Genomic DNA, 115343 nt, shown 5'->3' with positions numbered 1-115343 from the left:
CGGGCAGTCCCCGCCGCTCCCGGGTAGTGGCAGGGACACCCCACCGCGGGCCCCGGCGGCCTACGGTCGGCTGATGGACGACAACGCACTCGGCGCCTTCCTGCGGGCGCGGCGGGAGCTGGTGACGCCCGCGGAGGTGGGACTGCCGGTGGGCGGCGGCGTGCGCCGGGTGCCCGGCCTGCGCCGCGAGGAGGTGGCGATCCTCGCCGGGATCAGCGCCGAGTACTACCTGCGCCTCGAACGCGGCCGGGACCGCAGCCCGTCGCCCCGGGTGATCGACGCACTGTCGCGGGTGCTCCAGCTCGATGCGGAGGGTACGGCGTACCTCACCGCGCTCGCCCGGCCCCGCCGCCCGCCCGCCGCCCGGGAGGAACCCGTGCCGGCCCGGCTGGACCTGCTCGTACGCACGCTGAACGTCCCCGCCGTCGTGTTCAACCGGTGCAGCGACGTCCTCGCCGCCAACCCGCCGGCCCGCGCGATCTCGCCGGACCTGCGGCCGGGGGTGAACCGGATGCGCCTGCTGTTCCTCGACCCGGCGGCCCGCGCCTCCTACCCCGACTGGGAGCGCTACACGGTCGAGGCGGTCGCGCACCTGCGGGCGCAGGCGGGCACCGACGCCGGCGACGAGCGGCTGCACGCGCTGATCGGCGAGCTGTCGCTGCGGAGTGAGCGCTTCCGCCGGCTGTGGGCGCGGCACGACGTCCGTACCGCCCGGGACGCGACCTTCCGGATCCGGCACCCGGTCGTCGGCGACCTGGAACTGCTGGTCGAGAAGTTCACCGTGGCCGGCGCCGCCGGGCTGGAGCTGCTCCTGCTGCACGCCGAACCCGGCACCGCCGCTGCCCGCGCCCTGGCCACGCTGGCCGAGCGGGCCACTCCCTAGAACACCCCGGGCAGGTCGTCGGTGAGATAGCGCTGCACGCTCGGGCCCACCGCGGCCACGAGCTGCTCGGCGTCGGCGGACGCCACCGGTTCGACCTTGAGGATGTAGCGGACCACCGCCAGCCCGGCGATCTGCGTCGCCATCAGCGCGGAACGCAGCGGCGCCTCCTTCTCGTCGATGCCCAGCTCGGCCACCGCCCGGCGCAGCACCTGCGTCACGACGAACTCGCGCAGCAGCCGCGCGGTCCACTCGTTGCTCATCGCCGAGCGCATCAGGGCCACCGCGGCCGCGCCGGCCGGCGAGTCCCAGATGCCCAGCACCAGCCGGACCAGCCGCAGGCCGGCCTCCTCGCGGGGGCCGGAGAGCGCCGCCGGCAGCAGCTCGGAGGGGTCCACCGGCGAGTTCATGCTCGCCAGGAACAGCTTCTCCTTGGTGCCGAAGTAGTGGTGCACGAGCGCCGGGTCGACCCCGGCGTCCCCGGCGATGGCCCGGATCGACGCCTTGTCGAAGCCCCGCTCGGCGAAGACCTGACGGGCGGCCTCCAGGATGGACTGCTTGGTGTCCTGGTTGCCCGGACGCCGCCCGCTGCGCCGTACCAAAGAAGATCTCCCGTCCGTCTCAGCCGGTCCTGCGCCGCAGCGTCGCGGCGGCCAGCACCAGGGCGAGGACCGCCGCGGCGGCCACGATCGCCAGGTCCTGCCACATCGTGGCGGTGGGGCTCGCGTGCCGGCCCACCTGTGTGAGAGCGTCGACCGCGTACGACAGCGGGAAGACGTCGCTGGCCGCCTGCAGCCAGCCCGCCATCCGCTCCCGCGGCACGAACAGCCCGCACAGCAGCAACTGGGGGATGACCACCACCGGGAGGAACTGTACGGCCTGGAACTCGGTGCGGGCGAAGGCGCTGCAGAACAGCCCCAGGGCCACCCCGAGCACCGCGTCGACCACGGCGATGACCACCACCAGCCCGGCGCTGCCCACCGTCTCCAGCCCGAGCAGCCAGTACGCCGCCCCGACCGCGACCGCCGCCTGCACGGCCGCCGCGAGCCCGAACGCGATGCCGTAACCGAACAGCAGGTCGAGCTTGCTCAGCGGCGTGGTCAGCAGCCGCTCCAGCGTGCCGTTCGTGCGCTCCCGCAGCATCGCGATGCTGGTCACCAGGAACATGATCACGAACGGGAAGATGCCGAGCATCACCAGCGCGATCCGGTCGAAGGTGGGACCGGCGTCCTCGTACATGTAATAGAGCAACGTCAGCAGCGCGGCGGGCACGACGACCAGGAGCGCCACCGTACGCCGGTCGTGCCGCAGCTGCCGCAGGATGCGGCCGGCCGTGCTGAACGTGATCCGCGGGTTCACGCCGCCACCCCTTCGCGGTCGCGGATCAGGCGCAGGAACGCCTCCTCCAGGTCCTCGGTGCCGGCCTCCGCGCGGATGGCCGCGGGCGTGTCGTCGCCGATCAGCCGCCCGTCGCGGAGGAGCAGCAGCCGGTCGCAGCGCCCGGCCTCGTCCATGACGTGACTGGAGACCAGCAGGGTGGTGCCCGCGTCCGCCAGCGCGTGGAACTTCGCCCACAGGTCCGCCCGCAGCACCGGATCCTGCCCGACGGTCGGCTCGTCCAGCACCAGCAGGCGGGGCTCGCCGATCATCGCGCACGCCAGGGACGCCCGGCTGCGCTGCCCGCCGGAGAGATTCCCGACCAGCTGGGCGGCGGCCCCGGCCAGGCCGACGTCCGCGACGGCCCGCTCCGCGTCGGCCGCCCCCAGGCCGTGGAGGGAGGCGAAATACCTGGCATTCTCCCGTACGGACAGATCGGCGTAGACGCTCGGCGCCTGGGTGACATAGCCGACCGTACGCCGCAACGCCGCCGACCCCGCCGCCTCGCCCAGCACGGTGACCGTGCCGGAGCGCACCAGCTGGGCCCCGACGATCGCCCGGATGAGCGTCGTCTTCCCACTGCCGCTGGGCCCGAGCAGCCCGGTGACGCTCGCCTCCCGTACGTCGCAGGAGACGCCGTGCAGAACGGCACGCTTCCCCCGCTCGACCACGAGGTCACGGACCTCGACGGCGCTGGACATCGCTGCCTCCCACAAACTCATCAACTGTTGAGTTCAACGCTAGATGAATTCTGCGGGCGGGGCAATCGACTGTCGCGAAGGTGGCACGCGGACATGACGAAGGCCGCGGTCCCGACATCGGAACCGCGGCCTTCGCCGGTGCTCGTTCTGGTGCCCTCGTTCTTGTGTCCTCGTTCTCGTGTCAGAGACCGAGGATGCGGTCCAGGAACTCCCGGTAGCCCCGCATCGCCATCCGCATGCTCTCGGTGTCCGGGCTCGAGGTGTCCCGCAACGGATCGAGCTGGTCGCGCTCGGCCAGCATCGACTCGGTCAACTCGTGCACGGCCTCGGTGAGCAGGTCGTGCGCCCGGGTGAGCGCGGCCACCGGATCATCGACGAACTGCGCCTTGACCTCATGCCACTCGGCCCGGAACTGCTCGCTGGCCGCCTCGTCCCAGAACGAGATCGGACTCTGATCGAGGTCACCGGGCCGCAACGGCTGCCCGTGCTCACCACCGTCAGCATCCCGCACCACCCGCCGCCCGCCCGGCGCCTCCTCGGCGGCTCGCCGCCCGCCCGGCGCCTCCTCGGCGGCCCGCCGCCCGTTGGGCGCTTCCTCGGCGGCTCGCCGCCCTCTCTCGGCCTCGTCCAGGTCGGTGGCGCGCGGGCTGCCCTGCTCGCCCTGCCGGCCGTCCCGCACGCCCTGCAGTTCCTGGAGGTCGGCGGCCCGCGCGCCGCCCGGCGCGTCGAGCCCGGCCAGCCCGGCGATCCGTCCGGCAAGCTCCTCGTCCCGGTCCGGGAACGCCTCGTCCGGCACGGTTGCCCCCCGGCCGCGCCGGCCCGTCACGACCTCGTCGACCTCCGCGGCCGAACGCCGTCCGGCCGGGTAACTCTCGGCAGCCTCGTCGTCCCGCCCCCGCCGCCCACCCGGCGGCATCTGCACCGGCGTGGGCTGCAAGGGATTGGGCGGCAGCGGCCCGGTCTGCACCGGCGTGGGATGCAGCGGGTTGGGAGGAAGCGGCGACGGCGCCGCCGCCGCACCGGTCTGCACCGGCGCCGGCTGCAACGGGTTCGGCGGCAACGGATCAACCCGGAACGCCGCCGCACCGCCGCTCGCCGCGGGAACATCCGGGCGGCCCCATCCGCGACCCTGCTCCGCCCCCTGCCCGGAAGCGCCCTGCCCGGCCGCGGTCTGCCCCGACATGCTCTGCCCCGACACTGCCTGCCCCGTCGTCCCCGGCCCTGCCTGCCCCGTCTGGCCGGGCGCTGCCTGCCCTGTCTGGCCGGGCGCTGCCTGCCCTGTCTGGCCGGGCGCTGCCTGCCCCACGCCGGCCTGCCCGGACACGTTCTGGCCGGGCGTTGCCTGCCCCGGGGCGGCCTGCCCGGACGGCATCTGCCCGGGCACGATGCGGCCCGGGGGCGTCTGGCCGGGAACCGGCTCGCCGTGGACACGGTCATCACGGACCTGGCCGGCGTTCTGGGCCGGCCCGGGCGCGAACAGGTCGAGCTCCTGCGCGGCCTGCCCCGCGGACCGGTTCCCCGGCGGCGTGGTCTCCGCGGGAGGCTGCCGATCGCCGGAAGGGCGGGGACCGAACGGGTTCTGCCCGGGGAACGGTTCGAGCGGAACAGCCTGACCACCGGCGCTGACCGGCACCGACGCACTACCCGAGGCGCCCCGGTGGACCGGCGGAGCCCAGGGGTCGGACGGGGCCTCCGGACCACCCTGCGCGTCGGCAGGCTGCCCGGACACCGGCTGCGCGCCGCTCTGTCCGGACTGCGCTCCCGCCTGCCTTGCTCGCGCGCCGGCCTGACCCACCACGGGCTGCGCCCCGGTCGGACCGGCCTGGCCCGCCGAGGACTGCGCTCCGGTCGGACCGGCCTGACCCGCCGAGGACTGCGCGCCCGAGTGACCCGGCAGGCCCGACGCCGGGTGCGTGCCCTGACCGGCCTGGCCCCGCACCGGCTGCCCGCCGGCCTGACCAGGCTGCCCGCTGAGCTGACCGGCCTGACCGCCGGCCTGACCAGGCTGGGCGCCGGGCTGACCAGGCTGACCGGGCTGGCCGGCGGGCTGACCGGGCTGACCGTGCTGGGTGCCGGGCTGACCGTGCTGGGTGCCGAAGCCGGCCTGGCCGTTCGGGCCGGGCCGTAGGCCGCTGGGGCCGGGGGGTGGGCCGCCCGGGCGGGTCGACGGGGGCAGCGGCACCTGCGCCGAGCCCGAGGCGGCGGGCTGGCCGCTCACCGGGCGGGCGCCCGGGAACTGGCCGCTCGGCGTCGGGTCGTCGGTGCCGGTCAGCGGGTCGGTGGGCTGCACCGGGACCGGCGGCGGCTGCGCGGCGGCGAACGGCGACGGTGGTGGCTCCGGTGGGGGTGAGAACGGTGAGCGTGACGCCGGCAGCGTGCCGTTGGCCACCGGCGACTGCCCGTTGGCCACCGGCGTGCCGCCGTGGCGTGGGCCGGTCTCTCCGTTGCGGTGCCCGTTCATCTCCACGGGTGGAAAGCCTCCCTGGTTGGTCCAGCGTCCGTTGGCCGGCCCGCCCGGCAGGACGTCCGCCGGCCGCCGCGAGCCGAGCGCGACCAGTTTCGTGTCGTTCGTCAGCGAGGGGTGCGGCCGCGGAGCAGAGTAGGGGTTCCGCGCTTGTCCCGCACCCGGTGGCTCACCCGCGCCCGGTCCCCAGGCGGCCGGCCCGTCACCTGGACCGCCCGCACCCAGGCCCCAGTCATCCGGCTGATCTCTTCCCGCATCCGGGGTGTCGGTGACCGACCCGCCAGGCGGTGCGGTGTCCTCCGGGGTGGAGCGGGCGGCGTGGTCCGGGGTGGCGTTCGTGCCGGCCCGGTCCTGGCCCGGCATCCCGTGCGCGGGCCAGAATCTGCCCAGGCCGCGCGACTGCCGGCCGTCCTCGGGGTTGGCCGTGGGCTCCATCTTCGAGACTCCCGTCGCGGTGGCGGCGCGACCCGTCCGGACGGGCCGGGCGGCCGCGGGCGCGACACCCGGGGCAGGCGCGGCGCACGACGACGGTACTCTTCCGTGCTGTCCCGTCACACCCCCTGTGCGAGTCCGTGACCGGATCGTGGGCTATGGGCAGGTACGGCCCGTGGACGCCGCGCGGCATGCGAGAGAATCTGGCACTGTGCCCGCCACCGAACTCGAGAACCAGCCCGCCCGGCCGTCCGCCCTCGACCCCGCCATCGCCGCCCGCCTGCGCCGCAGCGCGGACGGGCTGGTCGCCGCGATCGTGCGGGAGCACGACACCGGCGACGTGCTGATGCTGGCGTGGATGGACGACGAGGCGTTGCACCGCACCCTGACGACCGGGCGTGCCACCTACTGGTCGCGCAGCCGCCGCGAATACTGGGTGAAGGGCGCGACCTCGGGCCACCACCAGTACGTCCGCGCGGTCGCCCTGGACTGTGACGGCGACGCCCTGCTGGTCACTGTGGACCAGGTCGGCGCGGCCTGCCACACGGGCACGCACACCTGCTTCAGCGACGACCTGCCGACCAGCAAGCCGGCGGAGACCGGCCCGCCGGCGGCCAAAGGCGCGGCGGCCAAAGGCACGGCGACCAACGGCGCGGCGACCAACGGCGCGGTAAAGAGCGGCGCGGCGAACGGCGGCGCGGGGGAGGGCGCATGACCAGCGGCGCGGTGGTGCCCGGCGAGGACGAGTTCGTCGCGCAGGCGGCCCGGCGGCGGGTTGTCCCGGTGACCCGGCGGCTCCTGGCCGACGGTGAGACGCCGGTCGGGGTGTACCGCAAGCTGGCCGGCGGCCCGGGGACCTTCCTGCTGGAGTCCGCCGAGCAGGGCGCCGGTTCCGCCGCGTGGTCCCGCTACTCGTTCGTCGGGGTGCGCAGCGCGGCGACCCTCATCGAGCGGGACGGGGAGGCCGCGTGGCTGGGGAGCCCGCCGGTGGGCGTACCCGTCTGTGGTGATCCGGTTGTTGCCCTTCGTGAGACCGTCGCGGCTCTCGCGGCTCCCGGGGACGCGGATCCGGCCGACGGGCTGCCGCCGCTGACCGGGGGCATGGTCGGCTATCTGAGTTATGACCTGATCCGCCGGTTCGAGCGGCTGCCCGCCACCGCCGCGGACGATGTGCCGCTGCCCGAGCTGGGGATGATGCTCGCCACCGACCTGGTGGTGCTCGACCACTTCGACGGCTCGGCGATCCTGGTCGCCAACGCGGTGCTGCCCGAGGGCGCCGACGGTCCCACCGCGCGGGCGGCGTACCACCAGGCTGTGGGGCGGCTCGACGCGATGACCACCGCGCTGTCCCGGCCGACCCCGCCGCTGATCTCCACGGTGGAGCGGGTGCCGCCGGGTGAGGTGGTCAGCCGTACGGCGCCGGGCGACTATCAGAAGGCGGTCGAGACGGCGAAGGAGGCGATCCGGGCCGGGGAGTGTTTCCAGATCGTGGTGGCGCAGCGCTTCGAGCGGGCCACCGACGCCGACCCGCTGGACGTCTACCGGGTGCTGCGGGCGACGAACCCCAGCCCGTACATGTATCTGCTGCGGTTCGATGATTTTGACATCGTCGGGTCCTCGCCGGAGGCGCACCTCAAGGTCAGCGCCGCCGAGGGGGGCGTGCGCCGGGCCCTGCTGCATCCGATCGCCGGCACCCGGTGGCGCGGCGGCACCCCGGAGCAGGACAACGCGCTGGCCGCCGAGCTGCTCGCCGACCCGAAGGAACGCTCCGAGCACGTGATGCTGGTCGACCTGGGCCGCAACGACCTGGGCCGGGTGTGCCGCGCGGGCACGGTCGAGGTGCCGGATTTCGCGCGGATCGAGCGCTACAGCCACGTCATGCACATCGTGTCGACGGTCGTGGGCGAGCTCCGCGAGGACCGGACCGCCTTCGACGCGCTCGCCGCGACGTTCCCGGCCGGCACCCTGTCGGGTGCGCCGAAGGTCCGGGCCATGGAGATCATCGAGAGTCTGGAGCCGACCCGCCGCGGACTGTACGGCGGCACGGTCGGCTACTTCGGCTTCGCGGGCGACATGGACATGGCCATCGCGATCCGGACGGCCCTGCTCCGCGACGGTACGGCGTACGTCGGCGCGGGAGCCGGCATCGTCGCCGACTCCGACCCGGCCTCGGAGGAGCAGGAGACCCGCAACAAGGCCGCCGCGGTCCTCGCCGCCATCGCCGCCGCCGAGACCCTGCGCGCGGCCCGGTGAGCGGCGCCGGCCGCCGGCTCGGCGTGACCGTCCTCTGCGGTGTCGCGGGCGCCGGCCTGGCGCTCTTCGGGGTGACCAGGACCTGGGCGGTCGAGGTCACCAGCCGTCCGGGCCTGCCGGACCTGCGAACGGTACGCACGGGAGCCGACGTGGCGCCCTGGGTGATCGGCCTGGCGCTGGTGGCCCTGGCCGGCGGCGGCGCGCTGTTCGCGACCCGCGGGGTGCTACGCCGCGTCCTGGGCGCCCTGCTGGCCGTGGCCGGTGCGGGCGTGACGGCCGCCGCGATCGCCGGGCGGGCCGGGCTGCACGTGGGCTCGGCGGGGGCCGGCGGGACGCTGTGGCCGGTGGTGTGCGCGGCGGGCGGCCTGCTGATCGTGGCCGGCGGCTGGCTGGCGCTGCGGCACGGCCACGAATGGCCGGGCATGAGCGCCCGCTACGAGCGTCGCCCGCGGGAGGCGACGGCGGCGGACCGGCCGGTCGACGACGGCCGCCCGGTGGACAACAGGGCGGCCTGGGACGCCCTGGACCGCGGCGACGACCCGACGGCAGGCTAGCCGGCCCGGCCGGGCAAAACGCCCGGATCGCCCGCCCGGCGGCCGGAACAGGGCCGGGGAGGCCGGAGGGTCAGCGGCTGGACACCAGGTCGCCCGGCACCCGCTCGCCCGCGTTGCGCCGGCGGGGCTGGGCGGCCAGCGCGGCCACCATCGCGTCCACGTCCGCGCGGGCCTGCGCCCGGGCCCGGTCCGCGCTCATCGCGGCCCAGGCGTTGCCCTGGGCGGTGCGCACGTTCCGCTCGCCGACCACCGTGCGCTCCACGCCGGCGATCAGCTCGGCGGCATACGACACGACGGTGCGGGAGACGGCGGCGAAGCCGTTCTCGTCACTGGCCATGGTCCCCTCCACGGTGCTCGCGCGTGGCCCGGATGCCGCCCCATGACCGCCTCCCGCCCGGCGAGCGGGTGAGGGACGCGTGCGCGGGACGCCGCGGACCAGTTTGCCCGACTCCCATGCTGCCCGAGTCGTATTTCCGCCGGGTGACGCGACCGTCAACACGAAGGGGGGTCATCCGATCATCCAGGGGGTCCCAGCTAGCCGCGAGCTGCGCAGGAGGAGGATGTGACAGAAGAGACAGGCTCCGCCCGGGAGCGCATTATGCCGCAGCCCACCTCGTGAGGCTCGCCATACCCCGGGCGGCCCGGCACGTCGGCGGCCACTTAGCATCGGGCCGAGGACACCCGGAGAGGGGAGTCATTAGGTGACATCCGATCAGCGTGGTGCGGGATCGCAGAACGTGCTCGAGGAGATCCTGGCGGGCGTCCGCGAGGACGTCGCGGTGCGTCAGGAAGAGGTCTCGCTGGATCAGATCCGTGAGCTCGCGGCGGCGGCACCGCCGGCGATCGACGCGTACGCGGCCCTGCGCAAGCCCGGCGTGGCGGTGATCGCGGAGGTCAAGCGGTCGTCGCCGTCGAAGGGCGCCCTGGCCGACATCCCCGACCCCGCGGAGCTCGCGGGCGAGTACGCGGCCGGCGGCGCCCGCTGCATCAGCGTGCTGACCGAGGGCCGCTGGTTCGGCGGTTCGCTCGACGACCTGGCCGCGGTGCGGGCCGCCGTGGGCGTGCCGGTGCTGCGCAAGGACTTCGTCGTCTCCAGTTATCAGGTGCACGAGGCCCGCGCCCACGGTGCCGACCTCGTGCTGCTGATCGTGGCGGCGCTCGAGCAGAACGTCCTGGTCGGCCTGCTGGAGCGGATCGAGTCGCTGGGCATGACCGCGCTCGTCGAGGTGCACAACGAGGAAGAGGCCGACCGGGCACTGGACGCCGGCGCCCAGGTCATCGGCGTCAACGCCCGTGATCTGCGTACGCTGGAGGTGGACCGGTCCGTCTTCGAGCGGATCGCGCCCGGCCTGCCGAACAACGTCGTCAAGATCGCGGAGTCGGGAGTGCGGGGACCGCACGACCTGATCCGGTACGCCTCGGCCGGCGCCGACGCGGTGCTGGTGGGCGAGGGGCTGGTCACCAAGAAGAGCCCGCGGGACGCCGTCGCCGAGCTGGTCAACGCCGGCAACCACCCCGCGACGCCGCGGCCGGTGCGGTGAGCGCGCCGGTCCTGCCCGACCTCGCCGGTCACTTCGGCCGGTACGGCGGGAGGTTCGTCCCGGAAGCGCTCGTGCGGGCGCTCGACGAGCTGGACGCCGCGTACCGTTCGGCCAAGGACGATCCGGTCTTCCAGGAGCGCTTCACCGGCCTGCTGCGCGACTACGCCGGCACGCCGTCGCTGCTCTACCGGGCCGAGCGGCTCTCCGCGGCGATCGGCGCCGAGGTGCTGCTCAAGCGCGAGGACCTGAACCACACCGGCGCCCACAAGGTGCGCAACGTGCTGGGCCAGGCGCTGCTCGCCAAGCGGATGGGCAAGCCGCGGGTGATCGCGGAGACCGGCGCCGGTCAGCACGGGGTGGCGAGCGCGACCGCCGCGGCGCTGCTCGACCTCGAGTGCGTGGTCTACATGGGCGAGACCGACACCGAGCGGCAGGCCCTGAACGTGGCCCGGATGCGGATGCTGGGCGCCACGGTCGTCCCGGTGACCAACGGCTCCCGCACGCTCAAGGACGCCCTCAACGAGGCGCTGCGCGACTGGGTGTCGAGCGTCGACACGACCCACTACCTGCTCGGTACGGCCGCCGGCCCGCACCCGTTCCCGGAGATCGTGCGGGACTTCGTGGGCGGCATCGGCACCGAGGCCCGCGAGCAGTGCCTCACGCAGCTGGGCCGGCTGCCCGACGCCGTCGCGGCCTGCGTGGGCGGCGGGTCCAACGCCATCGGCATCTTCCACGCCTTCGTCGGCGACGAGCGGGTCCGGCTGTACGGCTTCGAGGCCGGCGGCGACGGCGTGGAGACCGGCCGGCACGCCGCGTCGATCACCGGCGGCTCGGCGGGGGTGCTGCACGGCGCCCGCACGTACGTGCTGCAGGACGAGGACGGCCAGACGGTCGAGTCGCACTCGATCTCGGCCGGGCTGGACTATCCCGGCGTCGGGCCGGAGCACGCCTGGCTGCACGACACCGGCCGGGCCACGTACGAGCCGGTGAACGACGCCGAGGCGATGGCCGCGTTCCAGCTGCTGTGCCGCACCGAGGGGATCATCCCGGCGATCGAGAGCGCGCACGCCCTCGCCGGCGCCGCGCGGATCGCGCCGCGGCTGGCGGAGGAGCTGGGCCGCACCCCGACGATCGTGATCAATCTGTCCGGCCGCGGCGACAAGGACGTGCACACCGCCGGCGCCTACTTCGGCATCCTCGACGAGCGCGAGGTTCTCGTCCCCGGGGAGCAGGAGTGACGATTCGGGATACCTTCGGCAAGGCGAAGGCCGAGGGGCGGTCGGTGCTGGTCGGGTGCATGCCCGCCGGGTTCCCGACCGTCGACGACAGCATCCGGAGCATGGTCGCCATGGCCGAGGCCGGCTGCGACGTCATCGAGGTCGAGCTGCCGTACAGCGACCCGGTGATGGACGGGCCGGTGATCCAGAAGGCCAGCGACATCGCCCTGGCCAACGGCGTACGCACCCGCGACACGCTGCGCATCATCGAGGCGGTCGCGGGCACCGGCGCCACGGTGGTGCTGATGACGTACTGGAATCCGATCGAGCGGTACGGGGTCGACGCGTTCGCCCGGGACCTGGCGGCGGCCGGCGCCACCGGCATGATCACGCCCGATCTCATCCCGGACGAGGCGCAGGAGTGGATCGCCGCCTCCGACCGGCACGCGATCGACCGTACGTTCCTGGTCTCGCCGTCGTCGACCGCGGAGCGGATCGCGATGACCGTGGCGAACTGCCGCGGCTTCGTCTACGCGACCGCGCTGATGGGCGTCACCGGCGCCCGAACGTCGGTGTCCTCGCAGGCCCCGGAGCTCGTCGCCCGGGTCCGCGCCGCCGATCCGGAGATGCCGGTGGGCGTGGGCCTGGGGGTCGGCACCGGCGCGCAGGCCGCCGAGGTGGCCGCGTTCGCCGACGGGGTGATCGTCGGCAGCGCGCTGATCCGGTGCGTTCTCGACGCCCCCGACCTCGCCTCCGGGCACCAGCGGCTGCGGGCGCTGAGCGCGGAGCTGGCCGAGGGCGTACGGTCGGTCAAACCCTCCTGACACGACGCGCAGGAATCGGCGGTAGGGTGCGCCCGTGAAGCTCGCCGCTATCCCCAGCCCCACGACGTCGGTGTGGCACGTCCTCGGCCTTCCCGTCCGGGCGTACGCGCTCTGCATCGTCCTGGGCATCGTCGTCGCCGTCCTCGTCATGGAACATCGGCTGCGCCGCCGCGGCGTCGCGCCGTGGGCCTCCCTCGACATGGCCGTGTGGGCGGTGCCGTTCGGCATCATCGGTGCCCGGATCTACCACGTGATCACCTCGCCGGGCGAGTACTTCGGCGACGGCGGCGAGCCCATCCGGGTCTTCCAGATCTGGGAGGGCGGCCTCGGCATCTGGGGCGCGGTGGCCGGCGGCGCGCTCGGCGCCTGGTTCGCCGCCCGCCAGCTGGGCCTGCCGCTGTCGGTGTTCGCCGACGCGCTGGCCCCGGCGCTGCCGCTGGCGCAGGGGATCGGCCGGTTCGGCAACTGGTTCAACAACGAGCTCTACGGCAGCGTCACGACGCTGCCCTGGGGCCTGCGCGTGCACGACATGGACCGCTCCAACCCCGGGCACGCGACGGTCATCGACGGGAAGCCGGTCACCCTCCCGGACCTCTACCACCCGACCTTCCTGTACGAGGCGATCTGGAACTTCGGCATCGCCGGCCTGGTGTGGGCGCTGGACCGGCGGTTCAAGTTCGGCCGCGGGCGGGCCTTCGCGCTCTACGTGATGGCGTACACGCTGGGCCGCCTGTGGATCGAGATGCTGCGGATCGACGACGCCAGCAAGTTCTTCGGCATCCGCCTCAACGTCTTCACCTCGATCGTGGTGTTCCTGCTCGCGCTGGCGTACTTCCTGGTGGTCAAGGGCCCCCGCGAGTACGTGGTGCCGATCGACGCGCCGGAGAGCGAGCCCCTGCCCGAGCCGGCCGGCGACGTGAGCCAGGTCGACGTCGGCGCGGGCGAGGCGGTGGCCAAGGCCCCGAGGGCGTATCAGGTGGTCAGCGAGGAACGCTTCCGAGGGTACGAACGCACCGGTGTGCTGCCACCGGCGGACGCGGCGGACGCCCCCGGAGGATCCGCCGTGACCGCCGAGCATGCCGAGTCGACCACGGCGGCCGGTGACGACACCGGATCGGCCGCCTCCACCTCCGCCGACGAGCGCTAGAGGGCCGGGGCGCGGCGTGCGCACCGCCGTGGTGGTGGGCGCGGGCATGGCGGGGCTGGCCGCGGCCGGCGCCCTCGCCCGCGAAGGCTGGCAGGTGACCCTCCTGGAACGCGGCGAGCGGGTGGCCGCGCCGCCGACCGCGCTGGTGCTGTGGCCCAACGGCCGCCGGGCGCTGGACTCGCTCGACCCGGACGGCGGCTGGCCCGGCATCGCCGCGCCGCTGCCCGACGGCGGCGTCCGCCGTCCCGACGGCCAGTGGCTGGTCGCGCCGCACACCCGTCCCGGCGCGGGCCCGGCCCCGGCGGTCGTGCACCTCGAGGACCTGTACGACGCCCTGGTGGCGGGGCTCGGCGACGGTGTGGACATCCGTACCGGCGTCGAGATCAGCACGGTGCGGGCCCGGCGCGCGACCCGTCCCGCGGTCGGTGACGGCCGCACGCTCTTCGAGGCCGACCTGATCGTGGCGGCCGACGGCATCGACAGCCCGGTACGCCGCGCGCTCGCCCCGGAGGCGGCGGCGGTCGGTTCGGGCTTCGCCGCGTGGCAGGCCGTCATTCCCGGCTACCGCGCGCCCTCCCTGCCGCCGGACTGCGCGGCCGGCGGCGAGACGCTGGGCGCGGGCTACCGCTTCGTGTCGATGCCGCTGGGCGAGCGCGCGGCGGGCCGGGGCGGCATCTACTGGGTCGCGACGGCGGCGGGTGCGCCCCGCCCGGAGCCGGCCGCCACCCAGCTGGCCCTGCTGCGCCGGTGGTTCGCGAGCTGGCACGCGCCGGTCGGCGACCTGCTCGCCGCCACCCGGCCGGAGGATCTCGTCCCGCAGGAGGTGCGGGAGCTGCGGCCGCTGCCGAGGGCGTACGGCTTCCGCTGTGGCACGGGCGGCGTGGTGCTGCTCGGCGACGCCGCCCACGCCATGCCCCACCACCTGGGCCAGGGCGCCTGCCTGGCGTTCGAGGACGCGGCCACGCTGCGGTCGCTGGTGGCGACGGCGGAGCCCGGCCCGGCCCTGCACCAGGCGGTCGAGGAGTACGACCGGGCGCGACGCCCGCGGACGGCCACGGTGGTGCGGCAGAGCCGGCGGATGTCGGCGGTGGTGCAGGCCCGCGGCCGGCTGGCGCTGCGGGCCCGGGACGCGGCCCTGGGGTCGCTGCGCCCGCGCATCCTGGGCCACGCCCACGGCCTGGCCGCCGACTGGCAACCCCCGGACTAGGCCCGCGCCCGCCTTGTCGGCCGGGCGGGCGCTGGTCAGCCGACCAGGAAGGAGCCGGCCATGAAGACCACCAGGAGCACGGCGTGCAGGGACGCGCCGATCACCAGGACCGCCCGGTCGACCACCGGATGGGCGCCGATCCGGCCCAGCACCAGGAAGATCGCCACGGCCTCCATCGCGTACCGCGCGGACGACTGCATGGAGCGCCCGCCGACCTCGGTCGACATCAGCATGATCAGGCCGATGGCGCCCTGGACGACCAGGTACATCTGATCCCGGCGGAGCCGGAACGGGCCTCGTACGCACAGGATCAGCAGCACCACCGCGACCAGTACGGTTCCGGCGTCCAGCATTCCCCCGAGCGCGTGCTTGTCGAGCAGCCCGTGCCCGGCGATCTGCCGTACCGAGGTCACCCACGCCACGCCCGGGAAGGTGTATCGCCGCCCCCACTCGTCCTGGGCGATGCTGAACTGCAGCGGGCTGCCCAGGTCCACCAGGCAGTAGATGCTGTAGCCGACGAGCCCGAGCGGCACCAGCGCGAGCGCCAGCACGTCCGGCCGGATCCGGCGGGGCCGCCACCCGACCTGGCGCAGGTACTCGACCGCCAGCGGGACGATCAGCAGGACACCGAACAGCCGGGTGGCCGACGACAACGCGCCCAGCATCCCCGCCAGCCACCAGTTTCCCCGGCGTGCGGCGTACAGGGACCCCACGATCAGCAGCAGGAAGAGCGATTCGTTGTAGCCGATGAACAGGAAGAAGCCGGTCGGGAAGACGGCCAGGTACCAGGCGGCGCGCCGGGCGACCTCGGCACCCAGCTCGAGCTCGGCGAGCCGGTACAGCAGGGCCAGCGCACCGAACGCGGCCGCGTTGGCCAGCACCAGAGCGGCGACCACGCCGTCGCCGGGCAGGATCGGGTTCACGACGTGGATGAGCATCGGGAACAGCGGGAAGAAGGCCGGGTAGCCCGGGCCGAGGTGGTAGCCCTGCTCGGCGATGCTCACGTAGTGCACCGCGTCCCAGCCGTTCCAGCGGACGGCGATCGACCACGGATCGGGCGCCGGGCCGCGGCCCTGATAGGTCAGCCAGGCCAGCGCGCCGACCATGAGGTGCACCACGAACGAGGTCGACCACACGGCGAGGGCCGCCAGCAACGCCGGCCGCCACGGACGGCCGGGCTCCGCCGGCGGCGGGACGTGCAGCTCGGCGACGCGGTCGGGCGCGACGGTCACGACGGCACCCCGGCCCGGCGGCGGGCGTCGGCGATCGCGGAGTCGTAGGCCACGACATAGGCCGGCCGTCCCTGGACCGCGGTGAACGTGCGGGCCACGTACTCCCCGAGCAGGCCCAGGCACAGCAGCTGCAACGCGCCGAGGAACACCATCGCCACGAGCATCGAGGTCCACCCGGGTACGACGCTTCCCCACAGGTAGGCGGCCAGCGCCGCCGCCCCCGTCGCCAGGCACAGCACGATTCCGGCGCAGCCCAGCCAGGTCGCCACCCGCAGCGGCGCGGCCGAGAACCCGGTGATGCTGTCGAACGTGAGACGCAGCATCTTGGCCAACGGGTACTTGGAGTGCCCGGCGGCCCGCGGCTGACGGGTGTACCGGACCTCGCCGCTGGGCAGACCGAGCCAGGGCACCAGCAGGCGGTAGACCGGCGCGTGCTCCGGCAACTCGGTGAGAGCGTCCACGGCGGTGCGGCTGAGCAGGCGGAAGTCGCCCGCGTCGGCCGGCACCTCGGCACCGGCCAGGCGCCGCATCAGCCGGTAGTACCAGCCGGCCGTCCAGCGCTTGAACGGGCTGTCGGTGCTGCGGTCGGTGCGCACCCCGTGGACGACGTCGAGCCGCTCGTCGTCGGCCAGGCGCAGCATCGCGGCGATGACCTCGGGCGGGTCCTGGAGGTCGACGTCGATGCTGACCACGTACCGGCCGCGGGCGCGGTGCAGGCCCGCGGTGAGCGCGTACTGATGCCCGGCGTTGCGCCGCAACCGGACCACCCGCAGCTGTGACCAGGCGCGGCGCATCGTCTCCAGCACGGCCGGGGTGGCGTCCCGGCTGCCGTCGTCGACCGCCAGCACCTCGTACGACAGGCCGAGCCCGTCGAGCACGGGCCGGATCCGCTCCGCGAACAGCGGTAGCACGTCCTCCTCGTTGAAGACCGGAACCACCACCGACAGCTCCGGCATGGCATCGACGCTCATCGGCGTTCCCTTCGTGACGTTCACGGGAACACACAATGATCAGCCGGGCATAAGGGCCCGATAAAAGAGGTACGGCCGGGCCCCTAGAGCGGCGCGATGGCCGGGGAGCCGATGCACGCCGTGCCGACGCGCCGGAAGCCCACCCGCGAGTACAGCCGGGCCACGTCGTCGTCGGCGGCGGAGAGGAACACCAGGTCGTCGCCCTGTTCGAGGGCGCGCCGGGCGAGGCTGGCGGTGAGCTGGGAGGCGTACCCGCGGCGCCGGGCCGTGGGCAGCGTCGCCACGCCCGCCACCTCGGCGACGCCGCCGGCGCGCTGCACCGAGCCGGACGCGAGGATGCCCTCGGCGGGGGAGTCGACCACCGCGGTGATGAAGCGGCCGGACGTGTGCCGGCGGGCCAGGTCGGCGACGACCTCGTCGCCCGGCGGCGGGACCGCGTCGCGCTGGGCGGGACCGGCCGGCTCCATCACCAGCGCGCCGGCCCGGTCGGTCGCCGGGGCGGCACCGGTGGCCGACGCCGGCGCGCCGAAGCCGAGCTGGGCGACCGCGCGTCCGGCGGCCATGTCCGCGGCGAAGCCCGGCGTGGCCGGGTCGAGGAACCGGATCGTGGCGGCGGGGATCGGCAGGTCCGGGACGAGCGCGGCCCGGTCGAGGACCATCAGCGGGGCGAGCAGCACGTCGAGGCCGGCCGAGCGGGCCACCGCCAGCAGGTCCGGCGTCGTCTCGTGCACCCATTCGAAGGCCTCGGGCACGCCGAGCTGTCGTTGCCGTGCGCGTACGGCGGTAACATCGGCCGCGGACGGCGTCCCGCCCCCGATCCGGGGCCGGGCATAGTAGGGCCATCCCGGGCCCTCCCGGACGAAGAGCACGAAGCCCCCGATGTCCTCCGTCACCGTGGCATCGCGGGGCACGGAATCGTAGAAACGCTCCAGCCGGGTGAAGACGTCGGTATCCTCTAGCGCCACCGCGGAAGACTACCGAACCCAGCATCGCAAAGTGTGATCCATCCGCACCTGGCGGAGATCGGTGACGTCTAACGTAGTATCGAGAGACTTTGCAGGGCCGACGTCGTCCCGACCTTGAACGGAAACACCAGTGACGATCGGAGGCCCGGTGGCTCTTCCGCACCCCCAGGGTTTGTACGACCCGGAGAACGAGCGCGACGCGTGCGGTGTCGCCTTCGTCGCCGATCTGCACGGCCGGCGCTCCCACGACGTGGTCGCGAAGGGTCTCTCCGCGCTCATCCGCCTCGACCACCGGGGTGCCCGGGGCGCCGAGTACAACACCGGTGACGGCGCCGGCATCATGCTCCAGGTCCCGGACGCGTTCCTGCGCGACGTGGTGGAGTTCGAGCTTCCCGAGCCGGGCGCGTACGCGACGGGCCTGGTCTTCCTGCCCACCGACGAGTCGGAAGCGGCCCGCGCGATCGCCGTCTTCGAGAAGTACGCCCTGGTCGAGGGCGGCGACATCCTCGGCTGGCGGGACGTGCCGGTGGACCCGTCCGGGCTGGGCGAGAGCGCCGAGGCCGCGCGCCCCACCATCAAGCAGGTGTTCCTCGCGGCGCACCGGCTCACCGGCACGCAGACCGGCAGGGCCGGCGAGCAGCTGTCCGGCATCGAGCTCGACATCGTCGCGTTCTGCATCCGCAAGCAGGCGGAGCGGGAGACCCAGCAGCGCGGCATCGGGGCGTATTTCCCGTCGCTGTCCGCGCGCACCATCACGTACAAGGGCATGCTGACGCCCGACCAGCTGCCGCAGTTCTTCCCGGACCTGACCGACCAGCGCATGGACAGCGCCATCGCGCTCGTGCACTCGCGCTTCTCCACGAACACGTTCCCGTCGTGGCCGCTCGCGCACCCGTACAGGTTCATCGCGCACAACGGCGAGATCAACACGATCCGCGGCAACAAGAACTGGATGGCCGCCCGCGAGGCCCTGCTGGCCTCGCCGAACCTGCCGGGGTCCATCAAGCGGCTGTTCCCCGTGTGCACGCCGGAGGCCTCCGACTCGGCGAACTTCGACGCCGTCCTGGAGCTGCTGCACCTGGCCGGTCGCAGCCTGCCGCACGCCGTACTGATGATGATTCCCGAGGCGTGGGAGAACGACCCGGGCATGGACCCGGCCCGGCGCGCCTTCTACCGCTTCCACGCCAGCGTGATGGAGCCGTGGGACGGCCCGGCCAGCGTGGCGTTCACCGACGGCACGATCATCGGCGCCGTCCTGGACCGCAACGGCCTGCGCCCGGGCCGCTGGTGGCACACCGCCGACGGCCTGGTGGTGCTCGGCTCCGAGGCCGGCGTGCTCGACCTCGACCCGGCCACCGTCGTGGCCAAGGGGCGGCTCCAGCCGGGCCGGATGTTCCTCGTGGACACCGCCGCCGGGCGCATCGTGCACGACGACGAGATCAAGGCCGAGCTGGCCGCCGCCGAGCCGTACGACGAGTGGCTGCACGCCGGGCTCATCGACCTGCAGGACCTGCCGCCGCGCGAGCACATCATCTACACGCACGACTCGGTGATGCGCCGCCAGCAGATCTTCGGCTACTCCGAGGAGGAGCTGAAGATCCTGGTGGCCCCGATGGCCCGGGCCGGCGCCGAGCCGCTCGGTTCGATGGGTACGGACACCCCGATCTCGCCCCTGTCCACCCGGCCCCGCCTGCTGTTCGACTACTTCCACCAGCTGTTCGCCCAGGTCACCAACCCGCCGCTGGACGCGATCCGGGAGGAGCTGGTGACCAGCCTGTCGGCGACCATCGGCCCCGAGGGCAACCTGCTGAGCCCGGGCCCGGCGAGCTGCCGGCAGGTCGTGCTGCCGTGGCCGATCCTGGACAACGACGAGCTCGCCAAGCTGCTCTCCATCGACGAGGACGGCGACCTGCCCGGGTTCAAGGCGGTCCGGGTCTCCGGCCTGTACCCGCTGCGGGACGGCGCCGAGGGCATCAAGGCGCGGCTCACCCAGATCTGCCGGCACGTCTCCGAGGCGATCGAGGACGGCGTCCGCATCCTGGTCCTGTCCGACCGCGACTCCAACGCCGACCTGGCGCCGATCCCGTCGCTGCTGCTCACCGCCGCCGTGCACCAGCACCTGGTGCGGGAGCAGACCCGCACGCAGGTCGCGCTCGTGGTGGAGAGCGGCGACTGCCGGGAGGTGCACCACGCGGCCGTGCTGATCGGGTACGGCGCCGCCGCGGTGAACCCGTACCTGGCCTTTGAGAGCGTCGAGGACCTCATCGCCACCGGCCCGCTCGCCGGCATGGAGGCGGGCAAGGCGGTCCGCAACTACGTCAAGGCGCTGGGCAAGGGCGTCCTGAAGATCATGTCCAAGATGGGCATCTCGACCGTGTCGTCGTACTGCGGCGCCCAGGTCTTCGAGGCGGTCGGCCTCGAGGACGAGCTGCTCCAGCGCTACTTCACCGGCACGTCGGGGCGCATCGGCGGCTCCGGGCTCGCCGAGATCCACGCCGAGGTCGCGGCGCGGCACGCGAAGGCGTACCCGAGCAACCCGGCCGAGCGCAGCCACCGCCGCCTCGAGGTCGGCGGCGAGTACCAGTGGCGCCGCGAGGGCGAGATCCACCTGTTCAACCCGGAGACCGTCTTCCTGCTCCAGCACGCCACCCGCAGCAAGCAGTACGACGTCTTCAAGCAGTACACGGAGAAGGTCGACGGGCTCGCCGCGGCCGCCGGATCGCTGCGCGGGCTGTTCCGCTTCCGGGCCGACCGGCAGCCGGTGCCGCTGGAGGAGGTCGAGCCGGCCGCGGAGATCGTCAAGCGCTTCGCCACCGGCGCGATGTCGTACGGCTCCATCTCCGCGGAGTCGCACGAGACCCTGGCGATCGCCATGAACCGGCTCGGCGGCAAGTCGAACACCGGCGAGGGCGGCGAGGACGTCGAGCGCCTCTACGACCCGGCCCGGCGCTCCAGCGTCAAGCAGATCGCCTCCGGCCGCTTCGGCGTCACCACGGAATACCTCGTCAACGCCGACGACCTGCAGATCAAGATGGCCCAGGGCGCGAAGCCGGGCGAGGGCGGCCAGCTGCCGGGCAACAAGGTGTGGCCGTGGATCGCCAAGACCCGGCACGCCACCCCCGGCGTCGGGCTCATCTCGCCGCCGCCGCACCACGACATCTACTCCATCGAGGACCTGGCGCAGCTGGTCCACGACCTGAAGAACGTCAACCCGGCTGCGCGCGTACACGTGAAACTGGTCTCCGAGATCGGGGTCGGCACCGTCGCGGCCGGCGTGGCCAAGCTCAAGGCCGACGTCATCCTGATCTCCGGCCACGACGGCGGTACGGGCGCCAGCCCGCTCAACTCGCTGAAGCACGCCGGTTCCCCGTGGGAGCTCGGCCTGGCTGAGGCCCAGCAGACGCTGCTGCTCAACAAGCTGCGCGACCGGGTCACCGTGCAGGTCGACGGCCAGCTGAAGACCGGCCGTGACGTGATCGTCGCGGCGCTGCTCGGCGCCGAGGAGTTCGGCTTCGCGACCGCGCCGCTGATCGTCTCCGGCTGCATCATGATGCGGGTCTGCCACCTGGACACCTGCCCGGTCGGCATCGCCACGCAGAACCCGGTGCTGCGCGAGCGGTTCACCGGCAAGCCGGAGTTCGTGGAGAACTTCTTCCTCTTCCTCGCCGAGGAGGTCCGGGGCTACCTCGCCGAGCTGGGCTTCCGCAGCATCGACGAGGCGATCGGGCACGCCGAGGTGCTCGACGTCGCCCCGGCGGTGGACCACTGGAAGGCCAACGGCCTCGACCTCACCCCGATCCTGTACGTCCCGGAGCTGCCCGAGGGCGCGTCCCTGCGCGGCGTCGTCGCCCAGGACCACGGCCTCGACCGGGCGCTGGACAACGAGCTCATCGCGCTCGCCGGGCCGGCGCTCACCGAGGGCCGCGAGGTCCGCGCCGAGCTGGCCGTCCGCAACGACCACCGCAGCGTGGGCGCGATGCTCGGCGGCGAGGTCGCCCGGCGCTACGGCGGCAACGGCCTGCCCGACGACACGATCGCCTTCACCCTGCGGGGCACCGGCGGCCAGTCGTTCGGCGCGTTCCTGCCGCGCGGCGTGACCCTGCGGCTGATCGGCGACACCAACGACTACGTCGCCAAGGGGCTCTCCGGCGGGCGGGTCAGCGTGCGGCCGGCCGAGGAAGCGCCGTTCGTGGCCGAGGAGAACATCATCGCGGGCAACACCATCCTGTACGGCGCCACCGCCGGCGAACTGTTCCTGCGCGGACGCGCGGGGGAGCGCTTCGCGGTGCGCAACTCGGGTGCGTCCGCGGTCGTCGAGGGCGTGGGCGACCACGGCTGCGAGTACATGACCGGCGGCGTGGTGGTGGTGCTCGGCGCGACCGGGCGCAACTTCGCGGCGGGCATGAGCGGCGGTAAGGCGTTCGTGCTCGGCCTCGACCAGCGCCTGGTCAACCCGGAGCTGGTCGACCTGGCCCCGCTCACCGGCGAGGAGCAGGACGTGCTGCGCACCCTCGTCGAGAAGCACCATGCCGAGACCGGGTCCGCGGTGGCGGAGCGGCTGCTCAAGGACTGGCCGGCCGCCGTGGCGGAGTTCACCGCCGTGGTGCCGCGCGACTACAAGCGAGTGATGGAACTGATCAGGACCGCCGAGGCTGCCGGTCGCGACGTCGACGAGGCGGTTATGGGGGTCACCCGTGCCTGATCCGAACGGTTTCCTGCGGTACGAGCGGCAGCTTCCGAAGCGCCGCCCGGTGCCCGTACGCATCCGCGACTGGCGAGAGGTGTATCCGCCCGCCGGCGAGGAGCTCATCCGCGACCAGGCCACCCGGTGCATGGACTGCGGCATCCCCTTCTGCCACGAGGGCTGCCCGCTGGGCAACCGCATCCCGGACTGGAACGACCTGGTCCGCACCAACGCCTGGGCCGCGGCGGCGGAGAGCCTGCACGCCACCAACAACTTCCCGGAGTTCACCGGCCGGCTCTGCCCCGCACCCTGCGAGGCGGCCTGCGTCCTCGGCATCGCCGACGACCCGGTCACCATCAAGCAGGTCGAGGTCGAGATCGCCAACCACGCCTTCGACCTCGGGTACGTGAAACCGCAGCCGCCCGCCACGCTCTCCGGCAGGTCGGTGGCCGTGGTCGGCTCCGGACCCGCCGGGCTGGCCGCCGCGCAGCAGCTCGCCCGGGCCGGCCACGCCGTCACGGTGTTCGAGCGCGACGACCGGATCGGTGGTCTCCTGCGCTACGGCATCCCCGACTTCAAGCTCGAGAAGGAGCGCATCGACGCCCGCCTCGCGCAGATGGAGGCCGAGGGCGTCATCTTCCAGACCGGCGTCAACGTGGGCGTCGACGTCACCGCGGACGACCTGCGCGAGCGCTTCGACGCCGTGCTGCTCACCTGCGGCGCCCTCGCCGGCCGGGACACGCACGGGACGCCGGGGCGGCAGCTGCGCGGCGTACACCTGGCCATGGACCATCTCGTCCCGGCCAACCGGGTGGTCGCCGGGCTGCAGGAGAGCACGCCGATCGACGCCCGGGACAAGCACGTCGTGATCATCGGCGGCGGCGACACCGGCGCCGACTGCCTCGGCGTGGCCCACCGCCAGGGCGCGGCCAACGTGATCCAGCTCGACCAGTACCCGCTGCCGCCGGAGGCCCGCGCCGCCGAGCTGCACCCGTGGCCGACCTGGCCGGTCATCCTGCGCAACTACCCGGCCCACGAGGAGGGCGGCGAACGCGTCTTCGGCGTGGCGGTCCAGGAGTTCGTCGACGACGGCAACGGCAACGTCGCCGCCGTCCGCGTCGCCGACGTCGTCGTCGAACGCGTCGACGGCCGGCGCACGGTCACCGTCACCCCCGGCTCGGAGCGCGACCTGCGCGCCGACCTGGTCCTGCTCGCGATCGGCTTCGAGGGTACGGAGCAGCAGCCGCTCCTCGACCAGCTCGGCGTGACCCGCAACCCCCGCGGCGCGGTCGACGCCGGGGACGACTGGCAGACCGGCGCGGACGGCGTCTTCGTGGCCGGCGACATGCACCGCGGCGCCTCACTGATCGTCTGGGCGATCGCCGAGGGCCGCGCCGCCGCCGCGGCCATCCACCAGTACCTCGGCGCCCCGGGTGACCTGCCGGCGCCCGTACGCCCGACGTCGCAGCCGCTGGCCGCGACCCGCTGAGGCGACAGCCCGCCCCGGCGCCGGGGGCGGGCCGCTCCGCCCCCGGCGGTCCCTCCGCCGCTCCCTCCGTCGCTCCCGCCCCGTCGCTGCCTCGGTCGCTCCCGCCCCGTCGGTTCCTCCGCCGTTCCCGGCCGCGTCGCTCACTCTTCGTGATCGCGTGCGCGCGGCCCGAACCGGTGGTCGCCGTCGTTGCTGCGTACCGCTGGGGCGGGACATCTGTGCGCGGCCGCTGGGACCGGACCGATAAGCTGAAGCCGATTGCGGTCGCTGTAGCCCGCCACCGAGTGTGAGCCAGGCGCGCCCGACGGGATGTCCGGAGCGTCGCCACTCGCCGTTCATCCCCATGACGGGGGTCGGCCAACGGGCCGATCCGAAAGAGAGACTAGCCTGATGGCTGTGACACGCCGAGCAAAGATCGTCTGCACCATGGGTCCCGCCACCGCGTCCGCCGAGCGCATGCTCGGGCTGGTCGAGGCCGGCATGGACGTGGCCCGGCTCAACTTCAGCCACGGCAGCCACGAGGACCACCAGAAGGTCTACGACATGGTCCGCGCCGCCGCGAAGCAGACCGGCCGCGCCGTCGCCGTGCTCGCCGACCTCCAGGGTCCGAAGATCCGGCTCGGCAAGTTCGCCAACGGCCCGCACGTGTGGAAGACCGGCGACGTCGTCACCATCACCAGCGACGACATCCTGGGCACCCCGGACCGCGTCTCGTGCACGTACACGAAGCTTCCTGAAGAGGTCAAGGTCGGCGACCGCCTCCTCATCGACGACGGCAAGGTCGCCGTCGAGGTCTCCGCCGTGCAGGGCAACGACATCCGCTGCCTGGTCACCGAGGGCGGCCCGGTCTCCAACAACAAGGGCGTCTCGCTGCCCAACGTCGCGGTCAGCGTGCCCGCGATGAGCGACAAGGACGAGGCCGACCTGCGCTTCGCCCTGAGCCTCGGCGTCGACCTGGTGGCCCTGTCGTTCGTGCGCTCGCCCGACGACATCAAGCTCGTGCACCAGATCATGGCCGAGGAGGGCAAGACCGTCCCGGTCATCGCCAAGGTCGAGAAGCCCGAGGCGGTCACCCACCTCGAGGCCATCGTCCTCGCCTTCGACGGCGTCATGGTGGCCCGCGGCGACCTGGGCGTGGAGCTCCCGCTCGACGAGGTGCCGCTCGTGCAGAAGCGCGCCGTGCAGCTCTGCCGCGAGAACGCCAAGCCGGTCATCGTGGCCACCCAGATGCTCGACTCGATGATCGAGAATTCCCGCCCGACCCGCGCCGAGGCCTCCGACGTCGCCAACGCGGTCCTCGACGGCGCCGACGCGGTCATGCTCTCCGGCGAGACCTCGGTCGGCAAATATCCGGTGCTCACCGTCAGCACCATGGCGAAGATCGTCACCACCACCGAGAACGGCGCCCTCGGCGTCCCGGTCCTGCAGCACGACCCCCGCACCCACAGCGGCGCCCTGACCGTGGCGGCGTCCCGCATCGCCCGCAACATCGGCGCCAAGGCCCTCGTCGCCTTCTCGCAGACCGGCGACACCGTGCGCCGCCTCTCCCGCCTGCACTGCGAGCTGCCGCTGCTGGCCTTCACCCCGGTCCCCGAGGTACGCGACCAGCTCGCCCTCTCCTGGGGCGTCGAAACGTTCCTGACCGACTTCGTCGAGCACACCGACGACATGTTCCGCCAGGTCGACCAGAGCATGCTCGGCCTCGGCCTCGCCAAGCCCGGCGACTACGTCGTGGTCGTGGCCGGCAGCCCGCCGAACGCCCCCGGCTCCACCAACACCCTGCGGGTCCACCAGCTCGGCTCGCTCGTCGACCCGAGCACCGTGTGACGTCCACGCCCCCGGCCTCCACCGGCCCGGCCTCGGCCGGCTCGGACCTGGCCGGCTCGGACCTGGCCGGCTCGGACCTGGCCGGCTCGGACTCGACCGGCTCGGACTTGGCTGGCCCGGCCTCGACTGGTCCGGCCTCGGGCGGCTCGGGCTCGGGCGGCTCGGCCTCCGCGTCCTCGGGGGGCGTGCCGGGTCGGTCTGCCGGCCGGTCCGGGGACCGCGCGGCGTCCGGCCCGGACGCCGCGGTCCCGCTCGAGGGCCAGGCCGCCGTCGACCAGCTGCTGGAGGTCCTCGACCTCAAGCAGCTGGATCCGGCCCGCTTCCGGGGCGAGAGCCCGCAGGTCGGCGCCCAGCGCGTCTTCGGCGGCCAGGTCGCCGGCCAGGCCCTGGTGGCGGCCGGCCGCACGGTCGCCCCGGACCGCTTCGTGCACTCGCTGCACGGCTACTTCGTGCGCCCGGGCGACCCGACGGTCCCGATCGACTTCACGGTCGAGACCATCCGCGACGGCCGTTCCTTCTCCGTGCGCCGCTCCACGGCCCAGCAGCACGGCAAGACCATCTTCTTCATGTCAGCCTCGTTCCAGGTGGTGGAGGAGGGCCTCGACCACCACTCGCCGGCCCCGGAGGGCATCCCGGGCCCGGACGAGACCCCGACGATGCGCGACTGGCTCGCCAGGTACCCCCAACGCCGAGCCGCCTTCAACACGGCCCCGCAGGCCATCGACGTCCGCTACGTCAACACCCCCGGCTGGGTCCCCCCGGGCGACCGCGACGCCGCCGCCCTGCAACGCGTCTGGATGCGCATCAACGGCAAACTCCCGGACGACCCCCTGATCCACGCGTGCGCCCTCACGTACGCCTCGGACCTCTCCCTCCTCGACTCGGTCCTCTCGGTCCACGGCGAAGTCTGGGGCCCGGGCGGCGTCATCGGCGCCAGCCTGGACCACGCCCTCTGGTTCCACCGCCGCTTCCGAGCCGACGAATGGTTCCTGTACGACTGCACCAGCCCGTCCGCGAGCGGCAGCCGAGGCCTGGCAACAGGCCGCCTCTTCACGGAGTCCGGAGCCCACATCGCCAGCGCGGTCCAGGAAGGCCTCCTCCGCCGCGTCGGCACCCGCCCGTAACCACCCGCCGCCCCGGCCCCTGCCGCTCCGGCCCCTGCCGCGCCGGGACCCGCCGCGCTCGCCCCGCTTTGTCGCGCTCGCCCCGTCTTGCCTCGCCCCGCTCGACCGGCAGGCCGCCGCGGACCTGGCCCGCGCGCACGCTCGCCCCGCCCGTTGCGGCACACCCGCTTGCCCCACCGTTGCGCCTCGAACGCTCGTCCCGCCGAGCACGTCCGACCGTCGGCCGCTCGCCCGTCCGCCGCCTGTGCGGTCCGCCCGTCAACCACACGTTCGCCCGTCGCGCGCTCGCCCCGTCGCGCGCCCGCTCGCCCCGTCGCGCGCCCGCTCGCCCCGTCGTGCGCCCGCTCGTTCGCTGTGCGCACGTCCGTCTCGCGGTGGGCCCGTCGGAGCGGGACCCGGCCCGGCGACTGGCCGTTACGCGCTGGCCCCGCTCCGGCGGGCAAGGGGAGATCAGTCCACAGTCCGCCCGTCGTCCCTGCCTGCCGTCCTCGCCCCCGGCTCCGTACCGTCGAACGCCACCGCGTCCCCGGCCGCTCCCGACACCGCGCCGGTGGCCGCGGCCCGCGCCGCCCTGCCCGGCTCCTGGGGTGACGCCATCGCCTCGTCCGCCCCCGGCACCTCCACCCCCTCGGCCGTGTCCGGCACCTCGACCTGTTCCGCCTCGGCGGCGGCAGCCTGCGCGGCGGCCCCCGGAACGGCCGCCCCGGTCACCCCGGCCAGCGCCAGCATCGCGTCCAGTTCGGCGGTCGTCCGCAACACCTCGTCGTGGAAACTCCCGGCCTGCGCCCCGTGCCCGGCCTCCCGCCAGTCCCCGGTCCCACCGCCAGCCGCCCCCGGCCCCGCCGCGAATCCTCCCGCGCCACTTCCCGCCGCGCCGGCAGCCCCCATGCCCCGCGCACCGCTTCCCGCCGGGCCGCCTGCCCCGATGCCCCGCGCGCCGGTCCCCGCCGTGCCGCCTGCCCCAATGCCCCGAGCGCCGGTCCCCGCCGTGCCGCTACCCGCGACTCCGGTTCCGGTTCCAGTGCCCCAGCCACCCTCGGCGTCCGCTCCCGCCGTGCCGAAGCCCCCGGCGCCAGTCCCGATACCCGCCGCTCCATAGCCCGTCGCCTCGGCACCCGGCGAGCCTTCGACCGCGGCGGTGCGAGGACCGGACAGGTCGGTCAGCCCGGCCGCCGACCCCCGCGGCATCGCCCGGTGCCGGGCTCCGGCGGCCCGCGGCGGCGCCGCCTCGAAGTCCGTCATGCCGGCCGAGTAGCCCGCCACCCCGATCGCCCGCTCCGGCGACAGCTCGAGCCGCCGCCCGGCCCGGGCCAGCGACGAGGCCTCCCGCAACCGCAACGACGCCACAAGATCGGCGACCCCCCTGATGGCGGCGGCCCCGGCGAGAACGGTGACGACCGTCGCCGCCGTACGCGCGGAAGAGCCGGCGGCGAAGAACCCCAGCCCGAGCTCCACCAGCCCGACGACGGTGAGCATCCCCCAGATCCGATCGGTCTCGCGAGTCATCATCGCGACAGCGACGTCGACCGCGCCCCGCACCATCAGATACCACCCGAGCAACCCCGCCGGCGTGGTCCACGATTCGCTGTTGTCGGTCATCAAGATCACACCCGTGACCGCGAACAGTACGGCCATGCCCGCATTCAGCCACCACGTCCGGGTCCCGGCGAGCGCCCGCACCACCTCGGTCACCGCCCCGAACAGCACGACCGGCCCCACCACATCGGCCACCTCGGCGGGCTCGAGCCGCAGCACACTCCACGCCACAGCCAGCCAAGCCACCCCGGCGAACAACAGGAACCCCCACATCCCGTCACGCACGACGGTCAGGGGCGACGAGCCGGACCACAACATGAAGCCTCCTGGCAGTGCTGGTACTGCCATGACAACACCGAGCAGACCGGCAAACCGCCCTTTCGCCGGAAATACCCGATAGCACGGTTCAGCACTTGGCCCCCACCACCTGGTCGAGCACCGCCACCCCGTTCCGGCGCGCCACCGAGAGCAGGTTGGGCCGGCACATCCGCCACGGCACATCGATCCGGTCGAGTGTCCGCTGGCAGATCGACATGATGTCGGCCGATTCGTTGGCGAACATGTACCGGGGATACCGGTAGGTCGTCCCGTTCCTGACGACGCGATTCTCCGTGCGGCAGCCGTCGGAATGGAAAAGGCCGCGGAGCAGGTTCCCCGGTTCTTCGTCGGCTATCCGCTGCTGCCACCCGGCGAGCCGGATCGGCCTTTCGTGTTTCCGGCCGGGGCCATGCTGAGGGAACAGGCACGGCCAGTGCTGGGAGTAACTCTGCACTGCGACACAGCCTTCGCGATTGACCCGCTGCACCTTGGTCGCGAGGACCCGGAGCATGGCGTCGGCGCAGGCGTCGATGAGCCCCGGCCATGTTGCCGTGCAGTAAACCCGCAGCACGCAGACGCGTGCCGTGGTCACCAGATGCCCGTCGCCGAGGTAGAGACCGAGCAGGTGCGCATAGGCCGCGGGATCGCCGGGGAGCCTGGCCGGCGTGGCGCATCGCGGACATCGGGTCGGCGCCGCGTCCCTTTCCGCCCGCCGCCTGGCTCGTTCGCCGTGCAGCCAATGTCCGACCGTGCGCCGGGGAAGATCGAGTTCGCGACAGATCTCGCCGAATGGAACTCCGGCGGCGCGTAGTTCGAGTGCGCGGTGGCGAAAGTGAGGAGGATGCACCCCCTCATCTTCGAACAGGGGTACGACAGTCTCGCGTGGTGCCGGGGACGGGAGTCGAACCCGCATGCCCTCTCGGACAAATCATTTTGAGTGATCCGTGTATGCCATTCCACCACCCCGGCGCGCTCGACCGCGTCGCGACAGTGCCACGGCGATACGAGCAGGACACACACTACCCACTACGCTGTCTGGGGTGACACCCAGATACCCGGGTGTCGCGACTTCCGGAGCGTTGGGGGTAGGGGTTCTGTGGCCGACACGCAGGCGAGTGCCGAGCGCAGGCGGGTTCTGATCGCCGAGGACGAGGCTCTCATCCGGCTGGACCTGGCCGAGATGCTCGTGGAAGAGGGGTACGACGTCGTCGGTGAGGCCGGTGACGGGGAGACCGCCGTGCGGCTGGCCGAGGATCTGACGCCGGATCTGGTCATCCTCGACATCAAGATGCCGATCATGGACGGGCTGGCCGCCGCCGAGCGGATCGCCGGGGGGCGGATCGCGCCGGTCGTCATTCTGACCGCGTTCAGCCAGCGGGATCTGGTGGAGCGGGCGCGGGCCGCCGGGGCGATGGCGTACCTGGTGAAGCCGTTCCAGAAGTCGGACCTGGTGCCGGCCATCGAGATCGCGCTCTCCCGGTATTCGGAGATCGCCGCGCTGGAGTCCGAGGTGGCGGGGCTCACCGATCGGCTGGAGACGCGCAAGTCGGTCGAGCGGGCCAAGGGCGAGCTGATGACCAAGTATGCGATGACCGAGCCGCAGGCCTTCAAGTGGATCCAGCGGACCGCGATGGACCACCGGATGACGATGCGTGAGGTCGCCGATCGGATCCTCGCCGAGTCCGAGCCGCCGGATGCGGCGTCCCAGCCCAGCTAGAGGGGCTTCTGGCGCGTCATATCGTTGTCGCGTTGGTTAAAGAGCAATAACGGCTTGGGAACAGAACGTTGATGTCGTGTGACGCAGGCTATGATCCGCCAGTCCCGGGGTGCAACATCCCTCGGGCCGACCTGCCATGACGTCAATGAGGAGCTCCGTTGCGTAGAGCCGTGATGATGGTCACGGCCTTCCTGGCAAGCATGTTGTTCGTCCTCGGCACCGGTGTCACGAGCGCCAGTGCCGAAGGTGAAGGGCTGCAGGGAACCCTGATCAACCAGAACCAGCCGGTTGCTGGTGTCACGATCAAGGTTTCCGGCCAGGATGGTCAGTTGATCGACCAGACCAAATCGGGGGCGGACGGCAAGTGGTCCGTCGGCGTACCGAAAGCCGGCACGTACAAGGTCGATCTGGACGTCGCGACGCTGCCGCAAGGTGTCGTCCTGCTGAACAACCGGCCGAGCTTGAATCTGCAGGTCTTCGAGGGGTCTGTCCGGACCGCGCTGTTCCCGCTGGGCGCCGCCGCGACCGGTAACGAGAAGGCGGACGACGGCAGCCCCGGCACGTTGGGGCGGGTGCTGGACCTCGCCTACACGGGCATTCACATCGGCCTGATGATCGCCCTGGCGGCGCTCGGCCTGTCGCTGATCTTCGGCACGATGGGCCTGACGAACTTCGCGCACGGCGAGCTGATCACCTTCGGCGCCATGATGGCGTTCATCTTCAACGTCTTCGTCGGGCTGCCGGTGTGGGTCGCGGGCGTGATCGCGGTGATCCTCGGCGGGGCGTTCGGCTGGATACAGGACCGCTTCTTCTGGGGCTGGCTGCGGCAGCGGCGCACCGGCCTGATCGGCATGATGATCATCTCGATCGGCCTGGCCCTGACGTTGCGCTACGTCTCGCTCTACTGGTTCCGCGGTGAGACCCGGCAATATTCCGAGTACGTGGCCCAGCCGGGCATCGACCTCGGCCTGATCGACGTGGCACCCAAGAACCTGGTGATGGACGCGATCGCGATCATCGTGCTGGTCGGCGTGTCGGCGTCGCTGGTGATGACCCGGCTCGGCAAGGCGACCCGCGCGGTGTCGACGAACCCGTCGCTGGCCGCCGCTTCGGGCATCAACGTCGACGCCATCATCCGCCTGGTCTGGACCATCGGTGGTGCCCTCGCCGCGCTCAGCGGCGTCATGCTGGGTGTCTTCCAGGGCATCAACTACCAGATGGGCTTCCAGATCCTGCTGCTCGTCTTCGCCGCCGTCACGCTGGGTGGTCTCGGTACGGCCTTCGGGGCCCTGCTGGGCAGCCTGGTGATCGGTCTCGCCACCCAGTTGTCGACGCTCTGGATCCCGACGGAGCTCAAGAACGTGGGGGCCCTGGCGGTTCTCATCATCGTCATCCTGTTCCGGCCGCAGGGCATCCTGGGCCGGCGCGAGCGGATCGGTTGAGGGGCGCACGATGATCAACTGGGACGTCATCTTCAGTGTTTCCCTGGAGTCGCTGGTCGGCGCGACGACGATCGTGTACGCCCTGGCGGCCATCGGCCTCAACGTGCACTTCGGCTACGCGGGCCTGCTCAACTTCGGTCAGTCCGCGTTCCTGGGCGTGGCCGCGTACGGCATGGCGATCACCGTGTCGACCTTCGATCTCCCGTTCTGGCTGGGCATCCTCGTCGGGCTCGCGGCGACCGTGGTGCTCGCCCTGCTGCTCGGCATCCCCACGCTGCGGCTGCGCGCCGACTATCTGGCCATCGTGACGATCGCGGCGGCCGAGATCGTACGGTTGCTCTTCCGCTCGGTGTCGCTGAGTGAGTGGACCGGCGGGTCGGACGGCCTGCAGTCCTTCTCCCAGTCGTTCTACGACCTGAACCCGTACTCGGGCGGCATCTCGACGACGCTGATCAGTTTCAGCGCCCGCGAGCTGTGGATCATCACGGTCGGCTGGATCGTCGTCGCGCTGGCGCTGTTCATCGTGTGGCTGCTCATGCGCAGCCCGTGGGGGCGCGTCATCAAGGCGATCCGCGAGGACGAGGACGCGGTGCGCAGCCTCGGCAAGAGCGTCTTCGCGTACAAGATGCAGGCGCTGATCCTGGGCGGCGTGCTCGGCTCGTTCGGCGGTTACATCTTCGCGCTGAGCCTGGCCGCGATCCAGCCGGACACCTACGGCACCGAGTTCACGTTCTACATGTACACGATCGTGATCCTGGGCGGTGCTGCCCGCGTACTCGGGCCGGTCGTCGGGTCGATGATCTTCTGGTTGCTCCTGACCTTCATCAACGCCCTGCTGCCCGCCCTGGTCAGCGCCGGGACGATCCCGACGTCGATCATGACGACGAACCAGGCCGGCGCCGTGGGCTACATCCTGGTGGGTGTCGGGCTGATCCTGCTGCTCATCTTCCGGCCGCAGGGAATCTTCGGCGACAAGAAGGAGGTCATGCTCGATGCCCGGTGAACCGACCGGTGCCGCGCCCGCGCGCGCGGGATCGACCGCCCGAGACCGAGCCACCGAGGCCTTGCGCGACGTCGCGCGGGAGCCGGGTGCCGCCAAGCCCGATCCGATCCTCGTCGCCGACGGCGTCGTGCGCCGCTTCGGCGGGCTGACCGCCGTCAACGTCAACCACGTCGAGATCCAGCGGGGTGCAATCACCGCGCTGATCGGCCCCAACGGCGCCGGCAAGACGACCTTCTTCAACCTGCTGACCGGCTTCGACCGTCCCGACGAGGGCCAGTGGAAGTTCAACGGCGACGCGGTCCAGGGCGTGCCGCCGCACAAGGTGGCGCGCCGCGGCATGGTCCGCACGTTCCAGCTGACCAAGGCGCTGTCCCGGCTGTCGGTGATCGACAACATGCGGCTGGGCGCGGTGGGGCAGAAGGGCGAGACCTTCTGGCGCGCGCTCATCCCCAGCCTGTGGCGCAAGCAGGAGGCGGAGATCACCGAGCGGGCCGACGCGCTGCTCGAGCGGTTCAAGCTCGACAAGAAGCGCGAGGACTTCGCCGGCAGCCTCTCCGGCGGCCAGCGCAAGCTGCTGGAGATGGCCCGGGCTCTGATGGTCGAGCCGCACATGGTGATGCTCGACGAGCCGATGGCCGGCGTGAACCCGGCCCTGACGCAGTCGCTGCTCGGCCACGTCAAGAACCTGCGCGAGGACGGCATGACCGTGCTGTTCGTCGAGCACGACATGGACATGGTCCGGGACATCAGCGACTGGGTCATCGTCATGGCGCAGGGGCAGGTGATCGCGGAGGGTACGCCGGACAGCGTGATGGCGGATCCGCGGGTCATCGACGCGTACCTCGGCGCGCACCATGACGGGGCTCCCGACCCGTCGGCACCGATCGACAACGAACCAGCGGCCGGCCCGAAGGCGACCGACGGCCCCGCGGAACGGGAGTGACGATGGCCGAGAACGAGATTCCCGTCGAGCAGGCGGACGACACGGCGGGTGTCGCCGTACTGGATCGGTCCGAGCACCTGGCCGGCGCCGACGGTGCCCTGCTGCGTGCGGACGAGCTGATCGCCGGCTATCTGCCGGGTGTGAACATCCTGAACGGCAGTGATCTGTACGCGCGTGAAGGCGAGCTGATCGGCATCATCGGCCCGAACGGTGCCGGTAAGTCGACCCTGCTGAAGGCGCTGTTCGGGCTGGTCAACATCCGCTCGGGCGCGGTCACGCTGCGCGGCGAAGCGATCACGAACCTCAAGGCCCACGACCTGGTGTCCAAGGGGATCGGCTTCGTGCCGCAGACCAACAACGTGTTCGGCACGCTCACCATCGAGGAGAACCTCGAGATGGGCACGTTCCTGCGGCCCAAGCGCTTCAAGGAGCGCTTCGAGTTCGTCTCCGGCCTGTTCCCCGCGCTGGGCGCCCGCCGCAAGCAGCGCGCGGGCTCGCTCTCCGGCGGTGAGCGGCAGATGGTCGCCATGGGCCGCGCGCTCATGATGGAGCCGAGCGTGCTGCTGCTCGACGAGCCCTCCGCGGGCCTGTCGCCGGCGATGCAGGACGAGGTCTTCTTCCGGACCAAGCAGATCAACGGTACGGGCGTCACGGTCGTCATGGTCGAGCAGAACGCCCGCCGGTGCCTGGAGATCTGCGACCGCGGTTACGTCCTGGACCAGGGCCGCAACGCGTACACGGCGTCCGGCCGCGACCTGATGGACGACCCGAAGGTCATCGAGCTGTACCTGGGCACCCTCGCCCGCGCCTGACCCGCTCCACCGATACGGCCGCCAGGGGTTCGCCCCGGCGGCCGTATCTTTTGTCGCTTCGATGGCCCGTCTTCGACCTGCACGAAAATGGGGCCCGGCTTTCGCCGGGCCCCATTTCTGCTGTGCTTGCGTCAGCCGGAGATGCTGCCGGCCTGGTAGGTCAGGTTCTTGTAGGTGTTGTCGGCACCGTACTGGTAGATGCCGATGGTGGCCTGCGACGGGTCACCGGCCTCGTTGAACTCGATCGGACCGCTGACACCGTCGTAGTCGATGTCGGTGCCCTTGTCGAGCAGGTCCTTGCACTCCTTGTACGTCTTGCACTTGGTGCCGGCGGAGGTGACGGCCGTCATCTGCTTCGCCATGGCGCTCGGCGTGTCGCTCTTCGCGGCGGTGGCGGCGAGGGCGGCGACGACGGTGGCGTCGTACGACTCCGGCGCGTAGCTGAAGTCCTTCAGCTGCGGGTTGACCTTGAGCAGGTTGGTCCGGAAGTCGTCGCTGGCCTTGGCGCCCGGCAGCGTGCCCTTGGCGCCCGCGAAGGTGCCGTTCGGGAACTCCTTGCCGTAGTTCGACAGGTTGCCGTCGACGAAGTACCACTTCTTCTTCGCGGCGGTCAGACCGGCCTCGACCAGCTTCGGGACGATCTTCTTGGTCTCGTCGAACCCGATGAGGACGATCGCGTCCGGGTTCGCCTGCCTGATCTTGCCGACCTCGGCGGAGTAGTCCGCGGCCTTCGGGTCGTAGACCTCTTCGGCGACGACCTGGCCGCCGCCCGACTCGATGGCGCTGCGGGTGCTCTTCGCGAGGCCCGTGCCGTAGGAGTCCTGGAGGACCAGCAGGCCGACCTTGGCGTTGCCGTCCTCGGCGATCAGGTTGCCGAGGACCCGGCCCTGGAGCACGTCCGGCGGCGCGGTGCGGAAGTAGAGGCCGTTGTCCTTGTACGTCGTGAACGCGTCCGACGTGTTGGCCGGCGAGATCTGCATGACCCCGGCACCCGTGATCTTGTCGATCACGGACAGCGACACGGAGGACGAGGCGGCGCCGACGATGACGTCGACCTTGTCCGTGAGCAGCTTGTTCACCGACTGCGACGCGATGTCGGTCGAGGTGTCGCCCGAGTCCGAGTCGCTCTTGGTGACGGGCTTGCCGAGCACGCCTCCGGCGTCGTTGATGTCCTTGATCGCCAGGTCGACGCCGGCGAACTCCGGCGGGCCGAGGAAGGCGAGGGAACCGGTCTGCGGCAGCAGCGTGCCGATCTTCAGAACACCGTCACCGGATGCGGCGGCGGTGGCTGCCGACGACGATCCAGCCGACGGGGTGTCACCGTCGTCGGAGCACGCGCCAAGGGTGAGGCACGCGGCCCCCAGCACGGCGACGGTCCGCCACGCGAAGGAAGGGCGATTCATCCATGTCTCCTTTGAGGTCAGCGAGCGGGAAACCGAAGCGTTTCGCGCCTTCCGCCGATCGGGTCAACCTAGTGAAAAGAAAGGTCCACGACCAGGGCATTGGCCCTTCCTAGACCGACACGTTGTGCAGTCGTAATGTAGGCAAACACCGAATCGATCGCGGTGCCGTTCCTCCGACCGCGATTGTCCGGCCGGCGCGGCGACAGTCCCCGCATTTCCGCCGAATCATCTCAGATCGCCTGGGGCGGCCCGCAAAGTTGTCGTACCCCGGGACTAGAGTTCCCCGACGTGAGCGCCGACGCCCAGACCCCCCGCTTGCTGCTGCTCGACGGCCACTCGCTGGCCTACCGAGCCTTCTTCGCGCTGCCCGTGGAGAATTTCTCCACCCAGACGGGCCAGCCGACCAACGCCGTGTTCGGCTTCACCTCGATGCTGATCAACATGCTGCGCGACGAGAAGCCGACCCACATCGTGGTGGCGTTCGACGTCTCGCGCGTGTCGTTCCGCACCGAGAAGTACGCGGAGTACAAGGCCGGCCGCTCCGAGACCCCGCAGCCGTTCCTGGGCCAGGTCAGCCTGGTCAAGGAGGTGCTCGAGGCGCTGCGCATCCCGGTGGTCGAGAAGCCGGGCTACGAGGCCGACGACGTCATCGGCACCCTCGCGTGCCAGGCCCGCGACGCCGGCTTCGAGGTCGTCATCTCCACCGGCGACCGGGACGCCTTCCAGCTCGCCGGCGAGCACGTCACGATCCTCTACCCGGTGCGCGGCGTCTCCGAGGTCTGGCGGATGACCCCCGAGGCCATCGAGGCGAAGTACGGCGTGCCCCCCGGCCGCTACCGCGACAAGGCCGCCCTGGTCGGCGAGGCCAGCGACAACCTGCCCGGCGTCCCCGGCGTCGGCGACAAGACCGCGGCCAAATGGATCAATCAGTACGGCGGGCTCGACGGCATCATCGCGCGGGTCGACGAGATCAAGGGCAAGGCGGGGGAGAACCTGCGCGCCCACCTGGCCGACGTCATGCGCAACTACGACCTCAACGGGCTGGTCTGCGACCTCGATCTGCCGCTGCGCCCCGAGGACGTCAAGTGGCAGGGCTGGGACCGCGAGGCCGTGCACCAGGTCTTCGACGCGCTCGAGTTCCGGGTGCTGCGCGAGCGGCTCTATGCGTACCTCGACGCCGTCGAGCCCGAGGCCGAGTCCGGCTTCGATCTGGCCGGCAGCGTGCTGCGCGCCGGTGAGGTGGCCGGATGGCTCGCCGAGCACGCTCAGGCGGCCCCGGTCGGCGTGTCCGTCACCGGCACCTTCGGCCGCGGCACCGGCTCGCTGACCGGCATCGCGGTGGCCGCCGGCGACGGCCCGGCCGCCTGGTTCGACCCGGCCGCGCTGGACGAGGCCGACGAGCGCGCGGTCGCCGCCTGGCTCGCCGACCCCGACCGGCCCAAGATCATTCACGACGCGAAGCCGGCGATGCTGGCCTTCCGCGCGCACGGCTGGGCGCTGGCCGGCGTGCGCGTCGACACCGCCCTCGCCGCCTACCTCGCCAAGCCCGACCAGCGGGCGTACGACCTGACCGACCTCGCGCTCCGCTATCTCAAGCGCGAGCTGCGCGTCGACGCGCCGCAGGACGGCCAGCTCACCCTCGACGGGCTGGGCGACGACCAGGGCGCCGCTGAGGAGAACGTGATGCTCCGCGCCCGCGCCACCCTCGACCTCGCCGACACCCTCATCGAGGAGCTGTCCCGCGACGACGGCGCCTCCCAGCGCCTGCTGGCCGAGGTGGAGCAGCCGCTCGAGATCGTGCTCGGCGAGATGGAACACGTGGGCATCGCCGCCGACACGCACTATCTCTCCGAGCTCGAGGCGCACTTCGCCGCCGAGGTCAAGGCGGCGCAGCAGGCGGCCCACGAGGTGGTCGGGCGCGAGTTCAACCTCGGCTCGCCCAAGCAGCTCCAGGAGATCCTCTTCGTCGAGCGCAACCTGCCGAAGACGAAGCGCATCAAGTCCGGCTACACCACCGACGCCGACGCGCTGCAGAGCCTCTTCGCGCAGACCGGCGACCCCCTGCTCGAGCACCTGCTGCGCCACCGCGACGTCGCCAAGCTCAAGTCCACCGTGGACGGCCTGCTCAAGTCCGTCTCCGACGACGGCCGCATCCACACCACGTTCAACCAGACGGTCGCCGCCACCGGCCGGCTCTCGTCCACCGACCCCAACCTGCAGAACATCCCCATCCGTACGGAGGAGGGCCGGCGCATCCGCCGCGCGTTCGTGGTGGGCGAGGGCTTCGAGTCGCTGCTGACCGCCGACTACAGCCAGATCGAGATGCGCATCATGGCGCACCTCTCCGGCGACGAGGCCCTCATCGCGGCCTTCAACTCCGGCGCCGACTTCCACGCCGCCACCGCCTCGTCGGTCTTCCACGTCCCCGTCGACGAGGTCGTCCCCGACCAACGGCGCAAGATCAAAGCCATGAACTACGGTCTCGCGTACGGTCTGAGCGCCTTCGGCCTGAGCAACCAGCTCAGCATCACCACGGAGGAAGCCCGCGGCCTGATGGCGGAATACTTCGAACGCTTCGGAGGCGTCCGCGACTACCTCCAGGCGGTCGTCCGCCGAGCGGTCCAGGACGGCTACACGGCCACCATCCTCGGCCGCCGCCGCTACCTCCCCGACCTGAGCAGCGACAACCGCCAACGCCGCGAAATGGCCGAACGCATGGCCCTCAACGCCCCCATCCAAGGCTCAGCCGCCGACATCATCAAGGTAGCGATGCTCCACGTCGACACCGCCCTCCGCGAAGCCGGCCTGAAGTCCCGCATGCTCCTCCAGGTCCACGACGAACTCGTCTTCGACGTAGCCCCCGGCGAACGCGAACCCCTCGAAGCCCTGGTCCGCCAGGAAATGGGAGCGGCCTACCCCCTCTCAGTCCCCCTCGAAGTCTCAGTAGGCACCGGCCAAGACTGGAACGGTGCCGACCACTGACCACCCCACCACCCACCATCCGCCCTCACCGGCCGGTTGCCCTACCACCCGTCCGGCTCGCCTCCACCGGCTGGCTGCTCTCCCGCCCCGCTTCACCGGACGGTTGCTCCACCACCGTCCGGCTCGCCTTCACTGGCCGGTTGCTCCACCACCGTCCGGCTCGCCTTCACTGGCCGGTTGCCCTACCACCGTCCGGCTCGCCTCCGCTGGCCGGTTGCCCCACCACCGTCCGGCTCGCCCTCACCGGCCGGTTGCCCTACCACCGTCCGGCTCGCCTCCGCTGGCCGGTTGCCCCACCACCGTCCGGCTCGCCCTCACCGGCCGGTTGCCCTACCACCCGCGCGCCCCGCTTCACCGGACGGTTGCTCCATCACCGTCCGGCTCGCCTTCACTGGCCGGTTGATCTACCACCCGCCCAGGCCGCCTCACGGACCGTTGCCCCACCACCCGCGCGGGGTTGACCTCGGCTGTCGGGTGCGCCGCCACCCGCCCGAGCGACCATTGGCTGGTTATGTGCTGACACTCTGTCCACCTCCTGACAGCACCGGGCGCATTTCGGTGCCTGGTGAAGCCATTTACCACTCGATCGGGTGGCTTGTGGAAGTGTGATCCGTAGCCCATTCGGGCAGCCGCCGCGGTTCTTTTGGCTATACCTGCCGCTCCTCATTCCGGGGGCTCGTGAATGGTCCGCCGCGTTGGCAGAGCACCGTCCACCTCGGATTTAACCGTTGTTGCAGCGGTGTCCGTCCGCGAGGTGACGCGGAGGGAAACCGCTGGTGGGAAATGCATTCTGGCTCTGCGCAGTCGAGATCTTGCACTGGGGAGCGAGGTGTCGGGATTCCGCCCCCGCGGACTTGCCTTGCTCTGCAAGGGTGGGCGCATGTCGAGCACTTCCATCGAGATGACATCGCTGTCGGGCGCCTGGGCTCCCGTGGCGCGCCGGCCCCTGGAGGCGGACCAGGCACGAGCCTTCGCGCCGATGTTCAAGGCCCTGGGCGACCCGGTACGCCTCCGCCTGCTCTCCATGATCGCCTCCGCCGGCGGCGGCGAGGTGTGCGTCTGCGACCTCACCGGCTCCTTCAAGCTGACCGGCCCGACGATCTCCCACCACCTCAAGGTCCTCCGCGAAGCCGGCCTCGTGGACAGCGACCGCCGGGGAACCTGGGTCTACTACCGCATGGTCCCGGCGGCCCTCGCCCTCCTGGCCGGCCTCCTCGACGTAACCGCCGTAGCGACCCCGGTCTAACCGCGCCCGAACGCTTAGGCCGACCCCCGACCGTCCGCGCCGCCGCCGCCGCCACCACCGCCACCGTCGCCGTCAGCAGTTGGCCGGCCGGCCGGGCCGCAGGTGTCGGCCATCGCAGCTGCCGTCTCAGCCGTCCCCGCTCAGGGAGCCTGAGTCCCCGCCGCGGATGTCAGCCGTCCCAGCTGGGGTCCCCGCCGTCCCCGCTCAGGGACGCCAGCGTCCGCGCCGCGGATTTCGGCCGTCCGAGCTGTGGCCATGAGCCGTCCGGGCCGGGGGTGGCAGCGGCCCGCGGGGGCTGTCAGCCGTCCCGGCTGCGGGTCTGAGCCGTCCCCGCTGGGGTGCCAGCGTCGCCACCGGTGGCGTCAGCGTCCCACCCGGGCGTCAGCCGTCCCAGCTGTGCGCCGCCTTACTTCAGTGGGTCGTGACCCCAGTTCATCAGCGAGTACCGCCACTTCGTCTCCGTCACGTCTCCCGAGGGGCGCTGTGCCAGGTGCCGGTGGACGTACCCGATCACCTTTCTCATGTGGGCCTCGTCCGCGTCGCCGAGGTCCGCCTTCCTCGCGTGCAGGATCTCGATGATCTTCCGCCCGCTGTCGTGGCCGACCGATTCGGCGCCGTTGCCGGGCTTCTGGCCGACCTGCTGCGACTCGTCCGTGTCGAGCCACTTCTCGAGTTCGGACGCCGTCATGTTCACCGCGTCCTTGAATTCCGCGTACGTGTCAGTTGTCATGCTTCAGCGCTCCCGGCTTGTGGACCGCCGTACCGCCGGTCTTGTCGCTCTTGACCTTGTACTGGGGTTCGTCCTCGGAGGCGTTCACCGTGCGGCCGGCCTCCGAGGTGCGCGACGTGATCTTCTTCTCGACCGTGCCGTGCACCTCCTGGCCGTGGCTGCTCCAGGTCACCTTGTCGCCCTTTTTCACGCTCATGACCTGCGGTTACCCGTGGATCAGGGACGGTAACTGACGAATATGGCCGTGCCCGGGAACAGCCTGCCGCGCAGCGGGCTCCACTGGCCCCAGATCTGCTCGTGGCCCTCCGGCCATTCCGGCTCGATGAGGTCCTCGAGGACGAAACCCGCCGCCACGAGCTCGCGGATGCGGTCGCCGAGGGTGCGGTGCTGTTCCACGTACGTCGGGGAGCCCTTCTCGTCCTGCTCCACGTACGGCCGTCGGTCGAAGTAGGGGTGGATCGCGAGCAGGCCGTCCTCGCCCGGGTCGTCGAGGAAGATCCAGCGCATGGGGTGTGTGATCGAGAACACCCACCTGCCGCCGGGGCGGAGCACGCGGGCGACCTCGCGCATCACCGCCGCCGAGTCGGCCACGAACGGGACGGCTCCGAACGCCGTGCAGACGATGTCGAACGCTCCGGTGGCGAACGGGAGGGCGAGGGCGTCGGCTTGCACGAGCGGCACCCGTACCCCCGAACGGTCTGCGGCCTGCTGCGCATGGCGCAGCATCCCCCCGCTCAGATCCATCGCGACCACGTCGGCGCCCTGCCCGTCGAGCCAGCGGGCCGCCGAGGCCGCGCCGCAGCCGAGCTCCAGCACGCGCCGGCCGCGCACGTCGCCGAGCAGGCGCGCGTCGGCCTCCCTCAGGCCCTCAGGGCACCAGACGAAATCGACGTCACCCAGGAACCCCCCGTGCTCCTCCTGGTAGTCGTCCGCGTCCAGGTCCCACCAGTGGCGGCTGGCCACGCGGCTCTCGTCGTCGGTCACCGCCCGGCGCAGCGTCGCGGGCCGGGTGGTGGACTGAGCTTCGTTCACCGAGCCACCGTACGGCGGGAGTACGACACTTTCCGCACGGCGGCCGGCGGCGGGAGAATGTCTCGGAACGGGGCGCGGCGGGTGGGCGTACCGGAGCAAAGATCTTCCCGGACGGCGCGCGGGGCGGCCGAAATGGCACAAAACGCCCTTGATGGCGGGTTTCGCGGGAACAATGTGCCTCGGTCCTCGGGAGGGCTTGCAACCTGTGGTAATGCGCACGGTAAGCTAGTCGATGCGCTCGCGGATCGTGTGCCTCGGCAGGGAGCAGGTTCCGCAAGACGTCGGTCCCAGCATGATCCTGCTCGTTTGATCGCCCTCGCTTGATCGTCAGCTCCAGCGTCGTGATCACCGGTTGTTCGTGCTGTGCCCGCCCGTCAGTTCCGCGACGCGCGAGAGACACCACGACACCATCCGTTCGGAGCAACAGTCCACATGACGAGCAGCATCGAGGCCACCTCGAGCGCCAACAGGGTCACCGTCGACGATCTTGGCTCGGAGGAAGCTTTCCTCGCAGCCATCGACGAGACCATCAAGTACTTCAACGACGGCGATATTGTCGAAGGCACCGTCGTCAAGGTCGACCGGGACGAGGTCCTGCTCGACATCGGCTACAAGACCGAGGGCGTCATCCCCTCGCGCGAGTTGTCGATCAAGCACGACGTGGACCCCGCGGAAGTGGTGTCGGTCGGTGACCACATCGAAGCCCTCGTCCTCACCAAGGAGGACAAGGAAGGCCGCCTGATCCTCTCGAAGAAGCGCGCGCAGTACGAGCGCGCGTGGGGCACGATCGAGAAGATCAAGGAGGACGACGGCGTCGTGCGCGGCTCCGTCATCGAGGTCGTCAAGGGCGGCCTCATCCTCGACATCGGTCTCCGTGGCTTCCTGCCGGCCTCGCTGGTCGAGATGCGCCGCGTGCGCGACCTCCAGCCGTACGTCGGCCGTGAGCTCGAGGCGAAGATCATCGAGCTGGACAAGAACCGCAACAACGTGGTCCTGTCCCGCCGCGCCTGGCTGGAGCAGACCCAGTCCGAGGTCCGCACCGAGTTCCTCAACAAGCTCCAGAAGGGCCAGGTCCGCAAGGGCGTCGTGTCCTCCATCGTCAACTTCGGTGCCTTCGTGGACCTGGGTGGCGTGGACGGCCTGGTGCACGTCTCGGAGCTCTCCTGGAAGCACATCGACCACCCGTCCGAGGTCGTCGAGGTCGGCCAGGAGGTCGAGGTCGAGGTGCTCGACGTCGACCTGGACCGCGAGCGCGTCTCGCTGTCGCTGAAGGCGACCCAGGAAGACCCGTGGCGCCAGTTCGCCCGCACCCACGCGATCAACCAGATCGTGCCGGGCAAGGTCACCAAGCTGGTTCCGTTCGGCGCCTTCGTCCGCGTGGACGACGGCATCGAGGGCCTGGTGCACATCTCCGAGCTGGCCGAGCGTCACGTCGAGCTGCCCGAGCAGGTCGTCCAGGTCGGTTCGGACGTCATGGTCAAGGTCATCGACATCGACCTCGAGCGTCGCCGGATCTCGCTCTCGCTGAAGCAGGCGAACGAGAACTTCGTGGAGGGCGAGGAGCACTTCGACCCCACCCTGTACGGCATGGCGGCCACCTACGACGCCGAGGGCAACTACATCTACCCGGAGGGCTTCGACCCGGAGACGGGCGAGTGGCTCGAGGGCTTCGACAAGCAGCGCGAAGCGTGGGAGAAGCAGTACGCCGACGCCCGCGAGCGCTGGGAGGCCCACACCAAGCAGGTGCAGGCGTCCCGCGAGGCCGACGCCGAGGCCGCGCTCAACCCGACCCCGGCCGGTGGCGTGACCACCTCGTCGTCGTCGACCTCCTCCTCCACCTCCACGAGCACGTCCGCCCCGGCGCGCGCCGCGGAGGAGCCGGCCGGCACCCTGGCCACCGACGAAGCCCTCGCCGCTCTGCGCGAGAAGCTCGCCGGCGGCAAGAGCTGACCAAGCCCCACCAGCCCGCCGATCCCCGGACCGGCGAGCGCTGACCCCGGCCCCACAGCCGGTCAAGGCACGAGCGAACCCCGCTCACCCGGTCCCTCCGGGTGGGCGGGGTTTTCCCGTACGCCCAAAGCACCGCCCGCAGGACCCAGCCCGCCGCGACCGCCCTGCCGGTTCACCAGCGTCGCGCCGCCGGTCCGCTGGGGTCGCGCGGCGTTGCCGGTTTGCCGGGTTCGCGCTGCCGGTCCGCCGGAGTCGCGTTGCCGGTTCGCCGGGTTCGCGCCGCTGGTCCGCCGGAGTCGCGTTGCCGGTTCGCCGGGTTCGCGCCGCTGGTCCGCCAACGTCGCGCCGCCGGTTTGTCGCGTCGACGCTGCCGCGGCGTCGGCGTCGGCGTCGGGCCGGGTGGTCGGTCGGCCTTATGCCGAGTGGTCGGTCGGCCGGGCGCCGCTGGTCCGCCGGGTTTGCGCCGCTGGTCCGCTGGCGTCGCGCCGCTGGTCCGCCGGGGGTTGCGCCGCTGGTCCGCCGGGTCGCGCAGCTGGTTGCCGCGGCCGTCCCGCTGACTCGACGCGGCCGTGTTGCTGTCCAGCCGCGGTCGGTTCGCCCTTCCCCGCGGCCGCGCCGATGGCCCGGTGCGGCGTCCTCTTGGGTGCGATGCCCGCGGGGCCACCGCCGTCTTCCGTGACGATCCGTCGGACTCGACCGGCCTCCATGATGCCCTGTCCTCCGCCTCGCCGGTGAGTTATCCACAGGCGGCCGAGGCGGCCCTGACACGCGTTGATCGACCCGGAATACTGGGGCACGTGCTCAAAGTGGGACTGACCGGTGGCATCGGCGCCGGAAAAAGCGCGGTTGCGGAGCGGCTGCGGCAGCTCGGCGCTGTCATCGTCGACTCCGACGTGCTGGCCCGCGAGGTCGTCGCCGCCGGCACCGACGGGCTGGCCGCCGTCGTCGAGGCCTTCGGCGCCGAGGTGCTCGGCGCCGACGGGGAGCTGGATCGCCTCGCGCTCGGCGCTCGGGTCTTCGGCGACGCGGAGGCCCGGCGCCGGCTCGAGGGCATCATCCACCCGCGCGTGCGGGCCCGTGCGGCCGAGCTTGCCGCCGCCGCGCCGCCCGACGCGATCGTGGTCAACGACGTTCCGCTGCTGGTCGAGACCGGTCAGGTCCCGTTCTACCACCTCGTGATCGTCGTCGACGCGACCCCGGAGGAGCGTATCGCCCGCCTCGTCCGGACCCGCGGGATGACGCCGGAGCAGGCCGCCGCCCGGATCGCCGCTCAGGTGGACGATGCCGACCGGCGCGCCGCCGCCGACGTGATCATCGACAACAACGGCGGGCTCGACGCGCTGACCGCCCAGGTGGACGAGCTGTGGCGCACGCGGCTCCGGCCGTACGAGGAAAATGTCCGGCTCCGAAGGCACGCGCCGACCGGTGAGCGGCTGCACGTCGTACCCCCGGATCCGACCTGGCCGCGGCAGGCGGCCCGGTTGACCGCCCGGATCGACCATGCACTCCGCCCGCTGCTCGGCCATGACGGCGGGAGTTCTCATCATCCCGGGCCGCCGCGCGCGTGGATCGAGCACATCGGTTCGACGGCGGTGCCGGGCCTGCCCGCGAAGGATCTCATCGACCTGATGCTCGTCGTCGGCTCGCTGGAGGAGGCGGACAAGCTCGCCGACGCCCTGGCCGGCGCGGGGCTGCCGCGGCGGGACGGCGTGTGGTTCGACAATGCCCGCGGGATGCCCGGCAAGACCTGGCCCAAGCGCCTGCACGGCAGCGCGGACCCGGGCCGGTCCGTCAATCTGCACGTACGGGTGGCAGGCTCGCCGGGCTGGCGTTTCGCCCTGCTGATGCGTGACCACCTGCGCGCGGTGCCCGAAGCCCGGGACGAATATGCCGCGGCCAAGGAGCGGTGGGCCGCGGCCCATGCGGACGTGGAGGGGTACGCGGAGGCGAAGGAGCCGTGGTTCGACAAGGAGGCGGAGGCCGCGGAGGCGTGGGCTGAAGCTACGGGGTGGAAGCCACCGGCGGCCCCATGACGCACGCGGGCTATGGAGCGGAGCGCGGGTAACGCGGGCTATTGCAGGGCAGTCGCCAGCGGCTCTGTGAAGCGTCCCGCCACGTGAGTCTTCGGCCGGGGCGCGGTCAGGGGCCGACGCGATGGCCAGGCGTGGTCAGGAGCGCTCCCGGTGGCCGGGCGTGGTCAGGGGTGCTCGTGGCGCCAAGCGCGGTTAGGGGTGCTCGTGGCGCCGGGCGTGGTTAGGGGCGCTCGCGGCGGCCGGTCGACGCGGGTCGCGCGACCTCTCGAGATGCGCTCACCGGCGATGTGCCGGGGCTGCAGTCTCCGTCCCGGCCGTGGCGCCCGTGGTGGCGCCGGATCGGCCGGGCGGCCGCCGCGAGCGGCCTACCGGACCAGGGTAGATCCGCCTCCGACCTCGGACAATGCCTGGTGGCGGTGCCGAATGTGCACCCTCCGAACACCCCCGGTCCCGGCCCGCCGAAACTTGTCACACCCCCGACGTACGGTAGTTCCCATGGCGCTAGACATCCCACGACTCGACGGCACCTTCAAGGTCGTCAGCGACTACCAGCCGGCCGGTGACCAGCCCGCGGCCATCGCCGAGCTGGAGCGCCGGGTGCGCCGCGGCGACCGCAACACCGTTCTTCTCGGCGCCACCGGCACCGGCAAGAGCGCGACGACCGCGTGGCTCATCGAGAAGCTCCAGCGGCCGGCGCTCGTGCTCGCCCCCAACAAGACCCTGTGTGCGCAGCTCGCCAAGGAGTTCCGCGAGCTCATGCCGCACAACGCCGTCGAATACTTCGTCAGTTACTACGACTACTACCAGCCTGAGGCGTATATCGCCCAGACCGACACATATATCGAGAAGGACTCGTCGGTCAACGAGGAGGTCGAGCGGCTGCGGCACTCGGCGACGATGTCCCTGCTGACCCGGCGCGACGTCATCGTGGTCGCGACCGTCTCCGCGATCTACGGCCTGGGCACCCCGCAGGAATACCTCGACCGCGCCGTGAAGGTGAAGGTCGGCGACGAGCTCGACCGTGACAAGCTGCTGCGCCGCCTCGTCGACATCCAGTATTCGCGTAACGACATGGCCTTCCAGCGGGGCACGTTCCGGGTGCGGGGCGACACCCTCGAGATCATTCCGGCGTACGAGGAACTCGCCATCCGCCTCGAGATGTTCGGTGACGAGATCGAGAAGCTCTACTACCTGCACCCCCTCACCGGCGAGATCGTCCGTGAGGTGGACCAGCTGGTGATCTTCCCGGCGACCCATTACGCGGCCGGACCCGAGCGCATGGAGCGTGCCATCCGCGACATCGAGGCGGAGCTGGCCGAGCGCCTCGCCGAGTTGGAACGGCAGGGCAAGCTGCTCGAGGCGCAGCGCCTGCGGATGCGCACGACGTACGACATCGAGATGATGCGCCAGGTCGGCTTCTGCAACGGCATCGAGAACTATTCGATGCACATGGACGGCCGGACGTACGGCGACCCGGCGTACACGCTGCTCGACTACTTCCCGGACGACTTCGTCACGGTCATCGACGAGTCGCACGTGACGATTCCCCAGATCGGCGGCATGTACGAGGGCGATGCCTCGCGCAAGCGCATCCTCATCGAGCACGGCTTCCGGCTGCCCAGCGCCGCCGACAACCGCCCGCTGCGCTTCGACGAGTTCCTCGAACGCGTCGGCCAGATGGTGTTCCTGTCGGCCACCCCCGGGCCGTGGGAGCTCCAGCAGTCCGGCGGCGAGTTCGTCGAGCAGGTCATCCGCCCCACCGGACTGGTCGACCCGCAGGTCGTGGTGAAGCCCACCAAGGGCCAGATCGACGACCTCATGCACGAGATCAAGGAACGTACGGATCGCGACGAGCGGGTCCTGGTCACCACCCTCACCAAGAAGATGGCCGAGGACCTGACCGACTACCTGCTCGAGAACGGCATCCGGGTGCGTTACCTGCACTCGGAGGTCGACACGCTGCGCCGCGTCGAGTTGCTCAAGGAACTGCGCAAGGGCGACTACGACGTGCTCGTGGGCATCAACCTGCTCCGCGAAGGCCTCGACCTGCCGGAAGTCTCCCTGGTGGCGATTCTCGACGCGGACAAGGAGGGCTTCCTGCGCAGCGGCCGCTCCCTGATCCAGACGATCGGTCGCGCGGCCCGCAACGTCTCCGGCGAAGTCCACATGTACGCCGACAAGATGACCCCGTCGATGCGCGACGCCATCGAGGAGACGGACCGCCGCCGCGCCAAGCAGATCGCGCACAACGAGGCCCACGGCATCAGCCCCGAGCCGCTCCGCAAGAAGATCCACGACATCCTCGACGACATCTACCGCGAAGCCGAGGACACCGACACAGCGGTCGGCGGCCACGGCCCCGGCGGTCACGTGGTCGGCGGTGCCGGCCGCCAGATGTCCCGAGGCAAGGGCCCGGTCCCGGAGACCCGCTCCAAGGCCCGCGGCTCGTCCGCCCCGGCCCGCGAAGGCATGGCCCGCGCCGAACTCGCCCAGCTCATCCAGGACCTCAACGACCAGATGCTGGCCGCCGCCCGCGAACTCCAATTCGAACTGGCCGCCCGCATCCGCGACGAAGTCTCCGAACTGAAGAAGGAACTGAGAGGAATGGACATGACCGGCGTGAAGTAGAGCCCCCACCAGCCGCCCGGCCCCCGACCCCACCCAGCAGCAGCATCCAGACGCCCGCGTTGCCGGTGCAGGATTCCTGCCTGCAGGTTCGCCTGAGCGGGCTGGCGGTGCTTCGCGTGGGTGGCTGGCGGGGTTTCGCGGGCGGGCTGGCGGTGCTTCGCGTGGGCGGCTGGCGGGGCTTGCGCTAGCTGGCTCGCGGTGCTTGCTCGGGCGGACCGGCGTGGCTGCATTCCGGCGCTGCTCGTGCAGGCGCCGGTGGGCGAGCGGCATGAGTGCCGTCAAATCGGTGGGGGCACGGAGCGACCCTTACTACGCTGTCGCCCGTGCCTTCCTCCGACGACTCCGCGCAGAGCCCCACCGCGTCTGCTGCTCTGCAGCCGGTCGACAATGCGCTGGACGACCACCTCGGGCCAGCTGTCTCGCCACGCTCTGGCGGCGCCGTCGGCTCTGGCCGTCTTGACGACTCCGGCCTGCCCGGCGGCTTCGATCCCTCGGGCCGCTTCGATCCCGAGGGCCGCTTCGGTCGCTCCGGCCGCTTCGATGGTTTGGGCGGGGTCAGTGGGGTGGTGGGGCCGGTTGCCGTTGAGGGTGATTTGGCGGAGCTTGCCGGGCGCTGTCTTGCTGCTGACGGTGGGCTTCCGCTGGCAGCCGATCCCGGCTTCCTCCGGCGGCGGTGGAGTGGGGAGGGCGTACTCAGTCTGCAGGTGCGGGACGGCGGCGGGAGGCTCGTCGCGGCCGGGGCCGTTCGTCCGACCCGGCCTGTGCCGGGGGTGGGCGACGTGTGGGGTGGGGGCGCGACCTTCGCCGGGCTGGTCGACCCCGATTTCCGGGGGCGGGGGCTGGGCGGCCGGCTTCTTCGGTGGGGACTGGAGGAGGGGGTGCGGCTGGGAGGGGACGTCACCGTCGAGACTGAGTCGTTGACCGGGCGGGCCTTCGAGCTTTTCGCGGGGCACGGGCTGCGGCAGGTGTTCGCCGAGGATGTGCTTCGGTTCGATCTCGGTGCTGGGGGCGTACCCGAAATGGGTTGGCCTGTGGGGGCCGGCTTGAGTTCCTGGTCGGACGGGGACGCGGAGCGGTTTTTCTGGGTTTATGAGGCCGCTTTCCGGGAGCGGCCCGGGTTTCCGGGGTTGAGCGCCGAGGAGTGGATCGCGGACCTGGTCGAGGATGACGAGTTCCGGCCGGGGTGGTCGGTGCTGGCGACGGTTCCGGGGGTTGGCGACGCCGGGTTCGTGACCGCGGCGGTCGGGTGGATCGTGCAGGTCGGCGTTGTTCCGGCAGCCCGGGGGAGTGGGCTCGGGGCGGCGCTCGTGACGGAAGCACTGCGGCGGATGCGGGACGACGGCGCCGGCGAGGCGTGGCTCGACGTCAACGTCGACAATCCGGCCGCGCGGTTGTACCGGCGGCTGGGGTTCGTCGATAAGGGACGAAGGGCGCGCTTCCGGCTCGGCTGACCCGGCACCGGAACGTCCGCGCCCGGACAGCCGCGCCCGGACAGCCGCGCCCGGACTGCCGCGCCCGGACTGCCGCGCCCGGACTGCCGCGCCCGGACTGCCGCGCCCGGACTGCCGCGCCCGGACTGCCGCGCCCGGACTGCCGCGCCCGGACTGCCGCGCCCGGACTGCCGCGCCCGGACTGCCGCGCCCGGACAGCCGCACCGGGATGGCGGCACCCGGACAGCCGCACCCGGCGACGAGTGGTCGGAAAGAGAACTAGCCTCCTAGGAAGCATAGCCGACGTGCGGCAGCCCACCCGGTCGCGATCCGGGCAAGCGCGGAGCGGCGAGACGACGCTCGGCGACGGGCATGATCAGCGGGCTTGCAGATAGCCACCTAGCTGCTCTAACGCCGGTTCAGGGGCGATTGACCCGCGCGAAGGAGAGTCTGGACACGATTCGCCCGGCCGATGTGTCACATGACCCCGGAATGCGACACAATGGCTCGCGTAGGAGGGGAGTATTCCCCCGCATCGGTCTCGTCAGCACGGCTGCTTCCGCGAGGGGCGCCCGGGGCCGGTGGTTCTTGCCCCTGTGGGGTGGGAGCGGAAGAGACCTCCGACAGTCACTCCGCCGCTTCGGGCCCCCATTCCGGCGCGGCGATGAACCGTGTCTGCCGGAGGTCCTTGTTGAACGTCTCTGCCTGGGTTTGGCTCGCCACGCTGGCCGCCCTTGTCGTCATGCTCGCCGTCGATCTGCTGATCGTGGGGCGGCGTCCGCATGAGCCTTCGATGCGGGAGGCCGGCGGGTGGGTGGCCTTCTACATCGGCCTGGCGCTGGCCTTCGGGGTGGGCCTGTGGGTCACCGCCGGGGGTACGCCCGCGGGAGAGTTCTACACGGGCTGGCTCACCGAGTATTCGCTGAGCGTCGACAACCTGTTCGTCTTCATGATCATCATGGCCCGGTTCAACGTGCCGCGGCAGTTCCAGCAGAAGGTGCTGCTCATCGGCATCGTGCTGGCGCTGATCATGCGGGGGGCGTTCATCGCCGCCGGGGCCGCGCTCATCGAGCAGTTCTCGTGGGTGTTCTACATCTTCGGCGTGTTCCTGGTGTACACGGCGGTCACGCTGCTCAAGAACGGCGAGAACGACGAGGACGACTTCAAGGAGAACATTCTCATCCGCTGGGCGAAGCGGGTCTTCCCGCTGTCCAGCTCGTTCGACACCGGCAAGATGACCGTGGTCACCGAGACCGGGCGGCGGCTGTTCACGCCGCTGCTGATCGTGATGATCGCGATCGGGACCACCGACCTGATCTTCGCGCTGGACTCGATCCCGGCGATCTTCGGCATCACCAAGGAGCCGTACCTGGTCTTCACCGCGAACGTCTTCGCGCTGATGGGCCTGCGGCAGCTGTACTTCCTGCTCGGCGGGCTGCTGGAGCGCCTGGTCTACCTCAACATCGGGCTGGCGTTCGTGCTCGCGTTCATCGGTGTCAAGCTGTTCCTCGAGGCGCTGCACACCAACTCGCTGAGCTTCATCAACGGCGGGCACGGGCTGCACTGGGCGCCGGAGATCCCGATCTGGCTGTCGTTGCTGGTCATCATCGGCACCCTGGGCATAGCCACCGTGGCCAGCCTGGTCAAGTCGTCCCGCGACCAGAAGAAGGAACTGCAGCAGACGGCGGTCTGACAGATCAAAACCATTCGCGGGTACGGTGCTGAGCACCGTACCCGCGTCCTGGTTTACTGCTGGTGCTTGCGCCGGGCCGCAGCCCGGCCGCGGGTCTGCTGGTCGAGCACGACCTTACGGATCCGCACGGCGGCGGGGGTCACCTCGACGCACTCGTCCTCGCGGCAGAACTCGAGGGCCTGCTCCAGCGACAGCTTGCGCGGCGGGATCAGCTTCTCGGTCTCGTCCGCGGTCGACGACCGCATGTTGGTGAGCTTCTTCTCCTTGGTGATGTTGACGTCCATGTCGTCCTGGCGGCTGTTCTCGCCGACGATCATGCCCTCGTACACCTCGGTGGTCGGCTCGACGAAGAGCTGGCCGCGTTCCTGCAGGTTGGTCATGGCGAACGCGGTGACCACGCCGGCCCGGTCGGCGACCAGCGAGCCGTTCTGACGGGTACGCAGCTCGCCGAACCACGGCTCGTAGGCCTCGAAGATGTGGTGCATGATCCCGGTGCCGCGGGTCTCGGTGAGGAACTCCGTCCGGAAGCCGATCAGGCCTCGGGCCGGAACCAGCCACTCCATCCGCAGCCAGCCGGTGCCGTGGTTGATCAGCTCCTCCATCCGGCCCTTGCGGGTGGACAGCAGGCTGGTGATGGCGCCCATGTACTCGTCCGGGGCGTCGATCGTGAGGCGCTCGACCGGCTCGTGCACCTTGCCGTCGATCTCCTTGGTGACGACCTGCGGCTTGCCGACGGTCAGCTCGTACGACTCGCGGCGCATCTGCTCGACCAGGATCGCCAGGGCCAGCTCGCCGCGGCCCTGCACCTCCCAGGCGTCGGGGCGCTCGGTCGGCAGCACGCGCAGCGAGACGTTGCCGATCATCTCGCGGTCGAGGCGGTCCTTGACCATGCGGGCGGTGACCTTGCTGCCCTTGACCTTGCCGACCAGCGGCGAGGTGTTGGTGCCCAGGACCATGGAGATGGCCGGCTCATCCACGCTGATCAGCGGCAGCGGGACCGGGTTCTCCGCGTCGGCCAGGGTCTCGCCGATCATGATGTCGGCGATGCCCGCGACGGCCATGATGTCGCCCGGGCCGGCGCTCTCGGCGGGCTTACGCTCGAGACCCTCGGTGATCAGCAGCTCGGAGATCCGTACGTTGCTGATCGTGCCGTCGGTCTTGCACCAGGCCACGGTCTGGCCCTTGCGGATCGTGCCCTCGTGGACGCGGCACAGCGCGAGCCGGCCGAGGAAGTTGGAGGCGTCGAGGTTGACGACGTGCGCCTGCAACGGCGCGCCCTCGGTGTAGGTCGGCGCGGGGATGGTGCCGAGGATCGTGCTGAACAGCACCTCGAGGTCGGTGCTGTCCTCGGGGACGGTGCCGTCCTTGGGCTGGGTCAGGGAGGCGATGCCGTCGCGGGCGCACGCGTAGACGATCGGGAACTCGATCTGGTGCTCGTCGGCGTCGAGATCGAGGAAGAGCTCGTACGTCTCGTCGACGACCTCCTTGATCCGGGCGTCGGGCCGGTCCACCTTGTTGATGACCAGGATGATCGGGAGTTTCGCCTGGAGCGCCTTGCGGAGCACGAAGCGGGTCTGCGGGAGCGGGCCCTCGGAGGCGTCGACGAGCAGCACGACGCCGTCGACCATGGTGAGGCCGCGCTCGACCTCGCCACCGAAGTCGGCGTGGCCGGGAGTGTCGATGATGTTGATCGTGACGGGCTCGCCGTCGGCGGGCCGGTAGCTGATCGCCGTGTTCTTGGCGAGGATGGTGATGCCCTTCTCCCGCTCCAGGTCCATGGAGTCCATGACGCGGTCGGCCATCTCGCCCCGCGCGTGGGACTGGCTCCCCTGGCGCAGCATGGCGTCGACCAGGGTGGTTTTGCCATGGTCGACGTGGGCGATGATGGCGACGTTGCGTAGGTCGGTGCGGGTCTGCATATCACCATTGTCCCCGGTCTCGGTTGCCGCCGGCGCCCCGGGGCTTCCTGCCCCGGAACCGGTTGCGGAGGCCGTCCTGTACGCCCGGTTTGTCTCGGGGGCAGGCGGCGGAGGCGGGCAGTGGACGGGCGGTGGATGGGCGGTGGCGGTGCGGCGGCATGCGGCGGCCTCAGGTCTTCCGGTCGGCTGGCTCTGGCCCTCGGCTCGTCGCCCCTCGGCCACCGCCCTCGGCCGTCGCTCCCGGCTGTCGGCCTCTGGTCCCTCGCCTCTCGCCCGGCCCCATCGCTCTCTGGTCCGTCGTCGCCGGGTCCGGTGGCTCGCTTGCCGTTGACCCATGCGCGCCGGCTCGCCGGTCCGGGTCCGCCGACACTCTGGCGCGGTTGCGGCTCGGGGCCGGAGTTCGCCGGCCGGTGGGGAGGTGGGTTCGGCGTTGGGTGGGGAGGTGGGCCCGGCGGTGGGTGGGGAGGTGGGTTCGGCGGTGGGTGGGGAGGTGGGTTCGGCGGTGGGTGGGACCGGGTCGGCGGGGGGGGTGGGGGCCGAGATACACTGGTCGGCGGAACCCGAGACTGTGCCCCCGCCTGCTCTCTCGCATGGCGTTTTGACCCGTGAACGAGGGCGGTAGTAAAGTCTCGGGGTTGTCGTGCGTTGATGATGCTGGCGAGCTCCTGACTTAGGCCCGTGCAGCACACACTAAGGAGCTTTTGCGCAATGCCGCCCAAGAAGAAGACCCATGAGGTGACCCTCGCGCTTGAGGCGGGTAACGCCGCGATGGTGGACCTCGGCAAGATGCTCGGCCCCACCGGCGCCAACATGCGTGCCGTCAAGGTCGAGTACGACGAGGCGACCTCGAAGAACCGTGGCGAGATCATCCCCGTCATCGTCACCGTCTTCGAGGACCGGAGCCACCAGCTCACCTACAAGACGCCGCCGACGAGCTTCCTGATCCGCAAGGCTCTGGGCATCCAGTCGGGCGCGTCGAACCCGCTGACCCAGACGGTGGGCACGCTCAGCGCCGACCAGATCAAGGCGATCGCGGAGCGCAAGCTCCCCGACCTCAACGCCAACGATGTCGACGCGGCCATCAAGGTCGTCGCCGGCACCGCCCGCTCGATGGGCGTCAAGGTCCCTGACTGACCAGGTCACCAGGCACGTCCCGCGGCGCGGTTCCCTCCGGGGAGCCGCGCCGCGGCGTTTCCGGGGGGAGCCGCGACTCCGCGAGCGGCGTCGCGGCGCCTCCGGCCGTTTCCGGGGGAACGGCGACTCCGCAAGCGGCGTCGCGGCGCCTTCGGCGAGCGGTGCCGGGACGTCCTCCGGAGGTCCTTTCTCAGCCTTTGCCGACGATCACGTCGTCGATGAGGCCGTACTCCCTGGCCTCCTCGGCGCTCAGGATGCGGCCGGTCGACAGGTCGTCCTCGACCCGGCTGCGGGTGCGGCCCGTTGTCTCGACCAGGCGCAGGACGAGTTCCTCCAGTTCGCGGAGGTGCTGGCCGGCCGCCGCTGCCACCTCGTCCGCCGTACCTGTGACTCCCGCCGCGCGGGGTTCGGCGAGTTTGAAGCGGGCGTGCCGGTAGGCCGACCGTCGTTCGGCCGCGGCCAGGACGGCCAGGACCGCACCGCCCGCCTCCGAGGTGACGACCGCGTGCACCGGGGCGGCCATGGCGTCGATCACGTCGATGACGGCGTGGGCCGCGTTGAGGTCGCCGCCGCCGCTGGCCACGTGCAGTTGCACCGGCTCCGGGCCGGCCGCGTCGAGGGTGAGCAGCGCGGCGGCGATGCCGGTGGCGGCCTGGCCGGTGAGGGGGCCGCGGACCATCACGATGCGCTGGTCGAAGAGGCGTTCCTCCAGCCAGCCGGGGATGCCGGCGCCCATGCCGCCGGCGGGCGTGCCCGGCGTGTGCCACGGCTCGGGAGGAGGCTGTGCGGGCTGCCAGCGGAGCGAATCGGGGCGCTGCCAGGGCCCCGGAGGTGGCGGGGAGGGCAGCGAACCGAAGTGGTTGCGCGGCTCGGGGGGAGGCGGGGGAGTGGCGTTGTGGGGTTGGTCCATCGGGGCCTCCGGAGCACTCGAGGGGTGCTCCGACCCTACGTCCGGGTGGCGTATCCGCCGGTGCCTTTCCGCCCAGGGCTGACCCGCCTAGGGTGATTGTGACCCAGTGCACAGCAGCAGGGAGTGGGCATGTCCGAGACGCTGCACCTTGATCCCGCGAAGACGGCGATCGTGCTCATCGAGTATCAGAACGAGTTCACGTCCGAGGGCGGGGTGCTGCACGGCGCCGTCGCTCCCGTGATGGAGAAGACCGGGATGCTGCCCAAGACCGTGGCCCTGGTCGAGGCCGCGCGCGCCGCCGGGGTGACGATCATGCACGCGCCGATCACCTTCGCGCCCGGGTACGGGGAGCTGTCGCGTCACCCGTACGGAATCCTCAAGGGTGTGGTGGACGGCAACGCCTTCGTCAAGGGCACGTGGGGCGCGGCGATCGTCGACGACCTCACCCCGGCGGAGGGTGACATCCTCATCGAGGGTAAGCGGGGCCTCGACACGTTCGCCAGCACGAACCTCGACTTCATCCTGCGCAGCCGCGGCATCGAGACGGTGATCCTCGGCGGCTTCCTGACGAACTGCTGTGTCGAGTCGACGATGCGCAGCGCCTACGAGAACGGATACCGGGTGATCACGCTGACCGACTGCGTCGCCGCGACGTCGGCCGAGGAGCACGACAACGCGATCGCGTACGACTACCCGATGTTCTCGCTGCCCACGGAGTCCGCGCAGGTCGCGGCCGCCCTGAAAGGCTGACCGGACCCGCCGACCGGGAGGCCGGTCGCGCCGACGCGCGAGGCTGGGCAGATCAAAGGCCCGAGGGAAGGCCCGAGGGCTCGGTGCCGATCAAAAGGGCCGAGCGGCTCACCAGCCGCGGGCGCGCCACTCCGGGAGGTGCGGGCGTTCCGCGCCGAGCGTCGAGTCCTTGCCGTGGCCGGGGTAGAACCAGGTGTCGTCCGGCAGCCGGTCGAAGAGCTTGTGCTCGACGTCGTCGATGAGGGACGCGAAGTTCTTCTTGTCGCCCCGGGTGTTGCCGACGCCGCCCGGGAAGAGGCTGTCGCCGGTGAACAGGTGGGCGATGCCGGCCGGCTCGCGGTAGAGCAGCACGATCGAGCCGGGCGTGTGGCCGACGACGTGGATGACCTCGAGGGTGCAGTCGCCGACCGGGATGGTGTCGCCGTCGCGGACGGTGGCGGTCACCACGGGGATCTCCGCCGCGTCGTCGGCGCCCGCCACGGAGCCGGCGCCGGTGGCCTCGACGACCCGGGCCAGCGCGCCGTGGTGGTCGGGGTGGCGGTGGGTGGTCACGACCGTGGCGAGGCCGCCCTCGCCGATGAGCTTCAGCAGGGTTTCCGCGTCGTTGGCCGCGTCGATCAGCACCTGCGTGCCGTCCGAGGCGCAGCGCAGCAGGTAGGCGTTGTTGTCCATGGGCCCGACCGACACCTTGGTGACGGTCAGGCCGTGCAGGTCGCGGACCGCGGGTGCGGAGCCCCGGCTCACGTCTCCGGTGTACGTCATCGTCACTTCCATCTCGGGGGAGTGGGCAGGACACCGTCCGGTGACACGGTGAGGTCGGCGCCGTCGGCGCGGCCGGCCAGCCAGGCGGCGATGGAGCGGGTCGGTCCGCCGATCGACGGGGTGGCGTCCGTCACCGCGCCGATGGTGAGCGGGTGTTCGAGGCCGTGCGGGCGCAGCACCAGCGCCGGGGTGTCCCCGGCGGCGCCGCCCACGATCTCGCGCAGCAGCCGCAGCGCGAACGCGTCGGACCAGTCCTCGGGCGTGTAGCCGCGGCCGAGGTCGACGTGGTGGACCTCGACCTCGCGCAGCCGGCCCCACGGCAGGAACGCGGCGGACCGGCCGGTCGACGGCAGGTGGAACGTCCAGGCCTCGGCCGGCATCGCCGCGGCCGCGTCCGCGAACCGCTCGTGGGACTCGCGCAGGTCGGCGATCTGCTCGGCGAGCGGCCGGCCGCGGCCCGCCTCGATGCCCTCCTCGCGGGCCGTGGGCGTCGGATACTGCGGCGTCTCGATGCCCGTACGGGCCCAGGTCAGCAGGTTGGTGTACGAGTCGGCGTTGCGCGCCACGTGGGTCAGGACGTGGCCGATGGTCCACCCCGGCAGCAGCGACGGCGCGTGCTCCGCACCCCTCTCGAGCCCCTCGGCCGTACGGATCAGGCGCTCGGTCGCCTGGTCGACATCGGTCATCAGCACCAGCGGATCGATCGTCACCCACCCAACCTAGTGGGTGGCCGATCGGAAACTCGCTTTCTCCGGGCGTGAGGCCGGCCGTACCGTCGGATCAGACGCGTCGCAGACCGGCAGAGGGGGTGGGTTCCAGTGCTCGTGCTCGAGATTCGTCGGCAACGTTTTCCCCCACCGCAAAGGGTTTCCCATGTCTGATCTGCCCGCCCTGGGCTGGGACGCGACTCTCGCGTCCGCCTATCGTCCCTTCGACCGCACCGACGCCCGGCCGGGCCGGGTGCTGCGTGCCGACCGTGGCATCTGCACCGTGCTCGCCGAGGACGGGGTGCACCGCGCGAGCCTCGCCGGCGGCCTGCTGCTCGGTGCCGCCGCCGACCCCGCCAACCTGCCCTGCGCCGGCGACTGGGTGGTGCTGCGGCGCTGGCCCGACCGCCGGCTGACCGTCGAGATCGTGCTGCCGCGGCGCACGGCGCTGATCCGGCGTACGGCGGACAAGGATTCCAGCGGCCAGGTGCTGGCCGCCAACATGGACACCGTCGCGATCGTCGAGCCGATGCACCCGGCGCCCGACGATGCCCGCGTCGAACGGCTGCTCGCCCTCGCGTGGGAGTCCGGCGCGCAGCCGGTGGTGGTGCTCTCCAAGAGCGACACCGCGCGCGATCCGGAAGCGGTCGCGCGCCAGCTCGGCGAGCTGGCCCCGGGGGTACGCGTGCTGCCGGTCAGCGCGCGACGCGGCACCGGCCTCGGGGAGCTGCGGGAGCTCGTCGCGCCCGGGCGGACGCTGGCGCTGCTGGGGCGCTCGGGTGCGGGCAAGTCCACCCTCGTCAACGCGCTGGCGGGCACGGAGGTCATGCCCGTACAGGAAATCCGCCGGGCGGACGGCAAGGGACGGCACACGACCGCGTACCGGAGTCTGGTGTTGATTCCCGGGGGTGGCGCCGTGCTGGACACGCCCGGCATCCGCGGGGTCGGCCTGCTGGAGACGGCCGCGGGCCTGGACCGGGCCTTCGCCGACGTGGCCGGGCTGGCCGCGCACTGCCGCTTCGGTGATTGTGCTCACGACGGCGAGCCCGGCTGCGCGGTCGAGGCCGCGCTGGCGGACGGAAGCCTGCTGCCCCGCCGGTTGGAGAGCTGGCGCAAGCTCCACCGCGAGGTGGCGGTCGAGAGCGGGCGGCGGGCCGAGCGGCTGGCCGGGGCCGCGGGTCCGGGGCGGCGCAGGCCGCGGCGCTGACCGGCCGCTCTGGCAGAATGCACCGGTGCCCGCGGTAGAAGTGGTCGTCGCCGACCAGCCTGATCTTGCCTTGCCCGAGGCGGCGGCCCCGCGTGCGCGCCGGACCGGACGGTGGGTGCTGCTCAGCTACCTCCTGCTGGGTGTGATCGTGCTCATCCCGCTCTGGCTCTCGCCGTCGGGGCGGGTGCTGGCGCACAACAAGGACGACCACGGTTTCTTCCTCACCATGCTCGCGCACGGTGAGCGGGTGGTCTTCCACGGTGACAATCCGCTCTTCACCGACCGGATGAACGTGCCCGACGGCATGAACATCATGGCGAACACCTCGGTGCTCGCGCTGAGCGTGCCGTTCGCCCCGGTGACCCACTTCCTCGGCGTCGGCGTCGCCATGGTCCTGCTGCTCACGCTCGGCCTGGCCGGCACGGCGGCGGCCTGGTGGTGGGTCCTTGCCCGTTATTTCGTACGGACGCAGCGAGCGGCCTGGATCGGCGGGTTGTGGTGCGGTTTCGCCCCCGCGATGGTGTCGCACGCCAACGGGCACATCAACTTCGTCGCGCAGTTCGTCGTGCCGTTCATCGTCTGGCAGGTGCTGCGGCTGCGCGAGCCCGGCCGGGTGCTGCGCGGCGGGGTGATCCTCGGGCTGCTCATCGTGCTGCAGGTCTTCGTCAACGAGGAGGTCCTGCTCTTCACCGCGCTCGCCCTGCTCGTGTTCGCCGTGGCGTACGCGTGCTTCTCGTGGCGCGAGACCCTGGCGGTGGCGCGGCGGTTCCTGCTCGGGCTGGGGGTGGCGGCCGGGACGGCGCTGGCGCTGCTCGCGTACCCGCTGTGGTCGCAGTTCACCGGGGCGCAGAGCTACACCGGCCAGCCGTTCGAGCCGGGGCTGTTCGTCACCGACCTGCTGTCGCTGGGGGCGTACGCCCGGCAGTCGCTGGCCGGCAACTCGGAGGTGGCCCGGCAGCTGAGCGCCAGCCCCACCGAGGAGAACACGTTCTGGGGCCTGCCGATGCTGATCATGCTGGTGATCGCGGGGCGGATGCTGTGGCGCAGCGCCGCCGCGCGGGCCGCCATGGTCTCCGGCGTCGTGCTGCTGATCATGTCGATGGGTCCTCAGTTGCGGGTCGGCGGGCGCTACACCGGCGTACAGCTGCCTTTCGCCCTGATCGCGGACCTGCCGGTGATCAACCTGGTCAGCGTGACCCGGTTCGCGATGGTGCCGACCACGATCATCGGGGTGCTGCTCGCGCTCGCCGCCGACCGGGCCGGGCTGCTGCCGTCGCGGCGGCGGGTCGCGTTCTGGGTGGCGATGGCGCTGGCCGTGGTGCCGGTGCTGCCGAAGCCGCTGCCGGTGATCCGGGCGCCGCAGACGCCGCCGTTCATCACCCAGCGCATGTGGGAGCAGTACGTGCCCGCCGGCCGTACGCTGGTGTCGGTCCCGGTGCCGGAGGTGACGACCGGGCGTACCGGAATGCGGTGGTTCGCCCTTTCGGGTCTGGACTATGAGATTCCGCGCGGCTACTTCATGGTGCCGGCGGACCCGCCGGAGAACCGCACCGGTTCGTGGTTCGCGGCTCTGCGGCCTACAGTCGTGCTGCTGCAGTCGGTGGGGACGTACGGTCACGTGCCGGTGCTCACGTCCGCCGACCGGCGCGACGCGATCGCCGATCTCACGTACTGGCGGGCCGCGGTGGTCGTGCTGGTGCCCGACACCCCCAACCGCGAGGCGCTGGGGGCGACGATCACCGGCCTGCTCGGCATCCCCCCTCAGCAGGTCGGGGGCGTACAGATGTGGGACGTCCGGGGCCTCGTTCACCCGGCGGGGTGACGGGAATTCCGGGCCGGCCGCCGGTGCTGTACCTCGGCGGCCCCGAAAAATGTCGTACCCCGCGCTTAGGGTGGCGGCGCCTATCAGACTGACGTAAACGGAGTGGCTGGCTGTGGCCGACCGACTGATAATCCGCGGCGCGCGGGAGCACAACCTGCGCGACGTCAACCTCGACCTGCCCCGCGACGCGATGATCGTGTTCACCGGGCTGAGCGGCTCGGGCAAGTCCAGCCTCGCCTTCGACACGATCTTCGCCGAGGGCCAGCGGCGCTACGTCGAGTCGCTGTCGTCGTACGCCCGGCAGTTCCTCGGGCAGATGGACAAGCCCGACGTCGACTTCATCGAGGGCCTGTCCCCGGCCGTCTCGATCGACCAGAAGTCGACCTCCCGCAACCCGCGCTCGACCGTCGGCACCATCACCGAGGTGTACGACTACCTCCGGCTGCTCTTCGCGCGCACGGGCATCCCGCACTGCCCGGTCTGCGGCGAGCGGATCAGCAGGCAGAGCCCGCAGCAGATCGTCGACCGGGTCCTCGCGATGGACGAGGGCACCCGGTTCATGGTCCTGGCCCCGGTGATCCGCGGCCGCAAGGGCGAGTACGTCGACCTCTTCGCCGAGCTCCAGTCGAAGGGCTACGCCCGGGCCCGCGTCGACGGCGTGGTGTATCCGCTCGCCGAGCCGCCGAAGCTGAAGAAGCAGGAGAAGCACACCATCGAGGTGGTGGTCGACCGGCTCAGCGTCAAGGCGAGCAGCAAGCAGCGGCTCACCGACTCGGTCGAGGCCACGCTGGCGCTGTCCGGCGGCATCGTCCTGCTCGACTTCGTCGACCTGCCCGAGGACGACCCGGCCCGCGAGCGCCGCTTCTCCGAGCACCTGGCCTGCCCCAACGACCACCCGCTCGCGATCGAGGACCTCGAGCCCCGGGTGTTCTCCTTCAACGCGCCGTACGGCGCCTGCCCGGAGTGCACCGGCCTGGGCACCAAGAAGGAGGTCGACCCGGAGCTGATCGTCCCCGACGAGGAGCGCAGCATCCGCGAGGGCGCCATCCAGCCCTGGTCCGGCGGCTCGACCCTGGAATACTTCCTGCGGCTGCTCGAGGCGCTGGCCAAGGCCGAGGGCTTCAGCGTCGACACGCCGTGGCGGGCACTGCCCAGCCGGGCGCAGAAGACCATCCTCTACGGCTCCGAGGACCAGGTCCACGTCCGCTACCGCAACAAGTACGGCCGGGAGCGCTCCTACTACACCGGCTTCGAGGGCGTGGTGCAGTGGATCGAGCGCCGGCACAACGACACCGAGAGTGACTGGTCGCGCGACAAGTACGAGGGGTACATGCGCGACATCCCGTGCCCCACGTGCGGCGGCTCGCGGCTCAAGCCCGAGGTGCTGGCGGTCACGGTGGCCGGCAAGAGCATCGCCGAGGTCTGCAACCTGTCGGTGGGCGAGTGCGCCGAGCTGCTGGCCACCATCGAGCTCGACGACCGGCAGAAGATGATCGCCGAGCGGGTGCTCAAGGAGATCAACGCCCGGCTGCGCTTCCTCGTCGACGTCGGCCTCGACTACCTGTCGCTCGACCGCGGCGCCGGCACCCTGTCCGGCGGCGAGGCGCAGCGCATCCGGCTCGCCACCCAGATCGGCTCCGGCCTCGTCGGCGTCCTCTACGTGCTGGACGAGCCGTCCATCGGCCTGCACCAGCGCGACAACCACCGGCTGATCGAGACCCTGGTCCGGCTGCGGAACCTCGGCAACACGCTCATCGTGGTCGAGCACGACGAGGACACCATCCGTACGGCGGACTGGATCGTCGACATCGGCCCCGGCGCGGGCGAGCACGGCGGGCAGATCGTGCACAGCGGGTCGGTGAAGGGGCTGCTGGCGAACAAGCGGTCGCCCACCGGCGCGTATCTCTCGGGCCGCAAGTCGATCCCGACGCCGGCCACCCGCCGCCCGCAGACGCCCGGGCGCGAGCTGGTCGTGCAGGGCGCGCGCGAGCACAACCTGCGCAACCTGTCGGTCGGCTTCCCGCTGGGCCAGTTCATCGCGGTGACCGGGGTCAGCGGCTCCGGCAAGTCCACGCTGGTCAACGACATCCTCTACACCGTGCTGGCGAACCAGATCAACGGCGCCCGGATGGTCCCCGGCCGGCACACCCGCATCACCGGCCTCGAGCACGTCGACAAGGTGGTCGGCGTCGACCAGTCGCCGATCGGGCGCACCCCGCGCTCCAACCCGGCGACGTACACCGGCGTCTTCGACAACGTCCGCAAGCTCTTCGCCGAGACGACCGAGGCCAAGGTCCGCGGGTACGGCCCCGGCCGGTTCTCGTTCAACGTCAAGGGCGGCCGCTGCGAGAACTGTTCCGGCGACGGCACGATCAAGATCGAGATGAACTTCCTCCCGGACGTGTACGTGCCCTGCGAGGTCTGCAAGGGCGCGCGCTACAACCGGGAGACCCTCGAGGTCCACTACAAGGGCAAGACCATCTCCGAGGTGCTGGAGATGCCGATCGAGGAGGCCGCGGACTTCTTCCAGGCCATCCCGGCGATCCACCGGCACCTGCGCACCCTCGTCGACGTGGGCCTGGGCTACGTACGGCTCGGCCAGCCCGCCCCGACCCTCTCCGGCGGCGAGGCGCAGCGCGTCAAACTGGCGTCGGAGCTGCAGAAGCGCTCGACCGGCCGCACGGTCTACGTGCTCGACGAGCCCACGACCGGCCTGCACTTCGAGGACATCCGTAAGCTGCTGCTGGTGCTCAACGGCCTGGTCGACAAGGGCAACACGGTGATCACCATCGAGCACAACCTCGACGTGATCAAGACGGCCGACTGGCTCATCGACATGGGCCCGGAGGGCGGCAACAAGGGCGGCCTGGTCCTGGCCACCGGCACCCCGGAGGAGGTCGCCGAGGTCCCGGGCAGCCACACGGGCCACTTCCTGCGCCCCATGCTCGGCCTGACCGGCGAGCCGGCCGGCGCGGAGGCGGCAGTGGCCCGCGCCGCCAAGGCGAACGGCGCGACCAAGCCGGCCGCCAAGCCCCGCACCACCCGCTCCCGAGCCAAGGCCGCCGCCGTCTGACCTCGCCTCTCGCCCCGTCCGTCCCGGGCAGCCTGCCTCTGCCGCGCCGGTCCGGGCCGGCTGGCTTCTTGGGCCGGGCGGCCTGGTGCGGGCGGCTGTGGGTCGGGCGGCTGTGGGCCGGGCGGCTGTGGGCCGGGCGGCCTGGTTCGGGCGGCTGTGGGTCGGGCCGTCACGGTCCCGGGCCTGGTTCGGTCGGGTCGGCTCGCCCGGTCGGCCCGATCCGGGCTGAGGTGGCTCGCCTCGGCTCACGCGGCCGTGCCCGGCCCCGTTCGGTCGCGCCCAGCCGCGTCCGGCCCTGCTCGGCCGTGCTCGGCCGTGCCCGGCCGCGTCCGGCCCCTCTCGGCCGCGTCCGGCCGCGTCCGGCCCCGCCCGGCCGCGTCCGGCCCCGCCCGGCCGCGTCCGGCCCCGCCCGGCCGCGTCCGGCCCCGCCCGGCCGCGTCCGGCCCCGCCCGGCCGCGTCCGGCCCCGCCCGGCCGCGTCCGGCCCCGCCCGGCCGCGTCCGGCCCCGCCCGGCCGCGTCCGGCCGTGCTCGGCCGTGCTCGGCTCCGTCCGGCCTCACGCCTGCTCGCGCCGGGCGTCGTGGCGGCCGGAGTCTGAGATTATTGAAGGTCACAGGTAACTCACAGCTACTGCGTCAGTTCCCTTCGCGTCCTGCGGAAACGTGAGCGAGAGTCGCGCCGGCCCCGCGCAACGCGTCGTAAATCGGCGATTCCGGGCCCATAATTTCCCGGTCCCCATGAACCACGCCGGTGGGGGACGCGTATGTACAGGCGACGCCGCGTGACGCAAGCGCGCGGACCAGGGGTACGTGGAAGGGTTTGGCGAACAGATGACTGACGTGCAGACGAGGCCTGACACCGAGACCGCGGGCACCGACTCCGCCAGCGGCGCGGTCACCTCCCGCCGCGTCGTGCTCGTGGGCGCCGGGGCGCTCGGCACGGGGTGCCTCCTCGCCGCCTGCGGCACGGACACCAGCGGCACCGGCAACACGGGCGCCAACGGCGGCGACTTCACCAACAATCCCGCGCCCGCGGGCAGCTCCGGCGCCGATGCGGGCGGCGCCGGCAACAACGGCGGCGACAACGGTGGCGGCGACTCGGGCGGCGGCGGCCAGACCCTCGCGGCGGTGGCCGACATCCCCGAGGGCGGCGGCATCATCAAGGGCGACTACGTGATCACCCAGCCCGAGAAGGGCACCTACAAGGCATTCAGCAAGATCTGTACGCACCAGGGCTGCCCCGTGACCAAGATCGACGGCGGCGTGATCACCTGCCCGTGCCACAACAGCAGCTTCTCCATCGCCGACGGCTCGCCCAAGGCCGGCCCGGCGAAGAAGGCCCTGCCCGAGACGCAGGTCAAGGTGGACGGCGACAACATCGTCGCCGCCTGAGGTCGTGGGGCCGGCCCGTGGTGGCCGCCGCTGGAGCCCGCGGGGCGTCGAACAACGCCCCGCGGTCCCCGGCCGGGTCCGGTGAGGCGGCGGTCACACCCCTGCCGACACGGCCGGCCCCATCGTTCTTCCCCCGCGGTGCCGCGCGCCCGCGTGAAGCAGCGTCCGTGCACTCGTAGGCATGCCCACCGAGAGCTGACGTCGAATCCGGGGCGTCTGCACTCCCCGGCTTCCGTGTCTACGACCACGGGCTACGGGCTACGGGCCACGACCCGCGGGCTACGGGCCACGACCCACGGGCCACGACCACGGGCTACGGGATGCGGCCACGGGCTTCCGGCTGCGGCCACGGGCTCCGGGGTGTGGCCATCGTCTCCGGGTGCGGCCACGGATTCCGGCTTCGCGGGCGCGGGATCTCGGCCGGAGACCCGACGCCGTGGCGGCGGCAACGGGCCTCCGGTCGGGTAATCATGTCAGGGGTCGGGATTAGTGTTGAGCCGTGCCTGACCCGTCCAGCTACCGGCCGCCGCCCGGGACCATTCCGGACGCTCCCGGTGTCTACCGATTCCGTGATCCGACCGGCCGCGTCATCTACGTCGGCAAGGCCAAGAGCCTGCGCAACCGGCTGAATTCGTACTTCGCCGACACGTGGAGCCTGCACGCGCGCACCCAGCAGATGGTGACCACGGCCGCGGCCGTCGACTGGGTCACCGTCAGCAGCGAGGTCGAGGCGCTGCAGCTCGAATTCTCCTGGATCAAGGAGTTCGACCCACGGTTCAACGTCAAGTATCGCGACGACAAGTCGTACCCGTTCCTCGCCGTCACCCTCAACGAGGAGTATCCGCGGCTGCAGGTCATGCGGGGCGCCAAGCGCAAGGGGGTGCGGTACTTCGGGCCGTACAGTCATGCCTGGGCGATCCGGGAAACCCTGGATCTCCTCTTGCGGGTCTTCCCGGCGCGCACCTGCTCGGCCGGCGTCTTCAAGCGGGCCGGCCAGATCGGTCGCCCGTGCCTGCTCGGCTACATCGGCAAGTGTTCAGCGCCCTGCGTCGGCACGGTCACCGCCGAGCAGCACCGCGAGATCGTCGACGACTTCTGCGACTTCATGGCCGGCCGCACCGACGCGTTCGTCAAGCGGCTCGAGCGGGACATGCTCGACGCCTCCGAGCAGCTCGAGTTCGAGAAGGCGGCCCGCCTGCGCGACGACATCGCCGCCCTGCGCAAGGCGATGGAGAAGCAGACCATCGTGCTCGGTGACGGCACCGACGCCGACGTCGTGGCGTTCGCCGAGGATCCGCTCGAGGCGGCGGTCCAGGTCTTCCATGTCCGCGACGGCCGCGTGCGCGGCCAGCGCGGCTGGGTGGTGGAAAAGGTCGAGGACCTGACGACCGGAGACCTCGTGCACCACTTCTGCAGCCAGGTGTACGGCGATGAGCACGGCGAAGGCGACGTCCCCCGCGAGTTGCTCGTGCCGGAGCTGCCGCCGGACGCCGCCGCGCTCGAGCACTGGCTGTCCGAGCACCGGGGGAGCCGGGTGAGCCTCCGCGTGCCGCAACGGGGCGACAAGCGCTCGCTCCTCGAAACGGTGGCACGCAATGCGGGCGAGTCCCTGGCCCGCCACAAGCTGCGCCGCGCCGGCGACCTGACCACCCGCAGCAAGGCGCTCGACGAGATCGCCGAAGCCCTCGGCATGGACACCGCCCCGCTGCGCATCGAGTGCTTCGACGTCTCCCAGATCCAGGGCACCGACGTCGTGGCCAGCATGGTCGTCTTCGAGGACGGTCTGGCCCGCAAGAGCGAGTACCGCCGCTTCGCGGTCCGAGGCAACCCGGACGGCAGCGGCACCGACGACCTGGCGGCAATGAGCGAGGTGATGCGCCGGCGCTTCGCCCGCTACCGGGCCCAGGCAGGTGAGGAGGCAACCGCAGCCGACGCCGCGATAGCCGGAGCGGGAGCCGCAGCCGCGGTCGCCGGAGCCGGAGCCGCGGTCGCCGGAGCGGGAGCGGGAGCCGCGGTCGCCGGAGCGGGAGCGGGAGCCGCGGTCGCCGGAGCCGGGGCCGCCCCGACGGCCCCTGCCGTCGGGGCGGGTGCTGGCCTGTCCGATGCGGACACGTCCCTTGAGAATGCCTCCGGGGACGTGCTGGACGCCGGTGCAGACGCGTCCCTTGAGGACGCATCCGGGCGCTCGCCGGAGGCCGGTGCAGATGCCGGCGGCGACGAGCCGGTGACCAGCGATCTGCCGGGCATCGACCCGCTGACCGGGCGGCCTCGGCGTTTCGCGTACCCGCCGCAGCTTGTCGTGGTCGACGGCGGCCAGCCCCAGGTCAACGCCGTCGCCGCGGTCCTGTCCGACCTCGGCATCACCGACGTGGCGCTGTGCGGCCTGGCGAAGCGGCTCGAGGAGGTCTGGCTGCCGGGCGAGGACTTCCCGGTCATCCTCCCCCGCACGTCGGAAGCGCTGTACCTCCTCCAGCGCGTCCGCGACGAGGCCCACCGCTTCGCGATCACGTTCCACCGCCAGCGCCGTTCGAAGCGGATGACCGCGTCCGCGCTGGACAACATCCCCGGCCTGGGCGAGACCCGCCGCAAGGCGTTGCTGCGCCACTTCGGATCCCTGAAGCGCCTGGGCCAGGCAACACCGGAAGAGATCACCGAGGTCCCCGGCATCGGCCGCCGCACAGCGGAAGCGGTCCTCGCGGCACTCGGCACCACGAAGGACCCGGCCCCGACCGACGCCCCGACCGGCAGCCCGCTCAGCGCCCCGACCGGCGGCCAGCGCGGCGACGCGCCCGGCAGCCCGACCGGCGGCCAGCCCGGCGGCCCGGACGGCGGCCCGGACGGTGGGCTGCCCGGCGACGGCTCTGCCCAGGCCGGCCCGGTGCCGGCGGGCGGTGCGGGCAGAACCCGGGCCGGCGCGAACCGCACCCGGGTGGCCCGTCCGGTGCCTTCCCCGGCCACGGGCCCGCCGGCAAACGGAGAAGGAGGCGAACCCGACAGCTGACCGACACGCTGCCCTCATCGCGGACACCGATCCTCGTCCGCTGACACCGCCCGCTGCCTGGGCGACCTGTGTTTGTCGCTGCCGCTGCGGGGGCTACCTCCGTGGCAGCAGGAGGAGGTAGCGGCGCGGGTGGTGGCTCTGCTGTCGGGGTCGATGGCTTTGTGCGGTGGGTTGGTGACGGGCGGTGAGCTGCGGAAAGGGGCGGAATAGGGACGGCCGGGGGCGGTGTTGCGCGGGACGGGTGAATCCGGGCCCGGGTGGCGACCGGATCGGGTACCGGACATGATGTCCGGCGGCCCCGGGTCGTCGTGTCGGCCTAGGATGCAGTGTCCGCCCGGACCGGGTGAGGTAGCAGCGGTGCAGGAGGAGTGCGTGACCGAGTCGATGCCGGAGTTCCCTCCGGAGCCGTCTCCCGACGAGGCCGGGACCGACCTTGTGGTCGTCACCGGGGTGTCCGGTGGTGGCCGCAGTACGGTCGCCCGCGCCCTGGAGAACGTCGGCTTCTACGTCGTCGACAATCTTCCGCAGGCGTTGATGCTGGACATGGCTCAGCTCGCGTTCGAGGCCGGCGGGGCTGCCCGGCGTACGGCAATGGTGCTGGACGTGCGCAGCCGGGCCTTCTCCACCGACCTGGCCGGCGCGGTCCGTGCGCTGAAGGACCGCGGGTTCTCGCCGCGCGTCGTGTTCGTCGACGCCGACGACGAGGTGCTCATCCGGCGCTTCGAGTCCGTGCGCCGCTCCCACCCGCTGCAGGGCGACGGCCGGCTCGCCGACGGGATCGCCGCCGAGCGGAAGCTGCTCGAGGAGGCGCGCGAGCAGGCCGACGTGATCATCGACACCAGCCACCTCAACGTCAACCAGCTTCGCCGGCGGGTGGAGGAGCTGTTCGGCGGGGAGGACGCGCGGCGGCTGCGGATCACCGTGCTGTCGTTCGGCTTCAAGTACGGCCTGCCGCCCGACGCCGACTACGTGATGGACGCGCGGTTCCTGCCGAACCCGTTCTGGGTGCCCGAGCTGCGGGATCACACCGGCCTCGAGGAGGGCGTCAGCAACTACGTGCTCGGCCAGGAGGGCGCGAACGACTTCGTCGGCACGTACGCCGAGCTCATCGCGTCGACCGCGCCCGGCTTCGAGCGCGAGGGCAAGCGCTACCTGACGGTGGCGGTCGGCTGCACCGGCGGCAAGCACCGCAGCGTGGCGATCGCCGAGGAACTGACCACCCGCCTGCGCGACATCCGGCTCTCCGCCCACGCCTCCCACCGCGACCTGGGCCGGGAGTGACCACGGCCGCAGCCGGACCGTCCCGGGACGCGAACCGGCCGACCACAGCGGCCGATGCAGGCCGCCCGAGCAGCTCGGCCGCGGACACGAGCGGCCCGATCAGCGACGGCATGGAAGAGAGCGCAGCGGTTGGCGGGAGCGCAGCGGTTGGCGGGAGCGCAGCGGCTGGCGGGAGCGCAACGGTTGGCGGGAGCGCAACGGTTGGCGGGAGCGCAGCGGCTGGCGGAAGCGTGCGGGCCGGTGGGAGCCCATTGGCTGGGAGCGCAACGGTCGGCGAAGGCGCAACGGCCGGTGGGAATGCAACGGTTGGCGGGAGCGCAACGGCTGGTGAGAGCGGCTTGTCGGCCGGTGGGATCGGCGCTGCGGGGCGGCCGATCAGAGTTGTGGCTTTCGGGGGTGGGCATGGGCTCGCCGCCTCGCTCAAAGCCTTGCGGCACTGTTCGCCGGAGCTGACCCTCGACATCACCGCGGTCGTCACCGTCGGCGACAACGGTGGGTCGAGCGGCCGGCTGCGTGCCGAGCGGGACGCTCAGTTGCCCCCCGGCGACCTGCGGATGGCCCTCACGGCGCTCGCCGACCAGGATCCGGGCCATCAGATCATGGTCAAGCTGATGCAGCACCGCTTCGCGCCCGTCGGCAACCCCGACCGCCGCACGTCGGTGCACGCCCCCGCCGCCGACACCGGCCGCGGAGACCGCGCGCCGGGCGGCGCGGGCGGGCCGGGCGGCGCGGGCGGACCCGGCGGCGAGAGCGGGCCGGGCAGCGAGGGCGGGCCGGGCGGCGCGGGCGGACCCGGCGGCGAAAGCGGACCGGGCAGCGAGGGCGGGCCGGGCAGCGCGGGTGGGCCCGGCAGCGGGCAGGCTGTAGGGAAGGACGGCTGGGGCAACGTCGATCGGCGGATCGCCTCCGTCGGAGGGAAGCATGATCCGCTGGCCGGGCATGCCGTCGGGAATCTGTTGTTGCTCGGGTTGCTGGAGCTGATGGATGACCCCGTCGAGGCGCTCGAGCATGCCGGGCGGATGGTGGGGGCTCAGGGGCGGGTTCTTCCCATGGCCTGCCATGCCGTCGGGATCGAGGCCGATGTGCGCGGGGGTGAGCCTGGGCGGCCCGGCGAGGTTGTCACCGTACGTGGTCAGCATGCGGTCGCCGTCACGAGTGGGCATGTCGAGGCCGTACGGATCGTGCCTGCCTCGCCGCCTGCCTGCCCGGCGGCGCTCGAGGCGATCCGGGGGGCCGACTGGCTGATCTTCGGGCCGGGGAGCTGGTACACCAGTGTGCTGCCGCACCTGCTCGTGCCCGAGTTGGCCGGCGCGATCGTGGCGAGTCCCGCGCGGCGTCTCGTCACGTTGAATCTTGCCGCCGACAACGAGACGCTCGGGCTCTCCGTGGCCGACCATCTGGCCGCGCTGCACTGGTACCTGCCCGAGTTGCACATCGACACCGTGCTCGCCGATGCCAAGTGGGTCGGCGAGCCCGATCCGGTGCACCGGGCCGCCCGGGCGCTCGGTGCGCGGCTGGTGCTCGCCCCTTTGGCCGTTGCGGACGGCAGTCCCAAGCATGATCCTGAGTCGTTGGGCACTGCGTTGGTGCCGGTCCTCGGCTCCGATCGTTAAGTAACTGACGATGTGCCAGGAGTAACTGACGATGGGCCAGCACGACACAGACCGCGTAACAAGACCGCAGAAACAGCATGAGGTGACTTCGAGATGGCGATGACGGCAGCGGTCAAGGACGAGCTGAGCCGGGTCGACGTGCCCAAGCCGTGCTGCCGCCGTGCGGAGATGGCCGCCCTGCTGCGCTTCGCGGGCGGGCTGCACATCGTGTCCGGGCGGGTGGTCGTCGAGGCCGAGCTCGACACCGGCGCGGTCGCGCGGCGGCTCCGCCGGGAGATCGCCGACGTGTACGGGTATCCGAGCGAGGTCCACGTGCTCGCCTCCGGTGGCCTGCGCAAGGGCAGCCACTACATCGTCCGGATCGTCAAGGACGGGGAGGCGCTCGCCCGCCAGACCGGCCTGCTCGACGTCCGGGGCCGTCCGGTGCGCGGCCTGCCTCCGCACGTCGTCTCCGCGAACGTCTGCTGCGCCGTCGCCGCCTGGCGGGGCGCGTTCATGGCGCACGGCTCGCTGACCGAGCCCGGTCGTTCGAGCGCGCTGGAGATCACCTGCCCGGGTCCGGAGGCGGCCCTGGCGCTGCGCGGCGCCGCCCGCCGGATCGGGATCACCGCCAAGGAACGCGAGGTGCGCGGCGTCGACCGGGTCGTGATCAAGGACGGGGACGCGATCGCGGCGCTGCTCACCCGGGTCGGGGCGCACGCCAGCGTGCTCGCCTGGGAGGAGCGACGGGTACGCCGTGAGGTGCGCGCGACCGCGAACCGCCTCGCCAACTTCGACGACGCGAACCTGCGCCGTTCGGCCCGCGCCGCGGTGGCCGCCGCCGCCCGGGTGACCCGGGCGCTGGAGATCCTCGCCGACGAGGCCCCGAACCACCTGACGTCGGCGGGTCAGCTGCGGCTCGAGCACCGCCAGGCCAGCCTGGAGGAGCTGGGCGCCCTCGCCGACCCGCCGCTGACGAAGGACGCGATCGCCGGCCGGATAAGGCGCCTGCTCGCCCTGGCCGACAAGCGCGCCCGGGACCTCGGCATCCCGGACACCGAAGCCGCCGTCACCCCGGAGATGATGGCCTGCTGAACCGGCCGGGGAAACGCCGGTCCGGGAAGCGCGCCGCCGGAAGACGCCGGTCCGGGGACGCGCCGCCCGGGGAACGCCGGTCCGGGGGAACGTCCCGCCGGAGAATGCCGGGCCGGGGGAACGTCCCGCCGGAGAACGCCGGGCCGGGGGAACGTGCCGCCGGGGAACGCAGGGCCGGGGGGACGGCGGGCGGTGACCGTCCAGAAGAGCGGCGGGCGGTGACCGCCCGGAACGGCGGGCGGCCGGGAGGCGCCGTGGGTCAGTGCGGGGCGGGGCGGTTGAGAAGGACGCGGCCGAGCAGCAGCGTCCCCACCCCGGCGATCACCACGCTCAGCAGGCCCACGCGGAGGCTGCTGTGGTCGGCCACCAGGCCGACCAGGGGTGGTGAGGCGAGGAAGCCGACGCGCAGCACCCAGCTCACGATCGTCAGGCCCGCGCCCGGCGGGAGGCCCGGCAGTTCGTCGGCCGTGTGCATGGCGGCCGGTACCAGGGTTGCTGTGCCCAGGCCGGCCAGGGCGAAGCCGGCCAGCGCCGTGCCGACCGACGGGAAGGCGAGGGCGGCGCCCATGCCCGCCGCCGCGATCGCGCCGCCGGTGCGGGTGACCGTGCGCTGGCCGAAGCGGTCGACCGCGCGGTCGCCGAGGAGGCGGCCGGCCGTCATCGCGACCTGGAGGGCCACGAAGGCGAGGCCGGCGGTCGCGGCGGTCGCGCCGATGTCGTCGGTCAGGAACAGGGCTCCCCAGGAGGCGCCGGCGTCCTCCACGAGGGAGCCGAAGATCGCGAGGACGCCCAGGGCCGCGAGCATCCCGACCGCCGTGCCGGGGAAGGCGCGCCGGCCGGCCGGCGCGGGTGGGCGGTCGGCGTGGTCCGGTCCGGGCAGCATGAAACGGTACGCGAGCAGCGCCACCACGCTGAACAGCCCGCCGGAGATCGCCAGGTGGAGCACGAGCGGGATGCCGAGCCCGGCCGCCGCGGAGCCCATCAGGCCGCCGAGGACCGCGCCGATGCTCCAGACGCCGTGGAACGAGTTGACGATCGAGCGGCCGTAGAGGCGCTGGACGCGCAGGCCGTGGGCGTTCTGGGCGACGTCCACGATGGCGTCCGCCGCGCCCGCCACGAACAGGACCGCGGCCAGCGCCCACCAGGACGGCGCGACCGCGACCAGCAGGAAGCCGGCGGCGACCACCGAGATGCCCGCCGCGCCGGCGCGGGACGAGCGGATCAGCCGGATCACCGCCGAGGCGAACAGGCCGCCGGTGAGGGCGCCGAGCGGTCCCGCCGCCAGCGCCGTACCGAGCAGGGCGTTGCTGAGGTCGAGGTGGTCCTTGACCTCGGGGTAGCGCGGTACGACGTTGGCGAACAGCGCGCCGTTCGTGAGGAACAGGACGGCGACGGCGACCCGGGCGCGACGGGCCTGGACGTCGGGCTCCGCGGGCGCGGCGGTGACGGACATGGGTTTCCAGACGGGAGTGGGGGCGGGGCGGGTCGTGCTCAGGAGAAGCGGGCCACCGCCTCGTCGACCTGCGGCTCGGCGACGGGGAAGCCGGGGAAGCGGGACAGCCGCTGCAACGGCATCGCCCGCATCATCTGGCCGTTCCTCGGGTCGAAGAGCATGGTGTGGAACAGGCCGTCGCCGAGGTTGGCGCGCAGCCAGTCGCCCGCGGCCGGGTGCGCCAGCCAGGCCTCCACCGAGGACTCGGCGGCGAGCGGCGGGGTGACGTCGTCGCCGGGCAGCTCCACCGTGGTCTCCAGGCGGATGTCGCGGGAGGACGCGCCGACCCGGATGCCGAACGCGCCGGCCTCGACGGTCCAGCGCCGCAGGGCCGGGTGCCAGTACGCGAACGCCCGCCGGCCCAGCTCCACGGTCACCCGCTCGCTCTCGCCCGGCGCGAGCGTGACCCGGGCGAAGCCGCGCAGCTCCTGCTCGGGGCGGTAGACGGCGGCCTGGGGGTCGGTCACGTACACCTGGACGATCTCGGTGCCGGGGCGCGGGCCGGTGTTGGTCACCGTGAGGGTCACGCGTACCCGGTCGGCGTCGGTGGTCGTGGTCAGGCCGTCGTAGCCGAACGTGGTGTAGGACAGGCCGTGGCCGAACGGGTACGCGACCGGCAGCCGGTGCGCGTCGTACCAGCGGTAGCCGATGAGCAGGCCTTCGCCGTAGCGGACGTGGCCGTGCTCGCCGGGGAAGTTGCCGAGCGCCGGGTTGTCCTCGTAGCGGACCGGGATCGTCTCGGCGAGCTTGCCCGCCGGGGTGGCCGCGCCGTACAGCAGGTCCGCGGTCGCCGCGCCGCCAGCCTGGCCGAGCAGCCAGCCCTCGAGCACGGCCGGGGCCCGGTCCTGCCACGGTGCCACGGAGACGACCGAGCCGTTGGAGAGCACGACGACGACCCGGGGGTTGGCGTCCGCGACGGCGTGCAGCAGCTCGACCTGGTGGGCCGGCAGGTCCATGTGGTCGCGGTCGTAGCCCTCGGACTCGTAGGCCGGCGGGAGGCCGAGGAAGAGTACGGCCACGTCGGCGCTCGCGGCCGCCCGGACGGCCTCCTCGACCAGGGCCGGGTCGGCGGTTCCGGACTCGATGGCGAAGCCGGGGGCGAAGATCACCTCGCGGTCGCCGGCCCGCAGCGCGTCCAGGGCCGAGTCGACCCGGGTGGGGTTGACCTGCGACGATCCCGCGCCCTGGAACCGCGGGGTACGGGCGAACTCGCCGATCACCGCGACCGGCCCGCCGGTGCGCGCCAGGGGCAGGAGGTCGTTCTCGTTCTTGAGCAGCACCGCGCTGGCGGCCGCCGCCTCGCGGGCGAGGGCGTGGTGGGCGCCGGCGTCGAACGTCTGGCCCGGGGCGAGCGCGGGCAGCGCGCGGTTGAGCAGTTCGAGGACGCGGGTGACGGCGCGGTCGACGTCCTTCTCGCCGAGCGTGCCGGCCCGGACCGCGTCCAGGATGACCCGGGTGCCGGATCCGCCGGAGGAGGGCATCTCCAGGTCGAGGCCCGCGGCCACGCCGGCGTCTCGGCGGTTGACCGCGCCCCAGTCCGACACGACCAGGCCGGTGTATCCCCATTCGTCGCGCAGCACGTCGGTGAGCAGCCAGGGGTCCTCGCTCGCGTACGTGCCGTTGATGCGGTTGTACGAGCACATGACCGTCCACGGCTGGGACCCGGTGACGACCCGCTCGAACGCCGGCAGGTAGATCTCGCGCAGGGTCCGCTCGTCGATGTCGGCGGAGACGGTCATCCGGTCGGTCTCCTGGTTGTTCGCCGCGAAGTGCTTCAGCGACGTGCCCACGCCCTGGCTCTGGATGCCGTCCACCAGCGCCGCGCCCAGTTCGCCGGCGAGCAGCGGGTCCTCGGAGAAGTATTCGAAGTTGCGGCCGCACAGCGGAGAGCGCTTCATGTTGGTGCCGGGGCCGAGCAGGACCGCGACCTCCTCGGCGCGGCATTCCCGGCCCAGCGCCTCGCCGATGCGCGCGAGCAGGTGCGGGTCCCAGGTCGAGGCCAGGCCGGCGGCGGGCGGGAAGCAGGTCGCCGGGACACTGTCGTGCAGGCCGACGTGGTCCGCCCCGCCGGCCTGCTTGCGCAGGCCGTGCGGGCCGTCGGTGACCATGACCGAGGGGATGCCGAGGCGCTCGACCGCCTGGGTACGCCAGAAGTCGGCGCCGTCGAGCAGGGCGGCCTTCTCCTCGAGCGTGAGGGCGCTGAGCAGGGCGGGGATGTCCAGGGGCGGAGCGGCGGGGGAGGTCATGCCGGAATCGTAACAATGAAAACCTCCGCGTGGAAGTTTTTGGGCGCCTACGATGGCGCGATGGCGGACGCCCCGGACACCACCCCCGCACCGAGCCGGCGCGGCGCGTACGAGAAGGGCGTGCGGCGGCGGCGCGAGATCCTCGACCGGGCCATCGAGGTCTTCGCCGACCGGGGCGCCGAGGGCACGTCGCTGCGCGCGATCGGCGAGGCGATCGGCGTCTCGCACGCGGCGCTCAAGCACTACTTCTCGTCACGTGAGGAACTGCTCGTCGAGGTCTACCGGGCCGCCGAGGAGCGGTCGATCGACGAGGACCCGGCGCCGGAGACCAGCTCGGTGGTCGGCCTCATGACCCACGCCGCCCGCCGCAACCACGGCGTACCGGGCCTGGTGCAGCTCTACTCCACGCTGGTCGCCGCGGCGCTGGAGGCCGGGCACGACGACGCCCGCACGTTCTTCTCGGCCCGCTTCGACGGGCTGCGCCGGCTGCTGGCCGACCGGGTACGCGACGAGCAGGCGGCCGGCCGGATCCGCGCGGACATCTCGGCGGAGGCCGCCGCGGCGCTGGTGATCGCCGCCTCGGACGGCCTGCAGACGCAATGGCTGCTCGATCCCGCGGTCGACATCGAGAAGTCCTTGGATCTTCTGGAAAGCCTGCTCGAACGCCCGGCAGAATGAGCGGGTCCGGGCCGGCGGCGGGGTACGGCCCGCCGGCCGCGGCGGGCCTTGCTGCCCGGGGGCTCGGGACCTATTGCTTTTGTGCGCCCCGGTGCCCGTACCGAAGAATGATTTTCGGCCTGAGGTAACGATCAGGTCGCGGCCCCGACGCGAGGGCGACCGGGCTTCTCGGCTAGGGTCTTGGTTGACGGCGACGGTGCCGGCAGCTAGGGCCGACGCGCCGGGACGCCGCGGATCGACTGACGCGGTGCCGGAACGGTAAAGCGCGGCCCATTCACAGCCGGCCTTCGACAACTGGTCGGCACGAAAACCTCCGCCGGTCGCAGAAACCCGGCGGACCGAAACGAGGAGATCGACCTGTGACCATCCGGGTTGGCATCAACGGCTTCGGCCGTATCGGCCGTAACTTCTTCCGGGCGGTGGCCGCCTCCGGCGCGGACATCGAGATCGTGGGTGTGAACGACCTCACCGACAACGCCACGCTCGCCCACCTGCTGAAGTACGACAGCATCCTGGGCCGCCTGCCGCACGAGGTGAAGGCCACCGCCGACGAGATCACCGTGGCCGGCAAGACCTTCAAGGCGTACGCCGAGCGCGACCCGCAGAACCTGCCGTGGGGCGACCTGGGCGCCGACGTCGTCATCGAGTCGACCGGCTTCTTCACCGACGCCACCAAGGCGAAGGCGCACCTCGACAAGGGTGCGAAGAAGGTCATCATCTCGGCCCCGGCCAAGAACGAGGACATCACGGTCGTCGTCGGCGTCAACGACCACCTGTACGACGCCGCGCAGCACAACATCATCTCGAACGCGTCCTGCACCACCAACTGCCTCGCGCCGATGGCCAAGGTGCTCAACGACTCGATCGGCATCGAGCGTGGCCTGATGACCACGATCCACGCGTACACGCAGGACCAGAACCTGCAGGACGGCCCGCACAAGGACCTGCGCCGGGCCCGCGCCGCCGCGCTGAACATCGTGCCGACCTCGACCGGCGCCGCGAAGGCCGTCAGCCTGGTGCTGCCGGAGCTCAAGGGCAAGCTCGACGGCTTCGCGCTGCGCGTGCCGATCCCGACCGGCTCGGCCACCGACCTGACCTTCACCGCCGGCAAGGAGACCTCGGTCGACGAGGTCAACGCCGCCATCAAGGCCGCCGCCGACGGCCCGCTCAAGGGCATCCTGGTCTACACCGAGGACCCGATCGTGTCCGCGGACATCGTCACCGACCCGGCCTCCTGCATCTTCGACGCCGGCCTCACCAAGGTGATCGGCAACCAGGTCAAGGTCGTCGGCTGGTACGACAACGAGTGGGGCTACTCGAACCGCCTCGTCGACCTGGTCAAGCTGGTCGGCTGAGCTTCGTGAAGGCTCTCGACGACCTGCTCGGCGAGGGTGTCTCGGGTCGGCGTGTGCTCGTGCGCGCCGACCTGAACGTCCCGTTCGACAAGAGTGACCCCACGGTCATCAGCGATGACGGACGCATCCGCGCGGTGCTGCCCACGCTGGTGGCGCTGCGTGACGCGGGCGCCCGCGTCATCGTGTGCTCGCACCTCGGCCGCCCCAAGGGCGCGCCGGACCCCAGGTTCACCCTCGCGCCGGTCGCCCAGCGCCTCGGTGAGCTGCTCGGCAACCCGGTGATCTTCGCCTCGGACACCATCGGCGAGTCGGCCTCCGCCTCGGTGGACGCGCTGCAGGACGGCCAGGTGCTGCTGCTGGAGAACCTGCGCTTCAACGAGGGCGAGACGTCGAAGGACGACGCCGTGCGCGGCGGGTTCGCGGACAAGCTCGCCGCGTTCGCGGAGTACTACGTCGACGACGCGTTCGGCGCCGTGCACCGCAAGCACGCCTCGGTGTACGACGTCCCGGCCCGGCTGCCGCACTACGCCGGCGGCCTGGTGCTGCGCGAGGTCGACGTGCTCAAGCGCGTCACCGAGAGCCCCGAGCAGCCGTACGTGGTCGTGCTCGGCGGCTCGAAGGTCTCCGACAAGCTCGCCGTGATCCAGGCGCTGCTGCCGAAGGTCGACAAGCTGCTCGTGGGCGGCGGCATGTGCTTCACGTTCCTCAAGGCCCAGGGCCACGAGGTCGGCAAGTCGCTGCTCGAGGCCGAGATGATCGCCACCTGCGCTTCGCTGCTGGAGCAGGCGCAGGGCCGGATCGTCCTTCCGGTCGATGTCGTGGCGGCTTCGGAATTCGCGGCCGACGCCGCGCATGACGTCGTGGATGTCTCGGACATTCCGGCCGATCGGCTGGGTCTGGACATCGGTCCCGCGTCGGTCGCGTTGTTCGCCGAGGCGATCGGGTCGGCGAAGACGGTGTTCTGGAACGGGCCGATGGGCGTGTTCGAGCTGGCGCCGTTCGCGGCCGGCACCCGGGGCGTGGCCGAGGCGATCACCAAGATCGACGGCTTCTCCGTGGTCGGCGGCGGCGACTCGGCCGCGGCCGTGCGCACGCTGGGCATCGACGAGTCCGGCTTCGGGCACATCTCGACCGGCGGCGGCGCGTCGCTGGAGTACCTCGAGGGCAAGACCCTTCCGGGCCTGTCCGCCCTTTCGGCGTCGGAGAGCTGAGCATGGCTGACAACACCCGCCGGCCCATCATGGCCGGCAACTGGAAGATGAACCTCAACCACCTCGAGGCCATCCTCCTCGTGCAGAAGCTGGCCGCCAGCCTCAACGAGCAGCAGCTCACCGACGTCGAGGCGGTCGTGCTGCCGCCGTTCACCGACCTGCGCAGCGTGCAGACGGCGATCGACGGCGACAAGGTGCTGATCAAGTACGGCGCCCAGGACCTGTCTCAGCACAAGGGCGGGGCCTACACCGGGGAGATCTCCGGCGCGATGCTCGCCAAGCTGGGCTGCTCCTACGTGGTGATCGGGCACTCCGAGCGCCGCGAGTACCACGGCGAGGACGACGCGCTGGTCAACGCGAAGGTGAAGGCGGCGCTCGCCAACGAGCTCACCCCGATCCTCTGCGTCGGCGAGGGCCTCGACATCCGCGAGGCCGCCGGGCAGGTGGCGCACTGCTGCACCCAGCTCGACGGCGCCCTCGACGGGCTCAAGGCCGAGCAGGTGCAGAAGATCGTCATCGCGTACGAGCCGGTGTGGGCGATCGGCACCGGCAAGACCGCGACGCCCGACGACGCGCAGGAGGTGTGCGGGGCCATCCGGGCCCGGCTCGCCGAGAAGTACGGCGCCGAGACGGCCGACGCGGTGCGCATCCAGTACGGCGGCTCCGTGAAGGCGGCCAACATCGCCGCGATCATGGCGCAGCCGGACGTGGACGGCGCGCTGATCGGCGGCGCGAGCCTGGACGCCGAGGAGTTCGCCTCGATCGTCCGGTTCCCCGAGCACGTCCAGCGCTAGAGGCATCGAACGGACCGGCCGCCCCCTGGGGCGGCCGGTTCCGCGTGCGCCCGCTATTGTGGTGTCGCTGCTGCGCCCTTCGAGAGGAATGACCCGACCATGCCGATCGCGTTCGCCTACACGTTGATCGTGTTGCTCATCATCACGAGCATCCTGCTGACCCTGCTGATCCTGCTGCACCGCGGCAAGGGCGGCGGCATGTCCAGCATGTTCGGCGGCGGCGTCACCTCGAGCCTGGCCGGCTCGTCGGTCGCGGAGAAGAACCTCGACCGCTACACGGTGCTGGTCGGCATCGTGTGGTTCGCCTGCATCGTCGGCCTCGGCCTCTGGCTCAAGCTCGCTCAGGCGTCCTGAAACCTATTGTTAACGTCCGGTTCCGCACCGTTCGTCGGCAACCCTTCCTGAGGCGCTTCGAGAGTCGTAGACTCTGCCGCGCGGTCCGGTCCGTCCGGGCCGCGCGGTTGTTTTTTGCACCGCACGATCCTGGCAGCACCCTCACCACCGCCGATCCTCCCCGGCGATGACGCCCCTGAAAGACAGGAGTCACATCCGTGTCCAGTGGCAGTGCGATCCGCGGAAGCCGCATCGGTTCCAGCCCGATGCGCCCCGACGAGCGCAGCGAGCCCGCCCCGCGGCGGGAGGTGACGTACTGGTGCGCGGCCGGCCACGAGATGGACGTCCGCTTCGCCGCCGACGTCGCCCCGCCCGAGACCTGGGACTGCACCCGGTGCGGCCAGCCGGCCGGCCTCGACCGTGCCAACCCGCCGGGCAGGATGCGGGCGGAACCCTACAAATCCCACCTCGCGTACGTGAAGGAGCGCCGCTCCGACGCCGACGGGGAGGCGATCCTCGCGGAGGCCCTGGCCAAGGTGCGCCGCCGCCGGGGCGAATAGGCCCCTACAGCGGGGTCGTCTCGCGCCCGAGGTAGACGACGGGGCCCGGGTCGGGGACGGCCAGCTCGACGAAGCCGAGGCGGTCGTAGAACGCCCGGGCCGCGCTGTTCCGCTCGGCCATGCCGAGGTGCACGCGCGGGACCCCGGCCGCGTGCAGGCCGGCCAGGAACGCCGCGATCAGGCCGCGGCCCCAGCCCTTGCCCTGCCACTCCGGCAGCAGGTCGATGTGCAGGTGGGCGGGGTAGCCGGCGAGCTCCGGCACGATCATGCGCTCCGGCCGGTAGTGCAGCGCCAGCATGCCGTCCTCGGCCGTCGCCGGCGGATCGGCCGGCACCGGGTAGCGTCCCGCCGTCGCAGGCAGCCACTCCTCGCGGTAGCGCCGGGCGAAGCGGGCCGTGTCGGCGGTGCCGAGCACATAGCCGACCGCTGTGCCGGTGCCGTCGTCGAGGACGTGCGCGTGCTCCGGTTCGAGGATCACGTACGGCGCCGCGAAGATGTCGCCCATGAGCCGGTCCGAGGAGTAGAGCCCCCGCGCGTCACCTCCCGCATCGGCGGTACGCACGCAGATGTCGTAGACGGTGTCGAGGTCCTCGGGCCGGTACGCACGGATCACTGGCTGCACCCGCCCGAGTCTAGGGAAGCACTGGGGTGTGACCGGCGTCACCATGACGGCGCCAACCTTTTCCGGCGTCGTGCGTCCCTCCCTGCGAGAGCCCCCATCGACCCCGCAGGAGTTCAGCTGATGCGCCTGACCGCCCGTGCCGCCACGTACACCGTCGCCGTGACCGCCGTCGTCGTCCTGGGTGGCGGGTACGCCGCCACCGCGTTCGCCGATTCCGGGAAGCCGGAGCCGTCGAGGGTCACGGACGCGCCCGCGCCGGTGCCCGCCAAGCCGGGAAGTCCCGGCGGAGCGCCCGCCCCCGGTGCGGCAGCTCCGATGCCCGCCAAGCCCGGCGGCGGCGCCCCCATGCCCGCCGAGCCCGGACGGCCGGGTGGAGCGCCCGTGCCCGTGACGCCCGGCGGTCCGCGGCCGGCCGAGCCGGCGCCGGCGCCGAGCGCGGGCCCCGGCCGCCCGGCGCCCGACGCCTCCCCGGCCCGTCCCGGCGCCCCCAAGGCCAAGCCCGCGCCGGCGCGCCCCGGCGCTCCCAAGGCCGCGCCTGCACCGGCGCGACCGGGCGGGGTACCGTCGGCCTCCCGCGCCCGCTGACCGTCAGGCCCCGCCCATGATCCTCGCCCTGCCGCTGCCGCAGCCCCTGCTGCGGTGGCTGCGGTCGGCCCTGGCCGGGTCCGCGGCGCCGGTCCGCGACCCCGGCGCCCCGGACGGGCCTCCGGCGATCAACGAGCTGTACCACGCGCGCCGGCTGCACCTCGTGCGGCTGGCCGTGCTGATGGTCGACGACCTGGGCACGGCCGAGGACATCGTGCAGGACGTGTTCGCGGCGCTGTACCGGCGGCACGGGGCCGACCTGCGGAAGATCGCCGACCCGGACGCCTACCTCACCTCCGGGGTGATGAACGCGGCCCGGTCGGCGTTGCGGCGCCGGCGGACCGCGCGGGCGTACGTGCCGCCCCCGCCGGGCACGGCACCGGCCGCCGAGGACCAGATGCTCAGGGGAGAGGGTGACCGGGAGGTGCTGGCGGCGCTGGCGGAGCTCACGGTGCGGCAGCGCCAGGTGGTGGTGCTGAGGTACTGGTCGGAGCTGTCCGAGCAGGAGATCGCCGAGGTGCTGCACGTGTCCCGTGGCACCGTGAAGTCGACCGCGCACCGGGCCCTGACCCTGCTGCGCGGCCTGCTCGGGGAGCACTCATGAGCACGGTGGAGGGTTCCGTGCCCAGCGCGACCGAGGCCCGGCTGCGGGCGGCGCTGGCCGCCCGCGCGCGTCAGGTGACCGCGGACGAGCTGCAACCCGCCGTGCCGCCGACCGCGACGGGCCGGCCGGGGCGGCTCGCGAGGTCGTGGCGGCTCGCCGGGTGGCGCGGGCTGGTGGCGGGGCTGGCGCTGGTGCTGGCCGCCGTGGGCGTCGGCCTCGTCCTGCCCGGGCGCGACGGGCCCCGGCGAACGCCCGATGCGCCGGCGGTGACCGTACCGTCGGAGTCGCCCGGGCCGTCGCCGTCCGTGGGCCCGGCGCCGACGCCGGAGCGCGCAGAGCCGGAGCGCTCGGAGCCGGCCGCCCCGAAGGGTACGCCGCCCACGACCCCGCCGATGGCTCCCGGGGCGGCCACCCCCGGGGCGATCACCCCCGGCGCCGGCGACCGGGGTCGCGTTCCGGCCGCCCCGCAGCCCGGGAACGCCGCGCCGCCCTCAGCGTTCGGGTGACGGTCTCGTCGGCCGGACGGCGCGGGGGTGGCGTACCTGTCAGGATGGGCCGGTGAACTGGACCTTGGAAGTGGTGGTCGTGCCGGTCTCCGACATCGACCGGGCGAAGGAGTTCTACGCCGGGAAGCTCGGCTTTCACGTCGATCATGACACCGCGTTCGGCGACGACGTCCGGATCGTGCAGCTCACCCCGCCGGGCTCCGGTTGCTCGATCGTGATCGGGCGGGGCGCGGTGCCGGACATGCCGCCGGGCTCGCTCAAGGGGTTGCAGCTGGTCGTGCCGGACATCAACCGGGCGCACGCCGAGCTGGTGGCCCGCGGCGTCGCGGTCAGCGACGTGCAGCGGCTGGGGGAGAACCCCAGCCCGACGCCCCACCCGCTGGACAACGTCGGCTTCGTGTTCTTCGCCGACCCCGACGGCAACGGCTGGGCGGTGCAGCAGATCTCGTCGCGCGCCTGACTTGAGGGTTTCGCGGGGCTGAACCGAACGGCAACCGTCGTATTCCTGTTGTGCACTCCGGGGTGGTCCGGGGGTCCCGAAGGGGATGGCATGACGGATACGCAGATCGTGGAGCTGGGCCTGCAGGCGATGACCATTGCGGCGAAGATGTGTGCGCCGGTGTTGCTGACGGCGTTGCTGATCGGTTTTGCGATCTCGTTGTTCCAGTCGGTGACGCAGATTCAGGAGGCGACGCTGTCGTTCGTGCCGAAGGCGATCGCGGTGGGTGCGGCGATTCTGTTCAGTGGGAACTGGATGTTGCACGAGATGGTGACGTACACGACGCAGTTGTTCGAGAAGATTCCGTCGCTGCTGAGCTGAACTTGCGCAAGAAAAAAGGGCCGCCCTGGAGGGCGGCCCTTTTTCGTCCGGTCAGCGTTTCGCCGCGGCCGCCGTGTCCAGCAGCCAGACGGTCTTCCTCGTGCCGGTGGCGCGGGCCGCGGGCAGGCCGGTGTCGCCGCGCAGCGCCGCGCCGACCGAGTCCGCCTTGTCCGGGCCGGCCGCGACCAGCCACACCTCCGCGGCCGAGCGGATCGCCGAGAAGGTCAGCGAGATGCGCGTCGGCGGCGGCTTCGGGCTGTCGTGCACGGCGGTGACCGTGCCGTCGGCGGTGGCGTCCGGGTGCCCCGGGAAGAGCGACGCCACGTGCCCGTCCTCGCCGACGCCCAGCATCAGCACGTCGAAGGTGGGCAGCGAGGCGGCGAGCTCGTCGCCGTAGCGGGCCGCGGCCGCGGCGGCGTCGTCGCCGTCCGGGCCGTCCGACGGCGGCATCGCGTGCACCCGGGCCGCGTGGAGCGGCAGAGCGTCGAGCAGGGCCTCGCGGGCCTGGGTCTCGTTGCGGTCCGGGTCGCCGGCCGCCAGGAACCGTTCGTCGCCCCACCACAGGTCGACGCGGGACCAGTCGATGGCCGCCGTGGCCGGGAGGTCCTTGACCGCGCGCAGCACCTTAGCGGCGACCCGCCCGCCGGTCAGCACCACGTCGGCGCGCCCGCGCACGGCCTGCGCCTCGATGATCGCGGTGACCAGCCGGGCCGCCACCGCCGACGCCAGGACGTCCGCGTCCGGCACCACCACCACAACGGTCTCGCTCATCGGACTCCTCACGTCGGCACCCACGGCTCGGGGCCGCCCCGCGGGACGGCCCCGTCGATCTTAGTGAACAACCGGTATCGAACCCGAGTGCCCGGGTTCAGGCGGCGGATCCGCCGGGGCCCGCCATCGCGCCGGCCTCCTCGCCCGCGCGCGCGGCCTGGGCCGGGTCCTTCCACACGTGCACCCGCATCGCCGGCTTCTCGTCGAGGCCGGGCATGCCGGCCATCGCGCCCAGGGCCTCGCCGTAGATCTGGTCGGGGTCGAGGCGGCGCAGCTCCTCGGCCAGCTCGTCGCCGACCGGGCGCTTGGGCAGCGGCATGTAGCGCGGCTCCTGCCCGGAGCGGCTGAACAGGGCCGTGCCCTCCTCGCGGGTGACCGTGACGCAGTCGCCGTTGGCGCACTCCAGCTGCACCGTGTGCATGCGCGGCGCCCGGTCGGTGTGCTCCCACTTCGGCTCGATGCCCAGCCGCGACTTGAGCCACCCGCACATCAGCGCGGCGGTCGGGTCGTTGGCCGGCGCGATGACCGTGGCGCCGGTGACCCGCTCCTCGGTGGTGTCGAACGCGCCCGCGACCAGGGTGCGCCACAGGGTGATCCGGGTCCAGGTGAGGTCCGTGTCGCCGGGCGCGTAGTCGGCGGCCCGCTGCTTGAGCGCCGCCACCGGGTCCGGGGCGAGCTTGCTGTCGGTGATGCGCCGGTCGGCGACGACGCCCAGGAAGTCGTTGGCGATGACGTCCGGCGGCTCGCCGTGCCACCACGTCACCACCGGCACGTCCGGGGCGAGCAGCGGCATGACCACCGACTCGGCGTGCAGCGCGAGGCGGCCGTACATGCGCATCACGACGGCCTCGGCCGGACCGAGCCGGCCGCCCACGACGATCTCCGCGTCGAGCCGGCTGCGGCCCTCCAGGTCGGAGCGGACCACGATGAGCAGGCGGCAGGGGTGCGCGGCCGCGGCGATCGTGGCGGCGGCCTCCGCCTCGCGGACCTTCTTCTCCTCCACCACGGCGACCAGCGTCAGGGCGAGACCGGAGGCCACGCCGCCCGCGCTGCGCCGCTCGGCCGCGAGCGCCTTGACGACCTCGTTGCCGGTGGTGTCCCACAAGCCGATCATGCACGCCTCCAGGAACGGCCCTCGCGGGCCAGCATCTCGTCCGAAGCCCGCGGTCCCCACTCGCCGGCCCGGTAGGGCTCCGGCTCGGTGCCCGCCCACGCCTCCTCGAGCGGGTCGATGACGCGCCAGCTCTGCTCGACCTCGGCGGCGTCGGGGAACAGGGTGCGGTCGCCGACGAGCACGTCCAGCACGAGCCGCTCGTACGCCTCGGGGCTGGACTCGGTGAACGCCTCGCCGTACTGGAAGTCCATGGCGATGTCCCGGACCTCCATGGTGGTGCCGGGGACCTTGGAGCCGAACTTGAGCACCACGCCCTCGTCCGGCTGCACGCGGATGACCAGCTGGTTGTTGCCCAGCATCTCCACGTCGGCCGGGTCGAACGGCAGGTGCGGCGCGCGCTTGAACAGGATCGCGATCTCGGTGACCCGGCGCGGCATCCGCTTGCCGACGCGGACGAAGAACGGCACGCCCGCCCAGCGCCTGTTCTGGATGCCGAGGCGTACGGCCACATAGGTCTCGGTGGTGGAATTCTCCGGGACGCCCTTCTCCTCCAGGTAGCCCACCGCGCGCTCGCCGGCCACCCAGCCCTGGAGATACTGCCCGCGCACGGAACCGGCGGCGATGTCCTGCGGGATGCTGATCGCCTTGAGCACCTTCAGCTTCTCGGCGCGGATCTCGTTGGGGTCGAAGCTCGTCGGCTCCTCCATGCCCACCAGCGCAAGCAGCTGGAGCAGGTGGTTCTGCAGCACGTCGCGGGCGGCGCCGGCGGAGTCGTAGAACGCCGCGCGGGTGCCGATGCCGACGTCCTCGGCCATGGTGATCTGCACCGAGTCGACGTACTTGGAATTCCACACCGGCTCGAACAGGCTGTTGGCGAAGCGCAGGGCCAGGATGTTCTGGACCGTCTCCTTGCCCAGGTAGTGGTCGATGCGGAAGACGTCCGCGGGGGTGAAGACCTCGTCGACCAGGTGGTTGAGCGCCATGGCGGTCTTCAGGTCGTTGCCGAACGGCTTCTCGACGACCACCCGGCGCCAGCCGCCGGACTTGGCGTTGTCCGCCATCCCGGTGCGGTTCAGCTGATTGAGGACCAGCGGGAACGCGGCCGGCGGGATGGAGAAGTAGAACGCGGCGTTGCCCGCGATGCCGTTGCGTTCGCGCAGCTCGTCCAGCGTGCTCGCCAGGTGGTCGAACGCGGCGTCGTCGTCGAAGGAGCCGGGCACGAACTGGAACTGGCTCGCCAGCCGCTGCCAGACGTCCTCGCGCCACGGGGTCCGGGCGCCCTTCTTCGCCGCCTCGTAGGCCAGCGACTCGAAGTCGCCGTCGCCCCAGTCGCGGCGGGCGAAGCCGAGGACCACGAAGCCGGGCGGCAGCAGACCCCGGTTGGCGAGGTCGTAGACGGCCGGGATCAGTTTCTTTCGCGACAGGTCACCGGTGACGCCGAAGATCACCAGAGCGCAGGGCTCCGGGATCCTGGGCAGCCGTCGGTCCTGTGCCGTGCGCAGCGGATTACCCACGTGCCCCATCCTGCCAGCTTTTGATCGGTCCGGCGCCTGCTCGCGGCCGGACGGCCGCGAGCAGGCCGGTGGTCACCGCGCCGCGGCGTCGCTCGGGCTGTCGTCGCCCCCGGCGGCCGCGTCGAGGGACTTCTTGACGTCCTCGAGCAGCTCGGCCCAGCTGGCCTCGAACTTCTCGACGCCCTCGTCCTCGAGCACCCTGAACACGTCGGTCAGGTCGACGCCGGCCGCGGCCACGTCGTCCATGACCTTCTGGGCGTCGGCGTACGAGCCGGTCACCGTGTCGCCCCGGGTCTCGCCGTGGTCCTCGTACGCCTTGATGACCGACTCGGGCATGGTGTTGACCGTGCCGGAGGCGATGAGCTCCTCGACGTAGACGGTGTCCTTGTAGTCCGGGTTCTTGGTGCCGGTGGACGCCCACAGCGGCCGCTGGGGCAGGGCGCCCGCGTCGGCCAGCGCCTTCCAGCGGTCCGAGGCGAAGATCTCCGCGTACGCCTGGTAGGCGAGCTGGGCGTTGGCGACGGCGGCCCTGCCCTTGAGGGCCTTGGCCTCGTCGCTGCCGATCTTGTCCAGCCGCTTGTCGATCTCGGTGTCCACGCGGGACACGAAGAACGAGGCCACCGAGCCGATCTTGCTGAGGTCGTGGCCGTTCGCCTTCGCCTGCTCCATGCCGGCCAGGAAGGCGTCCATGACCGCCCGGTAGCGCTCCAGCGAGAAGATTAGCGTGACGTTGACGCTGATCCCCGCCGCCAGCGTGGCGGTGATCGCCGGCAGGCCCGCCTGGGTCGCCGGGATCTTGATGAACAGGTTCGGGCGGTCGACCAGCCACCACAGCGTCTTCGCCTCGGCCGCGGTCTTCTCGGTCAGGTGCGCGCTGCGCGGGTCGACCTCGATGGACACCCGGCCGTCCACGCCGTTCGACGCGTCGTACGCGGGGCGCATGACGTCGCACGCCCACCGCACGTCGTACGAGGTGAGCAGCCGCACCGCCTCCTCGACGGTGACCTGCTGCGCGGCCAGGTCCTTGAGCTGCTCGTCGTACGCGTCCGCGTCGGCGAGCGCCTTGGCGAAGATCGTCGGGTTCGTGGTGACGCCCACCACGTGCTGCTCGGTGCGCATCCTGTCCAGCGAACCGCTCTGCAGCCGGACGCGGGAGAGATCGTCGAGCCACACCGCCACACCCGCGGCGGAGAGCTCTGCCAGCCTGTCGGTCATCGCACTACTCCTTCTATTCTCGGCCTTGCAGTGCGGCGAAGCCGCCTGGGCGGCTCAGTTTCCGGTCGTGTGACCGGTGATTTCGCCGACCTTGGCGAGGGCGGCGTTGGCCTTGGCCACCACGTTGTCCGCGGTGAAGCCGAACTGCTCGAACAGGATCTTGGCCGGGGCGCTGGCGCCGTAGTGCTCGATGCTGACCGCCTCGCCGGCATCGCCGACCAGCCGGTCCCAGCTCATCCGGACGCCGGCCTCGACGGAGACCCGCGCCTTGACGCCCCGCGGCAGCACCTTCTGCTGGTACGCGGTGTCCTGCTCGAAGAACCACTCCTGGCAGGGCATCGACACGACCCGGGTCGGGGTGCCCTCGGCCTCGAGGCGCTCCTGGGCGGCGAGGCAGATCGACACCTCGGAGCCGGTGCCGATGAGGATCACGTGCGGCTCGCCGTTCGACGCCTCGGAGAGGATGTAGCCGCCCTTGAGGGTGCCCTCCGCCGACGCGTACCTGGCGCGGTCGATGGTCGGCAGGTTCTGCCGGGACAGGGCGAGCGCGGTCGGGCGGTCGGTGTGCTCCAGCGCGCCGCGCCAGGCCCAGGCGGTCTCGTTGGCGTCGGCGGGGCGGACCACGTCGAGGCCGACGATGGCGCGCAGGGCGGTCAGCGTCTCGATCGGCTGGTGCGTCGGGCCGTCCTCGCCCAGGCCGATGGAGTCGTGCGTCCACACGTACACGACCGGGAGCTTCATCAGCGCCGACAGCCGGACCGCGCCGCGCATGTAGTCGCTGAAGACCAGGAACGTGCCGCCGTACGCCCGGGTGCCGCCGTGGGCCACGATGCCGTTGAGGATCGAGCCCATGCCGTGCTCGCGGATGCCGAAGTGCAGGGTGCGGCCGTACTCGTGACCCGGGAACGCCTTGGTCGCGTACTCCGCGGGGATGAACGAGGGCTCGCCCTTCATCGTGGTGTTGTTGCTCTCGGCGAGGTCCGCCGAGCCGCCCCACAGCTCCGGCAGCACCGGCGCGAGGGCGTCCAGGACCTTGCCGGACGCGGCCCGGGTGGCCAGGCCCTTCTCGTCGGCCGGGAACTCCGGCAGCGCCTCGGTCCAGCCCTCGGGCAGGGCCCGGGCGGCCAGGCGGTCGTACAGCTTCTTGGCGTCGGCGTTGCCGGCGGCCCAGGCCTCGAAGGCCTTGTCCCACTCGGCATGCGCCTCGCGGCCGCGGGCAGCGGCCTGGCGGGCGTGGGCGAGCACCTCGGGGTCGACGGCGAACGACGCGGCCGGGTCCAGGCCCAGGATCTCCTTGGTGGCCGCGACCTCGTCGGCGCCCAGGGCCGAGCCGTGGATCTTGCCGGTGTTCTGCTTGTTCGGCGCGGGCCAGCCGATGATCGTCCGCAGCACGATGAACGACGGCTTGTCGGTGACCGCCTTGGCCTCCTGGATCGCGGCCCAGAGCGCCTCGACGTCCTCGTGGTAGTCGCCCTTCTCGGGGTCGCCCTGCCGCCAGTCCACCGTCTGCACGTGCCAGCCGTACGCCGCGTAGCGCGCCCCGACGTCCTCGTTCTTCGCGATGCGGGTGTCGTCCTCGATGGAGATCTCGTTGTCGTCGTAGATCACCGTGAGGTTGCCGAGCTTCTGCACGCCGGCGACGGCGCTCGACTCGTGGCTGACGCCCTCCTCGATGTCACCGTCGGAGCAGAGCGCGTACACGTGGTGGTCGAAGATCGAGGCGCCGTCGGCGGCCCCGGGGTCGAACAGGCCGCGCTCGCGGCGGGCGGCCATCGCCATGCCGACCGCGTTGCCGATGCCCTGGCCGAGCGGCCCGGTGGTGACCTCCACGCCGGGGGTGTGGCCGTACTCGGGGTGGCCGGGGGTCAGCGAGCCCCACTGCCGCAGCGAGGCCAGGTCGTCCAGCTCCAGGCCGAAGCCGTTGAGGTACAGCTGGATGTAGAGCGTGAGGCTGGAGTGGCCACAGGAGAGCACGAACCGGTCGCGGCCGGCCCACAGCGGGTCGGTCGGGTCGTGCCGCATGACGCGGTTGAAGAGCAGGTAGGCGGCCGGCGCGAGACTCATCGCCGTGCCGGGGTGGCCGTTACCGGCCTTCTCGACCGCGTCCATGGCCAGCACCCGGACGGTGTCGACCGCCCGGCGGTCGAGGTCGGACCAGTTCAAATCGTCTTTGGCAGCCACGTCGGTCGTTCTCCTCGGGCATGGTGTAGGAACCCTTTTGAGTTGACCCTATCCAGTCGCGGTAAACCACCGCCTCGGGAACGCCCCAGGCCCATACGCTGAGAGCGGACATCCGGGGCCCGGCCTGTGATGCCCTGCACCCCCGACGGGTCGACCGAGCAGCGCCCCGGGCTGCGCGTAGGCTGTCCCAACGTGCCAGGCCGGTCCCCACCGGCATCGGCGCTGAAATACGCCCTCGCCGATGCCGGAAGGTGGCTGTCCGTGAGCATGATCACCGAGCGTCCCGCCCAGGGGCGGTCGCCGGGTCTCCGGGAGGCGGCGCCGCGGACGGCGGCCCCCACCCGTGCCCGTCGCGACGTCCGCGCTGTTCTCCGGGCGTACGTCTCGCTGACCAAGCCGCAGATCGTCGAGCTTCTGCTGGTCACCACCATCCCGGCGATGATGTTCGCCGCGGGCGGCTGGCCGGACCTGGGCCTGATGGCGGTCGTGCTGATCGGCGGCTCGCTGGCGGCGGGCGCGGCGAGCGCCCTGAACTGCTACATCGACCGCGACATCGACCAGCTGATGCGCCGCACCAAGCGCCGCCCGCTGCCGACGCACAGCCTCACCCCGCGCTCGGTCCTGGTCTTCGGGCTGACCCTGTCGGTGATCTCGCTCGTGCTCATGGCGGCGTTCACCAACTGGCTGGCGACCGCGCTCACCGCCGCGGCGATCGTCTACTACGACGTCGTCTACACGCTCTGGCTCAAGCGCCGCACCCCGCAGAACACCTTCTGGGGCGGCATCTGCGGGGCGGCCCCGGTGCTGATCGCGTGGGCCGCGGTGACCGGCACGGTGGCCCCGATCGGCTGGGCGCTGTTCGCAGTCGTCTTCTTCTGGCAGATGCCGCACTTCTACCCGCTCGCCATCAAATACAAGGACGACTACGCCCGCGCCGGCATCCCGATGCTGCCCGTGGTCCGCTCGGCCCGCCGGGTGAACACCGAGATCGTCGTCTTCACCGCGCTGACCGTGGTGGCGTCGCTGGCGGCCTGGCCGCTGGGCATGGGTCCGATCTACGGCATCACGGCGGTCGTGTCGGGCGCGGTGTTCCTCGTCGAGGCCCTGCGGCTGGTCGGCCGCTCCCGCCGCGGCGAGCCGCTGAAGGCCATGCGCCTGTTCCACTGGTCGATCACGTACCTGACGATCCTCTTCATCGCGGTCGCGGTCGACGCGCTCATCTGACGGCCGCCGGTCGCTGGCTGTCGGTCGCCGGTCGCCGGTCGCTGGCCGCTGACTGTCGGCCGCCGGTCGCTGGCCGCCGGTCGCCGGTCGCCGGTCGCTGGCCGCTGACTGTCGGCCGCCGGTCGCTGTCGGCTGCTGGCTGTCGGCTGCCGGCCCGCTTCGCGCATCGCACACAGCGTCCGATTCCATTGAGTGACGCCATTGCGGAACGTCGCACACAATGCCCGTTTCCCCGGCCCTTCCGGTGACGCTGCGTCACTCGATCGATGGAATGCGTGCGCGGGGATAAAACGGACTGTATCGGGGCATAACTATGCTTCCGACGGCTAAACCCGCAGGTAATTGGCATCACAAAACCCGCCGCGGGTTAGTTGCTCGCGGCGAAAGTCTGCCTACTCTTCCCCCATGGCAGAAGGTTCCGATACGACACTGACCGCGGACATCCGGTCGTTCGCCGTCGGCCACGGCGGCGCGAAAGCGGTCATCGAGTACGTCGGCAAGCGCGGCGCCCGCATCGTCCTGGTGGGCGAGGACGGCGAGTGGACGGACCAGTTCGCCGCCGCCGGCACGGACGTGGCCCGCAAGGCCTGCGAAACAGCGGGCGTCCAGGTGGAGAACGAATGGGAGCGCGAGCTCATGGAGCAGATGCGACCCAGCAACGACCTTTGGCGATCAATGTCCCGCCGCAGCATGGCGAGGTAACCCACAGACTCCAGCGGCCCGGGCGATCGTCCGGGCCGCTCTCATGTCAGCTCCCGTCGAGGCCGTGTCTGGTGTCGGGCCAGGAGCGCGGGTCAAGAGCTGATGTCGTAGCTGGGTGGGTGGCACTGACCGTCACTCCCGTCGAGGCCGGGCGCGGAGAGCCAGTCGCCCGGGGGCTCCTGAGCGGCCCTCCGCACCCTTCATTCTGCGTGAGTGGCTGAGCTCGACCCCGAACCCCCGAGGCACCTCGCGGAAGCGGCATGCGATCGGCCGGGCCCAGGTCCCTCCCGGGGTGGCTGAGCCCGACCCTGAGCCCCCGGCGCGCCTCGCGGAATCGATCTGCGATCGGCTGGGCCCGCAGCCCTCCCGGCCGGTGCGCGCCGGCCTTACGCCTGCGGATGAGCGCGGCGCACACGCTCCATTACCGGGGGCGTATGGCTGGCTGTCGGCTGAGGGTGCGTCATCCACCGCGAGGGCGTGCAGGCCGACGCCGCTGAGTCGCCGGGCGCGCCGGGCCGGGAGTGGGTTCAAGGACCAGGGCGTGAGCGGGTTCAGGCGGCCGTGGCGTGAGCGGGTTCAGGGGACCGGGGCGTGAGTGGGCTCGGCGGCCAGGGCGGGGGCGGCCGGGGCGGGAGCGTGTTCAGGCGGTCGGGGCGGGAGTGGGATTGGGCGGCCGTGGCGTTAGTGGGCTCGGGGGACCGGGCCGGGAGCGGGTTTGGGCGGCCGGGGCGGGAGTGACGGTCAGGGCCATCCACCCAGCTACGGCACCAGCTCTTGCGCCGCAGCTTCTCGCACTGCTCGTCGGCGAGACGTTCCATCAGCGCCGCGCTCCTGGGTCGACACAAGACACGGCCGGGGCGGGGGTGGGTTCAGGGGACCGGGGCGGGGGGGGGGGGGGCGGCCGGCTCGGGGAGGGCCGGGTGTGCGTCGGCGGGGGGTGCCGGGGTGGGGCGGTCGCGGAGGCGCCAGAGGAGATTGAGGGTGGCTACCCAGACCAGGCAGGCGCCGAGCATGTGGGCCGCCACCAGGATCACCGGCAGGTGGGTGAAGTACTGGACGAAGCCGATCAGGCCCTGGGCCAGTTCCACCAGGACGAACACGGCCGCCGCGCGGATCGCCGGGGCCGGGGCGCCGGCCGCGCGGAGGGCGAACCACAGCGCCACCGAGAGGCCGATCAGCAGGAAGACCAGGTCCGCGTGGGCCTGGGAGATGGTCGTCGGGTCGAGGCCGTTGCGCTTGGCCTGCTCGTCGCCGGCGTGCGGGCCGCTGCCGGTCACGATCACGCCCACCACGATCACCGCCGCGCTCACCAGGGTGGTCAGGGCGGCCAGGTGGCGCAGCGGGGTGGCGACCAGCCGGCGTACGGGAGCGTCGCCCTCGCCGGTGCGCTGCCAGAGGGCCCAGGTCGCGGTGATCAGCGCCATCGAGAGCAGGAAGTGCAGGCCGACCACCCACGGGTTGAGGTCGGTCAGCACCGTGATGCCGCCGATCACGCCCTGGCCCGGGATGCCGAGGCCGGCCGCGAGGGACAGCAGCACCAGCGAGCGGCGGCGGGGCTTCTGCAGCAGCGCCGCGACGAAGGTGGCGAGCGCGATCAGGCCGAGGGCGATGCCGAGCAGCCGGTTGCCGAACTCGATGACGCCGTGGACGCCCATCTCGTGGGTGGTCGTGTAGGACGCGTCGGTGCATTTCGGCCAGGTGGGGCAGCCGAGCCCCGAACCGGTCAGCCGGACCGCGGCACCCGTGACGACCAGGCCGACGTTGGCGATCAGGGAGGCCAGGGCCAGGCGGCGCAACAGGGTGCTCTTGCTCACCTCCGGCATCGTACGCCCGGTTTCGACGGCGATTCCGGGCCGTCCGTGGCGCGGTGTCCTGGATCACCGGGTGGGCGGTTTGCAGGGACGGAACGAAATACGTAACGTTGCCGTAGTGAAATACGGAGTGCTGTCGAGGAGCAGTCAGGTGGCCGATGCGGCCGCCGGCCCTCGCACTGCCCCCGTGCCCTCCTCCGACGGCAAGGCCACTGACGGCAGGGTCGCTGACGGGCGTACCCGGGACCGGGTTGCGCAGTTGCTTCTCGAGCGTGGCGCGGCCACCGCGGCCGAGCTCGGCGCTCAGCTCGGGTTGAGCCCCGCCGCGATCCGCAAGCATCTCGACGCGATGCTGGCCGACCAGCTCGTCGAGGTCCGCGAGACGCCGCGCCGCGGCCCGCGCGGCCGTGGCCGCCCGGCCAAGGCGTTCGTGCTCACCGCCGCCGCCCGCGAGGGCTTCCCGCACTTCTACGACGGCATCGCCACCGCGGCGCTGCGCTGGATCGCCGAGCACGGCGGTGCGCAGGCCGTCGACGCGTTCGCCGCCGCTCAGGTCTCCGCGCTCGAGGAGCGCTGCCGGACGGCGATGCTCGAGGCCGGCGACGACCCGATCGCACGGGCGGAGGCGCTCGCCGAGGCGCTCACCGCCGAGGGCTACGCTGCCAACGCGACCACGATCGCGTCCGGCGGGCAGCTGTGCCAGCACCACTGCCCGGTGGCCCACGTGGCCGCCGAGTTCCCCCAGCTGTGCGACGCCGAGACCGCGGTCATCTCGCGGCTCATCGGCACCCACGTGCAGCGCCTCGCCACCATCGCGCACGGCGACGGGGTGTGCACCACGCACATCCCGGCTCCCCAGTGCGTACCCGTCGCAACCACGGTTAGGAACGGATAATGACCGACCAGATCGTCACTCAGGAAGAGCACCTGGCCGCTCTGGGCAAGTACGAGTACGGCTGGGCCGACGCCGACGTCGCGGGCGCCGCCGCGCAGCGCGGCTTGTCCGAGGCCGTGGTGCGCGACATCTCCGCGAAGAAGAACGAGCCGCAGTGGATGCTCGACCTTCGCCTCAAGGGCCTGCGCCTGTTCGACCGCAAGCCCATGCCGAACTGGGGCGCCGACCTCACCGGCATCGACTTCCAGAACATCAAGTATTTCGTGCGCTCCACCGAGAAGCAGGCCGCCAGCTGGGAGGACCTGCCCGAGGACATCAAGGCGACGTACGACCGGCTGGGCATCCCCGAGGCGGAGAAGCAGCGCCTCGTGGCCGGCGTCGCGGCGCAGTACGAGTCCGAGGTCGTCTACCACAAGATCCGTGAGGACCTGGAGGAGCAGGGTGTCGTCTTCCTCGACACCGACACCGCCCTCAAGGAGCACGAGGACATCTTCAAGGAGTACTTCGGCACGGTGATCCCGGTCGGCGACAACAAGTTCGCCGCGCTGAACACCTCCGTGTGGTCCGGCGGCTCGTTCATCTACGTGCCGAAGGGCGTGCACGTGGAGATCCCGCTGCAGGCGTACTTCCGGATCAACACCGAGAACATGGGCCAGTTCGAGCGGACCCTGATCATCGTCGACGAGGGCGCGTACGTGCACTACGTCGAGGGCTGCACCGCGCCGATCTACTCGTCCGACTCGCTGCACAGCGCGGTCGTCGAGATCATCGTCAAGAAGAACGCCCGCTGCCGGTACACGACCATCCAGAACTGGTCGAACAACGTCTACAACCTGGTCACCAAGCGCGCCACCTGCGAGGAGGGCGCGACCATGGAGTGGATCGACGGCAACATCGGCTCCAAGGTGACGATGAAGTACCCGGCCGTCTACATGACCGGCCCGCACGCCAAGGGCGAGGTACTCAGCGTCGCGATGGCCGGCGAGGGCCAGCACCAGGACGCCGGCGCCAAGATGGTGCACGCGGCGCCGTACACGTCCTCGACGATCGTCAGCAAGTCGATCGCCCGGGGTGGCGGCCGCACGTCGTACCGCGGCCTGGTGCAGGTCATGGACGGCTCGCACCACAGCGCCAGCACGGTCAAGTGCGACGCGCTGCTGGTCGACACGATCTCGCGCTCGGACACGTACCCGTACGTCGACATCCGCGAGGACGACGTCAACATGGGCCACGAGGCGACCGTCTCCAAGGTCAGCGAGGACCAGCTCTTCTACCTGATGAGCCGGGGCCTGACCGAGGACGAGGCCATGGCGATGATCGTGCGCGGCTTCATCGAGCCCATCGCCAAGGAGCTCCCGATGGAGTACGCCCTCGAGCTGAACCGCCTCATCGAGCTCCAGATGGAAGGGGCCGTCGGCTGACGCCTCCTTGCCCTGGGCCCGCTGGTAACGCTAAAAGAGACGATTGAGATTTAGGACGAGATGACTACCGAGGCCATGGCCCCGCCGAGCACCAAGTCGCAGGTGCTGCGCTCCTTCGACGTCACCGACTTCCCGGCCGTCAACGGCCTGGAGGAGGAGTGGCGCTTCACCCCGGTCAAGCGGCTGGGCTCGCTGATCACGGCGGCCTCGCTGTCCGGTGCGGCGCCCGGGTACGCCCCCGGCGACCTGCCGGCGGGCGTCTCGGTGACCCAGGTCGACGCCGGCAAGGTCGACGCCGTGCTCACGCCGTTCGACCGGATCAGTGCCCTGGCGTACGGGTCCGCGGCGGCGGTCACGCTGATCGACGTGGCGGCCGAGACGGTGTCCGACACCGCGGCCGTGATCCAGGTCGTGGGGCAGGGTGCCGAGGCCGCGGCGGCGCGCACGTACGTGCGGGTGGGCAACTTCGCCAAGGTCACGATCGTGCTGGAGCAGACCGGCACGGCGACGCTGGCCGACAACATCGAGGTCGTCCTCGGCGACAGCGCCCAGCTGACCTTCGTCACGGTCGCCGAGTGGGACGCCGGCTCGGTCCAGGCGCAGCACGTCAAGTTCAAGGTCGGCAAGGACTCGCGGATCCAGCACGTGCAGGTCGCCCTCGGCGGTGACCTGGTGCGCCAGTTCACGAGCGTCGAGTACGCCGGCCGTGGCGGCGACGCCGAGCTCTGGGGCCTGTACTTCGCCGACGCCGGCCAGCACCTCGAGCACCGCCAGCTGGTCGACCACAGCGTGCCGGACTGCCGCAGCTACGTCGGCTACCGCGGCGCGCTGCAGGGGGCGTCCGCGCACACCGTCTGGGTCGGCGACGTGCTCATCCGGGCGGCGGCGACCGGCACGGAGACGTACGAGATCAACCGCAACCTGGTGCTGACCGACGGCGCCCGGGCCGACTCGGTGCCCAACCTCGAGATCGAGACCGGCGAGGTCGCCGGCGCGGGCCACGCCAGCGCCACCGGCCGGTTCGACGACGAGCAGCTGTTCTACCTGATGGCCCGCGGTATCCCCGAGTTCGAGGCGCGCAAGCTGGTGGTCCGCGGCTTCTTCGCCGAGCTGGTCAACAAGATCCCGGTCGAGGGGCTGCGCGAGCGCCTGGGCGACGCCATCGAGGCCCGGCTGGCGAAGGCGGGGGCCTGAGCCATGACGTTCGAGCTTGTCGGGCCGGCCGCCGACGTGGCGAAGGGCACGGCGGTCTCCGTCGAGGTGGACGGCGTCGACGTCGCGGTCGTGCATGCGGACGACGACAACTTCTACGCCGTACGCGACGAGTGCAGCCACGCGTCGGTCGCGCTCTCCGAGGGCGAGGTCGAGGGCTGCATGATCGAGTGCTGGCTGCACGGCTCCCGCTTCGACCTGCGTACCGGTGAGCCCTCCGGCCTGCCCGCCACCGAGCCGGTGGCGACCTTCCCCGTCGAGATCCGCGACGGCGACATCTACGTTTCGACGACACCGAGTAATGGAGTAGAGCCGTGAGCACCCTGGAGATCCACGACCTGCAGGTTTCGGTCAAGCTGCCCGAGGGCGACCTGAAGCCGATCCTGGCCGGGGTCGACCTCACCGTCAAGGCGGGCGAGACGCACGCCATCATGGGCCCGAACGGCTCCGGCAAGTCCACCCTGGCCTACTCCATCGCCGGCCACCCCAAGTACGAGATCACTGGCGGCACGGTGACCCTCGACGGCGACGACGTGCTGGCGATGAGTGTGGACGAGCGCGCCCGCGCCGGCCTGTTCCTGGCGATGCAGTACCCGGTCGAGGTTCCCGGCGTGTCGGTGGCGAACTTCCTGCGTACGGCGAAGACCGCGATCGACGGCGAGGCGCCGAAGCTGCGCACCTGGGCCGGCGAGCTGCGCGGCGCCATGGAGAAGCTCCAGATGGACCCGTCGTTCGCCCAGCGCAACGTCAACGAGGGCTTCTCCGGCGGTGAGAAGAAGCGGCACGAGATCATGCAGCTCGAGCTGCTGAAGCCGAAGGTGGCGATCCTCGACGAGACCGACTCCGGCCTCGACATCGACGCGCTGCGCGTGGTCAGCGAGGGCGTCAACCGGGTCCGCGAGACCGGCGACACCGGCCTGCTGCTGATCACCCACTACACCCGCATCCTGCGCTACATCAAGCCGGACTTCGTGCACGTCTTCGTGGCCGGCCGGATCGTCGAGGAGGGTGGCCCCGAGCTCGCCGAACAGCTCGAGGCCGAGGGATACGAGCGCTTCCTGACTCGCGCCTAGGAGATCACATGACCCTCGACGTCGCGGCGGTCCGCGCGGACTTCCCGATCCTGAGCCGGCAGATCAACGGGCATCCGCTGGTCTACCTGGACAGCGCCAACACCTCGCAGAAGCCGCGCCAGGTGATCGACGCCATGCGCGACCACCAGGAGCGGCACAACGGCAACGTGTCGCGCTCGGTGCACACCCTGGGCACCGAGTCCACGACCGCGTACGAGGCGGCCCGCGCGAAGGTCGCCGCGTTCATCGGCGCGCCCTCGCCCGACGAGGTGGTCTTCACCAAGAACTCCACCGAGGCGATCAACCTGGTCGCGTGGACGGCGGCGGAGTTCCTGTCGCTGGGACCGGGCGACGAGATCGTCGTGTCGGAGATGGAGCACCACTCGAACCTGGTCCCGTGGCAGCTGCTGTGCCGGCGCACCGGTGCGACCCTGCGCTGGTTCGGGGTCACCGACGACGGCCGGCTCGACGAGTCCGAGCTGGCCACGCTCGTCAACGAGCGCACCAGGCTGGTCTCGATCGTGCACATGTCCAACATCCTGGGCACGATCAACGACCCCTCGCGGATCGTCGCCCGGGCCCGCGAGGTCGGCGCGCTGGTGATGCTGGACTGCTCCCAGTCCGTGCCGCACTTCCCGGTGGACGTGACCGCCCTCGGCGCGGACTTCATCGCGTTCACCGGCCACAAGATGCTCGGGCCGACCGGCATCGGCGTGCTCTGGGGGCGTACGGCGCTGCTCCAGGCGATGCCGCCGTTCCTGGCGGGCGGTTCGACGATCGAGACGGTCACCATGGGCGGCACGACGTTCGCGCCGCCCCCCGCCCGGTTCGAGGGCGGCACCCCGCCGATCACCGAGGCCATCGGCCTGGGCGCGGCGGTCGACTACCTGACGGCCCTGGGCATGGAGAACGTGCACCGCCACGAGCAGGAGATCACCGCGTACGCGTTGAAGGCGCTCGCGGACGTCCCCGGCGTGCGCATCTTCGGCCCGGGCACGCCCGAGGGCCGCGGCGGCACGGTGTCGTTCGAGGTCGACGGGATCCATCCGCACGACGTCGGGCAGATTCTCGACGGTCTCGGTGTTGAGGTGCGAGTGGGTCACCACTGCGCGCGCCCGGTGTGCGCGCGGTTCGGGGTTCCGGCGATGACCCGGGCCTCGTTCTACCTCTACACGACGACGGACGAGATCGACGCCCTGGCGCGCGGTCTGGAGCAGGTGCGGAAGGTGTTCGCCTGATGGTCGATCAGCTGTACCAGGAGATCATCCTGGACCACTACAAGCATCCGCACGGGCGCGGCCTGCGCGACCCGTACCAGGGCGAGGCGCACCACGTGAACCCCACGTGCGGCGACGAGATCACCGTCCGGGTCACCGGCGACCTCTCGGACATCTCGTACGACGGCGTCGGCTGCTCGATCAGCCAGGCCTCGGCGTCGGTGCTGCACGAGCTGCTCAGCGGCCGTACGCCGGCCGAGGCGTTCGCGGTGCACGAGGCGTTCGTGGACCTGATGCAGGGCCGCGGCCAGGTCGAACCGGACGAGGAAGTGCTCGGCGACGGCATCGCGTTCGCCGGGGTGGCGAAGTACCCGGCCCGGGTGAAATGTGCGCTGCTGCCGTGGATGGCGTTCAAGGACGCCGCGGTACGCGCCGGTGTGGGCGTGAGCCCGGAGGTGACGGCATGACCGACAAGACTGTGGAAGAGACCGCTGAGGTGGCGGTGACCGAGGCGCCCGTGGCGGTGACCGAGGCGCCCGTGGCGGCGGCCGAGGGCGGGACCGTGTCCAAGGCCAGCATCGCCGACATCGAGGAGGCGATGAAGGACGTCGTCGACCCGGAGCTCGGCATCAACGTGGTCGACCTCGGCCTCGTCTACGACGCCCACGTCGACGACGACAACGTGGCCACCCTCGACATGACACTGACGTCGGCGGCCTGCCCGCTGACCGACGTGATCGAGGACCAGACCCGCCAGGCGCTCACCGTGGGGCCGGGCGGCGGCCTGGTGAAGGACTTCCGGATCAACTGGGTGTGGCTCCCGCCGTGGGGCCCCGACAAGATCACCGACGACGGCCGGGAACAGCTCCGCGCCCTCGGCTTCAACGTCTGACCGCAGCCTCCGAGCCGCCGCGTCCCGTCCGAGGGGCGCGGCGGTTTATTCTCGGCGGTCATGGGTTACGCGGGGAGCATCCGGCCGGTCATCGACCGGGTCTACGTGGGTACGCGGGCGAGCGGTCGCGACCGTGTGCTCGCCGTCTACGCCGAGCGGGGCCTCACGCCCGGCTTCGAGAGCAGCTTCTACTTCGGACTGCTGGCCCGCCCGATGCCGGCCGCGAGCTTCGCGGCGGCGACCGTCTACGGCGGCGGGGACATGAGCGCGGAGCTCCGGCAGGGCATCGCCGAGGTCGACGCCGACGGGACGTGGCGGCTCACCGATCGGGGCCGGACCGTGGCCGGGGCCGTGCAGCGGGTGCTCGGCGAGGTCGCGGCGGAGCGCTGGGCCCCCGGCCCGCCCCTGGACTCGGTGCTGCCCGGTCCGCCGGCGGTGCCCCGCCTCGCCGACCTGGTGGGGCGCCTGCTGGAGGCGGGACAGGCCACCGGTGGTGCCGCCTTCCGGGCGATGGCGCCGGTGTACGAGCCCGCGGACGCCTCGCCGGAGCTGCGCCTGATGACCCGGCTGGGCGCGCTGCGGCACCACCGGGCCGATGCCCACCGCGCGGCGTGGCGGGCGGCGGGCCTGACCGCGGCGCAGGTGAGCGCGCTGCCCGCCGGCCCGCGCCGCCGGGCCGTCGAGGACGACACCGACCGCCGCGACGAGCCGATCTACCGGGTCCTCGACGCCGGGGAGCGGATCGAACTGCTGGCCGGGCTCGGCGCCCTCCCGTGAGAGCCGTGCCTCACAGGTGCTTGCTCGCCTCCCGGACCGACAACGGCGACAGGATGTGGCGGTGCCCGGCGAGGTACGCCCGCACCGCCCCGGGGTCCGTGCGCGCGTACTGCCGCAGCGCCCACCCGATCGCCTTGCGCACGAAGAAGTCCCGATGCCCCGCCTGCCGGGTGCAGTAGCCGAACAGCCGGTCGGTGTCCGTGTCCTCCCCGTAGTGCAGCTGGTGCAAGAGCGCCGTCCGCACCACCCACAGGTTCTCGTCGGCGGCCCACGCGTCCATCTCCGCGCGCAGGCCGGGATGCCGGGCGACGAGGCCGCCGACGAACCGGGTCGCCAGCGGGTCGACCGTGTCCCACCAGGACTTCGTGGTGACCAGGACGCGCGCCGTCGACAGGAATCCCGGGCCGGGCACTGCCACGTACCTGCGCAGCCAGTCGCACGCGAAGTACTGGTATTCGCGCTCCTCCAGCTCCCAGCAGGCCAGCACCACGTCGCGCAGGTCGTCCTCGTCCGGCGCCGGAAGCCCGTCGACGACGGCCCGGCCGAGGGCCCGCTGCGCCGGCGCCGGCAGGCCGATGAACGGGAACTGGTCGCGCATGTACGCCTCGGCGTGCCAGGCCCGTTCCGGGTCGCGGGCGGCCTCGAAGGAACGCACCAGCCGGTCGAGGACCTGGGCGGCGAGCGGTCGGGTCATGAGCCGGATCATGCCACCGTAGGGTGAGGTCATGAGCGCACGACCGGCAGCCGGTGGGGGACGCTGGGTCGACGTGCCCCCGGAGCGCCTCACCCGCTGGGTGGAGAACTTCGGCTCGCGCCACGGCGGTCACACGATCCAGGGCCTGATGCTCACGGGTACGGACGGAGCCACGGCCGAGGTGCTCGCGCCTCCGGGCGTACCGGAGGTGGACGACCTCGACGGTTTGCGGGACCGGGCGATGACACCGCGCCGGATCGGGCTGCTCCTGGTCCGCAAGGGTGCCGTGGCGGCCGGGGTGGCCGAGGGCGCGACGCTCGTCGCCTCCAAGGTCGACACCCACTACGTGCAGGGCCGTACGGCCGCCGGAGGCTGGTCCCAGCAGCGGTTCGCCCGCCGGCGGGACAACCAGGCGAAGGCCGCCGCCGCCGACGCCGGTGCCATCGCCGGGCGGATCCTGCTGCCGCATGTGGCCACGCTCACGACGCTGGTCACCGGCGGCGACCGTACGGCGGTGGACACGGTCCTCGCCGCCCCGCACCTGGCGGCGCTCCTGCCGCTGCGCCACGAGCGTTTCCTCGACGTGCCGGAGCCGCGCCGGGCGGTTCTCGAGGACGCGGTGGCCCTTGCCCGCGCGGTCCGGATCCTCGTTCGCGACCCGTGAGCGCTTCCCGGCGTACCGGATAGGGTTGATTTTGTGGGTGCCGTCGCCGAACTCGTGCTGATCCGTCACGGCCAGAGTGCCTCGAACGTGGCCTTTCCGGAGGCCGATGCGGCCGGCCTGCTCGAGTCCGGGCTGACCGGCCGGGACGCCGACGTCGCGCTGACCGAGGTCGGCGCCGGGCAGGCCCGCGCGGTCGGCCGGTGGCTGGCCGGGCTGCCCGGGGGACGCCTGCCGGAGGTGGTGATCACCTCGCCGTATCTGCGTGCCCGCGAGACCTGGCGGATCGCCGCGGCGGCGTCGGGGCGCGAGCTGCCCGCGCCGCGCACCGACGACCGCCTGGTCGACCGGCTCCTCGGCGACCTGGAGATGCTGACCCGCGCGGCGATCGAGCAGCGGTTCCCGGACGAGCCCGGCCGCCTGGCCGCCGCGGGGGAGTACGGGTACCGGCCGCCGAACGGCGAGGCTTTCGAGGACATCGCCGCCCGCCTGACCACGTTCCTCGCCGACCTCGGGCGCGACCACGCCGGCCGGCGGGTGCTCGTGGTCGCGCACGACTCGGTGGTGCTGATGATGCGGGCGGTCATCGAGGAGCTGGACTGGGACGGGGTGGAGGCGGCGGCCGGCGCGGGCCCGGTCCGCAACGCGTCGATCACCCGCTTCGACGGCTCGTCCGGCCGGCTGGTCCTGGACGGCTACAACCTCGTCGACCACCTCGACGCCTGACGCCCGCCCTGCCGCCGCGGGCGGTCGCAGCTCGGAGCCTTCGCGGGAAGCTCTCGCGGAAACGGGAGATCTCAGCCGTCGGGAGCTTTCACGCCACGAGCGCGACCGCCAGGGCGGCGATGACGGCGCTCGAGACCAGGGCGGTGATCAGGCGGGCGCGCTCGCCGGTCAGGAAGCGGCCGACCAGCGAGCCGCTTCCGGCGATCAGCAGTTGCCAGCTCGCCGACGCGAGGAACGCACCGAGGACGAACCAGCCGCCGCCGCCCTCCCCGCCGCGCCCGAGCACGAGGGCCGCGAAGTAGACCACCGTCGCCGGGTTGAGCAGGGTGAGGCCCAGGATGCCGAGGTACGCCGCCGCCGGGGTGGTGCGGTCGGTGTCGCGTACGGTGGCGGGCCGGGCGAGGGCCGACCACGCGGTGTGGGCCGCCAGGAGCAGCAGGACCGCGGCGGCGGCCCAGCGCAGGGGAGCGGCGACCGGGGCGATGGCGCCGGCCAGTGCGGCGCCGCCGAGGACCGCGATCAGGGCGTACACCCCGTCGGCGGTGGCCGCCCCGAGGCCCGCGGCGGCGCCGACCCGCAGCGACGTACGGGCCGTGAGGCCCGCGATCAGGACGGCGATCGCGCCGACGGGCACGGCGACGCCGTAGCCGGCGACCACGCCGGCCAGGAACGCGCCCGTCATGACCCGGGTACGGGGACCGCCGGGCCGCCGGGCACACGCTGCTGTCGCCGGCCCGGAACGGGAGCGGCGGCGGCGGTCTGCTTCGGCGGGATCGGTGCGGTCACCCGGTCATGGTGGGGCGGGCCGCCACGACCGGGCAACGGATTTCCGGAGGTGGCCGGCAACGCGCCGCAATCAGCCGGGGCTCTCGCCGAGGCGTAAGAAATTGACCTTTTACCTCGAAAAGGTGCACTTTGCCCATTCCGGAGCGGCAGGCGTGCTGCGAAAGACACACTCCGGCTACTCGGCGTGGTCGAGTGTCATCTCAGCGGGATGGAAGGCCGAGAGTTGTCTGATCAGGTGCGGCAGGACTCCGAGCGGGCGGAGCTGAAGCTCTCCAAGGGATGGGTGCAAGGCGTCGCCCTGGTGATGGTCTTCGGGTTCTTCGTCATGGGCATGTTGGCCCTGCGGACCTACACCGATTCGATGCCGCTGCCGCAAAGGGTGGTCGGTCCCGGCGGCCAGGTGCTGTATACCGGGGCGGATGTGACGGCCGGGCAGCAGACCTTCCTGCGCCGGGGGTTGCAGCAGTACGGCTCCGTGATGGGGCACGGCGGCTACCTCGGGCCGGACTACACCGCTGAGTATCTGCGTATCTCGGCCGACCACATCAAGGGTCAGCTGGCCGGCTCGGGGCAGCAGGAGCCTTCCGAGGCCGCCAAGCGGATGCTCCGTGAGAATCGTTACGACGCGGCCACGGGCGACCTGGTGTTCACCGCCGAGCAGGTGTCGGCGTTCGAGGACGCGACCCGGCACTATGCCACGTTCTTCGGCACCGACAGCACCAAGTTCGGGCTGATTCCGCAGGTGATCACCGATCCCCGGGAGATCCGCGAACTGACCGCGTTCTTCTCGTGGACGGCGTGGGCGAGCGCCGCGGAACGTCCCGGGCACGACTATTCCTATACCAACAACTGGCCGCCGGAGCCTCGGGTCGACAACACCCCGACCGCCGACATCGTGGTCTGGTCGGGCCTGTCGCTGACCGCTCTGCTGGTCGGCCTGGGTGCGCTGTTCGCGCTGTACGGGCGGTGGAGCCGCACGATCGGCTGGCATGCGTCCGAGCAGCCGGCCCTGGCGTTCCGCCAGCCCGGCGAGGTGCGCATCACCAAGGCGCAGAAGGTGACCGCGTGGTTCTTCTTCGTCGTGGCCGCCCTGTTCCTGGTCCAGGCGTTGCTCGGTGGCGCCATCGAGCACTATCGCGCGGACCTGAGCACTTTCTTCGGCATCGACCTGGCGCGGGTGTTGCCGTTCAACCTGGCGCGCACCTGGCACGTGCAGCTGTCGCTGTTCTGGACGGCGGCGGCCTTCCTCGCGGCCGGCATCTTCCTGACGCCGATCATCGCCGGGCGGGAGCCTCGCCGGCAGCACTGGCTGGCCTGGGGGCTGCTCGGCGCGCTGGTGGTCGTGGTCGTCGGTTCGCTCAGCGGCGAGGCGATCAGCACCTTCGGCGCCGGCTGGGCGAAGGGGTCGATCTTCTTCGACCAGCAGTGGGAGTATCTCGACCTGCCGAAATTCTGGCAGGCCCTGCTGGTGGTCGGACTCTTCCTGTGGATCGCGATCATCTATCGCGGCATCCGCTCGCGGTTGCGAACCGAGCACAAGCTCAACATGCCGTGGTTGTTCCTGTACTCCGGCCTGGCGATCCCGGCGTTCTACGCGGTCGGCATGCTGGCGTCGACCGGTAGCCACCTGACCGTCGCGGAATTCTGGCGGTTCTGGGTCGTCCACCTCTGGGTGGAGGACTTCCTGGAGTTGTTCACCACGGTGATGGTGGCCTACATCTTCGTGATGCTGGGCGTGGTGCGGCGACGGATCGCCATCCACCTCATCTTCCTCGACGTGATCCTCTACTCCGCGGGCGGCGTGATCGGAACCATGCACCACCTGTACTTCTCCGGCACGCCGGTGGAGCACATGGCGCTCGGCGCGTTCTTCTCCGCCCTGGAGGTGATCCCGCTGACGTTCCTGACCGTTGAGGCGTGGACGTTCCTGCAACTGGGTGCCCGGCAGCAGACCCGCAGCAGCGCGCCGTTCCCGCATCGCTGGGCGGTGATGTTCCTGGTGGCTGTGGGCTTCTGGAACTTCGTCGGCGCCGGCGTCTTCGGCTTCCTGATCAACCTGCCGATCGTGTCCTACTACCAGATCGGCACGGCGCTGACCGCCAACCACGCACACGGCGCCATGATGGGCGTCTACGGCATGCTCGCGGTCGGTCTGGCGCTCTTCGCGCTGCGGTACATAGTCCCGGCGGCGAAGTGGCCGGACAAGCTGGCGAAGCTCTCCTTCTGGTCGCTGAACATCGGCCTGGCCTGGATGGTGTTCGTGACCCTGCTCCCGCTGGGCATCCTGCAGCTGTGGCATTCGGTCAACGACGGATACTTCGAGGCCCGCACCCTGAACTACCTCACGGAGCCCGGCAACGCCCTGCTCGAGTGGATGCGCATGCCGGGCGACCTCATCCTGATCATCGGCGGTGTGCTGCCGTTCCTGTGGATCGCCTATCTCGGCATCCGGCACGGCATCAAGCCGACGGCGACCGAGTTGCCCGCGGAGACGCTCTACGTCGAGGAGACCGCCGAGGCGGCCCAGGACCGTACGGGCCTTCCGGTGATGGCCGGCACGTCACCCGCGACGGGCGAGACTCCCGCGGCGCGGAGCCGCTACACCTCCGACCGCCGCGAGGAGGGGGAAGGCCGGTGATCCACTTCTCGGCCTCCGCGGTGGCGGCGGAGGTGTGGCTGGCGGCGGCGTACTGCCTGACGCTCGTGGGACTCGCGTATGTGATCGACGGGCTGGCGCGCCGCGCGGCGGCCGTCTCCGAGGGTGGTCTGTCCGGCGGCTTCGTCTACCACTCCGACCATGACGCGTGGCAGTGCCCGCAGGACCAGTGGCTCTGGCCCCGGTCCTTCGACGCGCAGAACCGGGTGATGCGCTACCGCGCCACCCCGTCCGTATGCAACGCCTGCCCGGTCAGGGACACCTGCACGACCTCCCCGTCCGGCCGCGAGGTCCAGCGGGCGGTCGACTCGTGGCCGGCTTCCGAGTCGGCGCGCTTCTACCGCGGTCTCGCCTGCACCGTGGTGGCGTTCGGACTGGTGTGGCCGGTCGGCACCGCTCTCACCGGGCCCGGCTCCGACTCGCTGCTGGTCCTCTGCGTGGCGGTGATCGCGGCGCTGCTGCTGAGCCTGCCGCTCTGGTCACATCTGCGCCGCACTCCGGTGTTCATCCCGGAGGGTGTGGTCCACCGCTCACTCGACGATGCCGTCGCCGAGCGTGAGGCCGCCGCTTCGGAGCTGACGCGGCGGCGTTCGAGCTACGGGTCCGACCGGCGCGGGCCGGGGCCGGAGGCGGCAAGGTGATCGCCGCGATCACCGTCGCCCTGCTGCTGCTCGTCGTGGCCGTCGCGTCGATGCGGGTGCTCAAGGAGTACGAGCGAGGCGTGGCGTTCCGGCTGGGGCGGTTGCGGGAGCCGCTGGGACCCGGCGTCCGGCTGCTGCTGCCCGGCGTCGACAAACTCATCCGGGTGGACCTGCGGGTCGTCACCCTGACCATCCCGCCGCAGGAGGTGATCACCCGCGACAACGTGCCGGCCCGGGTCAACGCCGTCGTGCTGTTCCGCGTGACCGACCCGGTGAAGTCCGTGATGTCGGTGGAGAACCACGCGGTCGCCACGTCCCAGATCGCCCAGACCACGCTCCGGTCCGTCGTCGGCCGCGCGGACCTCGACACGCTGCTCGCCCACCGCGCCGACCTGAACGAGGACCTCGCGAAGTCGATCGCCGCCATGACGCAACCATGGGGCGTCGAGGTCGAGGTCGTGGAGATCAAGGATGTCGAGATCCCCGAGGCGATGCAACGGGCGATGGCCCGCGAGGCCGAGGCCGAGCGGGAGCGGCGGGCGAAGGTGATCAACGCTCGTGGTGAGCTGCAGGCCTCGGCGGAGTTGCGCGACGCGGCGAAGACCCTCAGCGAGAGCCCGGCCAGCCTCCAGCTCCGTTACCTGCAGACCCTGCTCGAACTCGGCGCCGACCACAACTCCACCGTGGTCTTTCCCCTGCCCATCGACATCATCGGCCCCTTCCTCGACGCCGTCCGCGGCACAGCCGCGCCCGGCATCAACGGCACCTCACCGGTGATCCGGGCCGCGGAAAGGACTCCCCATGACCACTGACCCCGACCTGGACCCGGGCCCCGGGGAAGGCCGCCCGATCCAGCTGACCCCGGTCCCGCCGGGCGTGTGGCTGGTCATCCTCGGCAGCGGGGTAGCAGTTCTGGCACCGCTCTTCGGATTTCTCATCGGCTCGCTGCTCGGTACCGGGAACAGGGCCCTCGGCATGAGCCCGATCTTCCTGTTCCTCTTCCTCGGTTTCCTCGTCGCGGGCGGCGGACTCGGTCTCGCGCTCCTGGGCGTACGCCGCATTCTCCGCGACCGGAGAACGATCACGGACTGAGCAGGGGCCGTGTCCCTCCGTCCCGCGAGTCGGCGGCTTCGGTGACACGGCTCCCGCCGCTTCCCTGCCCGGCCGGGTCAGGACACCGCACCGGCGGCGAAGGTGTCGCAGCTCTTCGGGGAGCCGCTCTTGTAGCCGGTGCTGAACCACTCCTGGCGCTGGGCGCTGGTGCCGTGGGTGAACTCGGCCGGGTTGATCGAGCCGCCGCTGCGCTGCTGGAGGGTGTCGTCGCCGATCTTGCTGGCGGTGTCGAGCCCCTCCTGGATGTCCTGCTCGGTGATGCTCTTGAAGATCTTCTGGCCGCCGACGTCGGTGCCGGTCGCGTTCTTGGCCCACACGCCCGCGTAGCAGTCCGCCTGCAGCTCGAGCTTGACCGACAGCTTGTTCTCCTGGCTCGGGTCGCGCTGCTGCTCGCGGCGCATCGCCGCCTCGGTACCGGAGATGTCCTGGATGTGGTGGCCGTACTCGTGCGCGAGCACGTACGGCTGGGCGAACTCGCCCGGCGCGCCGAGCTGGTCGGCGAGCAGCTTGTAGAACGTCAGGTCGATGTAGACGAGGTCGTCGGCCGGGCAGTAGAACGGGCCCACACCGGAGTCCGCCGCACCGCACTTGGTCTGCACCCGGTTGGCGAAGAACACGGTCTTGGCCGGCTTGTACGGGTCGCCGAAGTTCTGCGGGTACGCGTCCGCCCAGTAGTCCTGGATCGAGTTGACGAACAGCGCGTTGCGGCAGTCGAGCTGCTTGATCGCGTCCGCCTGGGAGCACTCCTGCTGCAGCGACGTGTTGTCGCCGGCCTGGGGCTCGCCGCCGCCCCCGGACAGCCCGTTGATGCCGAAGTAGCCGCCGACCAGTGCGATCAGCACGGTCACGATGATGCCGGTCAGGCCGCCTCCGCCGATGGGCAGGCCGCCGATGCCGCCGCCACCGCCCCCGCCGGAGGAACGCTGGTCGTCGATCTGGCTCGTGTCGATCCTGGCGTTCTCGTTGAGTTCCATCTGTCCTCCCGGGCACGGGGCCCGCGCGCTCGGCACGTGTGTGGGGCGTGTACCCGATGATCTTCCCGGTTAATCGGGTGGGAGGTCGCCGGGGGCGCCCGGTACAATCGTCGGGTGCTGCTCTGCGAAGGCTGACTGCCCCGCGCCCGGCCGGGTGTTCCACGGCCGGCGCCTCCGTGTGCCCTGAGCCAGCCTTCTTCCCGAGAGCGAGACGTCTCCCCATGATTACCGCCACCGGACTCGAACTTCGCGCCGGCGCCCGGATCCTGCTGTCCCCGACCACGCTGCGCGTGCAGCCCGGCGACCGGATCGGCCTGGTCGGCCGCAACGGTGCGGGCAAGACGACCACCCTGAAGGTCCTCGCCGGCGAGGGGCAGCCCTATGCCGGAGAGCTCAGCCGCACCAGCGAGGTCGGCTACCTGCCGCAGGACCCCCGTACGGGCGACCTGAACGTCACCGCCCGGGACAGGGTGCTCTCCGCGCGGGGCCTCGACACGCTGCTCGCCGAGATGCAGAAGCTCGAGGTGAAGCTGGAGGAGAGCGCCGACGAGAAGCTGATCCGGCGCTACGGCCAGCTCGAGGACCAGTTCGCCAGCCTCGGCGGGTACGCGGCCGAGGCCGAGGCCGCGCGCATCTGTGCCAACCTGGGCCTGCCCGACCGGGCGCTGGCCCAGACGATCGGCACGCTCTCCGGCGGTCAGCGCCGCCGCATCGAGCTGGCGCGCATCCTCTTCGCCAACTCCGGCCAGAACGGCAAGGGCATCCTGCTGCTGGACGAGCCGACCAACCACCTCGACGCCGACTCCATCACCTGGCTCCGCGGCTACATGGCCCAGCACAAGGGCGGCCTCATCGTGATCAGCCACGACGTGTCGCTGCTCGAGGCGGCCGTCAACAAGGTCTGGTATCTCGACGCCAACCGCTCGGTGATCGACGTCTACAACGTGGGCTGGAAGACGTACCTGGAGCAGCGCGAGACCGACGAGCGCCGGCGGCGCCGCGAGCGCGCCAACGCGGAGAAGAAGGCGGGCGCCCTGATGGCGCAGGCCGACAAGATGCGCGCCAAGGCCACCAAGACGGTCGCCGCGCAGAACATGGCCCGCCGCGCCGAGAAGCTGCTCAGCGGGCTGGAGGAGGCGCGCGTCTCGGACCGGGTGGCCAAGGTGCGGTTCCCGAGCCCGGCGCCCTGCGGCAAGACGCCCCTGACGGCGGTCGGCCTGTCGAAGTCGTACGGTTCGCTGGAGATCTTCGCCGACGTCGACGTGGCGGTCGACCGGGGTTCCCGGGTCGCCATCCTGGGCCTGAACGGCGCCGGCAAGACCACGCTGCTGCGCATCCTCGGCGGCCTGCTCGACTCCGACACCGGCGAGGTGCGGCCGGGGCACGGCCTGCGGCTGGGCTACTACGCCCAGGAGCACGAGACCCTGGACGTGGATCGCACCATCCTCGAGCACATGCGCAGCGCCGCGGCCGAGCAGACCGACACCGAGCTGCGGAAGATCCTCGGCGCGTTCCTGTTCTCCGGCGACGACGTGGACAAGCCCGCGGGCGTGCTCTCCGGCGGTGAGAAGACCCGGCTGGCCCTGGCCACGCTGGTCTGCTCCGGCGCCAACGTGCTGCTGCTGGACGAGCCGACGAACAACCTCGACCCGATCAGCCGCGAGCAGGTGCTGGACGCGATCGCCAACTACCCGGGCGCCATCGTGCTGGTCACCCACGACGCGGGTGCGGTGCAGGCGCTGAAGCCCGACCGGGCCATCCTGCTGCCCGACGGCGACGAGGACGCGTGGAGCGACGACCTCCTGGAGCTCGTCGAGCTGGCGTGATCAACGTCGCTTGATCGGGGATCATGGGCATCGTCAGTTGTCAACTGGTGCCCACACAGACAGTGCGACATCTGCGCGTCCCGGCTTGCGCTGACGGTCCCGGCGGGTGCCTCCGCCGGGGGCCCCGGTGCCCGTTCGGGCAGTGGATCACGTCCCACCGTGAACGCTCGGTAGACGCTGGGTGACATCGTTGTCCGCCCGCCGGCCCGATGATGTTTGCGCAGGTCATCCCGCCTTGATCCAGCCGGCCGGCGGCGGGGCCCACCGCCCGCCGGGCGGGCCGCCAATCGCGCCGGACACCGTTCTTTCCCGCCCGATCGGGCCCCCGCGTCATCTGTCTGACATTGATGCGCGTGGTCATCGTCGGGTTCCTGACAGCGATAAATGGGCACGCTCACCAACGTCCGATACCTAGCGCATGATCGTTGGAGGCGGTCTAATAGGTGGGACCGTATCGAACCGCACAGTCTGGGACGTGAGGATTCAACATGGCAGCCACCGGCACAGCCACCAGCACTGAGAAGGGTCGTCGAATCGTCGGAAGCGAGCGTCAGACGCTCGCCAAGGACCTGGTGAAGCGCTACACCTCCGGGGAGAGCATTCGCGCGCTCGCCGCCTCCACCGGAAGGTCGTACGGATTCGTGCACCGGGTGCTGACCGAGTCGGGCGTGCAACTGCGCCAGCGGGGCGGCGCCCGTCGTCGCAAGAAGGCGTGACGACCAGCCCAGCCGCCGGATCCGAGGCCGGCGTCCGGTACGCGCAGGACGGGCCGGTCGCGACGGTGACGTTGGACCGGCCCGATGTGCTCAATGCGCAGACGCCGGCCATGTGGTCGGAGCTCACCGACATTTCCCGGAAAATGCCGGGAGACGTCCGAGTCGTCATTGTCCGGGGCGAGGGACGCGCTTTTTCCGCGGGACTCGACTTGTCGGTCGCGCGCGGCGACGGCGATTCTTCGTTGCCTGTCCTGGCCCGCTTGTCGCCGGAAGAGTGCGCGGATCGGATTGCGGGCTTCCAGGATGCCTTCACGTGGTTACGGCGGCCCTCGCTCGTCACCATCGCGGCGGTACAGGGACACGCGATCGGCGCCGGATTCCAGCTCGCGCTCAACTGCGACATGCGCGTGCTCGCCGACGACGCCCGCTTCTCCATGGCGGAGGTGACCCTGGGGCTCGTACCCGATCTCGGCGGCACCAAACGGCTCACCGAACTCGTCGGCCCGTCCCGGGCGCTGGAGATCTGCCTGACCGGGCGGCGCATCCCGGCCGACGAGGCGGACCGGATCGGGCTCGCCACCGCCGTCGTGCCGCGCGCCGAGCTGGACGGTGCGGTGAACGACCTCGCGGCGGCGATCGTGGCGGCGGACGCCGGCGCGGTCGCGGAGATCAAGGCGCTGCTGGCCGGGGCGCCGCCGCGCACCTACGACGAGCAGGACCGGGCGGAGCGGGAGGCGCAGACCCGGCGCCTGCGCGACCTCACCGGGCAGGAGTAACCAGCGCGCCTCCCACGTTGTCATACCCGGCGGGCACACTTGGGGCCTGCCGAGGAGACGACGCCGGGAGGTGACGCGTGGGACCCATGTCCGGGGGCTCGAGCTGGACCATGCTCCGCTCGATCCAGAACGCTGAGCGGGTCACTCAGCACCGGCTCAGCCGTGGCACGACCCGGCGGATCCTGCGCTTCGCCCGGCCCTACCGGCGCGACATCGCCGTGTTCCTGGTCACGGTGGTGCTCGCCGCGGTCATCGGCGTGGCCACCCCGGTGCTCGCCGGCCACGTGGTCAACGCGATCACCGGCGGCGGGCCCGACGCCGGGTCCACGGTCGTCCGCCTCGCGCTGAGCATCGCCGTGCTGGCGATCGCCGACGCGTTCCTGTCCCTCGCCCAGCGGTGGTATTCGGCCCGCATCGGCGAGGGGATCATTCTCGACCTGCGCACCCGCGTCTACGACCACGTCCAGCGCATGCCGTTGCAGTTCTTCACGCGTACGCAGACGGGCGCGCTGGTCAGCCGGCTCAACAACGACGTCACCGGCGCCCAGCGGGCGTTCACCTCCACGCTGTCCGGGGTGGTCAGCAACGTCATCCAGCTCGTGCTCACCGCCGCGGTCATGTTCAGCCTCTCCTGGCAGATCACCGCGCTGTCGCTGGTGATGCTCCCGCTGTTCATCATCCCGGCGCGCCGGGTCGGCAAGCGGCTCGCCGAGATCACCCGGGAGTCGTACAACCTCGACGCCAAGATGAACGCGACGATGACCGAGCGCTTCAACGTCTCCGGCGCGCTGCTGGTCAAGCTCTTCGGGCGGCCCGAGGCGGAGGCGGCCCGCTTCGGCGAGCGCGCCCAGCGGGTCCGCGACATCGGCGTGCAGCAGGCCATGTTCTCCCGCACGTTCTTCGTCGCGATGCTGCTGGTCGCCTCGCTCGCCCAGGCCCTGACGTACGGGCTGGGCGGCTGGCTCGCCGTCACGGGCAGCGTCACCGCGGGCACGGTCGTCACCCTGGCGCTGCTGCTGACCCGCCTCTACGGCCCGCTGACCGCGCTGAGCAACGTGCGCGTCGACGTGATGAGCGCCCTGGTCTCCTTCGACCGGGTCTTCGAGGTGCTCGACCTCCGGCCCGGCATCGAGGAGAAACCCGGCGCGGCCGCCATCCCGCACGGGGCCGGCCGGCTCGAGTTCCGCGACGTGCACTTCCGCTACCCGAGCGCCGACGAGGTCTCGCTGGCCACGCTCGAGGACGTCAGTGCGCTCGACCGTACGGAGAATGCTCCCGTCCTGCGCGGCGTCGACTTCACCGTCGAGCCGGGACAGATGGTCGCGCTCGTCGGCCCGTCCGGTGCCGGGAAATCCACCACGTCGATGCTGGTCTCCCGGGTCTACGACGCCACCGAGGGCTCGGTCCTGGTCGGCGGGGTCGACGTGCGCGACGCCACCCTCGACTCGCTGCGCGACACCATCGGCGTGGTCACCCAGGATTCGCACCTCTTCCACGAGACCATCGCGGAGAACCTGCG

General features: G+C 71.7%; 97 protein-coding genes, 1 tRNA gene and 1 pseudogene (1 of these 99 cut by a window edge). 68 read left to right on the top strand and 31 right to left on the bottom strand.

Annotation, left to right across the window (positions count from 1 at the left end; translation table 11 throughout):
- The first annotated feature begins 73 nt into the window (after window positions 1–73).
- Window positions 74–883 carry a helix-turn-helix domain-containing protein gene (locus CLV70_RS12990; protein WP_106126705.1) on the top strand — a complete coding sequence of 270 codons (810 nt, stop codon included), beginning with the start codon at window positions 74–76 and terminating at the stop codon, window positions 881–883.
- Here CLV70_RS12990 and CLV70_RS12985 read toward each other — a convergent pair.
- The 4 genes from CLV70_RS12985 to CLV70_RS12970 all read right to left on the bottom strand — a co-directional run bounded on the left by CLV70_RS12985 (window position 880) and on the right by CLV70_RS12970 (window position 4141).
- Window positions 880–1482, bottom strand: a complete 603-nt coding sequence (locus CLV70_RS12985) for a TetR/AcrR family transcriptional regulator (RefSeq protein ID WP_106126704.1) — start codon at window positions 1480–1482, stop codon at window positions 880–882. The genes CLV70_RS12990 and CLV70_RS12985 overlap by 4 nt on opposite strands.
- Before the next feature lie 19 nt (window positions 1483–1501).
- On the bottom strand, window positions 1502–2239 hold the full coding sequence (locus CLV70_RS12980) for an ABC transporter permease (protein ID WP_106126703.1): 738 nt from the start codon (window positions 2237–2239) through the stop codon (window positions 1502–1504).
- Complete coding sequence (locus tag CLV70_RS12975) at window positions 2236–2958, bottom strand: ABC transporter ATP-binding protein (protein ID WP_106126702.1); 723 nt, start codon at window positions 2956–2958, stop codon at window positions 2236–2238. The genes CLV70_RS12980 and CLV70_RS12975 overlap by 4 nt, the downstream gene beginning before the upstream one ends.
- 181 nt (window positions 2959–3139) lie before the next feature.
- Window positions 3140–4141, bottom strand: a complete 1002-nt coding sequence (locus CLV70_RS12970) for a hypothetical protein (protein WP_146164050.1) — start codon at window positions 4139–4141, stop codon at window positions 3140–3142.
- A 702-nt stretch (window positions 4142–4843) separates the two neighbouring features.
- Between CLV70_RS12970 and CLV70_RS12965 the strand changes: the two genes are divergently transcribed.
- The 4 genes and pseudogenes from CLV70_RS12965 to CLV70_RS12950 all read left to right on the top strand — a co-directional run bounded on the left by CLV70_RS12965 (window position 4844) and on the right by CLV70_RS12950 (window position 8661).
- The gene (locus tag CLV70_RS12965) at window positions 4844–5086 is read left to right on the top strand and encodes a hypothetical protein (protein WP_106126700.1); all 243 of its coding nucleotides are present in this window, start codon (window positions 4844–4846) and stop codon (window positions 5084–5086) included.
- 979 nt (window positions 5087–6065) lie between these two features.
- Window positions 6066–6440, top strand: a pseudogene (hisI, locus tag CLV70_RS12960) (phosphoribosyl-AMP cyclohydrolase); the annotation flags it as partial.
- 125 nt (window positions 6441–6565) lie between these two features.
- The gene (locus tag CLV70_RS12955; RefSeq protein ID WP_106126698.1) at window positions 6566–8107 is read left to right on the top strand and encodes an anthranilate synthase component I; all 1542 of its coding nucleotides are present in this window, start codon (window positions 6566–6568) and stop codon (window positions 8105–8107) included.
- Window positions 8104–8661, top strand: a complete 558-nt coding sequence (locus CLV70_RS12950; protein WP_106126697.1) for a Trp biosynthesis-associated membrane protein — start codon at window positions 8104–8106, stop codon at window positions 8659–8661. Before CLV70_RS12955 ends, CLV70_RS12950 begins: the two co-directional genes overlap by 4 nt.
- Window positions 8662–8731: 70 nt before the next feature.
- Here the strand turns inward: CLV70_RS12950 and CLV70_RS12945 are convergent, their stop codons facing one another.
- Window positions 8732–8998 (bottom strand): hypothetical protein, encoded by a 267-nt coding sequence (locus CLV70_RS12945; RefSeq protein WP_106126696.1) that lies wholly within the window; start codon window positions 8996–8998, stop codon window positions 8732–8734.
- A gap of 400 nt (window positions 8999–9398) precedes the next feature.
- Here CLV70_RS12945 and trpC point away from each other — a divergent pair, with 400 nt between their 5' ends.
- The 5 genes from trpC to CLV70_RS12920 are packed head-to-tail and all read left to right on the top strand — an operon-like array spanning window position 9399 to window position 14597.
- Window positions 9399–10202, top strand: coding sequence for an indole-3-glycerol phosphate synthase TrpC (gene trpC / locus CLV70_RS12940; RefSeq protein WP_106126695.1), 804 nt, complete (start codon window positions 9399–9401; stop codon window positions 10200–10202).
- Entirely contained in the window at window positions 10199–11440 is a 1242-nt protein-coding gene (gene trpB / locus CLV70_RS12935) for a tryptophan synthase subunit beta (protein ID WP_106126694.1), read from the top strand. Before trpC ends, trpB begins: the two co-directional genes overlap by 4 nt.
- Window positions 11437–12243 (top strand): tryptophan synthase subunit alpha, encoded by an 807-nt coding sequence (gene trpA / locus CLV70_RS12930; protein ID WP_106126693.1) that lies wholly within the window; start codon window positions 11437–11439, stop codon window positions 12241–12243. Before trpB ends, trpA begins: the two co-directional genes overlap by 4 nt.
- A gap of 34 nt (window positions 12244–12277) precedes the next feature.
- Window positions 12278–13390, top strand: coding sequence for a prolipoprotein diacylglyceryl transferase (gene lgt, locus CLV70_RS12925; RefSeq protein ID WP_106126692.1), 1113 nt, complete (start codon window positions 12278–12280; stop codon window positions 13388–13390).
- A 16-nt stretch (window positions 13391–13406) separates the two neighbouring features.
- Window positions 13407–14597, top strand: a complete 1191-nt coding sequence (locus CLV70_RS12920) for an FAD-dependent oxidoreductase (RefSeq protein WP_106126691.1) — start codon at window positions 13407–13409, stop codon at window positions 14595–14597.
- 35 nt (window positions 14598–14632) lie between these two features.
- Here the strand turns inward: CLV70_RS12920 and CLV70_RS12915 are convergent, their stop codons facing one another.
- The 3 genes from CLV70_RS12915 to CLV70_RS12905 all read right to left on the bottom strand — a co-directional run bounded on the left by CLV70_RS12915 (window position 14633) and on the right by CLV70_RS12905 (window position 17765).
- Window positions 14633–15829, bottom strand: coding sequence for a mannosyltransferase family protein (locus tag CLV70_RS12915; protein WP_106126690.1), 1197 nt, complete (start codon window positions 15827–15829; stop codon window positions 14633–14635).
- Window positions 15826–16800: a glycosyltransferase family 2 protein gene (locus tag CLV70_RS12910; RefSeq protein WP_106126689.1), complete on the bottom strand. Its 975-nt coding sequence runs from the start codon at window positions 16798–16800 to the stop codon at window positions 15826–15828. Before CLV70_RS12910 ends, CLV70_RS12915 begins: the two co-directional genes overlap by 4 nt.
- A gap of 83 nt (window positions 16801–16883) precedes the next feature.
- Window positions 16884–17765, bottom strand: a complete 882-nt coding sequence (locus CLV70_RS12905) for a GNAT family N-acetyltransferase (RefSeq protein WP_170148608.1) — start codon at window positions 17763–17765, stop codon at window positions 16884–16886.
- 148 nt (window positions 17766–17913) lie between these two features.
- Between CLV70_RS12905 and gltB the strand changes: the two genes are divergently transcribed.
- The 4 genes from gltB to CLV70_RS12885 all read left to right on the top strand — a co-directional run bounded on the left by gltB (window position 17914) and on the right by CLV70_RS12885 (window position 26889).
- Window positions 17914–22467: a glutamate synthase family protein gene (gene gltB, locus CLV70_RS12900; protein WP_483880083.1), complete on the top strand. Its 4554-nt coding sequence runs from the start codon at window positions 17914–17916 to the stop codon at window positions 22465–22467.
- The gene (locus CLV70_RS12895; RefSeq protein ID WP_106126687.1) at window positions 22460–23938 is read left to right on the top strand and encodes a glutamate synthase subunit beta; all 1479 of its coding nucleotides are present in this window, start codon (window positions 22460–22462) and stop codon (window positions 23936–23938) included. Before gltB ends, CLV70_RS12895 begins: the two co-directional genes overlap by 8 nt.
- Window positions 23939–24328: 390 nt before the next feature.
- A complete protein-coding gene (gene pyk / locus CLV70_RS12890; RefSeq protein WP_106126686.1) occupies window positions 24329–25765 on the top strand; it encodes a pyruvate kinase in 1437 nt (478 codons plus the stop codon).
- Between the two features lie 278 nt (window positions 25766–26043).
- Window positions 26044–26889: an acyl-CoA thioesterase gene (locus CLV70_RS12885; protein ID WP_245908215.1), complete on the top strand. Its 846-nt coding sequence runs from the start codon at window positions 26044–26046 to the stop codon at window positions 26887–26889.
- A 450-nt stretch (window positions 26890–27339) separates the two neighbouring features.
- Here CLV70_RS12885 and CLV70_RS12875 read toward each other — a convergent pair whose 3' ends face one another.
- The 3 genes from CLV70_RS12875 to CLV70_RS12865 all read right to left on the bottom strand — a co-directional run bounded on the left by CLV70_RS12875 (window position 27340) and on the right by CLV70_RS12865 (window position 29712).
- Window positions 27340–28743 carry an HdeD family acid-resistance protein gene (locus CLV70_RS12875; RefSeq protein ID WP_106126685.1) on the bottom strand — a complete coding sequence of 468 codons (1404 nt, stop codon included), beginning with the start codon at window positions 28741–28743 and terminating at the stop codon, window positions 27340–27342.
- Window positions 28744–28831: 88 nt separating this feature from the next.
- Complete coding sequence (locus CLV70_RS12870; RefSeq protein WP_170148607.1) at window positions 28832–29590, bottom strand: helix-turn-helix domain-containing protein; 759 nt, start codon at window positions 29588–29590, stop codon at window positions 28832–28834.
- Window positions 29591–29626: 36 nt separating this feature from the next.
- A tRNA-Leu gene (locus tag CLV70_RS12865) sits at window positions 29627–29712 on the bottom strand.
- Window positions 29713–29839: 127 nt separating this feature from the next.
- Between CLV70_RS12865 and CLV70_RS12860 the strand changes: the two genes are divergently transcribed.
- The 5 genes from CLV70_RS12860 (at window position 29840) to CLV70_RS12840 (ending at window position 34660) form a co-directional block, all read left to right on the top strand.
- Window positions 29840–30460, top strand: a complete 621-nt coding sequence (locus tag CLV70_RS12860; protein WP_106126683.1) for an ANTAR domain-containing response regulator — start codon at window positions 29840–29842, stop codon at window positions 30458–30460.
- 158 nt (window positions 30461–30618) lie between these two features.
- Window positions 30619–31902, top strand: a complete 1284-nt coding sequence (locus CLV70_RS12855; protein WP_245908196.1) for a branched-chain amino acid ABC transporter permease — start codon at window positions 30619–30621, stop codon at window positions 31900–31902.
- A gap of 10 nt (window positions 31903–31912) precedes the next feature.
- Window positions 31913–32905 (top strand): branched-chain amino acid ABC transporter permease, encoded by a 993-nt coding sequence (locus CLV70_RS12850; RefSeq protein ID WP_245908195.1) that lies wholly within the window; start codon window positions 31913–31915, stop codon window positions 32903–32905.
- Window positions 32895–33848: an ABC transporter ATP-binding protein gene (locus tag CLV70_RS12845; protein ID WP_106126681.1), complete on the top strand. Its 954-nt coding sequence runs from the start codon at window positions 32895–32897 to the stop codon at window positions 33846–33848. The genes CLV70_RS12850 and CLV70_RS12845 overlap by 11 nt, the downstream gene beginning before the upstream one ends.
- Before the next feature lie 2 nt (window positions 33849–33850).
- Window positions 33851–34660 (top strand): ABC transporter ATP-binding protein, encoded by an 810-nt coding sequence (locus CLV70_RS12840; protein ID WP_106126680.1) that lies wholly within the window; start codon window positions 33851–33853, stop codon window positions 34658–34660.
- A gap of 131 nt (window positions 34661–34791) precedes the next feature.
- Here CLV70_RS12840 and CLV70_RS12835 read toward each other — a convergent pair whose 3' ends face one another.
- Complete coding sequence (locus CLV70_RS12835; protein ID WP_106126679.1) at window positions 34792–36063, bottom strand: ABC transporter substrate-binding protein; 1272 nt, start codon at window positions 36061–36063, stop codon at window positions 34792–34794.
- Between the two features lie 288 nt (window positions 36064–36351).
- Here CLV70_RS12835 and polA point away from each other — a divergent pair, with 288 nt between their 5' ends.
- Window positions 36352–39045, top strand: a complete 2694-nt coding sequence (gene polA, locus CLV70_RS12830) for a DNA polymerase I (RefSeq protein ID WP_106126678.1) — start codon at window positions 36352–36354, stop codon at window positions 39043–39045.
- A gap of 880 nt (window positions 39046–39925) precedes the next feature.
- Window positions 39926–40291, top strand: coding sequence for an ArsR/SmtB family transcription factor (locus CLV70_RS12825; RefSeq protein ID WP_211303752.1), 366 nt, complete (start codon window positions 39926–39928; stop codon window positions 40289–40291).
- 406 nt (window positions 40292–40697) lie between these two features.
- Here the strand turns inward: CLV70_RS12825 and CLV70_RS12820 are convergent, their stop codons facing one another.
- From CLV70_RS12820 to CLV70_RS12810, 3 genes are read right to left on the bottom strand one after another with little or no spacing between them, the layout of a single operon-like run.
- Window positions 40698–41021 carry a DUF3140 domain-containing protein gene (locus CLV70_RS12820; protein ID WP_106126676.1) on the bottom strand — a complete coding sequence of 108 codons (324 nt, stop codon included), beginning with the start codon at window positions 41019–41021 and terminating at the stop codon, window positions 40698–40700.
- Complete coding sequence (locus tag CLV70_RS12815; RefSeq protein WP_106126675.1) at window positions 41011–41217, bottom strand: hypervirulence associated TUDOR domain-containing protein; 207 nt, start codon at window positions 41215–41217, stop codon at window positions 41011–41013. The genes CLV70_RS12820 and CLV70_RS12815 overlap by 11 nt, the downstream gene beginning before the upstream one ends.
- A gap of 20 nt (window positions 41218–41237) precedes the next feature.
- Window positions 41238–42053 (bottom strand): class I SAM-dependent methyltransferase, encoded by an 816-nt coding sequence (locus tag CLV70_RS12810; protein WP_106126674.1) that lies wholly within the window; start codon window positions 42051–42053, stop codon window positions 41238–41240.
- Between the two features lie 432 nt (window positions 42054–42485).
- Between CLV70_RS12810 and rpsA the strand changes: the two genes are divergently transcribed.
- The 5 genes from rpsA (at window position 42486) to CLV70_RS12785 (ending at window position 51787) form a co-directional block, all read left to right on the top strand.
- A complete protein-coding gene (rpsA, locus tag CLV70_RS12805; RefSeq protein ID WP_106126673.1) occupies window positions 42486–44003 on the top strand; it encodes a 30S ribosomal protein S1 in 1518 nt (505 codons plus the stop codon).
- 797 nt (window positions 44004–44800) lie between these two features.
- Entirely contained in the window at window positions 44801–46036 is a 1236-nt protein-coding gene (gene coaE, locus CLV70_RS12800) for a dephospho-CoA kinase (RefSeq protein WP_106126672.1), read from the top strand.
- 495 nt (window positions 46037–46531) lie between these two features.
- The gene (uvrB, locus tag CLV70_RS12795) at window positions 46532–48664 is read left to right on the top strand and encodes an excinuclease ABC subunit UvrB (protein ID WP_106126671.1); all 2133 of its coding nucleotides are present in this window, start codon (window positions 46532–46534) and stop codon (window positions 48662–48664) included.
- A 323-nt stretch (window positions 48665–48987) separates the two neighbouring features.
- Complete coding sequence (locus CLV70_RS12790; RefSeq protein ID WP_106126670.1) at window positions 48988–50115, top strand: GNAT family N-acetyltransferase; 1128 nt, start codon at window positions 48988–48990, stop codon at window positions 50113–50115.
- A gap of 670 nt (window positions 50116–50785) precedes the next feature.
- Complete coding sequence (locus CLV70_RS12785) at window positions 50786–51787, top strand: TerC family protein (protein WP_106126669.1); 1002 nt, start codon at window positions 50786–50788, stop codon at window positions 51785–51787.
- Between the two features lie 53 nt (window positions 51788–51840).
- Here the strand turns inward: CLV70_RS12785 and typA are convergent, their stop codons facing one another.
- Window positions 51841–53706, bottom strand: coding sequence for a translational GTPase TypA (typA, locus tag CLV70_RS12780; protein WP_106126668.1), 1866 nt, complete (start codon window positions 53704–53706; stop codon window positions 51841–51843).
- Window positions 53707–54441: 735 nt separating this feature from the next.
- Here typA and CLV70_RS12770 point away from each other — a divergent pair.
- On the top strand, window positions 54442–54840 hold the full coding sequence (locus CLV70_RS12770; protein WP_245908194.1) for an uL11 family ribosomal protein: 399 nt from the start codon (window positions 54442–54444) through the stop codon (window positions 54838–54840).
- Between the two features lie 190 nt (window positions 54841–55030).
- Here CLV70_RS12770 and CLV70_RS12765 read toward each other — a convergent pair whose 3' ends face one another.
- Window positions 55031–55750 carry an ATP-dependent Clp protease proteolytic subunit gene (locus tag CLV70_RS12765; protein WP_106126665.1) on the bottom strand — a complete coding sequence of 240 codons (720 nt, stop codon included), beginning with the start codon at window positions 55748–55750 and terminating at the stop codon, window positions 55031–55033.
- A gap of 129 nt (window positions 55751–55879) precedes the next feature.
- On the opposite strand from CLV70_RS12765, the gene CLV70_RS12760 reads away from it, so the two are divergent.
- Window positions 55880–56500, top strand: a complete 621-nt coding sequence (locus CLV70_RS12760) for a cysteine hydrolase family protein (RefSeq protein ID WP_106126664.1) — start codon at window positions 55880–55882, stop codon at window positions 56498–56500.
- A gap of 108 nt (window positions 56501–56608) precedes the next feature.
- Here the strand turns inward: CLV70_RS12760 and CLV70_RS12755 are convergent, their stop codons facing one another.
- The gene (locus CLV70_RS12755) at window positions 56609–57262 is read right to left on the bottom strand and encodes an MBL fold metallo-hydrolase (protein ID WP_106126663.1); all 654 of its coding nucleotides are present in this window, start codon (window positions 57260–57262) and stop codon (window positions 56609–56611) included.
- Between the two features lie 2 nt (window positions 57263–57264).
- A complete protein-coding gene (locus CLV70_RS12750; RefSeq protein ID WP_106126662.1) occupies window positions 57265–57972 on the bottom strand; it encodes a maleylpyruvate isomerase N-terminal domain-containing protein in 708 nt (235 codons plus the stop codon).
- 163 nt (window positions 57973–58135) lie between these two features.
- Here CLV70_RS12750 and rsgA point away from each other — a divergent pair, with 163 nt between their 5' ends.
- The 8 genes from rsgA to whiA all read left to right on the top strand — a co-directional run bounded on the left by rsgA (window position 58136) and on the right by whiA (window position 72430).
- Window positions 58136–59176 (top strand): ribosome small subunit-dependent GTPase A, encoded by a 1041-nt coding sequence (rsgA, locus tag CLV70_RS12745; protein WP_106126661.1) that lies wholly within the window; start codon window positions 58136–58138, stop codon window positions 59174–59176.
- A gap of 25 nt (window positions 59177–59201) precedes the next feature.
- A complete protein-coding gene (locus tag CLV70_RS12740; protein WP_106126660.1) occupies window positions 59202–60998 on the top strand; it encodes a DUF2029 domain-containing protein in 1797 nt (598 codons plus the stop codon).
- A gap of 112 nt (window positions 60999–61110) precedes the next feature.
- The gene (gene uvrA / locus CLV70_RS12735; RefSeq protein WP_106126659.1) at window positions 61111–64071 is read left to right on the top strand and encodes an excinuclease ABC subunit UvrA; all 2961 of its coding nucleotides are present in this window, start codon (window positions 61111–61113) and stop codon (window positions 64069–64071) included.
- A gap of 829 nt (window positions 64072–64900) precedes the next feature.
- On the top strand, window positions 64901–65461 hold the full coding sequence (locus tag CLV70_RS12730) for a Rieske (2Fe-2S) protein (RefSeq protein ID WP_170148606.1): 561 nt from the start codon (window positions 64901–64903) through the stop codon (window positions 65459–65461).
- Between the two features lie 499 nt (window positions 65462–65960).
- Window positions 65961–68462 carry an excinuclease ABC subunit UvrC gene (uvrC, locus tag CLV70_RS12725; RefSeq protein ID WP_106126658.1) on the top strand — a complete coding sequence of 834 codons (2502 nt, stop codon included), beginning with the start codon at window positions 65961–65963 and terminating at the stop codon, window positions 68460–68462.
- A gap of 384 nt (window positions 68463–68846) precedes the next feature.
- Complete coding sequence (gene rapZ, locus CLV70_RS12720) at window positions 68847–69743, top strand: RNase adapter RapZ (protein WP_106126926.1); 897 nt, start codon at window positions 68847–68849, stop codon at window positions 69741–69743.
- A gap of 383 nt (window positions 69744–70126) precedes the next feature.
- Window positions 70127–71356, top strand: a complete 1230-nt coding sequence (locus tag CLV70_RS12715; protein ID WP_281260446.1) for a gluconeogenesis factor YvcK family protein — start codon at window positions 70127–70129, stop codon at window positions 71354–71356.
- A 93-nt stretch (window positions 71357–71449) separates the two neighbouring features.
- On the top strand, window positions 71450–72430 hold the full coding sequence (gene whiA / locus CLV70_RS12710) for a DNA-binding protein WhiA (protein ID WP_106126657.1): 981 nt from the start codon (window positions 71450–71452) through the stop codon (window positions 72428–72430).
- Window positions 72431–72689: 259 nt separating this feature from the next.
- On the opposite strand, the gene CLV70_RS12705 is transcribed toward whiA, so the two are convergent.
- The gene (locus CLV70_RS12705; protein WP_106126656.1) at window positions 72690–73883 is read right to left on the bottom strand and encodes an MFS transporter; all 1194 of its coding nucleotides are present in this window, start codon (window positions 73881–73883) and stop codon (window positions 72690–72692) included.
- 38 nt (window positions 73884–73921) lie between these two features.
- The gene (locus tag CLV70_RS12700; RefSeq protein WP_106126655.1) at window positions 73922–76168 is read right to left on the bottom strand and encodes a beta-glucosidase; all 2247 of its coding nucleotides are present in this window, start codon (window positions 76166–76168) and stop codon (window positions 73922–73924) included.
- Between the two features lie 60 nt (window positions 76169–76228).
- Between CLV70_RS12700 and CLV70_RS12695 the strand changes: the two genes are divergently transcribed.
- From CLV70_RS12695 to CLV70_RS12670, 6 genes are all read left to right on the top strand, one after another.
- On the top strand, window positions 76229–76846 hold the full coding sequence (locus CLV70_RS12695; protein WP_106126654.1) for a TetR/AcrR family transcriptional regulator: 618 nt from the start codon (window positions 76229–76231) through the stop codon (window positions 76844–76846).
- Between the two features lie 359 nt (window positions 76847–77205).
- The gene (gene gap, locus CLV70_RS12690) at window positions 77206–78201 is read left to right on the top strand and encodes a type I glyceraldehyde-3-phosphate dehydrogenase (protein ID WP_106126653.1); all 996 of its coding nucleotides are present in this window, start codon (window positions 77206–77208) and stop codon (window positions 78199–78201) included.
- Window positions 78202–78206: 5 nt separating this feature from the next.
- On the top strand, window positions 78207–79412 hold the full coding sequence (locus CLV70_RS12685) for a phosphoglycerate kinase (RefSeq protein ID WP_106126652.1): 1206 nt from the start codon (window positions 78207–78209) through the stop codon (window positions 79410–79412).
- 2 nt (window positions 79413–79414) lie between these two features.
- Window positions 79415–80206, top strand: a complete 792-nt coding sequence (gene tpiA / locus CLV70_RS12680; protein ID WP_106126651.1) for a triose-phosphate isomerase — start codon at window positions 79415–79417, stop codon at window positions 80204–80206.
- Window positions 80207–80305: 99 nt separating this feature from the next.
- Window positions 80306–80560: a preprotein translocase subunit SecG gene (secG, locus tag CLV70_RS12675; protein WP_106126650.1), complete on the top strand. Its 255-nt coding sequence runs from the start codon at window positions 80306–80308 to the stop codon at window positions 80558–80560.
- 197 nt (window positions 80561–80757) lie between these two features.
- Window positions 80758–81099: an RNA polymerase-binding protein RbpA gene (locus tag CLV70_RS12670; RefSeq protein ID WP_106126649.1), complete on the top strand. Its 342-nt coding sequence runs from the start codon at window positions 80758–80760 to the stop codon at window positions 81097–81099.
- Window positions 81100–81103: 4 nt separating this feature from the next.
- Here the strand turns inward: CLV70_RS12670 and CLV70_RS12665 are convergent, their stop codons facing one another.
- Entirely contained in the window at window positions 81104–81721 is a 618-nt protein-coding gene (locus CLV70_RS12665; RefSeq protein WP_245908193.1) for a GNAT family N-acetyltransferase, read from the bottom strand.
- A gap of 120 nt (window positions 81722–81841) precedes the next feature.
- Between CLV70_RS12665 and CLV70_RS12660 the strand changes: the two genes are divergently transcribed.
- The 5 genes from CLV70_RS12660 (at window position 81842) to fliQ (ending at window position 84236) form a co-directional block, all read left to right on the top strand.
- On the top strand, window positions 81842–82306 hold the full coding sequence (locus CLV70_RS12660; RefSeq protein ID WP_106126647.1) for a hypothetical protein: 465 nt from the start codon (window positions 81842–81844) through the stop codon (window positions 82304–82306).
- A gap of 16 nt (window positions 82307–82322) precedes the next feature.
- Window positions 82323–82910: an RNA polymerase sigma factor gene (locus CLV70_RS12655; RefSeq protein WP_106126646.1), complete on the top strand. Its 588-nt coding sequence runs from the start codon at window positions 82323–82325 to the stop codon at window positions 82908–82910.
- Window positions 82907–83416 carry a hypothetical protein gene (locus CLV70_RS12650; RefSeq protein WP_106126645.1) on the top strand — a complete coding sequence of 170 codons (510 nt, stop codon included), beginning with the start codon at window positions 82907–82909 and terminating at the stop codon, window positions 83414–83416. The genes CLV70_RS12655 and CLV70_RS12650 overlap by 4 nt, the downstream gene beginning before the upstream one ends.
- Window positions 83417–83468: 52 nt before the next feature.
- Window positions 83469–83876, top strand: a complete 408-nt coding sequence (locus CLV70_RS12645; protein ID WP_106126644.1) for a VOC family protein — start codon at window positions 83469–83471, stop codon at window positions 83874–83876.
- Between the two features lie 90 nt (window positions 83877–83966).
- The gene (gene fliQ, locus CLV70_RS12640; protein WP_106124652.1) at window positions 83967–84236 is read left to right on the top strand and encodes a flagellar biosynthesis protein FliQ; all 270 of its coding nucleotides are present in this window, start codon (window positions 83967–83969) and stop codon (window positions 84234–84236) included.
- Between the two features lie 51 nt (window positions 84237–84287).
- Here fliQ and pgl read toward each other — a convergent pair whose 3' ends face one another.
- The 5 genes from pgl to tkt form a co-directional block, all read right to left on the bottom strand.
- Window positions 84288–85007 carry a 6-phosphogluconolactonase gene (gene pgl / locus CLV70_RS12635; RefSeq protein WP_106126643.1) on the bottom strand — a complete coding sequence of 240 codons (720 nt, stop codon included), beginning with the start codon at window positions 85005–85007 and terminating at the stop codon, window positions 84288–84290.
- Between the two features lie 97 nt (window positions 85008–85104).
- On the bottom strand, window positions 85105–86121 hold the full coding sequence (locus CLV70_RS12630; protein ID WP_106126642.1) for a glucose-6-phosphate dehydrogenase assembly protein OpcA: 1017 nt from the start codon (window positions 86119–86121) through the stop codon (window positions 85105–85107).
- Window positions 86118–87635 (bottom strand): glucose-6-phosphate dehydrogenase, encoded by a 1518-nt coding sequence (gene zwf / locus CLV70_RS12625; protein WP_170148605.1) that lies wholly within the window; start codon window positions 87633–87635, stop codon window positions 86118–86120. Before zwf ends, CLV70_RS12630 begins: the two co-directional genes overlap by 4 nt.
- A 72-nt stretch (window positions 87636–87707) precedes the next feature.
- The gene (gene tal, locus CLV70_RS12620; protein WP_106126640.1) at window positions 87708–88850 is read right to left on the bottom strand and encodes a transaldolase; all 1143 of its coding nucleotides are present in this window, start codon (window positions 88848–88850) and stop codon (window positions 87708–87710) included.
- A 54-nt stretch (window positions 88851–88904) separates the two neighbouring features.
- The gene (gene tkt / locus CLV70_RS12615) at window positions 88905–90959 is read right to left on the bottom strand and encodes a transketolase (RefSeq protein WP_245908214.1); all 2055 of its coding nucleotides are present in this window, start codon (window positions 90957–90959) and stop codon (window positions 88905–88907) included.
- A 333-nt stretch (window positions 90960–91292) separates the two neighbouring features.
- Here tkt and CLV70_RS12610 point away from each other — a divergent pair, with 333 nt between their 5' ends.
- Window positions 91293–92255 (top strand): heme o synthase, encoded by a 963-nt coding sequence (locus tag CLV70_RS12610; protein WP_425440145.1) that lies wholly within the window; start codon window positions 91293–91295, stop codon window positions 92253–92255.
- A 405-nt stretch (window positions 92256–92660) separates the two neighbouring features.
- Window positions 92661–92957 (top strand): hypothetical protein, encoded by a 297-nt coding sequence (locus tag CLV70_RS12600; protein ID WP_106126637.1) that lies wholly within the window; start codon window positions 92661–92663, stop codon window positions 92955–92957.
- Window positions 92958–93826: 869 nt separating this feature from the next.
- Here CLV70_RS12600 and CLV70_RS12595 read toward each other — a convergent pair.
- Entirely contained in the window at window positions 93827–94771 is a 945-nt protein-coding gene (locus tag CLV70_RS12595) for a COX15/CtaA family protein (protein WP_425440144.1), read from the bottom strand.
- Window positions 94772–94955: 184 nt separating this feature from the next.
- Here CLV70_RS12595 and CLV70_RS12590 point away from each other — a divergent pair, with 184 nt between their 5' ends.
- From CLV70_RS12590 to CLV70_RS12550, 9 genes are read left to right on the top strand one after another with little or no spacing between them, the layout of a single operon-like run.
- Window positions 94956–95663: a helix-turn-helix transcriptional regulator gene (locus CLV70_RS12590; RefSeq protein WP_106126635.1), complete on the top strand. Its 708-nt coding sequence runs from the start codon at window positions 94956–94958 to the stop codon at window positions 95661–95663.
- A complete protein-coding gene (gene sufB, locus CLV70_RS12585; RefSeq protein WP_106126634.1) occupies window positions 95663–97084 on the top strand; it encodes a Fe-S cluster assembly protein SufB in 1422 nt (473 codons plus the stop codon). The genes CLV70_RS12590 and sufB overlap by 1 nt, the downstream gene beginning before the upstream one ends.
- A 60-nt stretch (window positions 97085–97144) precedes the next feature.
- Window positions 97145–98278: a Fe-S cluster assembly protein SufD gene (gene sufD, locus CLV70_RS12580; protein WP_106126633.1), complete on the top strand. Its 1134-nt coding sequence runs from the start codon at window positions 97145–97147 to the stop codon at window positions 98276–98278.
- 3 nt (window positions 98279–98281) lie between these two features.
- Window positions 98282–98614 (top strand): non-heme iron oxygenase ferredoxin subunit, encoded by a 333-nt coding sequence (locus CLV70_RS12575; protein WP_106126632.1) that lies wholly within the window; start codon window positions 98282–98284, stop codon window positions 98612–98614.
- Complete coding sequence (gene sufC / locus CLV70_RS12570; RefSeq protein ID WP_106126631.1) at window positions 98611–99369, top strand: Fe-S cluster assembly ATPase SufC; 759 nt, start codon at window positions 98611–98613, stop codon at window positions 99367–99369. The genes CLV70_RS12575 and sufC overlap by 4 nt, the downstream gene beginning before the upstream one ends.
- Window positions 99370–99377: 8 nt before the next feature.
- Window positions 99378–100607 (top strand): cysteine desulfurase, encoded by a 1230-nt coding sequence (locus CLV70_RS12565; protein WP_106126630.1) that lies wholly within the window; start codon window positions 99378–99380, stop codon window positions 100605–100607.
- The gene (sufU, locus tag CLV70_RS12560) at window positions 100604–101053 is read left to right on the top strand and encodes a Fe-S cluster assembly sulfur transfer protein SufU (RefSeq protein ID WP_106126924.1); all 450 of its coding nucleotides are present in this window, start codon (window positions 100604–100606) and stop codon (window positions 101051–101053) included. The genes CLV70_RS12565 and sufU overlap by 4 nt, the downstream gene beginning before the upstream one ends.
- Window positions 101050–101478, top strand: a complete 429-nt coding sequence (locus CLV70_RS12555; protein WP_106126629.1) for a metal-sulfur cluster assembly factor — start codon at window positions 101050–101052, stop codon at window positions 101476–101478. Before sufU ends, CLV70_RS12555 begins: the two co-directional genes overlap by 4 nt.
- Window positions 101479–101538: 60 nt before the next feature.
- A complete protein-coding gene (locus CLV70_RS12550; protein ID WP_106126628.1) occupies window positions 101539–102255 on the top strand; it encodes a hypothetical protein in 717 nt (238 codons plus the stop codon).
- Window positions 102256–102265: 10 nt separating this feature from the next.
- Here the strand turns inward: CLV70_RS12550 and CLV70_RS12545 are convergent, their stop codons facing one another.
- The gene (locus CLV70_RS12545) at window positions 102266–102949 is read right to left on the bottom strand and encodes a DNA alkylation repair protein (protein ID WP_106126923.1); all 684 of its coding nucleotides are present in this window, start codon (window positions 102947–102949) and stop codon (window positions 102266–102268) included.
- Between the two features lie 31 nt (window positions 102950–102980).
- On the opposite strand from CLV70_RS12545, the gene CLV70_RS12540 reads away from it, so the two are divergent.
- Together CLV70_RS12540 and CLV70_RS12535 are read left to right on the top strand one after the other, a co-directional pair.
- Window positions 102981–103613 (top strand): acVLRF1 family peptidyl-tRNA hydrolase, encoded by a 633-nt coding sequence (locus CLV70_RS12540; protein WP_106126627.1) that lies wholly within the window; start codon window positions 102981–102983, stop codon window positions 103611–103613.
- 33 nt (window positions 103614–103646) lie between these two features.
- Window positions 103647–104336: a histidine phosphatase family protein gene (locus tag CLV70_RS12535; protein ID WP_106126626.1), complete on the top strand. Its 690-nt coding sequence runs from the start codon at window positions 103647–103649 to the stop codon at window positions 104334–104336.
- An 88-nt stretch (window positions 104337–104424) separates the two neighbouring features.
- On the opposite strand, the gene CLV70_RS12530 is transcribed toward CLV70_RS12535, so the two are convergent.
- Window positions 104425–105018, bottom strand: coding sequence for a LysE family transporter (locus CLV70_RS12530; RefSeq protein WP_106126625.1), 594 nt, complete (start codon window positions 105016–105018; stop codon window positions 104425–104427).
- A gap of 327 nt (window positions 105019–105345) precedes the next feature.
- On the opposite strand from CLV70_RS12530, the gene CLV70_RS12525 reads away from it, so the two are divergent.
- The 4 genes from CLV70_RS12525 to CLV70_RS12510 are packed head-to-tail and all read left to right on the top strand — an operon-like array spanning window position 105346 to window position 109511.
- Entirely contained in the window at window positions 105346–107760 is a 2415-nt protein-coding gene (locus CLV70_RS12525; RefSeq protein WP_211303751.1) for a nitric-oxide reductase large subunit, read from the top strand.
- The gene (locus tag CLV70_RS12520; protein WP_211303750.1) at window positions 107757–108419 is read left to right on the top strand and encodes a hypothetical protein; all 663 of its coding nucleotides are present in this window, start codon (window positions 107757–107759) and stop codon (window positions 108417–108419) included. Before CLV70_RS12525 ends, CLV70_RS12520 begins: the two co-directional genes overlap by 4 nt.
- Window positions 108416–109231, top strand: coding sequence for a slipin family protein (locus tag CLV70_RS12515; RefSeq protein ID WP_245908192.1), 816 nt, complete (start codon window positions 108416–108418; stop codon window positions 109229–109231). Before CLV70_RS12520 ends, CLV70_RS12515 begins: the two co-directional genes overlap by 4 nt.
- The gene (locus CLV70_RS12510; RefSeq protein WP_106126623.1) at window positions 109221–109511 is read left to right on the top strand and encodes a hypothetical protein; all 291 of its coding nucleotides are present in this window, start codon (window positions 109221–109223) and stop codon (window positions 109509–109511) included. Before CLV70_RS12515 ends, CLV70_RS12510 begins: the two co-directional genes overlap by 11 nt.
- 77 nt (window positions 109512–109588) lie before the next feature.
- Here CLV70_RS12510 and ypfJ read toward each other — a convergent pair whose 3' ends face one another.
- Window positions 109589–110506 carry a KPN_02809 family neutral zinc metallopeptidase gene (ypfJ, locus tag CLV70_RS12505; RefSeq protein WP_106126622.1) on the bottom strand — a complete coding sequence of 306 codons (918 nt, stop codon included), beginning with the start codon at window positions 110504–110506 and terminating at the stop codon, window positions 109589–109591.
- Window positions 110507–110727: 221 nt separating this feature from the next.
- Here ypfJ and CLV70_RS12500 point away from each other — a divergent pair, with 221 nt between their 5' ends.
- The 4 genes from CLV70_RS12500 to CLV70_RS12485 all read left to right on the top strand — a co-directional run.
- Window positions 110728–112332 carry an ABC-F family ATP-binding cassette domain-containing protein gene (locus CLV70_RS12500; protein ID WP_106126621.1) on the top strand — a complete coding sequence of 535 codons (1605 nt, stop codon included), beginning with the start codon at window positions 110728–110730 and terminating at the stop codon, window positions 112330–112332.
- Between the two features lie 488 nt (window positions 112333–112820).
- On the top strand, window positions 112821–113048 hold the full coding sequence (locus CLV70_RS12495; RefSeq protein WP_015620263.1) for a helix-turn-helix domain-containing protein: 228 nt from the start codon (window positions 112821–112823) through the stop codon (window positions 113046–113048).
- Complete coding sequence (locus tag CLV70_RS12490; RefSeq protein WP_106126620.1) at window positions 113045–113824, top strand: enoyl-CoA hydratase/isomerase family protein; 780 nt, start codon at window positions 113045–113047, stop codon at window positions 113822–113824. Before CLV70_RS12495 ends, CLV70_RS12490 begins: the two co-directional genes overlap by 4 nt.
- Window positions 113825–113910: 86 nt before the next feature.
- Window positions 113911–115343: the 5' portion of an ABC transporter ATP-binding protein gene (locus CLV70_RS12485; RefSeq protein ID WP_106126619.1), read on the top strand. The gene runs 496 nt beyond the window's last position; the window shows 1433 of its 1929 coding nt (coding positions 1–1433); it begins with the start codon at window positions 113911–113913; the stop codon falls past the right edge of the window.

The sequence above is a fragment of the Pseudosporangium ferrugineum genome (assembly GCF_003002065.1).
Lineage (GTDB): Bacteria > Actinomycetota > Actinomycetes > Mycobacteriales > Micromonosporaceae > Actinoplanes > Actinoplanes ferrugineus_A.
Note: the sequence above shows the minus strand (reverse complement) of the source record. Positions and strands in the feature narration are given on the sequence as shown.

Excerpts from the sequence above, each read along its gene's own strand:
- CLV70_RS12990 (WP_106126705.1), top strand. The coding sequence starts at position 74 with ATGGACGACAACGCACTCGGCGCCTTCCTGCGGGCGCGGCGGGAGCTG.
- CLV70_RS12975 (WP_106126702.1), bottom strand. The coding sequence starts at position 2,958 with ATGTCCAGCGCCGTCGAGGTCCGTGACCTCGTGGTCGAGCGGGGGAAG.
- CLV70_RS12970 (WP_146164050.1), bottom strand. The coding sequence starts at position 4,141 with ATGTCGGGGCAGACCGCGGCCGGGCAGGGCGCTTCCGGGCAGGGGGCG.
- CLV70_RS12955 (WP_106126698.1), top strand. The coding sequence starts at position 6,566 with ATGACCAGCGGCGCGGTGGTGCCCGGCGAGGACGAGTTCGTCGCGCAG.
- CLV70_RS12945 (WP_106126696.1), bottom strand. The coding sequence starts at position 8,998 with ATGGCCAGTGACGAGAACGGCTTCGCCGCCGTCTCCCGCACCGTCGTG.
- CLV70_RS12910 (WP_106126689.1), bottom strand. The coding sequence starts at position 16,800 with ATGAGCGTCGATGCCATGCCGGAGCTGTCGGTGGTGGTTCCGGTCTTC.
- pyk (WP_106126686.1), top strand. The coding sequence starts at position 24,329 with ATGGCTGTGACACGCCGAGCAAAGATCGTCTGCACCATGGGTCCCGCC.
- CLV70_RS12875 (WP_106126685.1), bottom strand. The coding sequence starts at position 28,743 with ATGTTGTGGTCCGGCTCGTCGCCCCTGACCGTCGTGCGTGACGGGATG.
- CLV70_RS12850 (WP_245908195.1), top strand. The coding sequence starts at position 31,913 with ATGATCAACTGGGACGTCATCTTCAGTGTTTCCCTGGAGTCGCTGGTC.
- CLV70_RS12845 (WP_106126681.1), top strand. The coding sequence starts at position 32,895 with ATGCCCGGTGAACCGACCGGTGCCGCGCCCGCGCGCGCGGGATCGACC.
- CLV70_RS12840 (WP_106126680.1), top strand. The coding sequence starts at position 33,851 with ATGGCCGAGAACGAGATTCCCGTCGAGCAGGCGGACGACACGGCGGGT.
- CLV70_RS12835 (WP_106126679.1), bottom strand. The coding sequence starts at position 36,063 with ATGAATCGCCCTTCCTTCGCGTGGCGGACCGTCGCCGTGCTGGGGGCC.
- CLV70_RS12825 (WP_211303752.1), top strand. The coding sequence starts at position 39,926 with ATGTCGAGCACTTCCATCGAGATGACATCGCTGTCGGGCGCCTGGGCT.
- CLV70_RS12820 (WP_106126676.1), bottom strand. The coding sequence starts at position 41,021 with ATGACAACTGACACGTACGCGGAATTCAAGGACGCGGTGAACATGACG.
- CLV70_RS12815 (WP_106126675.1), bottom strand. The coding sequence starts at position 41,217 with ATGAGCGTGAAAAAGGGCGACAAGGTGACCTGGAGCAGCCACGGCCAG.
- rpsA (WP_106126673.1), top strand. The coding sequence starts at position 42,486 with ATGACGAGCAGCATCGAGGCCACCTCGAGCGCCAACAGGGTCACCGTC.
- uvrB (WP_106126671.1), top strand. The coding sequence starts at position 46,532 with ATGGCGCTAGACATCCCACGACTCGACGGCACCTTCAAGGTCGTCAGC.
- typA (WP_106126668.1), bottom strand. The coding sequence starts at position 53,706 with ATGCAGACCCGCACCGACCTACGCAACGTCGCCATCATCGCCCACGTC.
- CLV70_RS12765 (WP_106126665.1), bottom strand. The coding sequence starts at position 55,750 with ATGGACCAACCCCACAACGCCACTCCCCCGCCTCCCCCCGAGCCGCGC.
- CLV70_RS12760 (WP_106126664.1), top strand. The coding sequence starts at position 55,880 with ATGTCCGAGACGCTGCACCTTGATCCCGCGAAGACGGCGATCGTGCTC.
- CLV70_RS12755 (WP_106126663.1), bottom strand. The coding sequence starts at position 57,262 with ATGACGTACACCGGAGACGTGAGCCGGGGCTCCGCACCCGCGGTCCGC.
- rsgA (WP_106126661.1), top strand. The coding sequence starts at position 58,136 with ATGTCTGATCTGCCCGCCCTGGGCTGGGACGCGACTCTCGCGTCCGCC.
- CLV70_RS12730 (WP_170148606.1), top strand. The coding sequence starts at position 64,901 with ATGACTGACGTGCAGACGAGGCCTGACACCGAGACCGCGGGCACCGAC.
- rapZ (WP_106126926.1), top strand. The coding sequence starts at position 68,847 with ATGCCGGAGTTCCCTCCGGAGCCGTCTCCCGACGAGGCCGGGACCGAC.
- whiA (WP_106126657.1), top strand. The coding sequence starts at position 71,450 with ATGGCGATGACGGCAGCGGTCAAGGACGAGCTGAGCCGGGTCGACGTG.
- CLV70_RS12705 (WP_106126656.1), bottom strand. The coding sequence starts at position 73,883 with ATGTCCGTCACCGCCGCGCCCGCGGAGCCCGACGTCCAGGCCCGTCGC.
- CLV70_RS12700 (WP_106126655.1), bottom strand. The coding sequence starts at position 76,168 with ATGACCTCCCCCGCCGCTCCGCCCCTGGACATCCCCGCCCTGCTCAGC.
- CLV70_RS12695 (WP_106126654.1), top strand. The coding sequence starts at position 76,229 with ATGGCGGACGCCCCGGACACCACCCCCGCACCGAGCCGGCGCGGCGCG.
- tpiA (WP_106126651.1), top strand. The coding sequence starts at position 79,415 with ATGGCTGACAACACCCGCCGGCCCATCATGGCCGGCAACTGGAAGATG.
- secG (WP_106126650.1), top strand. The coding sequence starts at position 80,306 with ATGCCGATCGCGTTCGCCTACACGTTGATCGTGTTGCTCATCATCACG.
- CLV70_RS12660 (WP_106126647.1), top strand. The coding sequence starts at position 81,842 with ATGCGCCTGACCGCCCGTGCCGCCACGTACACCGTCGCCGTGACCGCC.
- CLV70_RS12655 (WP_106126646.1), top strand. The coding sequence starts at position 82,323 with ATGATCCTCGCCCTGCCGCTGCCGCAGCCCCTGCTGCGGTGGCTGCGG.
- CLV70_RS12650 (WP_106126645.1), top strand. The coding sequence starts at position 82,907 with ATGAGCACGGTGGAGGGTTCCGTGCCCAGCGCGACCGAGGCCCGGCTG.
- fliQ (WP_106124652.1), top strand. The coding sequence starts at position 83,967 with ATGACGGATACGCAGATCGTGGAGCTGGGCCTGCAGGCGATGACCATT.
- pgl (WP_106126643.1), bottom strand. The coding sequence starts at position 85,007 with ATGAGCGAGACCGTTGTGGTGGTGGTGCCGGACGCGGACGTCCTGGCG.
- CLV70_RS12630 (WP_106126642.1), bottom strand. The coding sequence starts at position 86,121 with ATGATCGGCTTGTGGGACACCACCGGCAACGAGGTCGTCAAGGCGCTC.
- tal (WP_106126640.1), bottom strand. The coding sequence starts at position 88,850 with ATGACCGACAGGCTGGCAGAGCTCTCCGCCGCGGGTGTGGCGGTGTGG.
- tkt (WP_245908214.1), bottom strand. The coding sequence starts at position 90,959 with ATGGACGCGGTCGAGAAGGCCGGTAACGGCCACCCCGGCACGGCGATG.
- CLV70_RS12600 (WP_106126637.1), top strand. The coding sequence starts at position 92,661 with ATGGCAGAAGGTTCCGATACGACACTGACCGCGGACATCCGGTCGTTC.
- sufB (WP_106126634.1), top strand. The coding sequence starts at position 95,663 with ATGACCGACCAGATCGTCACTCAGGAAGAGCACCTGGCCGCTCTGGGC.
- sufD (WP_106126633.1), top strand. The coding sequence starts at position 97,145 with ATGACTACCGAGGCCATGGCCCCGCCGAGCACCAAGTCGCAGGTGCTG.
- CLV70_RS12575 (WP_106126632.1), top strand. The coding sequence starts at position 98,282 with ATGACGTTCGAGCTTGTCGGGCCGGCCGCCGACGTGGCGAAGGGCACG.
- CLV70_RS12565 (WP_106126630.1), top strand. The coding sequence starts at position 99,378 with ATGACCCTCGACGTCGCGGCGGTCCGCGCGGACTTCCCGATCCTGAGC.
- CLV70_RS12555 (WP_106126629.1), top strand. The coding sequence starts at position 101,050 with ATGACCGACAAGACTGTGGAAGAGACCGCTGAGGTGGCGGTGACCGAG.
- CLV70_RS12550 (WP_106126628.1), top strand. The coding sequence starts at position 101,539 with ATGGGTTACGCGGGGAGCATCCGGCCGGTCATCGACCGGGTCTACGTG.
- CLV70_RS12545 (WP_106126923.1), bottom strand. The coding sequence starts at position 102,949 with ATGACCCGACCGCTCGCCGCCCAGGTCCTCGACCGGCTGGTGCGTTCC.
- CLV70_RS12540 (WP_106126627.1), top strand. The coding sequence starts at position 102,981 with ATGAGCGCACGACCGGCAGCCGGTGGGGGACGCTGGGTCGACGTGCCC.
- CLV70_RS12530 (WP_106126625.1), bottom strand. The coding sequence starts at position 105,018 with ATGACGGGCGCGTTCCTGGCCGGCGTGGTCGCCGGCTACGGCGTCGCC.
- CLV70_RS12510 (WP_106126623.1), top strand. The coding sequence starts at position 109,221 with ATGACCACTGACCCCGACCTGGACCCGGGCCCCGGGGAAGGCCGCCCG.
- ypfJ (WP_106126622.1), bottom strand. The coding sequence starts at position 110,506 with ATGGAACTCAACGAGAACGCCAGGATCGACACGAGCCAGATCGACGAC.
- CLV70_RS12500 (WP_106126621.1), top strand. The coding sequence starts at position 110,728 with ATGATTACCGCCACCGGACTCGAACTTCGCGCCGGCGCCCGGATCCTG.
- CLV70_RS12495 (WP_015620263.1), top strand. The coding sequence starts at position 112,821 with ATGGCAGCCACCGGCACAGCCACCAGCACTGAGAAGGGTCGTCGAATC.